The organism is Pseudomonas serboccidentalis (assembly GCF_028830055.1).
GTDB lineage: Bacteria > Pseudomonadota > Gammaproteobacteria > Pseudomonadales > Pseudomonadaceae > Aquipseudomonas > Aquipseudomonas serboccidentalis.
On the sequence record NZ_CP101655.1, the window covers coordinates 5,760,704 to 5,849,715 of the forward strand.

Annotated in this window: 79 protein-coding genes, 1 tRNA gene and 1 pseudogene; 32 read left to right on the forward strand and 49 right to left on the reverse strand. The window is 61.2% G+C overall.

The annotated features are described in order from the left end of the window. Nucleotides 1-91: 91 nt before the first annotated feature. The gene (gene epsC / locus NN484_RS26245; RefSeq protein ID WP_102354693.1) at nt 92-1,018 is read right to left on the reverse strand and encodes a serine O-acetyltransferase EpsC; all 927 of its coding nucleotides are present in this window, start codon (nt 1,016-1,018) and stop codon (nt 92-94) included. A gap of 190 nt (nt 1,019-1,208) precedes the next feature. Between epsC and NN484_RS26250 the strand changes: the two genes are divergently transcribed. The 12 genes from NN484_RS26250 (at nt 1,209) to NN484_RS26305 (ending at nt 13,483) form a co-directional block, all read left to right on the forward strand. Beyond that, nucleotides 1,209-2,201 (forward strand): D-cysteine desulfhydrase, encoded by a 993-nt coding sequence (locus NN484_RS26250; protein ID WP_215501170.1) that lies wholly within the window; start codon nt 1,209-1,211, stop codon nt 2,199-2,201. A gap of 292 nt (nt 2,202-2,493) precedes the next feature. Continuing rightward, nucleotides 2,494-3,294: a cystine ABC transporter substrate-binding protein gene (gene tcyJ / locus NN484_RS26255; RefSeq protein ID WP_127648503.1), complete on the forward strand. Its 801-nt coding sequence runs from the start codon at nt 2,494-2,496 to the stop codon at nt 3,292-3,294. Next, entirely contained in the window at nt 3,294-3,959 is a 666-nt protein-coding gene (gene tcyL, locus NN484_RS26260; RefSeq protein ID WP_127648502.1) for a cystine ABC transporter permease, read from the forward strand. The genes tcyJ and tcyL overlap by 1 nt, the downstream gene beginning before the upstream one ends. Before the next feature lie 4 nt (nt 3,960-3,963). Then, nucleotides 3,964-4,713, forward strand: coding sequence for an L-cystine ABC transporter ATP-binding protein TcyN (gene tcyN, locus NN484_RS26265; RefSeq protein ID WP_215501169.1), 750 nt, complete (start codon nt 3,964-3,966; stop codon nt 4,711-4,713). Between the two features lie 451 nt (nt 4,714-5,164). After that, nucleotides 5,165-5,935, forward strand: coding sequence for a hypothetical protein (locus tag NN484_RS26270; RefSeq protein ID WP_127648500.1), 771 nt, complete (start codon nt 5,165-5,167; stop codon nt 5,933-5,935). Nucleotides 5,936-6,202: 267 nt separating this feature from the next. After that, nucleotides 6,203-7,444 carry an SfnB family sulfur acquisition oxidoreductase gene (locus NN484_RS26275; protein WP_274658292.1) on the forward strand — a complete coding sequence of 414 codons (1,242 nt, stop codon included), beginning with the start codon at nt 6,203-6,205 and terminating at the stop codon, nt 7,442-7,444. A 33-nt stretch (nt 7,445-7,477) separates the two neighbouring features. Continuing rightward, a complete protein-coding gene (locus tag NN484_RS26280; RefSeq protein ID WP_127648498.1) occupies nt 7,478-8,671 on the forward strand; it encodes an SfnB family sulfur acquisition oxidoreductase in 1,194 nt (397 codons plus the stop codon). Beyond that, a complete protein-coding gene (locus tag NN484_RS26285; RefSeq protein ID WP_274658293.1) occupies nt 8,671-10,029 on the forward strand; it encodes an LLM class flavin-dependent oxidoreductase in 1,359 nt (452 codons plus the stop codon). Before NN484_RS26280 ends, NN484_RS26285 begins: the two co-directional genes overlap by 1 nt. 120 nt (nt 10,030-10,149) lie before the next feature. Continuing rightward, entirely contained in the window at nt 10,150-10,959 is an 810-nt protein-coding gene (locus NN484_RS26290; RefSeq protein WP_047600984.1) for a MetQ/NlpA family ABC transporter substrate-binding protein, read from the forward strand. A 2-nt stretch (nt 10,960-10,961) separates the two neighbouring features. Beyond that, nucleotides 10,962-12,083 (forward strand): methionine ABC transporter ATP-binding protein, encoded by a 1,122-nt coding sequence (locus NN484_RS26295; protein WP_274658294.1) that lies wholly within the window; start codon nt 10,962-10,964, stop codon nt 12,081-12,083. Then, nucleotides 12,073-12,717, forward strand: coding sequence for a methionine ABC transporter permease (locus NN484_RS26300; protein ID WP_064116958.1), 645 nt, complete (start codon nt 12,073-12,075; stop codon nt 12,715-12,717). Before NN484_RS26295 ends, NN484_RS26300 begins: the two co-directional genes overlap by 11 nt. 136 nt (nt 12,718-12,853) lie before the next feature. Beyond that, a complete protein-coding gene (locus tag NN484_RS26305; protein ID WP_215501161.1) occupies nt 12,854-13,483 on the forward strand; it encodes a class I SAM-dependent methyltransferase in 630 nt (209 codons plus the stop codon). 84 nt (nt 13,484-13,567) lie between these two features. Here the strand turns inward: NN484_RS26305 and NN484_RS26310 are convergent, their stop codons facing one another. Genes NN484_RS26310 through NN484_RS26320 form a run of 3 tightly spaced genes read right to left on the reverse strand, consistent with a single transcriptional unit; the run spans nt 13,568 to nt 18,782 of the window. Next, nucleotides 13,568-16,621, reverse strand: a complete 3,054-nt coding sequence (locus NN484_RS26310) for an efflux RND transporter permease subunit (RefSeq protein ID WP_127648493.1) — start codon at nt 16,619-16,621, stop codon at nt 13,568-13,570. Beyond that, on the reverse strand, nt 16,618-17,682 hold the full coding sequence (locus tag NN484_RS26315) for an efflux RND transporter periplasmic adaptor subunit (RefSeq protein ID WP_215501160.1): 1,065 nt from the start codon (nt 17,680-17,682) through the stop codon (nt 16,618-16,620). Before NN484_RS26315 ends, NN484_RS26310 begins: the two co-directional genes overlap by 4 nt. After that, a complete protein-coding gene (locus NN484_RS26320) occupies nt 17,679-18,782 on the reverse strand; it encodes an efflux RND transporter periplasmic adaptor subunit (protein WP_215501159.1) in 1,104 nt (367 codons plus the stop codon). Before NN484_RS26320 ends, NN484_RS26315 begins: the two co-directional genes overlap by 4 nt. Before the next feature lie 285 nt (nt 18,783-19,067). Between NN484_RS26320 and NN484_RS26325 the strand changes: the two genes are divergently transcribed. Next, the gene (locus NN484_RS26325) at nt 19,068-20,264 is read left to right on the forward strand and encodes an AAA family ATPase (protein ID WP_215501158.1); all 1,197 of its coding nucleotides are present in this window, start codon (nt 19,068-19,070) and stop codon (nt 20,262-20,264) included. 85 nt (nt 20,265-20,349) lie between these two features. On the opposite strand, the pseudogene NN484_RS26330 reads toward NN484_RS26325, so the two are convergent. The 7 genes and pseudogenes from NN484_RS26330 to NN484_RS26360 all read right to left on the reverse strand — a co-directional run. Next, a pseudogene (locus NN484_RS26330) lies at nt 20,350-20,493 on the reverse strand (glutamine ABC transporter substrate-binding protein); the annotation flags it as partial. A 417-nt stretch (nt 20,494-20,910) separates the two neighbouring features. Next, nucleotides 20,911-21,708, reverse strand: a complete 798-nt coding sequence (locus NN484_RS26335) for a MetQ/NlpA family ABC transporter substrate-binding protein (protein WP_127648489.1) — start codon at nt 21,706-21,708, stop codon at nt 20,911-20,913. 255 nt (nt 21,709-21,963) lie between these two features. Further along, complete coding sequence (locus NN484_RS26340) at nt 21,964-22,884, reverse strand: sigma 54-interacting transcriptional regulator (RefSeq protein ID WP_127648488.1); 921 nt, start codon at nt 22,882-22,884, stop codon at nt 21,964-21,966. A gap of 59 nt (nt 22,885-22,943) precedes the next feature. Further along, nucleotides 22,944-23,525, reverse strand: a complete 582-nt coding sequence (locus NN484_RS26345; RefSeq protein ID WP_215501157.1) for an alpha/beta hydrolase — start codon at nt 23,523-23,525, stop codon at nt 22,944-22,946. 265 nt (nt 23,526-23,790) lie between these two features. Continuing rightward, a complete protein-coding gene (locus NN484_RS26350) occupies nt 23,791-24,192 on the reverse strand; it encodes an ExbD/TolR family protein (protein WP_003220570.1) in 402 nt (133 codons plus the stop codon). A gap of 1 nt (nt 24,193) precedes the next feature. Beyond that, nucleotides 24,194-24,919 carry a MotA/TolQ/ExbB proton channel family protein gene (locus tag NN484_RS26355; RefSeq protein WP_096797442.1) on the reverse strand — a complete coding sequence of 242 codons (726 nt, stop codon included), beginning with the start codon at nt 24,917-24,919 and terminating at the stop codon, nt 24,194-24,196. A gap of 45 nt (nt 24,920-24,964) precedes the next feature. Continuing rightward, on the reverse strand, nt 24,965-25,780 hold the full coding sequence (locus NN484_RS26360; RefSeq protein ID WP_215501155.1) for an energy transducer TonB: 816 nt from the start codon (nt 25,778-25,780) through the stop codon (nt 24,965-24,967). Between the two features lie 356 nt (nt 25,781-26,136). On the opposite strand from NN484_RS26360, the gene NN484_RS26365 reads away from it, so the two are divergent. Next, entirely contained in the window at nt 26,137-26,442 is a 306-nt protein-coding gene (locus tag NN484_RS26365; RefSeq protein WP_127648484.1) for a hypothetical protein, read from the forward strand. A gap of 90 nt (nt 26,443-26,532) precedes the next feature. Here NN484_RS26365 and NN484_RS26370 read toward each other — a convergent pair whose 3' ends face one another. Continuing rightward, complete coding sequence (locus NN484_RS26370; protein WP_274658295.1) at nt 26,533-26,859, reverse strand: hypothetical protein; 327 nt, start codon at nt 26,857-26,859, stop codon at nt 26,533-26,535. Between the two features lie 257 nt (nt 26,860-27,116). After that, entirely contained in the window at nt 27,117-29,477 is a 2,361-nt protein-coding gene (locus NN484_RS26375) for a TonB-dependent receptor (protein ID WP_274658296.1), read from the reverse strand. Nucleotides 29,478-29,642: 165 nt separating this feature from the next. On the opposite strand from NN484_RS26375, the gene NN484_RS26380 reads away from it, so the two are divergent. Both NN484_RS26380 and NN484_RS26385 read left to right on the forward strand, forming a co-directional pair. After that, nucleotides 29,643-30,587, forward strand: a complete 945-nt coding sequence (locus tag NN484_RS26380) for a LysR family transcriptional regulator (protein WP_274658297.1) — start codon at nt 29,643-29,645, stop codon at nt 30,585-30,587. A gap of 190 nt (nt 30,588-30,777) precedes the next feature. Beyond that, nucleotides 30,778-32,394 (forward strand): alkaline phosphatase family protein, encoded by a 1,617-nt coding sequence (locus NN484_RS26385; protein ID WP_274658298.1) that lies wholly within the window; start codon nt 30,778-30,780, stop codon nt 32,392-32,394. 82 nt (nt 32,395-32,476) lie between these two features. On the opposite strand, the gene NN484_RS26390 is transcribed toward NN484_RS26385, so the two are convergent. Then, on the reverse strand, nt 32,477-33,397 hold the full coding sequence (locus NN484_RS26390; RefSeq protein WP_274658299.1) for a TauD/TfdA dioxygenase family protein: 921 nt from the start codon (nt 33,395-33,397) through the stop codon (nt 32,477-32,479). 181 nt (nt 33,398-33,578) lie between these two features. Between NN484_RS26390 and NN484_RS26395 the strand changes: the two genes are divergently transcribed. Beyond that, nucleotides 33,579-34,499, forward strand: a complete 921-nt coding sequence (locus tag NN484_RS26395) for a LysR family transcriptional regulator (protein WP_127648478.1) — start codon at nt 33,579-33,581, stop codon at nt 34,497-34,499. A gap of 77 nt (nt 34,500-34,576) precedes the next feature. Here the strand turns inward: NN484_RS26395 and NN484_RS26400 are convergent, their stop codons facing one another. Next, entirely contained in the window at nt 34,577-35,590 is a 1,014-nt protein-coding gene (locus NN484_RS26400; RefSeq protein ID WP_274658300.1) for an ABC transporter substrate-binding protein, read from the reverse strand. 396 nt (nt 35,591-35,986) lie between these two features. Between NN484_RS26400 and NN484_RS26405 the strand changes: the two genes are divergently transcribed. From NN484_RS26405 to NN484_RS26415, 3 genes are read left to right on the forward strand one after another with little or no spacing between them, the layout of a single operon-like run. Beyond that, a complete protein-coding gene (locus tag NN484_RS26405; protein WP_274658301.1) occupies nt 35,987-37,585 on the forward strand; it encodes an ABC transporter permease in 1,599 nt (532 codons plus the stop codon). Then, nucleotides 37,582-38,397: an ABC transporter ATP-binding protein gene (locus tag NN484_RS26410; protein WP_215501147.1), complete on the forward strand. Its 816-nt coding sequence runs from the start codon at nt 37,582-37,584 to the stop codon at nt 38,395-38,397. The genes NN484_RS26405 and NN484_RS26410 overlap by 4 nt, the downstream gene beginning before the upstream one ends. Before the next feature lie 14 nt (nt 38,398-38,411). Continuing rightward, nucleotides 38,412-40,022, forward strand: a complete 1,611-nt coding sequence (locus NN484_RS26415; protein WP_127648474.1) for an arylsulfatase — start codon at nt 38,412-38,414, stop codon at nt 40,020-40,022. A gap of 105 nt (nt 40,023-40,127) precedes the next feature. On the opposite strand, the gene NN484_RS26420 is transcribed toward NN484_RS26415, so the two are convergent. Next, complete coding sequence (locus NN484_RS26420) at nt 40,128-41,201, reverse strand: fatty acid desaturase (protein WP_274658302.1); 1,074 nt, start codon at nt 41,199-41,201, stop codon at nt 40,128-40,130. A 100-nt stretch (nt 41,202-41,301) separates the two neighbouring features. On the opposite strand from NN484_RS26420, the gene NN484_RS26425 reads away from it, so the two are divergent. Further along, entirely contained in the window at nt 41,302-42,306 is a 1,005-nt protein-coding gene (locus NN484_RS26425; protein WP_215501144.1) for an AraC family transcriptional regulator, read from the forward strand. 103 nt (nt 42,307-42,409) lie between these two features. On the opposite strand, the gene NN484_RS26430 is transcribed toward NN484_RS26425, so the two are convergent. Together NN484_RS26430 and NN484_RS26435 are read right to left on the reverse strand one after the other, a co-directional pair. Next, nucleotides 42,410-43,795 (reverse strand): heavy metal sensor histidine kinase, encoded by a 1,386-nt coding sequence (locus tag NN484_RS26430; RefSeq protein ID WP_274658303.1) that lies wholly within the window; start codon nt 43,793-43,795, stop codon nt 42,410-42,412. After that, the gene (locus tag NN484_RS26435; RefSeq protein ID WP_274658304.1) at nt 43,785-44,465 is read right to left on the reverse strand and encodes a heavy metal response regulator transcription factor; all 681 of its coding nucleotides are present in this window, start codon (nt 44,463-44,465) and stop codon (nt 43,785-43,787) included. Before NN484_RS26435 ends, NN484_RS26430 begins: the two co-directional genes overlap by 11 nt. 136 nt (nt 44,466-44,601) lie before the next feature. On the opposite strand from NN484_RS26435, the gene uraH reads away from it, so the two are divergent. Continuing rightward, nucleotides 44,602-45,015 carry a hydroxyisourate hydrolase gene (gene uraH / locus NN484_RS26440; protein ID WP_127648469.1) on the forward strand — a complete coding sequence of 138 codons (414 nt, stop codon included), beginning with the start codon at nt 44,602-44,604 and terminating at the stop codon, nt 45,013-45,015. Between the two features lie 123 nt (nt 45,016-45,138). Here uraH and NN484_RS26445 read toward each other — a convergent pair whose 3' ends face one another. Beyond that, nucleotides 45,139-45,816 (reverse strand): Crp/Fnr family transcriptional regulator, encoded by a 678-nt coding sequence (locus NN484_RS26445; RefSeq protein WP_215501141.1) that lies wholly within the window; start codon nt 45,814-45,816, stop codon nt 45,139-45,141. Between the two features lie 82 nt (nt 45,817-45,898). Here NN484_RS26445 and NN484_RS26450 point away from each other — a divergent pair, with 82 nt between their 5' ends. After that, nucleotides 45,899-46,426, forward strand: coding sequence for an Mpo1 family 2-hydroxy fatty acid dioxygenase (locus tag NN484_RS26450; RefSeq protein ID WP_215501140.1), 528 nt, complete (start codon nt 45,899-45,901; stop codon nt 46,424-46,426). Nucleotides 46,427-46,509: 83 nt separating this feature from the next. Here the strand turns inward: NN484_RS26450 and NN484_RS26455 are convergent, their stop codons facing one another. From NN484_RS26455 to dibA, 6 genes are all read right to left on the reverse strand, one after another. After that, nucleotides 46,510-47,499 carry a sulfate/molybdate ABC transporter ATP-binding protein gene (locus tag NN484_RS26455; protein ID WP_041071059.1) on the reverse strand — a complete coding sequence of 330 codons (990 nt, stop codon included), beginning with the start codon at nt 47,497-47,499 and terminating at the stop codon, nt 46,510-46,512. Nucleotides 47,500-47,502: 3 nt separating this feature from the next. After that, nucleotides 47,503-48,375 carry a sulfate ABC transporter permease subunit CysW gene (cysW, locus tag NN484_RS26460; protein WP_274658305.1) on the reverse strand — a complete coding sequence of 291 codons (873 nt, stop codon included), beginning with the start codon at nt 48,373-48,375 and terminating at the stop codon, nt 47,503-47,505. 13 nt (nt 48,376-48,388) lie between these two features. Continuing rightward, on the reverse strand, nt 48,389-49,207 hold the full coding sequence (gene cysT / locus NN484_RS26465) for a sulfate ABC transporter permease subunit CysT (protein WP_274658306.1): 819 nt from the start codon (nt 49,205-49,207) through the stop codon (nt 48,389-48,391). A gap of 173 nt (nt 49,208-49,380) precedes the next feature. Continuing rightward, on the reverse strand, nt 49,381-50,394 hold the full coding sequence (locus tag NN484_RS26470; RefSeq protein WP_127648464.1) for a sulfate ABC transporter substrate-binding protein: 1,014 nt from the start codon (nt 50,392-50,394) through the stop codon (nt 49,381-49,383). Nucleotides 50,395-50,541: 147 nt separating this feature from the next. Further along, nucleotides 50,542-50,724: a sulfur starvation response protein OscA gene (oscA, locus tag NN484_RS26475; RefSeq protein ID WP_127648463.1), complete on the reverse strand. Its 183-nt coding sequence runs from the start codon at nt 50,722-50,724 to the stop codon at nt 50,542-50,544. Between the two features lie 279 nt (nt 50,725-51,003). Further along, entirely contained in the window at nt 51,004-52,923 is a 1,920-nt protein-coding gene (dibA, locus tag NN484_RS26480; RefSeq protein ID WP_274658307.1) for a phosphodiesterase DibA, read from the reverse strand. Between the two features lie 147 nt (nt 52,924-53,070). Between dibA and desA the strand changes: the two genes are divergently transcribed. Further along, nucleotides 53,071-54,255, forward strand: a complete 1,185-nt coding sequence (desA, locus tag NN484_RS26485; RefSeq protein WP_127648461.1) for a delta-9 fatty acid desaturase DesA — start codon at nt 53,071-53,073, stop codon at nt 54,253-54,255. A gap of 143 nt (nt 54,256-54,398) precedes the next feature. Next, a complete protein-coding gene (locus tag NN484_RS26490) occupies nt 54,399-55,388 on the forward strand; it encodes a GGDEF domain-containing protein (protein WP_274658308.1) in 990 nt (329 codons plus the stop codon). A 132-nt stretch (nt 55,389-55,520) separates the two neighbouring features. On the opposite strand, the gene NN484_RS26495 is transcribed toward NN484_RS26490, so the two are convergent. From NN484_RS26495 to gabD, 3 genes are all read right to left on the reverse strand, one after another. Beyond that, nucleotides 55,521-56,732: a response regulator gene (locus NN484_RS26495; protein WP_127648459.1), complete on the reverse strand. Its 1,212-nt coding sequence runs from the start codon at nt 56,730-56,732 to the stop codon at nt 55,521-55,523. Nucleotides 56,733-56,871: 139 nt separating this feature from the next. Then, the gene (gene gabT, locus NN484_RS26500) at nt 56,872-58,152 is read right to left on the reverse strand and encodes a 4-aminobutyrate--2-oxoglutarate transaminase (protein ID WP_095667851.1); all 1,281 of its coding nucleotides are present in this window, start codon (nt 58,150-58,152) and stop codon (nt 56,872-56,874) included. Nucleotides 58,153-58,337: 185 nt separating this feature from the next. Next, complete coding sequence (gene gabD, locus NN484_RS26505) at nt 58,338-59,780, reverse strand: NADP-dependent succinate-semialdehyde dehydrogenase (protein WP_025113404.1); 1,443 nt, start codon at nt 59,778-59,780, stop codon at nt 58,338-58,340. 444 nt (nt 59,781-60,224) lie between these two features. Here gabD and NN484_RS26510 point away from each other — a divergent pair. Then, nucleotides 60,225-60,301: transfer RNA gene (locus tag NN484_RS26510), tRNA-Arg, on the forward strand. 70 nt (nt 60,302-60,371) lie between these two features. Here the strand turns inward: NN484_RS26510 and NN484_RS26515 are convergent. The 5 genes from NN484_RS26515 to NN484_RS26535 form a co-directional block, all read right to left on the reverse strand. Beyond that, a complete protein-coding gene (locus NN484_RS26515; protein ID WP_425518818.1) occupies nt 60,372-60,608 on the reverse strand; it encodes a hypothetical protein in 237 nt (78 codons plus the stop codon). 56 nt (nt 60,609-60,664) lie between these two features. Then, nucleotides 60,665-61,261, reverse strand: coding sequence for a hypothetical protein (locus tag NN484_RS26520; protein WP_215501135.1), 597 nt, complete (start codon nt 61,259-61,261; stop codon nt 60,665-60,667). Further along, nucleotides 61,258-61,839, reverse strand: coding sequence for an RNA polymerase sigma factor (locus NN484_RS26525; protein WP_252191594.1), 582 nt, complete (start codon nt 61,837-61,839; stop codon nt 61,258-61,260). The genes NN484_RS26520 and NN484_RS26525 overlap by 4 nt, the downstream gene beginning before the upstream one ends. A gap of 29 nt (nt 61,840-61,868) precedes the next feature. Then, nucleotides 61,869-63,554: a vWA domain-containing protein gene (locus tag NN484_RS26530; protein WP_274658310.1), complete on the reverse strand. Its 1,686-nt coding sequence runs from the start codon at nt 63,552-63,554 to the stop codon at nt 61,869-61,871. Nucleotides 63,555-63,642: 88 nt separating this feature from the next. Continuing rightward, nucleotides 63,643-64,203 carry a YbhB/YbcL family Raf kinase inhibitor-like protein gene (locus tag NN484_RS26535; RefSeq protein ID WP_274658311.1) on the reverse strand — a complete coding sequence of 187 codons (561 nt, stop codon included), beginning with the start codon at nt 64,201-64,203 and terminating at the stop codon, nt 63,643-63,645. Nucleotides 64,204-64,342: 139 nt separating this feature from the next. On the opposite strand from NN484_RS26535, the gene NN484_RS26540 reads away from it, so the two are divergent. After that, complete coding sequence (locus NN484_RS26540) at nt 64,343-65,866, forward strand: FAD-dependent oxidoreductase (protein WP_274658312.1); 1,524 nt, start codon at nt 64,343-64,345, stop codon at nt 65,864-65,866. 104 nt (nt 65,867-65,970) lie between these two features. Here the strand turns inward: NN484_RS26540 and pgaD are convergent, their stop codons facing one another. From pgaD to NN484_RS26615, 15 genes are all read right to left on the reverse strand, one after another. Further along, nucleotides 65,971-66,504 carry a poly-beta-1,6-N-acetyl-D-glucosamine biosynthesis protein PgaD gene (gene pgaD / locus NN484_RS26545; RefSeq protein ID WP_127648451.1) on the reverse strand — a complete coding sequence of 178 codons (534 nt, stop codon included), beginning with the start codon at nt 66,502-66,504 and terminating at the stop codon, nt 65,971-65,973. Beyond that, the gene (gene pgaC / locus NN484_RS26550) at nt 66,501-67,856 is read right to left on the reverse strand and encodes a poly-beta-1,6-N-acetyl-D-glucosamine synthase (protein ID WP_127648450.1); all 1,356 of its coding nucleotides are present in this window, start codon (nt 67,854-67,856) and stop codon (nt 66,501-66,503) included. Before pgaC ends, pgaD begins: the two co-directional genes overlap by 4 nt. Before the next feature lies 1 nt (nt 67,857). Continuing rightward, nucleotides 67,858-69,855 carry a poly-beta-1,6-N-acetyl-D-glucosamine N-deacetylase PgaB gene (gene pgaB, locus NN484_RS26555; RefSeq protein ID WP_274658313.1) on the reverse strand — a complete coding sequence of 666 codons (1,998 nt, stop codon included), beginning with the start codon at nt 69,853-69,855 and terminating at the stop codon, nt 67,858-67,860. Nucleotides 69,856-69,867: 12 nt separating this feature from the next. Next, the gene (gene pgaA / locus NN484_RS26560; RefSeq protein WP_274658314.1) at nt 69,868-72,348 is read right to left on the reverse strand and encodes a poly-beta-1,6 N-acetyl-D-glucosamine export porin PgaA; all 2,481 of its coding nucleotides are present in this window, start codon (nt 72,346-72,348) and stop codon (nt 69,868-69,870) included. A gap of 249 nt (nt 72,349-72,597) precedes the next feature. Continuing rightward, nucleotides 72,598-74,103: a YdgA family protein gene (locus NN484_RS26565; protein WP_127648447.1), complete on the reverse strand. Its 1,506-nt coding sequence runs from the start codon at nt 74,101-74,103 to the stop codon at nt 72,598-72,600. Between the two features lie 292 nt (nt 74,104-74,395). Then, the gene (locus NN484_RS26570; RefSeq protein WP_127648446.1) at nt 74,396-75,031 is read right to left on the reverse strand and encodes an NADH:ubiquinone oxidoreductase subunit N; all 636 of its coding nucleotides are present in this window, start codon (nt 75,029-75,031) and stop codon (nt 74,396-74,398) included. 93 nt (nt 75,032-75,124) lie between these two features. After that, nucleotides 75,125-76,567, reverse strand: coding sequence for an efflux transporter outer membrane subunit (locus tag NN484_RS26575; protein WP_274658315.1), 1,443 nt, complete (start codon nt 76,565-76,567; stop codon nt 75,125-75,127). Next, nucleotides 76,564-77,451 (reverse strand): efflux RND transporter periplasmic adaptor subunit, encoded by an 888-nt coding sequence (locus tag NN484_RS26580; RefSeq protein WP_127648444.1) that lies wholly within the window; start codon nt 77,449-77,451, stop codon nt 76,564-76,566. Before NN484_RS26580 ends, NN484_RS26575 begins: the two co-directional genes overlap by 4 nt. Then, nucleotides 77,448-77,657 (reverse strand): DUF1656 domain-containing protein, encoded by a 210-nt coding sequence (locus NN484_RS26585; protein WP_047601052.1) that lies wholly within the window; start codon nt 77,655-77,657, stop codon nt 77,448-77,450. Before NN484_RS26585 ends, NN484_RS26580 begins: the two co-directional genes overlap by 4 nt. Next, nucleotides 77,654-79,717, reverse strand: coding sequence for an FUSC family protein (locus tag NN484_RS26590; RefSeq protein WP_274658316.1), 2,064 nt, complete (start codon nt 79,715-79,717; stop codon nt 77,654-77,656). The genes NN484_RS26585 and NN484_RS26590 overlap by 4 nt, the downstream gene beginning before the upstream one ends. After that, nucleotides 79,714-80,142 (reverse strand): MarR family winged helix-turn-helix transcriptional regulator, encoded by a 429-nt coding sequence (locus NN484_RS26595; RefSeq protein WP_127648442.1) that lies wholly within the window; start codon nt 80,140-80,142, stop codon nt 79,714-79,716. Before NN484_RS26595 ends, NN484_RS26590 begins: the two co-directional genes overlap by 4 nt. Nucleotides 80,143-80,286: 144 nt before the next feature. Beyond that, on the reverse strand, nt 80,287-80,568 hold the full coding sequence (locus tag NN484_RS26600) for a type II toxin-antitoxin system RelE family toxin (protein WP_215501127.1): 282 nt from the start codon (nt 80,566-80,568) through the stop codon (nt 80,287-80,289). Then, nucleotides 80,558-80,803 carry a type II toxin-antitoxin system Phd/YefM family antitoxin gene (locus NN484_RS26605; protein ID WP_274658317.1) on the reverse strand — a complete coding sequence of 82 codons (246 nt, stop codon included), beginning with the start codon at nt 80,801-80,803 and terminating at the stop codon, nt 80,558-80,560. The genes NN484_RS26600 and NN484_RS26605 overlap by 11 nt, the downstream gene beginning before the upstream one ends. A gap of 67 nt (nt 80,804-80,870) precedes the next feature. Further along, nucleotides 80,871-81,143 carry a DUF2789 domain-containing protein gene (locus NN484_RS26610; protein WP_215501125.1) on the reverse strand — a complete coding sequence of 91 codons (273 nt, stop codon included), beginning with the start codon at nt 81,141-81,143 and terminating at the stop codon, nt 80,871-80,873. A 128-nt stretch (nt 81,144-81,271) separates the two neighbouring features. Continuing rightward, on the reverse strand, nt 81,272-81,733 hold the full coding sequence (locus tag NN484_RS26615; RefSeq protein ID WP_215501124.1) for an aminoacyl-tRNA deacylase: 462 nt from the start codon (nt 81,731-81,733) through the stop codon (nt 81,272-81,274). Nucleotides 81,734-81,887: 154 nt separating this feature from the next. Between NN484_RS26615 and NN484_RS26620 the strand changes: the two genes are divergently transcribed. Continuing rightward, nucleotides 81,888-82,439, forward strand: coding sequence for an NfeD family protein (locus tag NN484_RS26620; protein ID WP_127648439.1), 552 nt, complete (start codon nt 81,888-81,890; stop codon nt 82,437-82,439). 2 nt (nt 82,440-82,441) lie between these two features. Further along, entirely contained in the window at nt 82,442-83,200 is a 759-nt protein-coding gene (locus tag NN484_RS26625) for a slipin family protein (protein WP_127648438.1), read from the forward strand. 19 nt (nt 83,201-83,219) lie between these two features. On the opposite strand, the gene NN484_RS26630 is transcribed toward NN484_RS26625, so the two are convergent. After that, nucleotides 83,220-84,815 (reverse strand): glycosyltransferase family 39 protein, encoded by a 1,596-nt coding sequence (locus NN484_RS26630; protein ID WP_274658318.1) that lies wholly within the window; start codon nt 84,813-84,815, stop codon nt 83,220-83,222. Between the two features lie 347 nt (nt 84,816-85,162). Here NN484_RS26630 and NN484_RS26635 point away from each other — a divergent pair, with 347 nt between their 5' ends. The 3 genes from NN484_RS26635 to NN484_RS26645 are packed head-to-tail and all read left to right on the forward strand — an operon-like array spanning nt 85,163 to nt 88,847. Beyond that, entirely contained in the window at nt 85,163-87,229 is a 2,067-nt protein-coding gene (locus NN484_RS26635) for a type VI secretion system Vgr family protein (RefSeq protein WP_274658319.1), read from the forward strand. Continuing rightward, nucleotides 87,226-88,077, forward strand: a complete 852-nt coding sequence (locus tag NN484_RS26640) for a DUF4123 domain-containing protein (RefSeq protein WP_274658320.1) — start codon at nt 87,226-87,228, stop codon at nt 88,075-88,077. The genes NN484_RS26635 and NN484_RS26640 overlap by 4 nt, the downstream gene beginning before the upstream one ends. A gap of 35 nt (nt 88,078-88,112) precedes the next feature. Then, nucleotides 88,113-88,847 (forward strand): hypothetical protein, encoded by a 735-nt coding sequence (locus NN484_RS26645; RefSeq protein WP_274658321.1) that lies wholly within the window; start codon nt 88,113-88,115, stop codon nt 88,845-88,847. Nucleotides 88,848-89,012 lie beyond the last annotated feature (165 nt).

Consider the following 89,012-nt stretch of genomic DNA (forward strand, 5'->3'; position numbering starts at 1 on the left):
GAGCTTTTAGTCCCGCCCACCCCTTCAAGTCTAAACATACAAGCGAGCCTGCTGGCGATGAGACCTGATATCGCAACGCAGACTCAGAAGCTTACTTCTGCGTCCCGTCATCATGCTGCAGATTGGCCTGGGTCAGGTTGCTCCCCGCCGGCACACTGCGGGTCAGCCAGACATTGCCGCCGATGGTCGAGCCCTGGCCGATGGTGATCCGCCCGAGAATCGTCGCCCCGGCGTAGATCACCACGTCATCCTCGACAATCGGATGCCGAGGATGCCCCTTCTGCAACTGTCCGTCCTCGTCCGCCGGGAAGCGCTTGGCGCCGAGTGTCACGGTCTGATAGATCCGTACACGCTCGCCGATGATCGTGGTTTCGCCGATCACCACACCCGTGCCGTGGTCGATGAAGAAGCTGCGGCCGATCTGCGCGCCCGGGTGAATATCGATGCCCGTCGCCGAGTGCGCGATTTCCGCACTGATCCGCGCCAGCAACGGCAGCCCGGCGCGATACAAATGATGCGCCAGACGGTGGTGGATCACCGCCAGAATCCCCGGATAGCACAACAGCACTTCATCGACACTGCGCGCCGCCGGGTCGCCGTGATAGGCCGCCAGCACGTCGGTGTCGAGCAAGCTGCGCAGGCCCGGCAAGGCCAGGGCGAAGTCCTGAATAATGCGAATCGCCTGTTTCTCGACATCGCTGTCGTCCTGAGCGCTGTGCCGGGCGACATAGCGCAGCTCAAGCCTGGCTTGCGCCAGCAAGGCATTCAGCGCCGTGTCGAGGGTGTGACCGACATAGAAGTCTTCACTCTCCTCACGCAGATCCACCGGCCCCAGACGCATCGGGAACAACGCGCCACACAAGGCCTCGAGAATCTCCGCCATCGCCGCGCGGGATGGCAACTCGCGGCCACCCTGCTCGCCGGTGGCCCGGCCATTCTGTGCACGCCACTGATCCCGCGCACTGCGCAGTTGGCTGACGATGGTCTGCAGTTGCCAATGGCTGGAACGCTCGCTCACGGTAAAGACTCCTCACGGGCGGCCGGACGGTCTGGCCGCGTTAACGGCGACTACTTTACGGCATGCCCGCGACGGCGAATTAAGAACCGATAGTGCTGGCCTAAGCACATTTGGCTATAAGCGATTGCCGGTTGCCCCGGTAAAACCGCGTGCCTATAGTCCTTTCATCTTTCTCCGCCAGTACGGGCTCATGATCAAACAACAGCTGGAACGCTTTAACCGTCTCGATCTGCTCGGACAACCCACGCCTCTGGAAAAACTCGAACGCCTGTCCGCCTGGCTGGGTCGCGACGTGTACATCAAGCGCGATGACCTGACACCGCTGGCCATGGGCGGCAACAAACTGCGCAAACTCGAATACCTCGCCGCCGATGCCCTCGCCCAGGGCGCCGACACGCTGATCACCGCAGGCGCCCTGCAATCGAACCACGTGCGCCAGACCGCCGCGCTGGCCGCCAAATTGGGCCTGGGTTGCGTGGCCCTGCTGGAAAATCCGCTGGGCACCGACGATAGCGATTACACCGGCAACGGCAATCGCCTGCTGCTGGACCTGTTCGACACCAAGGTCGAACGGGTCGACAACCTCGATAATGCCGACGAACAACTGGCCGCCCTCGCCGTGCGTCTGCGCAGCAATGGCAAAAAACCCTATCTGGTGCCGATCGGTGGCTCCAATGCACTGGGTGCGTTGGGCTACGTGCGCGCCGGCCTGGAACTGGCCGAACAGATCAAGGACACCGGCCTCGATTTCGCCGCCGTGGTGCTGGCCTCGGGCAGCGCCGGGACCCACAGCGGTCTGGCGCTGGCATTGAGCGAAGCCTTGCCACAACTGCCGGTGATCGGCGTGACCGTTTCGCGCAGCGAAGAAGATCAGCGCCCGAAAGTGCAGGGTCTGGCCGAACGCACGGCGGATCTGCTGGGCGTGAAATTGCCGGAGCACTTCAAGGTCGAGTTGTGGGACGAATACTTCGGCCCGCGGTATGGCGAGCCGAATGCCGGGACCCTGGCGGCGGTGAAGCTGTTGGCGAGTCAGGACGCGGTGCTGCTCGATCCGGTGTACACCGGCAAGGCCATGGCCGGTTTGCTCGACGGCATCGGGCGTCAGCGCTTCGACGATGGCCCGATCATTTTCCTGCATACCGGCGGGGCCCCGGCGTTGTTTGCCTATAGGGATTTTCTGTAACCGGAAGATCAAAAGATCGCAGCCTGCGGCAACTCCTACAGGAGTACGCATTCCAAATGTAGGAGCTGCCGCAGGCTGCGATCTTTTTCGCGAACAACACATATTCCACAAAGGAATATCATTTCAAATATTAAGTATTTTCAAGTCTAACGCAGACATCTTATAGTCTCGCCGCAGGCGAATTTCGCGCAAGACGCATAAGCTGCTTTAGGGCACGATAACGCAGTCGTTCAAATCCCGAATTCGCCAACTTTCCTTAAGCGTCTTCCATAAGAAAACACAGGGGCTTGTCATGAATTTTTCCGCACTACGTCGCAATCTGCTGGTAGGTTCGCTGGGCCTTGCACTGAGCGCCGGCCTGATCGGCCAGGCAACTGCCGGTGAACAGCTGAAGCAGATCAAGGACAAAGGCGTTATCAACGTCGGCCTGGAAGGCACTTACCCACCGTTCAGCTTCGTTGACGAGAACGGCAAACTCTCCGGTTTCGAGGTCGAACTCTCCGAAGCGCTGGCGCAGAAGCTGGGTGTCAAAGCCAAGGTTCAACCCACCAAGTGGGACGGCATCCTCGCCGCGCTGGAATCCAAGCGCCTGGACGTCGTGGTCAACCAGGTGACCATCTCCGACGAGCGCAAAAAGAAGTATGACTTCTCCGAGCCCTACACCGTTTCCGGGATTCAGGCGCTGGTGCTGAAGAGCAAGGAAGCCGCGCTGAACATCAAGACCGCTGCCGACCTGTCCGGCAAGAAGGTCGGTGTCGGCCTGGGCACCAACTACGAACAGTGGGTCCGCGCCAATGTGCCGGGCGCTGACGTGCGCACCTACGACGATGATCCGACCAAGTTCGCCGACCTGAACAATGGTCGCACCGACGCCATCCTGATCGACCGTCTGGCCGCGCTGGAATACGCCAAAAAAGCTCCGAAAACCGTAGCCGCTGGTGAAGCCTTCTCCCGTCAGGAGTCCGGCATTGCCCTGCGTAAAGGCGAACCGGAGCTGCTGGCTGCGGTGAACAAGGCCCTCGACGAACTGCGTGCCGACGGTACCCTTGAGAAGCTGTCCAAGAAATACTTCAACGCTGACGTCACTAAATAATGGAAGAAGCTTTCCAACTCGCACTCGACTCCGCGCCCTTCCTGCTCAAGGGCGCGTACTTCACGGTGATCCTCAGTCTCGGCGGCATGTTCTTCGGCTTGCTGCTGGGCTTTGGGCTGGCGTTGATGCGCCTGTCGCGCTTCAAATCGGTCAGTTGGCTTGCCCGGATCTACGTGTCGTTCTTTCGCGGCACGCCGTTGCTGGTGCAGCTGTTCGTGATCTATTACGGCTTGCCGCAATTGGGTCTGGAACTCGATCCGCTGCCAGCGGCCCTGATCGGCTTCTCGCTGAACATGGCCGCTTACGCCTGTGAAATCCTGCGTGCCGCGATCGGTTCGATCGAACGGGGTCAGTGGGAAGCCGCTGCGAGCATCGGCATGACCCGCGCGCAGACCCTGCGCCGGGCCATCCTGCCGCAGGCCATGCGCACGGCGTTGCCGCCGCTGGGCAACAGCTTCATTTCGCTGGTCAAGGACACGGCACTGGCCGCCACCATTCAGGTGCCGGAACTGTTCCGTCAGGCACAGCTGATTACCGCCCGGACTTTCGAAGTCTTCACCATGTATCTTGCCGCCGCGCTGATCTACTGGATTCTGGCCACGGTGCTGTCGCACCTGCAGAACAAGTTGGAAGAGCGGGTCAATCGGCACGACCAGGAGTCCTGACCCCATGATTGTCGTGGAAAAACTGACAAAGCAGTTCAAGGGTCAAGAGGTGCTCAAAGGCATCGATCTTGAGGTGAAAGAAGGCGAGGTCGTGGCCATCATCGGCCCCAGCGGTTCGGGCAAGACCACGTTCCTGCGCTGCCTGAATTTCCTTGAGCAACCCACCAGCGGCCGGATCAAGGTCGGCGATATCGAAATCGATACCAGCCGCCCGTTGAGCCAGCAGCAAAGCCTGGTGCGCAACCTGCGCCAGCACGTGGGTTTCGTGTTCCAGAACTTCAACCTGTTCCCCCATCGTACCGCGCTGGAAAACGTCATCGAAGGGCCGATCGTGGTCAAGAAGATGCCGCGCGAACAAGCCACCGCCTTGGGCATGAAACTGTTGGCCAAAGTCGGTCTGGCAGGCAAGGAGGACGCTTATCCGCGTCGCCTGTCCGGCGGTCAGCAACAGCGCGTGGCGATTGCCCGGGCGCTGGCGATGGAGCCGGAAGTGATCCTGTTCGACGAGCCGACCTCGGCCCTCGACCCGGAACTGGTCGGCGAAGTACTGGCGACCATTCGCGGCCTCGCTGAAGAAAAGCGCACCATGGTCATCGTCACCCACGAAATGGGTTTTGCCCGCGACGTGGCCAACCGGGTGGTGTTTTTCGACAAAGGCGTGATCGTCGAGCAAGGTGAAGCCAAGGCGTTGTTTGCCAACCCGAAAGAACAACGCACCAAACAGTTTCTCAGCAAGTTTCTGAATCACGCCTGAGCAACTTGATGCAAACCATTAACTTCCATGGATGGAAGTTATCTTCATCTCTCCCGCCAAAACATTAAAACCTTTCAAACAACTACATCTATGTTCTGCAACAGATAAGAACAATCTGCGACGTACCTGTGCATGTGGATAAAGGTTTAAACCGGCTTGCCCGAAAACAGCTGAAAATCCGTAAAAACCGTAGTTCCGTTCGCCAAAACAGCTAGGCAGCCCGCCTTGCCAGCGTAGGAAGTTTCTGATTAGCTCGTAATTTACGGATTAACTAATCCGGACCATTGACACTCTTTCGCGCACCCTCTTATCTAGTCGCCAACCGGCACCAATTAGTTGAATCATTCCGTACTCAACCAGAACAAAAGTTCACAGTTGTATTACCGATTCATCACGCCTTTTGTTTTTTCAAGAAACGGAATTCGCTGCAAGACTTCAAGGAGAGAACCCGATGACCCGCACTTCGCCTACCCCCGAACTGGCAGCGCCGAACCTGGCATCCGCGCAAAAAAACGCCATCAACCTGGCCGCCGCCGCTCATCTGCTGATCGATGTCCTGCCCTACCCCGGCATGGACGTCGGTGACCTGATCGAACTGTTCTGGAACAACTGCTACGTCGCCTCCCGGGTATTGACCAGCGAAGACCTCGGCGCCTCGGTCAGTCTGCGGGTTCCGGAAAGTTTCATTGCCAGTGGCACCGCACGCATCCACTACCGGATCATGCAGGTCGGTCAGGGCCCGGCGCTGTCGGCGGCAACCCGGGTGCAGGTCAAACTCGACTGCCCCGGTGGTCAGCCTTCGACGTTGTGCGGTGACGAGAATCAGCAACTGGCGCCGGTCACGCTGCCCGACACCATCCGCCGCCAGGGGGTGAACCCCAATCAGATCAAACGCGGCGTCCCGCTGACCATCGAGCCCTACCTGAACATGGCCGAGGACGACGAAATCACCTTGCGCTGGGGCGATGTACGAATGGACCTGCCCAGGATCAGCGCAGCGGATGTCGGGCAGCCAATCCATGTCTGGGTACCCCCGGCGATCATCGTCGAGGGCGGTGAAGACCTGCGTCTGGACGTGACGTATTGCGTGCTCGACTGGGTCGGCAACAACTCTCGCTGGGCACCGCCACGGACATTGAAGATTGGCTGCGTGAATCCTTATTTGAAGGTGCCACTGCGCCAAGAGCTAAAGGCCGCTGAATCCCGCAAGAAAGAACTCTGAACCTTTGTGGCGAGGGAGCTTGTCGAATCGTCGCACCCACAATCGTTAACCAAAACGACCACGCAACCTTCTATGCATATTCCTAAAAGTTAGTTTATTTAATATTTATACACGCTTAGGGTATATGAACCGGACCACCGGACATTCTTTCGTTCGCCGCACTTTTGCGGCGTTTTTCATGAGATGTGAGGTAGGTAGTATGGTCCGGAACACAATCACCCCAGTGCAGATCGCCAGGGCATTGCGTGCAGCCAAGGAGCGGCACTGATGTCCAGTCTGGCAGACGCAAACGTCCAGTCTGATCTGGACATCGCCCCACTGTTGTTGCCCGCGCAGGTCTTGCGCAACGACGCCCAAGCCATCGAGGCCGCCCATGAGCTGGCGCAAGTCGCTCGCGTGCAGGCCGCCAAGCGCGACCGCCAGCGCAAGCTGCCGTGGGCGGAAATCGAACAGTTCACCCGCAGCGGCCTGGGCAGCATTGCCATCCCGCGTGAGTACGGCGGCCCGCAGGTTTCGTTCGTTACCCTGGCCGAAGTGTTCGCGATCATTTCCGCGGCCGATCCGGCCCTGGGGCAGATCCCGCAAAACCAGTTCGGCATCATCAATCTGGTGCTCGGCAGCGCCACTGAAGCGCAGAAAAAGCAGCTGTTCCAGAGCGTTCTGGAAGGCTGGCGTATCGGCAATGCCGGCCCGGAGCGCGGCACCAAAAACACCCTGGAATTGAAAGCGCGAATCACCGCCGACGGTGATGATTACGTGATCAACGGCCAGAAGTTCTACTCCACCGGCGCGCTGTTCGCGCACTGGGTTGCCGTCAAGGCACTCAACGACGACGGCAAGCAAGTGCTGGCCTTCGTCCGTCGAGGCACTCCGGGGCTGCGCATTGTTGATGATTGGTCGGGCTTCGGTCAGCGCACCACCGCCAGCGGCACGATTGTGCTGAACAACGTGCGCGTCGAATCGAGCCTGGTGGTCGACAACTGGAAGATCAACGAGAAGCCCAATACTCAAGGTGCGGTGTCGCAGCTGATTCAGGCGGCCATCGACGCCGGAATAGCCCGTGGCGCCATCGACGATGCCATCGAGTTCGTCAAAACCCGTGCCCGGCCCTGGATCGACGCCAAGGTCGAACGCGCCAGCGATGACCTCTACGTGATCGCCGACATCGGCAGACTGAAAATCGAACTGCACGCCGCCGAAGCGCTGCTGCGCAAGGCCGGGCAAGTGCTCGATCAGGTACACGCCGCGCCGCTTACCGCCGAGTCCGCGGCCCGCGCTTCGATTGCCGTGGCCGAAGCCAAAGTGCTGACCACCGAGATCTCGCTGCTGGCCAGCGAAAAACTTTTCGAACTGGCCGGCAGCCGCGCCACCCTCGCCGAATTCAACCTCGACCGGCACTGGCGTAACGCCCGGGTGCACACCCTGCACGACCCGGTGCGCTGGAAATATCACGCGGTTGGCGCTTATCGCCTCAACGGCACGTTGCCGGCTCGCCACTCCTGGATCTGACCGCACACGTTCTCAAGAGCCTTGGAGAAACCTATGACTTTTTCCCATCCCGTCGCGGTCATCACCAGCGATGAGCAAGCCCTGATCGTCGCCAGCGACCTGGCCGAAGATTTCAAACGCGACAGCGCGGTGCGCGATCGTGAACGGCGCCTGCCGCTGCCCGAACTCGATGTGTTTTCCCGCTCCGGCCTGTGGGGCATCAGCGTCCCCAGGGAATACGGCGGTGCCGGTGTGTCCAACGTAACCCTGGCCAAAGTCATCGCCCTGATCGCTCAGGCCGACGGCTCCCTCGGGCAGATTCCGCAGAACCATTTCTATGCCCTCGAAGTGCTGCGGGTGAACGGCAGCCACGAACAGAAACAACGCCTGTACGCCGAGGTGCTGGGCGGCCAGCGCTTCGGCAACGCACTGGCGGAACTGGGTACCAAAACCGCCCACGATCGTGTCACCAGCCTCAAGCGCGACGGAGACGGCTATCGCATCAACGGTCGCAAGTTCTATGCGACCGGCGCGATCTACGCGCAGCGCATCCCGACGTCGGTGGTCGATGAAAACGGCGTGCAGCAACTGGCGTTCGTCCCGCGCGACAGCCAAGGCCTGACGGTGATCGACGACTGGAGCGGCTTCGGCCAGCGCACCACCGGCAGCGGCTCGGTGGTGTTCGAGGACGTGTACGTTGCCGCCGAAGACGTGATCCCGTTCCAGAGTGCCTTCGAGCGTCCGACCACGGTCGGCCCGCTGGCGCAGATTCTTCACGCGGCCATCGACACCGGCATTGCCCGCGCCGCGTATGAAGACGCGCTGCACTTTGTGCGCAGCAAGACGCGTCCGTGGATCGATTCGGGTAACGACAAAGCCACTGAAGACCCGCTGACCCTGAAGAGCTTCGGCCACTTGAGCATTCGCCTGCACGCCACCGAAGCGCTGCTCGAACGCGCCGGTGAATTCCTCGACGCAGCGCAAGCCGAGCTGAATGCCGAGACCGTCGCCGCCGCCTCGATTGCCGTTGCCGAAGCGCGGGCGATCAGCACCGAGATTTCCCTGGCCGCCGGCAGCACGCTGTTCGAACTGGCCGGCAGCCAGGCGACCCTGATCGAACACGGCCTCGACCGCCACTGGCGCAACGCCCGGGTGCACACCCTGCACGACCCGGTGCGCTGGAAATATCACGCGGTGGGCAACTACTACCTCAATGATGAAAACCCTCCGCTGCGAGGGACGATCTGATGAGCGCTGCGAAAAAGAAGATCCTGCTCAACGCGTTCAACATGAACTGCATCGGCCACATCAACCACGGCTTGTGGACGCATCCGCGCGATACCTCGACGCGCTACAACACCATTGAGTACTGGACCGAACTGGCGCAGTTGCTCGAGCGCGGGCTGTTCGACGGACTGTTCATCGCCGACATCGTCGGCGTGTACGACGTTTACCAGAACTCAGTGGATGTCACGCTCAGAGAGTCGATCCAGCTGCCGGTCAATGACCCGCTGCTGCTGGTGTCGGCCATGGCTGCGGTGACAAAAAACCTCGGCTTCGGCCTGACCGCCAACCTCACTTACGAACCGCCGTATCTGTTCGCCCGGCGCATGTCCACGCTCGATCATCTAAGCCGTGGTCGCGTGGGTTGGAACATCGTCACCGGTTACCTCGACAGCGCCGCCAAGGCCATGGGCCTGAGCGAGCAGGTCGAGCATGACCGTCGCTACGATCAGGCCGACGAGTACCTGGAAGTGCTCTACAAACTCTGGGAAGGCAGTTGGGAAAACGGCGCGGTGCTCAATGACCGTGCGCAGCGGATCTACGCGCAACCGGAGAAAGTGCACAAGGTCGAGCACAAGGGCGAGTTCTACCAGGTCGAGGGTTACCACCTCTGCGAGCCGTCACCGCAGCGTACGCCGGTGCTGTTCCAGGCCGGCAGTTCCGATCGCGGCCTGCTGTTCGCCGGGCGTCACGCCGAGTGCGTGTTCATCAGCGGCCAGAACAAACCGTCGACCAGGGTGCAAGTGGACAAGGTCCGCGCCAGCGCCGTCGAGGCCGGGCGCAACCGCGAAGACATCAAGGTGTTCATGGGCCTCAACGTGATTGTCGGCGAGACCGAAGAAGCCGCTTGGGCCAAGCACGCCGAGTACCTGAGCTACGCCAGTGCCGAGGCTGGTGTGGCGCACTTTTCGGCTTCCACCGGCATCGATTTTTCCCAGTACGAAATCGACGAGCCGATCCAGTACGTGAAAAGCAACGCCATCCAGTCCGCCACCAAAAACCTGCAAAACAACGACTGGACCCGGCGCAAATTGCTCGACCAGCACGCCCTCGGCGGCCGCTACATCACCGTGGTCGGCTCGCCCGAGCAAGTGGCAGACGAGCTGGAGTCGTGGATCGCCGAAACCGGTCTGGACGGCTTCAACCTGACCCGCATCGTCACCCCGGAAAGCTATGTCGATTTCATTGAACTGGTGATCCCCGAGCTGCAACGACGTGGGTCGTACAAGACCACGTATGACAGTGGCAGCTTGCGCGAGAAGCTGTTTCACGGGGCGGCGCAACTCCCCGAGCAACACACCGCTGCTGCGTACCGGCATTAAAAGCTTCGCGAGCAAGCTCGCTCCTACAGGGGAAACGCATTCCAAATGTAGGAGTGAGCCTGCTCGCGATGAGGCCCGACCAGACTCCACAAACTTCATGCACTGACTGGAAAAAACACCATGACCCAGAAATTCCTGACCCACCCAGTCAAAGCACTGGCCCTGGCCTTCGGCCTGTTCAGCTCGGCGGTATTCGCCGCCGATGCTCCACTGAAAATCGGCACCACCGCCGCCTTCGCCATTCCGCTGGAAGCCGCCGTCGAAGAGGCCTCCAAACAAGGCCTGAAAGTCGAGCTGGTGGAGTTCACCGACTGGATCGCGCCCAACGTCAGCCTCGCCGCCGGCGACATCGACGTGAACTACTTCCAGCACATCCCGTTCCTCGAAAACGCCAAGGCCGCCTCCGGTTTTGATCTGGTGCCATTTGCCCCGGGGATCATCAACAACGTCGGCCTCTACTCGAAGAAATACAAAAGCTTCGACGAGTTGCCCGAGGGCGCCAGCGTCGCCATCGCCAACGACCCGATCAACAGCGGGCGCGGTCTGCAACTGCTGGCCAAGGCGGGGCTGATCACGCTCAAACCGGGCGTCGGCTACAAGGCCACCGAAGACGACATCGTCGCCAACCCGAAGAAGATCAAAATCCTGCAAGTGGAAGCCGTGCAACTGGTGCGCGCCTATGACGACGCCGATCTGGTCCAGGGCTACCCGGCCTACATCCGTCTGGCGAAGACCTTCGATGCCGGTTCCGCCTTGCTGTTCGATGGCCTCGACCACAAGGAATACGTGATCCAGTTCGTGATCCAGCCGAAAAGCAAAGACGATCCGCGCCTGATCAAGTTCGTCGACATCTACCAGCACTCGCCGGCCGTGCGTGCCGCGCTGGATAAGGCCCACGGCAAGCTGTACCAGGCCGGTTGGGAAAGCTGAGGATGACGGCCGCGATCCAACGGCGACTGGAGATTCCAGAGCCCAAAAATGCTGAAAAAACCGAACTGCACCCCGAGCTGAATCGTGCCCACATCCGCTTCATCGGCCTGGGTAAAACCTACGATGGCCGGCAAGGTCCGGTCGCGGCCCTGCAAGGCATCGATCTGGCGATCCAGCGCGGCGAGGTGTTCGGCATCATCGGCCGCAGTGGCGCCGGCAAGTCGTCGCTGATCCGTACGATCAACCGTCTGGAGCAACCGACGTCGGGCCGGGTGCTGATCGATCAGGTCGACATCGGCGAGTTCGATGAGGATCGCCTGGTCAACCTGCGCCGACGCATCGGCATGATCTTCCAGCACTTCAACTTGATGTCGGCGAAGACGGTCTGGCAGAACGTCGAACTGCCGCTGAAAGTCGCTGGCGTACCGAAAGAACAGCGCGAACAGAAAGTCCGCGAACTGCTCGAACTGGTCGGCCTGCAAACCAAGCACAAGGCCTACCCGGCGCAGCTCTCCGGCGGGCAGAAACAGCGTGTCGGCATCGCCCGCGCGCTGGTGCATGATCCGGACATTCTGCTGTGCGACGAGGCGACCTCGGCGCTGGACCCGGAGACCACCCAGTCGATCCTCGGCCTGCTGCGCGAGATCAACCAGCGCCTGGGCCTGACCATCGTGTTGATCACCCACGAAATGGCGGTGATCCGCGAAATCTGCGACCGCGTGGTGGTGCTGGAACACGGGCGGATCGTCGAGCAAGGCCCGGTCTGGGAGGTGTTCGGCAATCCGCAACACGAGGTCAGCCAGACCTTGCTCGCACCGCTGCAACACGCCTTGCCGGAAGAACTGCAAAACCGTCTGCATGCCTCACCACCCTCCTCCGAGGCATCGGTGGTGCTGCGCCTGCAATTCACCGGCAGTGCCAGTGACGAGCCGGATCTGGCGGCGTTGTTCGCCGCCCTCGGTGGTCGCGTGAAGTTGCTGCAGGGTGGCGTGGAACGGATTCAGGGCCATGCGCTGGGGCAATTGCTGCTGGCCGTGAGCGGTTCGGCGGCGAGCGCCGAGCAATTGCGCGAACGCGCCGGGCAATGGGCGCAACGGGTGGAGGTGTTGGGTTATGTGGTTTGATCGCTTGCTGCAGGGTTTTATCGACACCTTTCTGATGGTCGGCGTGTCGTCGCTGATCGCCTTGCTGGTGGGGATTCCGATGGCGGTGATTCTGGTCACCAGCGACAAGGGCGGGATCTATCAAGCGCCAGTGCTCAACCGTGCCTTGGGCGCGTTCGTGAACCTGTTTCGTTCGATCCCGTTTCTGATTCTGATGGTCGCGCTGATTCCGTTCACCCGGCTGATTGTCGGCACCACCTACGGCGTGTGGGCGGCCGTGGTGCCGCTGACGATTGCCGCGACGCCATTCTTTGCGCGGATTGCCGAAGTGAGTCTGCGTGAGGTTGACCACGGTTTGATCGAGGCCGCGCAAGCCATGGGTTGCCGACGCTGGCACATTGTCTGGCATGTGCTGTTGCCCGAAGCGCTACCGGGGATTGTTGGCGGTTTCACCATCACCCTGGTAACGATGATCAACTCGTCGGCCATGGCCGGGGCGATTGGGGCCGGCGGTTTGGGCGACATTGCTTACCGTTATGGGTATCAGCGCTTTGACAGCCAGATCATGTTGACGGTGATCGTGTTGCTGGTGGCGTTGGTGGCGGTGATTCAGTTGGGCGGGGATCGTTTGGCGCGGGGGCTGAACAAGCGTTGAAGCAAGATCAAAAGATCGCAACCTTCGGCAGCTCCTACAGGGGAATGCGGTCTTCTGTAGGGGCTGCCGAAGGCTGCGATCTTTTAAAGCGCGAAAGCGCTTATAGTCTGCTCAACTCCCCCAAATAGTCCGCCCCATGAAACAGACCCCCACCGATCTGGACCAGATCACCGCCACCACCCTCGGCCATTACAACTCGGTGGCTGAAGACTTCCGCGAAGGCACCCGCGATCACGATGTCAGCCAGAACATCGACGCGCTGCTGCGGCACATCCACAGTACGGCGCCGTTCACGATTCTCGATTTCGGCTGCGGGCCGGGGCGGGACTTGCAGACATTCACGCGCATGGGCCACATCGCCGTCGGCCTCGACGGCGCAGAAAAATTCGCGCAGATGGCGCGGGCAGACAGTGGCTGCGAGGTGTGGTGCCAGGATTTTCTGAAACTCGATCTACCAGCCGAGCGCTTCGACGGGATCTTCGCCAACGCGGTGCTGTTCCATGTGCCATTGCAGGAGTTGCCGCGGGTGCTCAAGCAACTGCACGGCACGCTGAAGCCGGATGGAGTGTTGTTCAGCTCCAATCCGCGTGGAGATAACCGTGAGGGCTGGAACGGGTCACGGTATGGCGCGTATCACGACCTGGAGGCGTGGCGCGGGTTGCTGACGGCGGCGGGCTTTGTCGAGCTTGAACATTACTACCGGCCGGCGGGGCTGCCGCGGGAGCAGCAGCCTTGGCTGGCCAGTGTCTGGCGGCGGGTTGGCTGAAGATCAAAAGATCGCAGCCTTCGGCAGCGCCTACATGGGATTACCGGTAGGAGCTGCCGCAGGCTGCGATCTTTTGCTTTTGCCTTAAGCGGCCTCTTTCTTCGGTTCGCGAATCTTGTACCAGGCCACATACAGCGCCGGCAAAAACAGTAGCGTGAGCAGCGTCGCCACCACGATCCCGCCAATCATCGCGTAAGCCATCGGCCCCCAGAACACTTCCCGGGCAATCGGGATCATGCCCATGCTCGCCGCCGCGGCGGTCAGCAGGATCGGCCGGCGCCGGTGCTCGGTCGCTTCCACCACCGCATCCCACGGCGTCGAACCATTTCTCTCGAACTCATCGATCTGCGTCACGAGGATCACCGAGTTGCGGATGATGATGCCGATCAGAGCCAGAATCCCCAGGATCGCCACGAAGCCCATCGGGGTGCCCGTCGGCACCAACGCCAGCACCACGCCGATCAGCCCCAGCGGCGCAACACTCGCCACCAGGAACATCTTCTGCACGCTGTGCAGCTGGATCATCAGAAAGGTCGCCATCAAAAACAGCATCAATGGCAGAACCTTGGCAATCGGCCCCTGGGCCTTGCCGCTTTCCTCGACCGTACCGCCCGTGGCGACTTTGTAGCCAACGGGCAGCTTGTCGGCAAAGGCATCAATCGACGGCTTGAGCAGTTTCACCAGGTCGGTCGGCTGGATCTCGTCGCGTACCGAGGCCTTGATGGTAATGGTCGGCAAGCGGTCGCGACGCCACACCAGCGGCTGCTCCAGCTCATAACGCACGGTGGCGAACGCCAGCAGCGGGATCGACGTGCCGTTGGGCGTGACAATCTGCAGGTTCTGCAGGGTTTCCGGCGTACCGCGTTCCGAACTCACCGCCCGGCCGACCACGTTGATCAAGTAGATGTCGTCATTGACCTGGGTCAGCGGCGCGCCGCTGACGATGCTGTTCATCAGGTTCGCCACGTCTTCGGACGACAACCCGAGCTGCCGTGCCTTGTCCTGGGCGATGTCGATGCGCAGGACTTTGCCCGGCTCGTTCCAGTCGTAAATGATCTCGCCGATGTGCTGGTTCTTGTCCAGTTCAGTCGCCAGGTCGATGGCGTGCTTGCGCACCTGATCGATGTCCTTGCCACTGACCCGGTACTGGATCGGCCGCCCCACCGGCGGGCCCATTTCCAGCGCCTGCACGTAACTGCCGATGCCGACGAAATCCTTGTGCAAGCGCTCACGCAGACGCTGGCTCAGGGCCTCGCGGGCCTCGAAGTTCTTGCTGACGATCACCAGTTGCGCGTAGTACGGGTTTTGCAGTTGCTGGTCGAGAGGCAAGTAGAAACGGATCGCGCCCTGACCGATGTAGGTACTCCAGCGCACGATGTCCGGGTCACCCTTGAGCGTGGCCTCGAGCTTGTCGACAGCCTTGCGGGTTTCGTCGATGGAGGCGTTTTGCGGCAGGTTGAGGTCGACGAGGATTTCCGGGCGATCCGACGACGGGAAGAACTGGTTCTGCACAAAACGCATGCAGAACACCGCCAGTACAAACAGCAGCACGGTGATACCGATGGCCCACCAGCGATTGCGCATGCACCACAGCAAACCGCCGTTGAAGGCCCGGCCGACGCGGCCCGGCTCGGCTTCATGAGGTTTCACATTGGTGCTGAGGATGTGCACACCGATCACCGGGGCAAAGAACACCGCCACCACCCACGACACGAGCATCGCCACTGCGATCACCGCGAACAGGGTGAAGGTGTACTCGCCGGCGGAACTGGCGTTGAGGCCGATGGGCACGAAACCGGCCACGGTCACCAGCGTACCGGTGAGCATCGGGAACGCCGTGGAGGTGTAGGCGAACGTGGCCGCCTGCTCCTTGCTCTCGCCCATTTCCAGGCGTGTGACCATCATCTCCACGGTGATCATCGCGTCGTCCACCAGCAGACCGAGGGCGATGATCAGCGCACCGAGAGAAATCCGCTGCATGGTGATGCCGCTGTATTCCATGAACAAGAACACCATCGCCAGCACCAGCGGGATCGAGCACGCCACCACCAGCCCGGCACGCACGCCGAGGCTGATGAAGCTGACCACCAGCACGATCACCACCGCTTCGAACAACGCACTGGTGAAACCGCCAACCGCCTCTTCCACCACCACGGCCTGATCGGACACGGTGTGCACGCCGACGCCTACCGGCAGGTCGGCGGTGACCTGGTCGATACGCTGGTGCAACGCCTTGCCGAATTCCTGAACGTTGCCGCCCTTCTGCATGGCAATCGCCAGGCCGATTGCCGGCTTGCCGTCGAAGCGAAATTCCGGGGTGGCCGGGTCAACGTAACCGCGGCTGATGTCGGCGATGTCCGCCAGGCGGTAGAACCGGTCATTGAGCTTGAGATTGACCTCGGCCAAGTCTTTTTCCGAAGCGAACTGCCCCGAGGTGCGCACCGAAATGCGCTCCGGACCGGCCTCGATCACCCCCGCCGGGGTCACGGCGTTCTGCGATTGCAGGCTCTGCACCACCTGACGCTGGTCGATGCCCAGCGCGGCGAGTTTGCGGGTGGAGAAGTTCAGGTAAATCACTTCATCCTGCTGGCCGATCATCTCGATCTTGCCCAGCCCCGGTACGTCGCGGATTTCGGCGCGCGCCTGCTCCACGTAGTCGCGCAACTGGCGCATGGTCAGACCGTCGGCGGTAAACGCATAGACCGAACCGTACACATCGCCGAATTCGTCGTTGAACCCGGGGCCTTGAATGCCCTGAGGAAACTGGCCACGAATGTCGTCGATCTTCTTGCGCACCTGGTACCAGATTTGCGGAATGTCCTTGGCACTGGTGGTGTCGCGCAGGTACACGTACACCGTCGATTCGCCGGGGCGCGTGTAGCTTTTCACGTAGTCGAGGGAATCGAGCTCTTCGAGTTTTTTCTCGATGCGGTCGGTGACCTGCTTGAGGGTTTCCTCCTGGGTCGCGCCCGGCCATTTGGTCTGGATCACCATGGTCTTGATGGTGAACGAGGGGTCTTCTTCGCGGCCCAGATTGAAGTAGGAGAACACCCCCATCAGCAACGCGACGAACATCAGATACCAGACGAACGACTGATGCTTGAGGGCCCATTCGGAGAGATTGAAAGAGCCTTTCATTGACTGTCCTCGTCGAGTTTCACGGCTTGTCCGGGTTTGAGACTGTTGACGCCTGCACTGACCACCTGCTCGCCGGACTTGACCCCGTCGACCAGCACCACAGTGCCGTCGGTACGACTGATCACGCTGACGTCACGGGGCGCAACGGTTTTGCTTTGGGTATCGATCACCCAGATGCGGGTCTTGCCGTCGGCTTCTTGCAGGGCGGTGGCGGGCAACTCGATGCGCGGTTTGATTGCCGAACTGAGGGTCACACTGATTGCCGTGCCGAGGCGGAAGCCGTCCGGCGTATTGGCCAGGGTCAGCCGCGCACGGCGGGTACGCGTGGCGCTTTGTGCCTGCGGTTCGATCTCGCGGATGGTCGCCGTGGTGTTGATACTCGGGTCGAGTTGCCCGGCCACCAGAAACACCACGTCGGAAGGAATTTCATCGACCAGCGTGTCCGGCAGATCGATCACCGCTTCCTTGATGTCCGGCTGCGCCAGGGTCACCACCTGTTGACCGGCCGTCACCACTTGCCCGGCTTCGGCGTTCCACGCAGTGACCACGGCTTTGTGGTCGGAACGCAGTTCGGTGTAGCCCAGTTGATCCTTGCTTTGATTGACCGCCGCCCGCGCCTGATCGAGCGAGGCCTGGGTGGTTTTCAAATCGGTGGTGGCGATGTCCAGTTGCGCCTGCGCGCCGACCCCGCGATCGAACAACGCCTGCTGGCGTCGGGCGTTGGCCTGGGCGTTGATCAGTTGCGCCTGGACCTTGGCCAGATCGCCCTGGGCCGAACGCAACTGGTTCTGCTGATCGGACGGGTCGAGGGTGGCGAGCAGCGTGCCCTTTTGCACCTCGGCGCCGACATCGACGTTACGGCTGGCAATGCGTCCGCCAACGCGAAAACCGGTGTTGCTCTCGTAACGCGCCTGAATGCTGCCGGCGAAACGCCCGAGGGTTTCCTCGTTCAGCGCCTGAACCTTGATCGACAGCACCGGCCGCACCGGCTCTGGTGGTGGTTCGCTTTTTGAGCAGGCGACCAACAGCACCCCCATGGACAACAGCCCCAGACGCTTCATGGCTGAGCTCCCGGTTGCAGACCTTCGTAGGTGTTTTCGGCAATCTCGACTTTCATGCCCGGATGCAACAACTGCCCACCCGCGACAATGACTTTCTCCCCGCCCTTGAGGCCGTCGCTGATAATGACCTTACCGATCAGGTAGCGGCTGACGGTGACGTTGTGCAGCTGCGCTTCGCCTTTGTCGTCGACCATCCACACCGCTGGATCGCTGATGTTTTTGGTCAGCGCCGACCATGGCAATTCCACCGCCGACTTGCCGCTGCCCTTGGCCGTGGCGCTGACCACCGAGCCCAGCTGCATGCCCTGCGGCAGGCTGTCGAGGCTGACTTTGACTTGCACCGTGCCGGACTGCGCCGACACCGCCGGGGTGATTTCACGCACCATACCGGTGGTCTTGATGGCCGGGTTATCGAGCAGACTGACGACAATTGACCGATCCGCCGGGCGCTCGGCCAGCAGCGATTCATAAACGTTGAACACCGCGTCACGGTCGCCATCACGGGCCAGCGAAAAAATCGGCGCGGTGGCCTGCACCACCTGTCCGACTTCGGCCTGACGCTCGGTGATCACCCCCGGCGCTTCGGCGATCAGCGAGGTGTAGCTCAACTGGTCCTTGGCATTGGCCAATTGCGCCTGCGCCGCGCTCAAGGCGCTCTGGCTGCTGCGCAATGCAGCCTGGGCGGAATCGTATTCGCTCTGGCTGGTGTAGCCCTTGGGTAGCAGTTTCTGCTGACGTACGAACGCCGCGGCGCTCTGTTTGACCCGCGCCTGCTCGGCGGTGACCTGGGCTTGAGCGGAATCGACGTTGGTCTGCAGATCCTTGGGATCGAGTTTGGCCAGCACTTGTCTGGCGCTGACCCGGTCGCCGACATCCACCATGCGCTGGATGATCTTGCCACCGACCCGGAACGACAGTTCAGTCTGCACCCGCGCCTGCACATCGCCGGTAAGGGTCACGGCAGCGGCGTAATTGGCCGGTTTGACCTCTTGCACAAAGACCCGTGGCAGGTACTCCGCCGGGGCTTCTTTCTTGCTGCAAGCGGTCAGCAACGTGAGCAGGCTCAGCACGACAACTGTTTTCAATCCGGGACTCGCCATGCAGACTCCTTCCTGTGTACGAACGTGCAAGTGACGATACGACTGTGAGCTTAGAACAGGGTTCAACGTTCGCTCGCGGGAGCAACGCATTTTTCGACAATGATTTCTGTGGCGAGAGAGCTTGCTCCCGCTGGGGTGCGAAGCGCCCCTGAGAGCCCGCATCCGCGTGCTCTCAGTTAACACGGTGGCAGCGTTTGCGACTGCTGCGCAGTCCGGCGCGAGCAAGCTCGCTCGCCACAAGGACACAGGCGCGGCACACTATCGGTTCCGGCAAAGGAAACGCCCATGCTCAAGACCCTGGCGGTGGCCAATTACCGCTCGATCAACAAACTGGTGATTCCGCTGGGCCGGTTGAACCTGATCACCGGCCCCAACGGCAGCGGCAAGTCCAATCTCTATCGGGCCTTGCGCTTGTTGGCGGAGACCGCTCAGGGCGGCGTGGTGAATGCGCTGGCCCGCGAGGGCGGGCTGGATTCGACGTTCTGGGCCGGCCCGGAAACCATCAGCCGGCGCATGCGCAGCGGCGAGGTGGCGGTCGAGCCGACGGTGCGTCAGGGCGTCAAACGTCTGCGCCTGGGGTTTGCCGGGGAGGATTTCAGCTATTGCATCAGCCTCGGCCTGCCCGACTCCAATGGACATTTCATGTTGCCGGGGGACAGTCATCCCAGCCCCTCGCGCTTCAGCCTCGATCCGCAGATCAAGCGCGAATGCATCTGGGCCGGTCCGCTCTATCGCCCGGCGAGCCTGCTGGTGGATCGCAACGGCCCGATGATCCGCGCCCGCGAAGCCCGCAGCTGGGACGTGCTCGCGCAGCACACGCCGAACTTCGACAGCCTGTTCGATCAGGTCGGCAGCCTGCGCAGTTCACCGGAAGTGTTCCAGATGCGTGAGTTCATTCGCCGCTGGCGCTTCTACGATCACTTTCGCAGCGACGTCGACGCCCCGGTGCGCCAACCGCAACTGGGCACCCGCACGCCGGTGCTGCACCACGACGGCCGCGACTTGGCCGCGGCGTTGCAGACCATCAATGAAATCGGCGACCCCGAAGCGTTGCAGGCCGCAATCAGCGATGCGTTTCCCGGCGCACGGCTGAACATCGCACCGTTGGCCGGCGGACGCTTTGCCATCGAGTTCTTTCAGGAGGGCTTGTTGCGGCCGCTGTCGGCAGCGGAACTGTCAGATGGGACGTTGCGTTATCTGCTGCTGGTCGCGGCTCTGCTGACACCGAGACCGCCGACATTGATGGTGCTGAACGAACCGGAAACCAGTCTGCACCCGGACCTGCTACCGGCGCTGGCGCGGTTGATCATTCGTGCCTCACAGGAGTGTCAGGTGTGGGTGGTGTCCCATGCGCGGCGGTTGATTTCGGCGCTGCAGCAAGACCCCGAGTGCAATTGCATTGTGCTGGAGAAGACGCTGGGGCAGACCGGGATCGTCGGGCAGCGGGTGTTGGATGAACCGGCGTGGAACTGGCCGGACTAACCCCACCTGATCATTCCCACGCTCTGAGTGGGAACGATCAGGTGGGGTTAGTCCGGCCACTTGCCACCTTCCACAATCACACTCTCAGCCTGGTGTCATCGCTCAGCAGATCCTTGGCAAAACGCCGACCAATCTCGGTGTCGAAGCCGACGTAGCGCCCAGCCTCATCGACGAAACCGAAAACTATCCTGTGGGTTTGCCGGGAAGGAATAAGAAGGCTATTTTCCTTTGCGCTGTAGGAAGGATCTTTTTTGCACGAAAGCCCTCCAAGGACGAACAGCTTTTGGCCAGACTCCCCCGGCCAAACCATTACAAGGAAGACAACATGGACGTAAAAGTGCCGCAGCGACTGGATCCGCAGGACATTGTGAAATTACTCGTGGCGTTGCGTCGGGCGTTGAAGACCCAAGTGGCCTGAGCCTGGAGCCCGAAGCGAGGCACAGTTGTGGCGAGGGGGCTTGCCCCCGTTGGGTCGCGTAGCGGCCCGCTTTGATCTAGAAAAGGGCCTGCTGCGCAGTCCAACGGGGGCAAGCCCCCTCGCCACAACAGCATTCACATGCCCCAATTCGAACAAGTGCAAAAACGCCGATGACCATCACTGGCCATCGGCGTTTTCATACTTTGAAAGGGTAGTTCAGGCGTCAGATCAGAACGCCGGCAGTACCGCGCCGTTGTACTTCTTCTCGATGAACGCTTTGACTTCCGGGCTGGTCAGGGCCGCAGCCAGTTTCTTGATGGCGTCGCTGTTCTTGTTGTCCTCACGGGCCACCAGGAAGTTCACGTAAGGCGAATCGGCACCTTCGATCACCAGAGCGTCCTTGGTCGGGTTCAGCTTGGCTTCCAGCGCGTAGTTGGTGTTGATCATGTCCAGATCAACTTCTTTCAGCACGCGTGGCAGCAGGGCCGATTCCAGTTCCTTGAACTTGAAGTTGTGCGGGTTCTTGGCGATGTCTTTCGGAGTCGCCAGCGCGTTGTTCGGATCCTTCAGTTCGATCAGGCCAGCCTTCTGCAGCAGGATCAGGGCACGGCCGCTGTTGCTGCCTTCGTTCGGGATGGCGATGGTGGCGCCGTCCGGCAGATCAGCCAGTTTCTTGTACTTGCTCGAGTAGCCACCGAACGGTTCAACGTGCACGCCTTGTACAGTGACCAGGTACTTGGACTTGTCATCCTTGTATTTGCCAGCGTTGAAGCTGTCCAGGTAAGGCTTGGTCTGGAAGTAGTTGGCGTCCAGACGCTTCTCGCCGACTTGCACGTTCGGTTGCACGTAGTCGGTGAAGACTTTGATTTCCAGATCCACGCCTTCTTTGGCAAGGGTCGGTTTGATCAGCTCGAGGATTTCAGCGTGCGGTACCGGGGTCGCCGCGACCACCAGTTTCTCGCCGGCCTGGGCCAGACCAGCAGTCAGAGCAGCCGCCAATGCGGTAAACAACAGAACCTTTTTCATGCAGTGTCCTTATCGAGAATCACGATCGCGGATGGCGACGGCTATTAATACGAGTGCCAGTGAAGTGCTATCTCTGGCGTGACGCAGACAATACCGGGATTTTTTATTCCCGGACAATAACGTTTATTCACTTTGATATTCCATTTTGCTCATACACGCGAGATAGACAGGTAGGAGCTGCCGCAGGCTGCGATCTTTTGATTTTCAATAGCTTGAAACCGCTGAAGATCAAAAGATCGCAGCCTGCGGCAACTCCTACATGAGCCCGACGTCTTTCAGTAACTGCTTTAGCGCCTGCTGCTCGGAAGCGGTGCCATTTCCCAGGATTTGTTTGATCTGGCTTTCGATCTGCACCCGCGCCGGTGGCAGGTTCAGGTGTTCCGGGAGGATTTCATCACCAGTGCTGACCAGCAGCGCAAAGTGAATGACGTTTTCCAGCTCGCGGGTGTTGCCCGGCCAGCTGTGGCGCTCCAACAGGTGTTGCGCCGCTTCGCTGATCAACGGCACCGGCAGGTCGAGGCGTTGGCTGTAGATGCCGAGAAAATATTCCGCCAGCGACAGGATGTCGCCGATTCGCTCGCGCAGCGCCGGCAATTCCAGTTGCCCTTCGCTGAGGTAGTGATAAAGCCGTTCATGGAATTTCCCTGCGTCCACCGCTTGCGCCAGGTCGATGCTGGTCGCCGCCACCAGGCGCACGTCCACCGGGCTCGGCTGATGGGCTCCGACACGGGTAACTTCGTGGTTTTCCAGAGCGGCGAGCAATTTGATCTGGATCGGCAACGGCAGGTCGCCAATCTCATCCAGATACAACGTGCCGCCATTGGCCGAACCGAACCAGCCGGCGCGGCTGCTGGCCGAGCCTGTGTAACTGCCAGCGGCATAGCCGAACAGTTCGGCATCGGCGTAGGTCGGGCTGATCGCGCCGCAATTGACCGAGACGAACAGACCGCTGCGATCACTGGCCCGGTGGATGTGGCGGGCGAGCAGCTCTTTACCGGTACCGGTCTCGCCACGGATCAACACCGAGATGGCACGCGGTGCCAGGTGCTCCAGCTCTTCGCGCAATTGGCGCGAACGTGGATCGACGAAGACCAGCGCCTTGGCGCGGATGCTCAGGGGGCTTTTTTCCGCATCGGGAAAGGTCAGCAACGGCTGACCGAACGTTTCAAAACTCATGGCAGACTCCCGCCCACAACCGCCGGGAGACGGGGGCGATCAAAAAGAAAATGTACAACTCAAGCGCGACGCCGGGCGTGGTGTTCCAGGCGGTTTTGCAGGCGATAGAGGTAAGCGAACCCCTGCTCCCAGCGCTGATGCCCGGACTTGACGTTAATGTGCCCGGCCCCGGCGAGAATCCCCGCCTCGGCGCCCCAGTTACGCGCCAGTTCCAGTGCACGCGGGGCACTGACGGCGGCGTCATTGTCGGAGGCGACGACCTGGCTGGGGAACGGCAGCAGATCGCTCGGGATCGGGGCGAAATTGCGCAGCGCCGGCGCGCAGGTCGGACGCTCGACATCCGCAGGCGCGACCAGCAACGCCCCGCGCACCTGCCGCAGGTACTGCAGCGGCGCAGTGGCCGCCCAATGCGCAACGGTGACGCAGCCGAGGCTGTGGGCGATCAGGATCACGGGCGTGCTGTCGGCGGCAATCGCCTCGGCCAGCGCAGCGACCCAGTCTTCACGTCGTGGCGTCAGCCAGTCGGCCTGCTCCACCCGGGCGCTGTTGGGCAGGCTGTTTTGCCAGTGGGTTTGCCAATGATCTTCTGGCGATCCTTGCCAGCCCGGCACAATCAGATAGCGGATTGATTCGTTGCGCATGGGGGAGCTCTCCTGCGTCGTGTCTGTTCCTGATCGAGTATAGGGACGGGATTTATATTCGGTAAGGAATAAGAAGCTATTTGTTAATACCTGAAACGAATATAAATCGCTCTCTGTAGGAGCTGCCGAAGGCTGCGATCTTTTGACCCTGTTTTTTAAGATCAAAAGATCGCAGCCTTCGGCAGCTCCTACAGAGCAGGGCCGTTCGGGATAAAAAAGGGCCGCACCCTGCCAAGGAGACGGCCCCGGAAAAACGAAAATCCTGTTACCGCGCCGTGATCACCGACAATTTGGTAATCCCCGCCCGCTCGATCGAAGCCATGGCTCGCGCCACTTCGCCGTAGTTCACCCCGTCGTCGGCCTGCAGTTGCACGCGCACTTCCGGGTCCTTGGCTTTCGCCGACTTGAGGTTGAATTCCAGCAGGTCCGGCTGAATCTCATCCTTGTTGATAAACAGTTTGCCGGCGCCGTCGATGCTCACCACCAGCGGGTCTTTCTGCTCGACCGGCGCCACGGCTTCGGTCTTCGGCAGGTTGATCGGAATCGCGTTGGTCAGCAGCGGCGCGGTGACGATAAACACCACCAGCAGCACCAGCATCACGTCCACCAGCGGCGTCACGTTGATCTCGCTCAGCACCTCGTCGCTGTCTTGCGTGGAGAAGGCCATATCAGGACGCCTCCTTCACTTTTGTCGCGTTGCCCGGCGCTGCTACCTTGTTCGCGGTCGGGTGGATCAGCACGCGGAACGAGCTCTTCTGCGCCAGGCTGTAGAAGTCATGAGCGAAGTCATCCAGATCCGCGGCGGTCAGTTTCAGACGCCGCAAAAAGTAGTTGTAAACCAGCACCGCCGGCACCGCGACGGCGATCCCCACACCGGTGGCGACCAGTGCTGCACCGATCGGTCCGGCCACGGTTTCCAGGCTCGCCGAGCCGGCCGCGCTGATGCCTTTCAACGCCTCCATGATTCCCCACACCGTGCCGAACAGGCCAATGAACGGCGAAGTACTGCCAATACTCGCGACCACCGCCAGACCGGTTTCCAGCGAACGGCGTTCGCGCACGATCTGCTGACGCAAGGCGCGCTCCAGTCGATCCTGATGGTTGATCGCCTGGCTCAGGTCATTGGCCTGTGGCGCCTCGCCCACCTGAATCGCCGCGTAACCGGCCTGCGCCACCCTGGCTGCAGCCCCGGGTTGGGTTTCGCTCAACTCGGCGGCGGAATCCAGACTCGACGCCGCCCAGAAGCGCTTATGAAACTTGCGATCCTGCGCCTTCAGACGCCCGAACTGCACAGCCTTGAGCAGGGCCAGCCCCCAAGTGGCGACGGAAAAAACCACCAGCAGCCAGATCACCGCGCTTTCGATGGATTCCAGTGGAGATGCCAGTAACGTCATGATGTGTTCCCTCGTGTAAACGTTTAGCGCGAAATAGGTTTCGGTTTAATGAATCTTGAAATCGATGGGCACGCTGACCCAGCCATCCTGGGCAACATCACCCTGCTTGGCCGGGACGAAGCTCCACTGCTTGACCGCGTTCAGCGCTGCATCGTCGAGCTGTTGCCGGCCACTGCTTTTCTGGATCTGGATCTCGCCCGGTTTGCCATTGGCCAACACGTGCACCCTTAGCATCACCGTGCCCTCCCAACCGCGACGCTGGGCCAGCGACGGGTATTCCGGCGCCGGGTTCTTCAAATACGCGGCGTTGGCCGAGGCCGGTGTCACCGGCGCTGGGGCCGGTGGTGCAGGTGGCGCTGGCGCAGCGACCGGGGCTGCCGGTTGCGGCGGCGCGGGTGGTTGCTCAACGGCTTTTGCCGCCGGTTTCGGAACCGGTTTGGCCACCGGTTTCGGCTTGGGTTTGGGGATCGGCTTGGGCGGTGGCGGCTTCACCGCCAGTTCGTCTTCAACCGGCGGTGGCGGCTCGATCACCGGCGCCGGTGGCGGCGGTTCGACCACTGGCGGTGCTGGCGGCGCCGGCCGCGAAAACTCGATGGTCATCGGCGGAATTTCCGGCGGCACGATCGGCAACGCCGGTGTCGGATGCTGATTGATCCAGTAGATCACCGCACCGTGCACCACCAGCGCCAGCACACCCAGCAGGATCGCTTCGCGTCGGCTCAGAATGCCCTTGGGCGCGCGCTGCAAACGCAACTGGCCCAACGGCACGCGATGAGGTCGGCCAAGATCGACCAATTCGCCGCTCGGCGTCTGACGCCACAGCAATTCCTGTGCGCTGGCGGCGGTCTGGACATTGCCCATTGATTCACTCCCTGCGGTCTTTTTGCGTTCTCTACAAAAACTGCCGATCCGCCGTTTGTTGAATCCCCCACGACAGATCGATGGGTTAATCATTGGGTCTGACGCTTATCTCCGAAAGTAATTTTTCAGGTTATACATAGACCATTCGGAAATATGAGAACTGATCATTTTTCGCAGCCCCATGCCAATCAAGGGCTGTAGCCGAACGGACGAAATCCGATGCTTTTCAAGCATCAGAAATATTCGTACAAGGTATGGGTTCGTCTACATGCCCACTTACAACAATCACATTGCATGAGTTGTCACGAGCGCATTAGATCGCTATCGCGTTATCAATCGACTCAGGAAGAGTAAGCATGCAATCAAGCAAATGGACATTGATCTACATGGCGCTATTACTGGCGCCGCTATCGCTCGCCACTGCCAGGGACACGGCCCCGGTTGAGTTGGAAATCACCAATAAAACCGGTTTTCCGATTTATGTGTTTCAGGGAAAGTGGCGCGGTGTGGTTTTGCCGGATGAACACTTTCAGGCCAAAGACTACAAATCATCGGCGTTGACCGTCTCAACTTCGACGCCCGAGGCGGGATTCAAGTTTGTCACGCTCAGTCAGGCAAAGGGCTGTAAAGCACAAACGTGTATCTTGATCGACGGCAACTGAATGTTGCCGAAGGGAAATATCAGACACATGCGCCGCCTATAAAAAAGCCGCCATACCCGATGAGGGTATGGCGGCTCTTATTTACAGTGCTTATTGTTTTACGAATTCCCCGGCCAGCCCTACAACATCGCCATCAAAGTTATTGCGTGAGCCAACCGCACGAACTTTCGAATAGTTGTGGTCCGGCGAGAACAATGTCCAGGACTGATAACCCGTGCCGTCATTGAGGGCCGTGAACGTGATGATCGTAGGCTGGCCGGTGCTGTTCTGGAAATGGTAATGCCCATAAGCGATGTCGTAGTTCACGCCGTTCTGGCTGAACTTGCCGCTGAAAGTGCCGTTGGAATCGTTGCCATCGGTAATTGTCAGTTTGGCGCCAGCGTTAGCGTTTACATAATTGCCATTAATGCTCGACATAACGAGATTCCTTTATCGTTGGATAAGTGTCTTCCGATGAGAGCAAGTTTCCTCCTGGAAACTCACGACAGTCAGGATGGTTCGACATTCAAATATTGTCCACGCCACAAACTAACGAAATTGCAATAACCACTGTTCTGGTTACTCATAAGTTATTGCCAATCCGTCGAGCATTAATTCCATTTCTACTAATGACTCACGTTGGTCTGCTGCACGCCAATGGCGGGCAACATGATGCAGCGCCTTGAACGATCCAATCAGAAGTCGTAGCGACCGGTCACACCGAGGGTGCGCGGGGTGCCGAGCAGGCCTTCGTAGCCGCCGTTGCCGCCGGTCCACAGGGTCGTGTAGTAGGTTTTGTCGAAGGCGTTTTTCAGCCACAGCGAGACGTCCCACTGCCCCTGGTTGAAGTCGCCGCGCAGGCCGGTGGAGACGTTGACCACGGCGTAGCTCGGGATCTGCCCGTAGTCGGAATCCTCGACCGTGCCCACGGCTTTGGAACGGAACGCATAGCTGGCGGTGACGTAGGGTTCGAAGCCGTTGGCCAGATTCCATTTGTATTCGCCGTTGGCGTTGCCGATCCATTTCGAAGCGCCGACCACCTGATGACCGCTGAGGTCGCAAGAGGCCGGCGCGCCCGGTGCCTGGCTGACTTCCGGCGGGCACGGCGCATCTTTGTACGAGAGGTAGCTGACGTCGTTGTACGAGCCGTTGAAATTCAGGGTCAGGCCACGCAGCGGGATCACCGTGCTTTCAAACTCGACGCCGCGTGAGCGCACGGAGCCGGCATTGGTCAGGTACTGCACGCGATTGACGTCGTCGTAGGCGTTGGTCTGGTAGGCGTTGACCTGGGTCCAGAACACGTTGGCGTTGAGCTGCAGACGGCGATCCCACAGGGTGCTTTTGAAGCCGAGTTCGGCGTTGTTGGCGCGCTCGGTGCCGATCAGCAGCGAGTCGGCGCCAGCGGTGGGCGCAGACCCCACCGCGAGGTTCACCCCACCGGATTTTTCGCCGTGGGACAGGGTGGCGTAGCCGAGCAGATCATCGGTGATGCGATAGCTGAGGTTGAGCAACCCGGACGGGCTGGAGCTGTACTGATTGAGATCGCCGGAGTCGTAGGCACCGGTACGTCCGCGTCGAGCGGTGGCCGCTGCGCCGGTCACCGCAGCGCCACCGACTGGCGCATCGCGGGTGACCCAGGCGTTTTTCTCTTCATAGGTGCCGCGCACTCCGGCAGTGAAATCCAGACGCTCGGTCAGGTGCCAGGTGCCTTGGGCGAACAGCGCGAAACTGTCGGTCTTGATATGGCCATTGCCGACGCTGCCGACATTGGCCAGGGCACCGCGCGGCGTGCCATTCCAGATGTCGGCCTGCGGGCCGTAATAGGCGAAGGATTTGTTGTCCAGATCCGAGCCGAAGTAGTACGCGCCCACCACATAATCGAAGAACTCGCCCTTGGGCGAAGCCAGACGGAATTCCTGCGAGTACTGTTTGTCTTCCACCGAGACGCCGGCGTTATAGGTCGCCGCCACGTTGAGGCCATCATCGTTGGCCGGGGTGAAATTCCAGAAGCGGTAGGAGCTGATCGAGGTCAGGGTGAAATCGCTCGGCAACGTCCAGTTGGCCTCCACCGACGTGCCGCCCTGATGCACGGTGACGTGCTGGTCGTTGTCCAGATTGACCTTGCGGTGCGACCCGTTGACCAGTGTCGCGCCAGCGGCATTGGCTCGCGATTGATAGAGGTTGACGCCGTTGATAGTCGGCCCGGTGTTGTACAGCACGCGCGTGCCGGCGCTGGAGTCCTCTTCGTTGTAGTCGCCGATCCAGCGCAGATTGAAATCTTCGTTGGGCTTGAACAGCAACTGCGCACGGAAGCCATCGCGCGATCCGCCATTCAGGTCATGGCCGTTGTATTCGTTCTTGATGTCGCCGTCGCTGCGAGTGCGATAGGCCGAAAAGCGTCCGGCCAGTTGATCGTTGAGCGGCCCGGAAATGGTGCCCTTGGTCTGGAAATAACCGTCCTCGCCGACCGAGGTTTCGATGCTGCGTTCCGGCGTGAAGGTCGGCGCGCGCGTGCTGATGTTGATCACCCCGGCGGTGGTGTTCTTGCCGAACAGCGTGCCCTGCGGCCCGCGCAGGACTTCAAGCTGTTCGATGTCCATCAGGTCGAACACTGCCATCCCCGGACGGCCCAGGTACACGTTGTCGATGTACAGACCGACGCTGCCTTCCAGGCCGTCGCTGGCCGGGTTGTTGCCCAGGCCGCGAATCGACACGCTGGACTGGCGCGCGTGCATGTAGGCGACGTTGACGCTGGGCACCAGTTGCTGCAGATCCTGAATCCGGTAGACCCGCTGCGTCTCCAGGGTCTGGCCGCTGACCACGCTCATCGGCGTCGGCACGTCTTGCGAACTTTCTTCGCGACGGCGGGTGGTGACGGTCACGGTTTCCAGTTGCGAACTGTTGGCCGTCGGTTTGCCCGCAGACACCGGCGGCGGGTTTTCAGCGTCGGCGGCGTAGCTGTGCGTCCAACTGGCGCTCCCTGCCAGCAACAGGGCCAGAAGCAGGCGTTTGAGCCGTCGTGGCGTTAAGGGTGACGCAAGGTTCAACGGACTCATGGCGCGGCTCCTGGTCAAAAAACACACAGACATCTTCAGCGCTGCATATTCTTTTAAGTTATTTATTTATGGATTTACAAATATTTACTGCATAAGAGATTGCCTTTATAAGGAGTCGACCTAATGCATATCCAATGCATTTCCCGGATATTTTTTATGTGAAAAATGCATATCGACTTGCGCCAGTTACGACACTTCATCGCCCTCGCCGAACAACGCAGCTTCGTCGCTGGCGCGCAGGTGGTGAACCTGTCGCAGTCGGCGTTCAGCCGCAGCATTCAGGCGCTGGAACACAGCGTCGGCTGTCAGTTGGTCGATCGCGGCCGCAAGGACCTGCCGCCGACCAAACAAGGCCAGGTGCTGCTCGAACATGCGCGACGGCTGGTCAGTGGCGCGCAGCAAATGGCCAACGAGATCAGCCAGTTCAATGGCCTGGAGGCCGGCGAGCTGCGTTTCGGCTGTGGGCCGGCGCCGGCAGCCGGATTGATCCCGCGAGCGATCGGCGCATTCATCGGGCGTTACCCGAAGGCGCGGGTGCAGTTTCAGGTCGATGACTGGCAGAGCCTGAGCAAACGCCTGCTCAGTGAAGAGTTCGAATTCTTCGTCGCCGACACTCGACACTTCGAGGCCGATCCGGATTACCTCACCCATCGATTGCGTCCGCGCAAATGGCATTTCTGTTGTCGTGCCGGGCATCCGCTGGCCACTGTTGAACGGGTCACCGCCGAGCAACTGATGAGTTATCCACTGGCGGTGAGCATCCGTCCGCCGAACCTGCGCAAGGTGATCGTCGACCTCAGCGGCCGCCCGGATTTCACACCCAATGTGGAATGCGAAAACAGCTCGAGCCTGCTCAGTGTGGTACTGCGTTCGGAGGCGATCGGGATTGTTGGAGCGTACTCCGATGCGCTGCATCAGGCCAAGGGTGAGCTGGTGTGTTTGAAGATCGAGGGCCTGGCCGATGATCTGGAGGAGCTGTACACCCGCTACGGGATTGTCAGCCGCGCAGGGTATCGGTTGTCGCCGTTGGCGGAAGCGATGATTGAGCAGATCAAGGCGATTGATGTGGTGAAGGAAGAGATGTGTTCGCTGGAGAATTTTGCGGTCTGATCAACCGCTATCGCGAGCAGGCTCACTCCTACCATGGATCGCATTCCAATTGTAGGAGTGCGCCTGCTCGCGATAGCGTCAGCCCAGGCGCCGATGCATCCACTGCATAAAACCCATTCCCCAAATGCACTTGCCGAACACCCCCGCCGAAAGCGAAAACCCTCACCTGTCTCTCTGACCGGTGAACCCCATGTCCAAGCCGCCAAAACCCGTGCGCAACGTGCTGTACATCATGTGCGATCAGCTGCGTCGCGATTACCTGTCCTGCTACGGCCACCCGCATCTGCACACGCCGAACATCGATCGCCTGGCCGCCGCCGGCGTGCGCTTCAGCCGCGCCTACACCCAGGGCACGATCTGCGGGCCGTCGCGCATGTCGGCCTACACCGGGCGTTACGTCAGCAGCCATCAAGTGGCGTGGAACGCCGTGCCGCTGCCGCTGGAAGAACTGACCATCGGCGACTATCTGCGCCCCCACCGCATCCGCACCGCGCTGGTCGGCAAGACCCACGCCACGGCCAATGTCGATGCCCTGCAGCGCCTGGCGATCAACCCGGACAGCGCGCAAGCCGAGGTGCTCAACGAGGTCGGCTTCGAACCGTACTTTCGCCACGACGGGATCTTTCCCGACGACCCGCTGTTCGACGACAAACGCGAATCCGCGCCCTACACCCATTACCTGCGCGAGCAGGGTTTCGACGGCCGCAACCCCTGGCACGACTGGGCTAACGCCGCCGAAGGCGAGAACGGGGAAATCCTCAGCGGCTGGCAGATGCGTCATGCGCATTTGCCAGCACGAATTCCCGAGCAATTTTCAGAGACTGTCTACACTACAAATCGAGCCATCGACTTCATCGGTGAGCAAGGTGACAAATCCTGGTGTTTGCACCTGTCCTACATCAAACCGCACTGGCCCTACATCGTACCGGCGCCATACCACACCCTGTACAGTACGAAATCGATTCTCGAACCGGTCCGCGCGACGCCCTCCGAAGCCAGTAAACACCCCGTATACACGGCGTTTCGCCAGCACGAGGAAAGCCTCAACTTCTCCCGTGATTCAGTACGATTGAATGTAATCCCCACCTACATGGGCCTGATCAAGCAAGTGGATGATCAGCTCGGGCGGCTGTTCGATTTTCTGCAGAGCAACGGTCGTTGGGAGGACACGTTGATCGTGTTCACCAGCGATCACGGCGACTTTCTCGGCGATCACTGGCTGGGCGAGAAGGAGTTTTTGCTGGAGCAAGCGGTGGGCGTGCCACTGATCGTGCGCGACCCGCGCGCGGCGGCGGACATCACCCGTGGCACGGTGGATGAGCGCCTGACAGAAACCATCGACGCATTGCCGACGTTTCTGCAGGCACTGGGCTTGCCGGGGGCCGAGCATCGGCTGGAGGGACGCTCGCTGATCCCGCTGTTGCACGGTGAAAATCCTGACTGGCGCCACTATGCAATCAGCGAATACGACTACGCCTTCCAGGCCCCGGCACGCGAGCGACTTGGGCAGCCGATCGACCGTTGCCGCATGACCATGGTGCGCAGCGAGCGCTGGAAATACCTGGCGTACGACGGCTTCCGGCCGCAGTTGTTTGACTTGTTGAATGATCCGCAGGAACTGCGCGATTTGGGTGAAGATCCGGCGTACGCGGCAGTGCGCGAGGAACACGCGGGGTATTTGTTTGAATGGCTGCGCGGGTTGAAGCGGCGGACCACGATCAGTCATCAGGAGATTGATGTGCGCGGGCAGCGGTTTCGATATGGAGAGCCGGAGACCGAGAAGGTCGTTCAAATCGGCGTCTGGTGAAGAAAAAGGCTTCGCGAGCGGGCTCGCTCCCACATTTGGAATGCATTCCCCTGTGAGCGAGCCTGCTCGCGAAGAGGCCCGATCAGACGCCGACGAGCTCGGCACCTTTAATCGTCTGACTACGTTGCCCCGAAGCCCCCACCGGCACCTCCCCCTTGAGCGTCACCCGGCGCACGATGCGGTCCTGAGTGCCGTAATCATCAATCGCATAGTGCTGGGTCGAACGGTTATCCCAGATCGCCACGTCACCCGCCTTCCAGCGCCAGCGCACAGTATTTTCCTGACGAATCACATGGCTCTGCAACAGGCCGAACAGGTGTGCCGAATCAGCCTGCGAATAGCCCTTGATGCGCTTGACGAAATGCCCCAGCAGCAAGCTCTTCTCGCCACTGATCGGATGCACGCGCACCACCGGGTGCTCGGTCTCGTAGACCGTCGAGGTGAAGACCTTGCGATAGCGCTCGAGCTTTTCCGCCGAGACGTCCGGCTTGGCCCCGGCGTAGTCGTATTCATTGCTGTGCACGGCGACCAGTTTGTCCGCCAACTCGCGCAGCTCCGTCGGCAGTTCGTTGTACGCGGTCGCGGTGTTGGCCCACAGGGTGTCACCACCGAAGGCCGGGGCCACCACCGAGCGCAGGATCGAGGCTTTCGGGTAGGCGTCGACGAAGGTCACGTCGGTGTGCCAGGAGTTGGCGCGCTGGCCCTCGGCACCGTCCAGTTCCAGCAGATAACGTGTGCCCTCACGCACCGGCACGGTCGGATGCGCCACGGGTTCACCGAGCAGATGCGCGAAGGCTTCCTGACGCTGATCGTCGAGTTGAGTCTGCTCGCGGAAGAATACGACCTTGTACTGGATCAGCGCCTGCTGGATGGCTTCGACCGTGGCGGCGTCCAGTTCACCGGACAGGTGCACACCACGAATCTCGGCGCCGATACGACCGGCCACCGGATGGATTTCCAGCACGTGGACAGCGGGTTTTACAGCGAGTGCGGCATTGCTCATGGGTAGACCCTCATCGACTGCTTGCGGTTGGACGGCAGCGAAACATCGCTCTATCTATATTCCATTTACATCTAATAGATATTCACATGCTTCGTTGACGGAATAAGAGCTTGCATTTAAAACCTCAAGCAACCCTCGTCGCAAATGCCTTCGAGCTATTTTTAGGATGCCGGAAAAGCATATGGATCTTCGCCAGTTGCGTTACTTCATCGCCCTCAACGAACACCGCAGTTTTGTCCGCGCGGCGGACGCGATGGGCATCACCCAGCCGGCATTCAGCCGCAGCATTCAAGGGCTGGAGCAAGAGTTCGGCTGCGTGCTGGTGGATCGTGGCAACAAGGATCTGCGCCCCACGCCCGAGGGCCAGGTGGTGCTGCAACACGCCCTGACCCTGGTCCAGGGCGCGGCGCTGCTCAGTGCCGAGGTGACGCAGATGACCAAGCTCGATGCCGGTGAACTGCACTTCGGTTGCGGCCCGGCGCCAGCGGTGAAACTGGTGCCGGATGCGGTGGCGCAATTCATCAACGCGCACCCGAAAGTGCGCACCTGTTTTCAGGTGGATAACTGGGAAAAACTCAGCCGTGCGCTGAGCCGCGAAGAGATCGAATTCTTCATCGCTGACATTCGCCATTTCGAGGCCGATCCGAACTTTCAGACCCAGGCGCTGACGCCCAAGCGCGGGGTGTTTTTCTGCCGCCCGGGGCACCCGTTGCTGGCCAAGGAAAGCCTCTCGACCAACGACATGTTCGACTACCCGCTGGCGACCACACTGATCCCGCCGGGGATCCGCAAACTGCTGGCGAACCTCAGTGGCCGGATCGATTTTTCGCCGACCATCGAGACCGAGCATTTCCCGGCGCTGGTGAAGGTCGTGCTGCAATCGAATGCGATTGGCGTGGGCACGGAAGAGGCGTTCGTCGAGGACATTGCCCAGGGTTCGCTGGCGCTGCTGCACTGGCGCAACCTGCCGCAGAATCTGGAGAGCATGAACGCGCGCTGCGGGATTGTCAGTCGTACCGGATTCAGGCTGTCGCCGGCGGCGCGGGCGATGATCGAGACGTTGGTGGCGGTGGATAAACAGGAAGTCAGCATGGTCGTTTGAAGATCAAAAGATCGCAGCCTTCGGCAGCGCCTACATCAATCTATGCAGGCGCAGCCGAAAGCTGCGATCTTTTGCTTTTAAAGCTTGGCCGCCGCCAGCTCAGGCGCCACCCAATCGCTGACCTTGAACGGCTTGCGAATCAGCTTCTGCTGCGCCGCCAGGTCCACCGAGTCCTGCAATTTGCCGAGGAACACCGGGTCCAGCGTCGACGGGAACACTTCGCTGAGTTTCTGATCCTGCAGGTCCTGCGACAGGATCACCGGTGGATAACTCGCCAGCCCCGACACCAGTTGCACGTAAGCGTCCTTGTTGCTGTCCTGGGTCAACCACTCCACCGCCTGCTGCTGCGCCTTGAGCAGTTTCGCCACGACCTCCGGATGCCCGTCGACAAACTTGCCGGCGCCCACCAGCACCGATTGCACGCTGCCGGCACCGCCCAGGTCCTTGGTGTTCAGCGGCAATTCCGCCAGCCCCTTGGCTTTCAGCGCCGTCAGCCCTGAACTGCCCCACGACGCGTCGATCTGTTTGGCCGCCAGTGCCGCGACCGCCCCACTGAAGTCGAGGTTGATCACTTTCAGATCCTTCTCGCTCAAACCCTGACTGGCCAGCGCCGCGTCAAACGACAACTGCGTGGCGGTGCCACGGAAGATCGCCACGCGCTTGCCCTTGAGGTCCTGCAAGGTCTTGATCCCCGAGCCCGGCACCACGCCCAGATACTGCTTCACCCCGCGCGCACTGGCGCTGAGCAAACGCGTGTCGAGGCCATTGGACTTGCCGATGATCGCCGCCAGATCGCCCAGATACGCCAGATCGACCTGACCGTTGGCAAACGCTTCATTGATCACCGGCCCGGCGCCTTTGAAGAAGCTCCATTGAATCTTGATGCCCTGATCAGCGAAGGCCTTTTCGAAGATCTGCCGATCCCGCAGCACGTCCACCACACCGCCACCGCTGTGCTGGGTGCCAGCGCTCAGGTCTGGCACAGCGATCCTGATTTCCTTGAGTTCGTCAGCGTGCGCGGTAAAGGCCAGCAGCCCCGCCAGCGCCGGGATGGTCAACAGGCTGAAGACACGTTTGAAGGGAAAGTTCATGGGTACGGCTCCTTGATCACGACAGGCGTTGAGGAGCCGAAAGTAGGCCGAAGCGTGACCTTCACTTAAATACTATAAATGCACATTTTTATAGCTTTTAACGCTAAACAAGCAACGGCGCGGCTTGCAGCGGCATATGCATTAACAGCATCGAAAATATTCTTCGAATGCATTGGATGCGCGTCGGGCTGGAGGCCTTAAATGGCGCTGCTTATCTCCAAATCTAATTTTTAGCACAGCGCTTATAACTTATTGTTTTTAGCTAATGCCGCTAAAGATCGCAGCCTTCGGCCGCTCCTATCGAGTGAATTCACGGACGCATCCCCCTGTAGGAGCTGCCGAAGGCTGCGATCTTTTGATCTTGATCCCGATCCAACCCGACAACGGAGGTCACTCATGGCCCGTCATTCCCCGCTCAGCCTGCCGCTGCCCGCGCCGCCACTCAAAAGTCGACGGGCGTGGCCAAGCCTGAACCGACGCCTGTTGCCCTGGCTGTTGCCGATCAGCCTGTTTGCCCTGTGGTGGCTGGCTGCGCGCAATCAATGGATGAGCGAACAGATCCTGCCGGCGCCATCGCTGGTGTGGAACAGCGCTGTCGAGTTGTCCCAGGGTGAGTTGTGGAGTCACCTGTGGATCAGCCTGCAACGCCTGCTCTGGGGTTTGCTGGCAGGAATATCCGCTGGCGCAGTTCTGGGTGCCACGCTGGGTTTCAGCCGACGGCTCGAACGGCTGATCTTTCCAACGTTCGCCGGTCTCGCACAAGTGCCGACACTGGCGTGGATTCCGCTGTTCATGGTGTTTTTCGGCATCGGCGAAGTGCTGAAACTGGTGGTGCTGATCAAGGCCATCGTGGTCCCGGTGACCCTGCACACGCTGGTCGGCGTCCGTGATGCGCAACCGAAACTGCGCGAGGCCGCCGCCGTATTGCGCCTGCCGCCCTACTTGCTGATCCGCCGCCTGGTGCTGCCCGCCGCGCTTCCGGCGTTCATGGCCGGCGTGCGCCTGGCCCTGGCCGCAGGCTGGACTTCGTTGCTGGCGGTGGAGTTGCTGGCGTCCAGCGAAGGCATCGGTTACCTGATGGTCTGGGCGCGACAGCTGTTCATGCTCGACATCGTGTTTGTGTGCATCGTGGTCATCGGCCTGCTCGGCGTGGCGATGGATCGCGGCATCGGCTTGCTCGACCGCAAACTGGTGCACTGGCCGCACCCGGCCACCGCAGAAATCCGCCGTGGCCTGCGTTATGAAGGCTGGCAACGTCTGCAACCATGGCTGTTGCCGCTGGCCCTGCTCGGCGTCTGGCAAGTGGCGAGCGATCAGCAGTGGATCGACGCGAACATCCTGGTCAGCCCGCTGGCGGTGCTGGAAACGACCACGAACGGTCTGCTCGACGGCACGCTGATCAGCGGCATGGCCTTGAGCCTCGGCCGCACTGTGGGCGGTTTGTTGCTCGGTGGCGGACTCGGTTTCGCCCTCGGCCTGCTGCTGGGCCTGTCGCGCACCAGCGAACGGCTGCTCGGCCCGACCCTCGCAGCACTGCGGCAGATTGCGATTTTTGCCTGGGTGCCGCTGCTCACCGCGTGGTTCGGATTGGGTGAATTGTCGAAGTGGGTATTCGTCGCCCTCGCCGCGTTCTTCCCACTGTTCATCGCCACCCAACGCAGCGTCGCCAACCTCTCGCCACAACTCAATGAAGCCGCGCAAGTGCTGCGCCTGAGCCTCGGCCAACGCCTGCGTCGCCTGGTGCTGCCGGGTGCGGCACCGGGGATTTTTGCCGGGCTGCGCCTAAGCCTGATCTACGCCTGGCTCGGCACCATCGGCGCCGAATACTTCATGCCGTCCAACGGCGGCATCGGCAGCCAGATGATCGGCGCGCAACAGCTGCTGCGCATGGACCTGATCATGGCCGGGATGCTGTTGGTCGGCCTCACCGGCGCCCTGCTCAACCTCATCGGCCAACGCCTGGAAATTCGCGCCACTCGCTGGAGACACGCATGAACGCACCGATTGTCAGCTTCACCCACGTAGGCAAATCCTTCGACGTCGACGGTTTCGAACTGGAGGCGATTCGCGAATTCAACCTGGACATCGCCGAGGGCGAATTCGTCGCCATCGTCGGCTCCAGCGGCTGTGGCAAATCCACCTTGCTGCGCTTGCTGGTGGGCCTCGACACGCATTTTCGCGGGCAGATTACGGTGGACGGCAAAGCCGTCAGCGGCATCGGCGGCGAGCGCGGCATCGTGTTTCAGGAGCACCGTTTGTTTCCGTGGCTGACGGTGGCCGACAACATCGGCCTGGGCCTGGTCAACGAGCCACTGAGCGCCGCCGAAAAGCAGCAACGCATCAACGATTTCATCGAACTGGTCGGCCTGCGCGACTTCACCCGCGCCTATCCACACCAGCTCTCGGGCGGCATGGCGCAGCGCGTGGCGATTGCTCGCGGCCTCGTCGCCAGTCCGCGCATTCTGCTGCTCGACGAACCCTTCGGCGCGCTCGACGCACTGACCCGTCAACAAATGCAGGACGAGCTGCTGGCGATTCGTGACCGGGCGAAAATCACCACGATTCTGGTCACCCACGACGTCGAGGAAGCGATCTTTCTGGCCGACCGCGTGGTGGTGATGGAGCCGCGTCCGGGACGAATCAAGCAGGTGGTCGACATTGCGCTGCCGCATCCGCGCCAGCGCAGCAGTTTCGACTTCCATCAGTTGCGTGAAGAGCTGCTGCACGAGTTGACCAGTGACGACCATTACCAACCGAGCGTGCCGGTGCAGATCCGCGATCTGCCGTTGTCGTTCATTGCCTGCTGAGAGGAGCTGTATCGATGCCGCAACGTCCCAACTTTCTGGTGATTCTGGCCGACGATCTCGGCTTCTCCGACCTCGGCGCCTTTGGTGGTGAAATCGCCACGCCGAACCTTGATGCACTGGCCAATAACGGCTTGCGCCTGACTGATTTCCACACCGCGCCGACCTGTTCGCCCACCCGTTCGATGTTGTTGACCGGCACCGATCACCACATCGCCGGCATCGGCACCATGGCAGAAACCCTGACCCCGGAGCTGATCGGCAAACCGGGTTACGAGGGCTACTTGAATGATCGCGTGGTCGCCCTGCCCGAACTGCTGCGCGAGGCCGGTTACCAGACGTTGATGAGCGGCAAATGGCACCTGGGTCTGAAGGCCGAACAGGCGCCGCAGGCCCGTGGTTTCGAGCGTTCGTTCTCGTTGCTGCCGGGGGCAGCCAACCACTACGGTTTCGAGCCGACCTACGATGAACACACCCCGGGCCTGCTGAAATCGACCCCGGCGCTGTACATCGAAGACGACACATTCCTCGACGAATTGCCCAAGGATTTTTACTCGTCCGACGCCTTCGGCGACAAGCTGCTGCAGTACCTCAAGGAGCGCGACCAGAGCCGGCCGTTCTTCGCCTATCTGCCCTTCTCCGCACCGCACTGGCCGTTGCAGGCGCCGGCTGACATCGTCGAAAAATACCGTGGGCGCTACGACGCCGGTCCCGAAGTATTGCGCCTGGAGCGTCTGGAAAAACTCAAGGCGCTGGGCCTGATCGAAGTGGACGTCGAACCGCACCCGCTGATCCAGCTGAGCGCACAGTGGGACGCGCTGAGCGCTGAACAAAAGCAGATTTCCGCGCGGGCGATGGAGGTCTATGCGGCGATGGTTGAACGCATGGACTGGAACATCGGCCGGGTGGTCGATTACCTGCGTCAGCAAGGGCAACTCGACAATACCTTCATCCTGTTCATGTCCGACAACGGTGCCGAGGGTGCGCTGCTCGAAGCGTTCCCGAAATTTGGCCCAGAGCTGATGACCTATCTGAACCAGCACTACGACAACAGCCTGGACAACATTGGCCGGGCCAATTCCTACGTCTGGTACGGGCCCAACTGGGCGCAGGTGGCGACCGCGCCATCACGGCTGTTCAAGGCCTTTACCACCGAGGGCGGGATTCGTGTGCCGGCGCTGCTTCACTACTCGCAATTGCCGATCAAAGGGCAGATCAGCCATGGTTTTGGCACGGTGATGGACATCACCCCGACCATCCTCGATCTGGCCGGCGTGCGCCACCCGGGCAAGCAATGGCACGGCAAACCGGTGGCGCCGCTGCGCGGTAAATCATGGCTGGGCTTCTTGTCTGGCGAGACGGCGCAGGTGCATGACGAACACACCGTCACTGGTTGGGAGTTGTTCGGGCGGCGGGCGATTCGCCAAGGGTCGTGGAAAGCGGTGTGGATCCCCGGGCCGGTGGGGCCGGCGACCTGGCAGCTTTATGATCTGGCGAGTGATCCGGGGGAGATTCATGATCTGGCGTTGAGTCGGCCTGACAAGCTCAGCGCGTTGATCGGTCACTGGCAGAAATATGTGGAGGAGACCGGGGTGATTCTCAGTGCTTCGCCGTTTCAGCCGGATTGAGGTTGCCTGACAAACCGCTTTCGCGAGCAGGCTCACTCCCACAGTTGGAATGCGTCCCCCTGTAGGAGTGAGCCTGCTCGCAATGAGGTCCTTTGCAACAACAGATCAAGCCCGGGCAGTACGCACCTCTTCCTGCACCACCTCATCCTTGCGAACAAACCGGTTCGCCCGCCCAAACGTGCCGAAATCATTGAATCGCACGCCCATCTCGCGCATCACCTTGTGCGCCACCGGCACGGTCATCTGGCGAATGTAGAACGGCTCTTTCACCACGAAATGGTGAATCCCGTGGCTGCTGCCGAAGTTGAAGCAGAACGCCTGCAACGGCCACAACCACCACGGATTCAGCACCTGGCATTGCTGCAGCACATTGCCGGGCTCGACGTCACCGTAGTAATGCATGTTCGAACTGATGAAGTGCAGGCAAAACGTGCGCAGCACGTTCGGGCCGATGATCACCACCGCCGCGATGTCGATCACCTGCATGACCGACAGCGTGGTCGCCGACCATTCAATCGGCGAACCCATGAGGTAGGCGATGCCATTCGCCGCATGAAAGCCGAGAAACACGTACCACGCCCCCCAATGCACCAGCGCCAGCGGCGCGTAGACCTTCAGGCTACGTTTGATGATGCTGACTTTGTGCGCCCAGGTTTTCGCCCGCAGCATACGGATGAACGCCGACATCACGTTATCGCCAACCATCAACAGCCGCGCAAAGCCCCACGGCTCGCCGTTGGTGATCGCGCGCTCTTCCATGTCGGTTTCGGTGCCGGAGACCTTGTGATGGTTGAGGTGCAGATGCCGACGGATCCACGGGTTGATCGTGCTCGGCCGCGCCAGCCACACCAGTCCCATCATCAAGTTGTGCGACACGCGCTGCTTGCGGAAATACATGCTGTGGATCAGGTCGTGCTCCAGCTCATGGGTCAACGAGGCGAAAAAAGCGTTGAGCAGCAGGCACACCCACCATGCCATGTGACCGCTGATGTACAGCGCCGCCGAGCCGATCATCCCGGCCAACGCGAACGCCAGGATTCCCGCGCCCAGCGCATCCTGATGCTGGAGAATCGGATAGCGCTCACGCAGTTCGACGCCTTTGGCCAGCACCACTTCGCGAATATGCGCTGATCGCTGAGCAGCATTGTGTCGCTGGGGACTTGCAGAAGTACGGTCCATGCTTCCATCCTCTGGTTATCGATGCTCGCATCCTGCCCTGTGCGGTTGCAGAACACGCTAGCCGAGCACGCCAACCTGTTGACCGGAAGCGCCAATCAGCATGAAGGAACCGACCTCCCTCGCCAGTTGGACCCGTGCCTTGCGCAAACAACTCGATGCGCTGGGTCTGGACAGCATTGCCCTGTGCGAACAGGCTGGCCTCGATCCGCAGCTGATGGACGACCCGAACGCGCGCTATCCACTGTCCGGCACCACGCGCCTGTGGGAATTGGCGGTGCAGGCCAGCGGCGATCCAGCGATCGGTCTGCGGGTGTCGCGCTTCGTCAGCCCGACCACGTTTCACGCGCTCGGTTATGCGCTGGTGGCCAGCGGCAGCCTGCGTGAGGTGTTCGAGCGCATCGTGCGTTATCACCCGGTAGTCAGCGATGCGCTGGAGCTGGAACTGAGCCAGGGCGACGACCGTTATCTGTTCCGTCTGAAGACTCCGCCAGGCAATCCGGCGCCGGCCTTCGAAGCCATTGATGCGTTCACCGCGATCTATGTGCGCACCTGCCGCAATCGCCTGGGCCGCGACTACGCGCCGCTGGCGGTGTATCTGCGCCGTCCGGAGCCGGTCGACGCGCACCAGTGGCACAAGGTGTTCCGCGCCCCGGTGCATTTCTCCTGCGCCGAAGATCGCCTGGAGTTCGCTCTCGCCGACTTCGACAGCCACCTCGACGACGCCAACCCGGAACTGGCCGAACACAACGAAGCGGTGCTCAAGCGCACCCTGGCCCAGCTCAAACCGCTGACCTGGGAGCGCAAGGTACGCGACGCCATCGAAGAGCAACTGCCCGAAGGCGAACCCAGCGCCGAACGCATCGCCCAAGCGTTGCACCTGAGCCTGCGCAGCCTGCAACGGCATCTGGCGGATGAAGGCTGTCGCTTCGACACGCTGCTCAACGAGAGCCGCGAAAACCTCGCGCTGCTGCACCTGCGTGATCCGCAGTGTTCGTTGAGTGAGGTCAGTTATCTGCTGGGGTTTGCCGACACCAGCAGCTTCAGCCGGGCGTTCAAACGCTGGACCGGGATGACGCCGGGGCAGTTTCGCGATCAGTTGCGCTGATCCAGAATCAGGTTGTCTGATCTGACGCCATCGCGAGCAGGCTCACTCCTACAGGGGGAACGCATTCCAATTGTAGGAGTGAGCCTGCTCGCGATAGCGCCCTTTAATTCAACGCAAAACCCAGCTCAAAAACGCTGCCGTCAGCATCACTGCTCACCCGTACCCGCCCGCCATGCAATTGCATGATCGACTGCACAATCGCCAACCCCAGCCCACCCGAATCCCCCGGCTCTGCCCGCGAAGGGTCGACGCGATAGAAGCGATCGAACAATTTGCCCAAATGCTGCGGCGCAATGGCCGGGCCGTGGTTATGCACCTGCAACCAGCCCACGCCGGGCTCATCCCGGCGCCGCAGGCTGATCAATGTGCCTGCATCCGCATGCCGCACTGCATTGGCCAACAGGTTGCCAAGGGCGCGCTGCAGCAGTTGCTGATCGGCGAACAGTTCGCCGTGCAACTGGTTTTCCAGGCGCAACTCGCGGTCATCCGCCAAGGCTTCAAAGTAATCGCAGAGCTCGCTGCCAACGCTGTGCAGATCCAGCGTGCGCCGGTCGAGCGCCCGCTCCGCCTGTTCGGCGCGGGCGAGGAACATCAGGTTCTCGGCCATGCGCTTGAGGCGTTCGAATTCTTCCATGTTCGACGCCAGCAGCTCCTGATATTCAGCGGTGCTGCGCGGGTGATTCAGCGCCTGACCGTTGCTCGCCAGCAGGGTGTGCAGAGGCGTGCGGATCTCGTGCGCAAGGTCGGCGGAAAACTGCGACAGCCGCTGCACGCTATCGTCCAGGCGCGCGAGCATGCCGTTGAGTGCCTGCACCGGTTCGAGCAACTCTGCTGGCGTACCGCTCGCTGGCAACCGTTGATCGAGGCTGCGCAGGTCGATCCCGCGCACCGCTTCGCTCAATTGTCGCAACGGTTGCAGACCACGGCGCAGCAGCACCAGGCCCAGCGCGAACGCGAGCAACGCGCCGAGCCCGACCGCCAGATAGAGGCGCAAGCGATAACTGCCGAGCATCTGCTCACGCTCACTGAGCACCTTGCCGGCGATCACCGTCAGCGGCTCACCGTTCGGGCCCTGAGCCTCACCGGACAGCAACGCCAGCTCGGCACCGTCCGGCGCTTGCCAGGTCAGCACGTCGTGGCGCTGCGGCGTATGCTCGCGGGGGATCGCCTTCAGCGCCGGCAATTCACGCTGGCGAGGGTTGATGCCGATGACGCTTGATCCGTCGGCGCGCCGCACCAGCAGCAGGCTGTCGAGGTTACCGAGCATGTTCTGGTACAACCGTGGCCGCGCCTGCAAGGCATCGAGGCTATCGCTGTCAGCGAGCAATGCGCGCACCTGTTCAAGGCGACCGAGCAGCGCCAGATCATCGCGGTAAGCGATCTCCGACGCCAACGAGCGGTAGAGGAACACGCCAATCGCACTGAGCACCAACGCGCAGACCACGGCGAACGCCAGCGCCAGACGCCAGGTGATCGACCTAGCGCGCATCGTCGGGCGCTTCCAGCTGATAGCCGACGCCGCGCACGGTGTGGATCAGTTTCGGCATGTACGGATCATCGACCTTGGCCCGCAAGCGACGCACCGCCACTTCGACCATGTTGGTGTCGCTGTCGAAATTCAGGTTCCACACCTGCGAGGCGATCAGCGTGCGCGACAACACTTCGCCATGACGGCTGGCAAGCAGTTGCAGCAGGGCAAACTCCTTGTTGGTCAAGGCAATGCGCTGACCGCCGCGACTGACCCGACGCCGTAGCACATCAATCTCAAGGTCGGCGATGCTGTAGGACTCGGCCTCGCGCATCGGCCCGCGCCGCAGCAGCGTGCGCACCCGCGCAAGCAATTCGGCGAACGCGAAGGGTTTGAGCAAGTAATCGTCGGCGCCCAGTTCGAGGCCGCGCACACGGTCTTCGATGGCATCCTTGGCGGTCAGGAACAGGACCGGCGTGGCGCCGCGCTGGCGGATCAGTTGCAGCAGTTGCCAGCCGTTGAGGCCCGGCAGCATCACATCGAGGATGATCAGGTCGTACGCCTGCTGTTCGATGAAATAGCGCCCGTCGAGGCCATTGAGTGCCACGTCCACGGCGAAACCCGATTCGCCGAGCCCTTTGGCCAGGAAGTTCGCGGTTTTGGCTTCATCTTCTACGACCAGCAAACGCATGGCACACCTCGATTGATCAGGCACACAGGCTAGGCGCCTTCGGCCCGGTTGCCCATTACAAACTTGTAATCCGACTGACGAGGTTCTGACGAGGAGCGCCGGCTAACGTGGCGACCTTCGCTTTCGGAGCCTGTTCATGACCCTCAACTACCTCGTTGCGAGCTTCGCCATCGGTCTGAGCGCCTGTTCAAGCCTGGCGCTGGCCGCCAGCAACCCGCTGAGCGTGCACGTGCTCAATCTGGAAAACGGCCTGCCGTCCCCCGGAATCAACGTGACCCTGGAAAAACACGTCGCTCAGAACTGGCAGCCACTGGCTCAGGGCACCACCAACGAACAGGGGCGCATCGCCGAACTGTTTCCGGCCAAACAGCCTTTCGAAGCGGGGGAATACCGGGTGGTGTTCAAGACTGGCGAGTACTTCGAAAAGAACAAACGCGAGACGTTTTTCCCGGAGATTCCGGTGATCTTTGAAGTGAAGCAGACTGACCAGCACTACCACATCCCGTTGCTGCTCAGCCCTTATGGCTTCTCGACCTATCGTGGTTCGTAGCCACCACACAAATCCTCTGTAGGAGTGAGCCTGCTCGCGATAATGGTGTGTCAGTCGCCTCTGGTTTTCCTGATACACCGTTATCGCGAGCAGGCTCACTCCTACAATGGATCGGTGTGAATTTCAGAGAGTGGTCAGCGCCCGCAATCGCGCGGCATCAAGGATTTCGATCTCACCGTACCCCAGCCCGATAATCCCCTGCCCCTGCAGATCCTTGAGGATCTGGTTGGCGGTCTGCCGCGACAGCGACAGCATCGACGCCAGCTGTTCCTGCGGCAACTGCAGCACACGGCGTGGCGAGTCGAGTTCGCCGTAGCCTTCGGCGATCAGCAGCAGACGATGAGCCAGGCGTGCCGGGGCCGGGAGCAAACTGAGCTGTTCGAGGTTGATGAAGGTCAGGCGCAATTTCTGGCTCATCAGCAGCGCCAGATGTCGCCAGTACAGCGGCTGTTCATCAAGCAGTTTGAGCAGGGTGTGCTGCGGGATATTCAGCAACGTGCACGGCCCGACGGCGTAGGCGTCATGGGTGCGCGGCTGGCCGTCGAACAGGCAGATTTCGCCGAACCAGTGCGGCGCTTCCACCAGGCTCAGCAGCGCCTCCTTGCCCTGCTCGCTTACCGCACCGATACGGATCGCGCCGTCGAGCACCGCGTACAACCCGCACGGCGCATCACCGCGCTGGAACAAGCGCTGCCCCGCCGTCAGCCGCCGCTCACGGGCCGCCGCCAGCAGACTATCCTGAAAGGATACCGGCAGATGACTGAACCATTGCCCGGTCATCAGCTTTGAACGCTTATCCATGAACACTCCCAATTGTCGCCTGCCTGACAGAGCGAACGCCGAACCCGGGGCATGCTGCACTCACCCTACAGGAGGAACAACAATGAAAAGCCTCGTCGATCATTTGAGTCAATACGCCGCGTACCACCGTGACCCGCGCAACATCGCCAGCCACTTTATCGGCATTCCGCTGATCGTGGTGGCGGTGGCCGTTTTATTGTCGCGACCAGAGTGGTCACTGGGCGGCTTGTGGCTATCGCCGGCGGTGTTGCTGGCATTGGCCTCGGCGTGGTTTTACCTGCGCCTGGAAGTGAAGCTTGGCATTGTGATGACGGTGCTGATGGGACTGTCGGTCTGGGCCGGGCATGCGCTGGCGCAGCAGAGCACCATGGTCTGGCTCGGCAGCGGCCTGGCGATGTTCGTGATCGGCTGGGTGATCCAGTTTGTCGGGCACCACTATGAAGGGCGCAAACCGGCGTTTGTCGATGATGTAAGCGGGTTGATTGTCGGGCCGTTGTTTGTGGTGGCGGAGCTGGCCTTCATGCTCGGGATGCGGCATGAGTTGAAAGAGCAGATCGAGGCGCGGGCGGGGGTCGTGCGGGTCAATCCGAATGGCAAAGCGGCGGCTTAGGCCGCTTTAAAAGATCGCAGCCTGCGGCAGCTCCGACATTGGAATGCGTTTCCCCTGTAGGAGCAGGCTGCGATCTTTTGATCTTAAAGGCTGGCGACTTTCTGCCAGACCTTCGGTTTGAAGAACAGCGTTTCACCCTTGGCCAGACCAATCAGGCTGTCGTGATCCTTCACCACTTCGGCCTCAATCAGATCCGTCTGCCCTTCCACCTTCAAAGTCACCCGCGTGGTCGCGCCCAACGGGCGGATATCGCGCACTTCAGCGGCGTGGTGATCTTCCAGCTCATGCCTGGACAGTGACACTTCGTGCGGGCGGAACAGCACGTGGTTGTCGTCGCTGAGCAGCAGACGGTTCGAGTCGCCGAGGAAGTGATAGACGAAATCGCTGGCCGGGTTTTCGTAGACGTCGCCCGGTGAGCCGATCTGCTCGATCACGCCCTTGTTCATCACCACGATACGGTCGGCGACTTCCATCGCTTCTTCCTGGTCGTGGGTCACGAACACCGAGGTCAGGTTGATGTCTTCGTGCAGGCGCGCGAGCCAGCGGCGCAGCTCTTTGCGCACCTTGGCGTCGAGGGCGCCGAACGGCTCATCGAGCAACAGCACTTTCGGCTCCACCGCCAAGGCCCGGGCCAGGGCGATGCGCTGACGCTGGCCGCCGGACAATTGCTCCGGGTAGCGATCCGACAGCCAGTCCAGTTGCACCATGTTCAGCAGTTCGTGAACCTTGGTCGCGATCTGGCTTTCGCTCGGGCGCTGGTTTTTCGGTTTCATGCGCAGGCCGAACGCGACGTTGTCAAACACCGTCATGTGGCGAAACAGTGCGTAGTGCTGGAACACAAAACCGACGTTGCGATCACGCACATCATGGCCGGAGACGTCTTCACCGTGAAAGACGATGTTGCCCTGATCCGGGGTTTCCAGCCCGGCGATGATCCGCAGCAGCGTGGTCTTGCCGCAACCGGACGGACCGAGCAGCGCCACCAGTTCACCGCTCTGGATGTCCAGACTGATGTTGTCCAGCGCCTTGAACGCATTGAAATTCTTGCTGACGTTACGCACTTCGATCGACATGAATTATTCCTCCGCGGCGCTGGCGCGCAGGCGGTTGATACGGTTTTCGCTCCACTGCTTGAGCAGCAGGATGAAGAGCGCCAGGATCAGCAACAGGCTCGCCACGGCGAACGCGGCCACGTGGTTGTATTCGTTGTAGAGGATCTCGACGTGCAGCGGCAAGGTGTTGGTCACCCCGCGAATGTGCCCGGAAACCACCGACACCGCACCGAACTCACCCATGGCCCGCGCGGTACACAGCACCACGCCATAGATCAGGCCCCATTTGATGTTGGGGACGGTGACGTGCCAGAACATCTGCCAGCCGTTGGCGCCGAGCAACCGCGCGGCTTCCTCTTCCTGAGTGCCTTGTTCCTGCATCAGCGGGATCAGCTCACGGGCCACGAACGGTACGGTGACGAAGATCGTCGCCAGCACGATGCCCGGCAGGGCGAAGACGATTTGAATGTCGTGATCCTGCAGCCACGGCCCGAACAGGCCCTGGGCGCCGAACATCAACACGTAGACTAAACCTGCGATCACTGGCGACACCGAGAACGGCAGGTCGATCAGCGTCACCAGCATGCTCTTGCCACGGAACGAGTACTTGCTCACGCACCACGCGGCACTGACGCCGAACACCAGGTTCAGCGGCACCGAAATCAGGACCGCGATCACCGTCAGTTTCAGCGCCGACAGCGCGTCCGGTTCAAAAATCGCGGTGAAGAATGCCCCGAGGCCGTTCTTCAGACCCTGCGACACCACGATGAACAGCGGCAGCAGCAGAAACAGGAGAAAGATCAGCCAGCCGAGGCCGATCAGGATTCTGCGCGAAGTGGCGCTGCCACGGCGCGCAGCGTTGGCCGAGGACGCGGCCGCAATAGACGATTGGGACATGGTTCGCGCCTCCTTATGGGGTTTCGATGCGCCGCTGCAGCAAGTTGATCAGCAGCAACAGGACAAAGGAAACCACCAGCATCAACACGCCGATGGCCGTAGCGCCGGTGTAGTCGTATTGGTCGAGTTTGACCATGATCAACAACGGCAGGATCTCGGTTTTCATCGGCATGTTGCCGGCAATGAAAATCACCGAACCGTACTCGCCGACACCACGGGCAAACGCCAGGGCGAAACCCGTCAGCCAGGCGGGCAACAGCGCCGGCAGCAGGATATGGCGGAACACCTGCAACGGTTTCGCACCAAGGCAGGCGGCGGCTTCTTCGACTTCACGCGGGATGTCGGCCAGCACCGGCTGCACCGTGCGCACCACGAACGGCAGGGTCACGAAAGTCAGCGCGAGGGTGATGCCCAACGGCGTGTAGGCGATCTTGAAACCGAGGTCGGCGGCGAACTGCCCGACCAGACCGGTCGGGGTGTACAGCGCAGTCAAGGCGATACCGGCTACAGCCGTCGGCAGAGCGAACGGCAGATCGATCATTGCGTCGATCACCTTGCGCCCCGGGAAGGTGTAGCGCACCAGCACCCACGCCAGCAGCGTACCGATGATGCCGTTGATGATCGCCGCGCACAGGGCGGTGCCGAAGCTCAGCTTCAAGGCAGCCAACACCCGCGGCGCGGTAATGATCGTCCAGAACTGATCCCAGGTGAGTTGGGCGGCGTGGACGAACATCGCCGCCAGCGGGATGAGCACAATCAGGCTGAGGTACACCAAGGTGTAACCCAGCGTCAGCCCGAAGCCGGGTATGACGGGGGAGATACGACGCGACATAAAAGTCCCTGGTTAAAAAGCATTCCGCTGAACGCACCAATGTGGGAGCGAGCTTGCTCGCGAAGAAGGAGTATCAGCCAACTCTACGTCGTCTGACACTCCGCTTTCGCGAGCAAGCTCGCTCCCACATTTTCCGCGCCTGGCTTCAGGCTTAGTGTGTGGCTGAAGTCAGATTACTGCGCCTGATAGATCTGGTCGAACACGCCACCGTCGTTGAAGAATTTCGGCTGCGCGGATTTCCAGCCGCCGAAGTCCTTGTCGATGGTCACCAGTTCCAGTTTCGGGAACTGCTGGGCGTACTTCGCCGCCACGTCCTTGTCACGCGGGCGGTAGAAGTTCTTCGCGGCGATCTCCTGACCGGCCGGGCTGTACAGGTGCTTGAGATAGGCTTCGGCGATCTGCTCGTTGCCCTTCTTCTCGGCGTTCTTGTCGACCACGGCCACCGGCGGCTCGGCAAGAATCGACAGCGACGGCACGACGATGTCGAACTTGTCGGCGCCGCCGTCCTCTTTCAGCGCCAGAAACGCTTCGTTTTCCCAGGCCAGCAACACGTCACCCTGACCGTTGTTGACGAAGGTGATGGTCGAGCCACGGGCGCCGGTGTCCAGTACCGGAACGTGCTTGAACAGGGTCTGCACGTAGGCCTTGGCCTTGGCTTCGTCACCGCCGTTGGCTTTCAGGCCGTAGGCCCACGCGGCGAGGAAGTTCCAGCGTGCACCGCCGGAGGTTTTCGGGTTCGGGGTGATCACCGAGACGTCGTTCTTGACCAGGTCGCCCCAGTCCTTGATGCCTTTCGGGTTGCCCTTGCGCACCAGAAACACGATGGTCGAGGTGTACGGTGTGCTGGCGTCCGGCAGACGCTTCTGCCAGTCGGCCGGCAGGGTCTTGCCAAGCTTGGCGATTTCGTCGATGTCGCCGGCCAGCGCCAGGGTCACGACATCGGCACGCAGACCGTCGATCACCGCGCGGCCCTGCTTGCCCGAACCGCCGTGGGACTGCTGGATTTTCACGGTGTCGCCAGCATGATCCTGCTGCCAGAACTTGATGAATTCGGCGTTGTAGTCCTGATACAGCTCACGGGTCGGGTCGTACGACACGTTGAGCAGCTCGTAATCCTTGGCAACCGCGGAACCGGCAAACACAGCGCTGGCCAGGGCGGCCAAAGCGTAACGGCGAATCGACGACATGGTGAAAGCTCCTGGAATTCTGGGTGATGGCTTTTTCTTATGAATATCTGGAATCGGGTTTGCCGGCGAAAGATCGCAGCCTCCGACAGCTCCTGCACACAGCCCCCTGTAGGAGCTGCCGCAGGCTGCGATTTTTTGATCTTCAGCTCAGCCCGGTTTGTTGCCCGGCTGCTGCAAACGGAATTTCTCTTTGCGTTCGATCTGCACGACCTGGGCGTTGTGCACAGTGATCTCCACCGCGCCAAACCGCAGATCGCGCAGCGCGCTCTGGATTTCACGCAAGATGGTGGTTTCGTCCTGACCGTCAACGCTGCGAAGGGATGCGCTCATGGTGCTGCTCCTTTGAATGGGATATGCCTGGCAGTGGGCGGCACTGCGTTTGGCGTGGGAGCAATATAAGAGAGGCGCAGATATTCTTAAAAAGACTATTTGAGAATGTTTATATAACTAGAAAACATTATGTGGCCGGGCAAGGGTTTGCGCGCATTTCGGGCAACAGATAACCCATGGCGAGGGGGCTTGCCCCCGTTCGGCTGCGAAACAGTCGCAAAACTCCAAGGGCCGCTGCGCGACCCAACGGGGGCAAGCCCCCTCGCCACAGAATTCTATTCAGCCGATGACTGGTGCACACTCCCAATCAATCTCCCCTGCTGGCACCGGCCGCCCAAACCAGTAGCCCTGCCCCAGATCACACGCCTGTTCCAGCAGAAACGCCGCCTGCTCCGCCTGCTCGATGCCTTCGGCATGCACCTGCATGCCCATGCTCCGAGCCAGGGCGATGATCACCCGAACGATGGCCACATCGTCCTCGTCCCACGGCAGCCCGGCGACAAAGCCCTGATCGATCTTGAGCTTCTGCACCGGCAGGCGCTTGAGCCGCAGCAGTGACGAATAGCCAGTGCCGAAATCGTCGATCGCCAGGCGAATCCCCAGTTCGCGCAAACGATGCATCTGCTCCAGCGCCACTTCCGGATCATCCATCACCGCGCTTTCGGTGACTTCCAGCTCCAGATAGGCCGGGTTCAACCCGCTCTCGTGCAGCACTTGCGCCACCTGCTGATACAGCTCGCGCCGGGCGAACAGCCGCGACGACACGTTCACCGCGACGAACGACAGCACAATCCCGGCCTGCTGCCATTGGCACATCTGCGAACACGCCTGGCGCATCACCCAGGCGTCAATTTCGGCAATCAGCCCGGTGCGCTCGGCAATCGGAATGAATTCCGCCGGCGACACCAGCCCGCGCTGCGGATGCTGCCAGCGCACCAGCGCTTCGACACCGATCAGGCGACTGGAACTCAGATCGTGAACCGGTTGGTAGTAAACCCGCAGCTCCTGCTGCTCCAGCGCGCGGCGCAGTTCGAAGGCGATCTCGACCCGTTGCTGTGCATGCGCAGTCAGCTCTTCGGTATACAACGCGTAACCATTGCGCCCGCTACTCTTGGCCTTGAACAGCGCGGCGTCGGCGTTGCGCAGCAGCTGGTCGGCGCTCAACGCGTCACTGGGGAACAGGCTGATGCCGATACTGGCGTTGATGAACAGCTCATGCCGGTCGATACCGAATGGCTCCTTCAGCGCATCGAGAATGCGCTGCGCCAGCGCCGCAGCCTGGACCAGCTGTGGACAACTTTCCGCCAGCACCGCGAACTCGTCACCACCGAGCCGCGCCAGGGTAATCCCGGGGCCGAACAGGTCCTGCAGACGCGCCGCCACTGCCTTGAGCAGGCGGTCGCCGACGTTGTGCCCGAGGCTGTCGTTGATCATCTTGAATTGATCGAGATCGATCATCAGCAAGGCGCAGCCACGCTTGTGGATCTGCGCCGAGGCCAGCGCCTGTTCGGCGCGGTCGCTGAACAGCAGGCGATTGGGCAGATCGGTCAGCGGGTCGTGGTGGGCGAGGTGTTTGAGTTCGTGTTCGGAGTCCTTGATCGCACTGATGTCGGAAAACACCGCCACGTAGTGACTGAGGCGATCCTGATCGTCGTGAATGACGCGGATGGTCTGCCACTGTGGATAAATCTCACCGCTCTTGCGCCGGTTCCAGATTTCCCCGCTCCACTCGCCGTGGGCCTGCAGCGTGGCGAACATCGCCTGATAGAAGCCCGGCGGATGATGGCCGGACTTGAACAGGCTCGGCTGATGACCGAGGACTTCTTCGCACTGGTAACCGGTGATCTCCATGAACGCCCGATTGACGTGCACGATCAGGCCCTCGCGGTTGGTAACCAGCACCCCTTCGCGGGTGCAATCGAACACCGCTGCCGCCTGGCGCAGGCGCTCACGGTCGGCCTGACGCTCGCGCAAGCGCGCACCGATGCCGAGAAACTCATACAAACGCACGCGCGCCAGAAAGATCAATCCGGCACTCAACGCCGCCCAGATGTAACCGTTGATCAGTTGCCATCGCTGTAGATCGACAGATTCATCAAAGAAACTGTTCAATAAGTAACCAGTACCCTGCAGCCAGACGACAGCAAGTACCAGATAAAGCAGCGCTGCACGCAAGGCATCGCGGTATGTGGCAGGCATTCGGCTGTCCATGTCCCTACAAAAAAGGCTGGAATTATAGGTGAAGAAACATCCAGCGACTCTTATCTGAAAGGGCGACTGGTTTTATCTGTGTGCTTGGTGATAATGCAACGGCTGTTTTTTTCTTTTTCGAGGGCCCTATAGCCTATGTGGTACGAAGGTTTTCTTGGCTTGTCGGCCTGGTCACTGGTCGCGGTCACCCTGCTGATGACCCATGTGACAATTGTCGCCGTCACGGTCTATCTGCACCGTTACTCGGCCCATCGCTCGCTTGAGCTGAATGCCGGCCTGAAACACTTTTTCCGCTTCTGGCTGTGGCTGACCACGGCGCAGAATACCCGCGAGTGGACCGCCATCCACCGTAAACACCACGCCAAATGCGAAACCGAAGATGACCCGCACAGCCCGGTCGTCAAGGGTCTGTCCACGGTGCTGCGCAAAGGCGCCGAGCTGTATCGCGCCGAAGCCGAAAACCCGGAGACCCTGCGCATCTACGGCAAGAACTGCCCCGAAGACTGGATCGAGCGCAATCTCTACAGCCGCTATCCGTTGCTGGGCGTGGCGATCATGGGCGTCATCGACCTGCTGCTGTTCGGCACCATCGGCATCACCATCTGGGCGATCCAGATGATGTGGATCCCGGTCTGGGCCGCCGGCGTGGTCAACGGTCTGGGCCATGCCATCGGCTACCGCAACTTCGAATGCCGCGACGCGGCGACCAATCTGGTGCCGTGGGGCATCCTGATCGGCGGCGAAGAGCTGCACAACAACCATCACACCTACCCCAACTCGGCCAAGCTGTCGGTGAAGAAGTGGGAGTTCGACCTCGGCTGGGCGTGGATCAAGGTCTTCAGCTTCCTCGGTCTGGCCAAGGTGCAACGTGTGGCGCCGATCGCCCACCGCGTCGAGGGCAAGGGCAATCTGGACATGGACACCGCCATGGCGATCCTCAACAACCGTTTCCAGATCATGGCCCAGTACCGCAAATTGGTGATCGGCCCGCTGGTCAAGCAGGAGCTGGACAAGGTCGATCATTCGGTACGCCATCAATTCCATCGGGCCAAACGCCTGCTCTCGCGGGAAACCAGCCTGCTGGAAGACCGTCATCACTTGCGCATTCAGAACATGCTCGAGCACAGCCAGGCGCTGAAGGTAATTTACGAAAAACGCCTGGCCCTGCAGCAGATCTGGGTCAAGACCAGCGCCAATGGCCACGACATGCTCGCCGCCATCAAGGAATGGGTGCACGAGGCCGAGGCCAGCGGCATTCAATCCCTGCGTGAATTCGCCGACCAGTTGAAAACCTACTCGTTGCGTCCTGCAGCGGTCTGATGCCGTTGATCGGTGCGTCCGGACTACCGGGCGCACCCTTCGGAACTAAGCACAAAATCCCCTATCTCAAAGACTTCGCCACCCCGGCGGGCTGTACTGTGGCCGTTGTCGAAATCGCGGCACGCCCTTTGAGATATGTGCCGATGGTCAACAACAATCACAAAGACTCGTCCCCTGCGCAGTGGCCCGAGGCCGCGCAAACCCTGATGGCGCTGATGCACGCCCAAGGCGAAGTCGCCCGGCTGAGCGAGCGCGAACAGCTGTTCAGCTCACTGCTGGTGAGCGTGAACGCGGTGCTTTGGGCGTTCAACTGGGAAACCCGTCAGGTGCTGTACGTCAGCCCCGCGTATGAACGGATTTTCGGTCGCTCTGCCGGGCTCTTGCTCGCCGACTACAACCAGTGGCGCGACAGCATCTACCCCGACGATCTGGATTACGCCGAACGCAGCCTTGCCGACGTGCTGCACAAAGGCGCGGTGGAAGACCGTGAATACCGGATCATCGCCGCCGACGGCCAGGTACGGTGGATCAGCGACAAATGCTTCATCAACCGTCAGGACGAGCCCGGGCAACCGGTGATCATTGTCGGCATCGCCGAGGACATCACCGACAAGAAGCACATGGAAACCGAGTTGCAACGCCTGGCCACCACCGACGTGCTGACCCAAAGCAGCAACCGTCGCCATTTCTTCGAATGCGCCCATCGCGAGTTCGAACAGGCACGCCTGCAAGGTGCGCCACTGGCCTTCCTGCTGCTGGACATCGATAACTTCAAGCTGATCAACGACAGCTACGGCCACCCCGAGGGCGACAACGTACTGCAGCGGATTGCCGAGTGCGGGCGCGGCTCGTTACGCCGGGGCGATCTGTTCGGACGCATTGGCGGTGAGGAGTTCGCCGCGGTGTTCCCCGGTTGCGCGCCGGACATGGCGATGCAAGTGGCCGAGCGGTTGCAGCAGGAGATTCAGCGCTTGAGTTTCAGCCATGACGGGCAGACATTCGGCATCACCGTCAGCCAGGGCCTGACCAGCCTCAAGGAAGGCGACGCCAGCCTCGACAGCCTGTTCGCCCGAGCGGATGCGGCGATGTACGAGGCCAAGCGGCAGGGCAAGAATCGGATTATCTCAAGCTGAATCCACCGTCCGACTCACCTCCCTGTAGGAGCTGCGGCACGCTGCGATCTTTTGATCTTTTGATCTTTTGATTTCAAAGATCAAAAGATCGCAGCGTGCCGCAGCTCCTACAATGGATCCTGGTGAATCCGGTTATTTGCGCATCCGCATCAACTCCGGCAGCCCGATCTTCAGCAGCCGCGCCGTACGACTCTTGGCCAGTTCCTCGACGCCCTCGTGCTCGGTCAGGCGAGCCATTTGTGCCGCCATGTTCATCACCAGCGCCTCACGAGAGTAAACCCCGCCACCGAGCTGGTAGACCGATGCAATCAGCTCCCGCAGCTCCAGCGGCAAGCGCCAGCGCGTGCGCAGCGCCGAACCGTAGGCCGCGCCAAACTCCGCCAGCGCATCGCCCACCTCCTCCCACTCATCCAGCTCTCCGCCAGCCTGCTTCCACTCCTGCAAACAGCGCAGCAACGCCAGATCGCCGAGGCGATGCAACATGCCGGCGCAATAGCAGCGTTCCTGATCCAGATCGAGCAGGCGCGCCAGCGTGCGAGCGTATTCCGCAGTGTGCAGCGACAGCCCCCAATAGCGCTCGGCGTAATCGGCCAGGCACGGGTCACTGAGTTTGGCACTGCGCTTGAGCGCCAGGCCGAGAATCAGATTCATGCTCTGCCCCGTGCCCAACCGATGCAGCGCCTGCCCCAGGGTTTGCACCGCCGCGCCATGATGCTGCGCTGCGCTGTTGGCCGCCGCGATCAGCACCGCAGTGATCTGCGGATCGGTGCGTACCTCTTCTTCCAGCAGTTTCAGATCAAGGCCGCTCGGATTCAGGCTGCGCTTCACCGCCACCTGGACATCGGTCATCAACGGCGCACCATCGGCCTGCTCGCGGCGGCGCTCAAGAAACACCGCCAGGGTCATGCCCGGCGCCAGCGTCGGCACTTCGCAGGACACCTCTTCGCCGGCATCCAGCAGCAGGCCCTGCAAGCGCTCGGTCAGGCTTTCCATGTTCAACGGTTTGGTCAGGTAGGCCGTGGGGGCCAGCGGAATCGCTTCGCGCACACTGGCGCTGTCATTGCGGCTGCTCATCAGAATGAACGGCAGTGGCGGATTGCGTTTGCGCTGACGCACGCTGCGCAGCACGCTCAAACCGTCGATGCCCGGCAACTCCCAATCGACAATCGCCAGGTCATACGGCACTTCGCTGAGCAATGACATGGCTTGCTGACCATCGGCACACAGGTCCAGCCGCGCATCGCAACGGACATTGAGCAACACGTGTTTGAGCAGGTCCCGGGACCACGGATCGGCCTCGGCAATCAGCACTCGGGGTACGGCGGGTAAATCAACGGCAGTCATGCTCGCTCTCCCTTGCAATGCCTGAACCTTAGCCAATGCTGGCCTTTCGATACAGCGCAAAAGCGCTTGATGTGTTTCAGGGGCGTAAAAAAACCCGCCGAAGCGGGTTTTTTGTCTATCCGATCACACAGCGCGCGGCTTACAGCTCCGAGAAGCACTCTTCGATGATCGCCAGACCTTTGTCCAGTTGCTCGTCCGGCGCCGTCAGCGGAACCAGAACGCGCAGAACGTTGCCGTAGGTGCCGCAGGACAGCAGGATCAGGCCCTTGTCACGCGCCTTGGCCACCACCGATGCCACTGCCGCAGCGTTCGGCTTGTGGCTGTCGCCGTTTTCGAACAGCTCGACCGCGATCATCGCGCCCAGGGCACGCACTTCGCCGATCACTGCCGGGTATTTGGCCTGGATGGCCTTCAGGCCGGTCACCAGACGCTCGCCGACAGCCTTGCAGCGGTCCAGCAGGTGTTCTTCTTCGAACACTTCCATCACGGCCAGGGCCGCAGCGCAAGCGATCGGGCTACCGGCGTAGGTGCCGCCCAAGCCGCCTGGGGCGATGGCGTCCATGTACTCGGCCTTGCCGCAGACACCGGCCAGCGGGAAGCCGCCAGCGATGGATTTGGCGAAGGTGGTCAGGTCGGCAGCAACGCCCATCTGTTCCATCGCGAAGAAAGTGCCGGTACGGCCAGCGCCGGTCTGCACTTCGTCAGCAATCAGCAGGATGCCGTGCTGGTCGCACAGGGCGCGCAGGCGCTTCATGAACTCTTTCGGCGCGACGTAGAAACCACCTTCACCCTGCACAGGCTCGATGATGATCGCGGCGATGTCTTTCGGCTCGGCGTCGTTCTTGAAGATGCGTTCGATGGAAGCGATCGAATCGTCGATGCTCACGCCGTGCAGTTCATTCGGATACAGTGCGCGGAAGATGCCGCCTGGCATCAGGCCCATGCCGGCCGAGTAAGGTACGACTTTACCGGTCAGACCCAGGGTCATCATGGTGCGACCGTGATAAGCGCCGGTGAAGGCGATCACGCCGGCACGGCCAGTGGCGGCACGGGCGATTTTCACGGCGTTTTCCACGGCTTCGGAACCGGTGGTCACCAGCAGGGTTTTCTTGGCGAAATCACCAGGCACCTTGGCGTTGATCTTTTCGCACAGCTCAACGTACGGCTCGTAGGCCAGCACCTGGAAGCAGGTGTGGGTCAGCTTGTTCAGTTGTTCGGTCACGGCAGCGATGATTTTCGGGTGCACGTGGCCGGTGTTCAGCACCGCGATGCCGCCGGCGAAGTCGATGAACTCACGACCTTCAACGTCAGTCACGGTGGCGTTCTTCGCCGATTCAGCGAAGATCGGGTGAATCTGGCCAACACCACGTGGAACAGCTGCGGTACGACGGGCCATCAGTTCAGCGTTAGTCTTGCTCATTACAGTCCTCATTCGCCGCTCATCGGGCGGCGTGGTTCAAGGATTAAGCGGGAGAAATCGGCGGTGGCAGCATGCGATGATCGACTGCCACGGCGTTCCCGGCCGCAGAGAAAATTCCGGTTTGAAACGACGCAAAGGGACAGCGCTCTCGTGCCCTTTGCGTTTGCAGCGATCCCTTTCCCGGCTTAGATGCCCAGGCAGAGGTATTTGATTTCCAGGTAATCTTCGATGCCGTACTTGGAGCCTTCACGGCCCAGACCAGAGGCCTTGATGCCGCCGAACGGCGCGACTTCGTTGGAGATCAGCCCGGTGTTGACGCCGACCATGCCGTATTCCAGGGCTTCAGCCACACGGAACACACGACCCAGGTCACGCGCGTAAAAGTAGGAGGCCAGACCGAACTCGGTGTCGTTGGACATCGCGATCACTTCGGCTTCGTCTTTGAAGCGGAACAGCGGCGCCAGCGGGCCGAAGGTTTCTTCCTTGGCCACAGCCGCGTCTTTCGGCACGTTGGTCAGGATGGTCGGCTCGAAGAAGTTGCCTTCCATCGGCTTGCCGCCGGCCAGCACGGTGGCGCCTTTGGCCACGGCGTCAGCGATGTGCTCTTGCACCTTGGCCACGGCTTTTTCGTCGATCAGCGGGCCAGTGGTAGTGCCTTCTTCCAGACCGTTACCGATTTTCAGCTTGGCGACGGCCACTTTCAGCTTCTCGGCGAACGCGTCGTAGACCGAATCCTGAATGTACAGGCGGTTGGCGCAGACGCAGGTCTGGCCGTTGTTGCGGTACTTGGAAATGATCGCGCCTTCGACGGCCTTATCCAGATCCGCGTCGTCGAACACGATGAACGGTGCGTTGCCGCCCAGTTCCAGCGAGACTTTCTTGATGTCCTTGGCGCACTCCGACATCAGTTGGCGACCGATTTCGGTCGAGCCGGTGAAGGACAGCTTGCGCACGATCGGGTTGCTGGTCAGCTCGCTGCCGATGTCACCGGCGCTGCCGGAGACCACGCTGAACACGCCTTTCGGGATGCCGGCACGCTGTGCCAGTTCAGCCAGGGCGAACGCGGAGAACGGGGTTTGCGAAGCCGGCTTGAGCACCATGGTGCAACCAGCGGCGAGCGCAGGGCCGGCTTTACGGGTGATCATCGCCGCCGGGAAGTTCCACGGGGTAATTGCCGCGGTCACGCCGATCGGCTGCTTGATCACGATCAGGCGCTTGTCCGGCTGGTGGCCCGGAATCACGTCACCGTAGATGCGTTTGGCTTCTTCGGCGAACCACTCGATGAACGAAGCGGCGTATACGATTTCGCCCTTGGCTTCGGCCAGCGGCTTGCCCTGCTCGAGGGTCATCAGGCGCGCGAGGTCGTCCTGGTTCTCGATCATCAGTTCGAACCAGCGACGCAGCTTGCCTGCACGCTCCTTGGCGGTCAGTGCACGCCAGGCTGGCAGCGCTTTATCAGCGGCTTCGATCGCGCGGCGGGTTTCGGCAGCGCCCATTTTTGGCACGGTGCCAAGGATTTCGCCGGTGGCCGGGTTGTTGACCTTGATCGTCTGACCGTTGTCCGCATCGACCCAAGCGCCATCAATGAAGGCTTGCTGGCGGAACAACAGGGTGTCTTTAAGCTGCATGTCGGCTTTCCTTAACAGCACCGCGGCCTGCGCGGAGCAAAATTATGATTGTAGAAAGGCGCCTCGCAAGGCTGCCGTCAGGGAAATCAGAGACCGGGTGAGGCCCATCCATCGTGCACGATTCGAAACACGTACGGCTCAGCACCCGATCTAAGAGCGTTTGAAATCTCAAACGGATCGTAGGATCAAAGGGGTTAAAGGACAATAGGTCGTTCGAAAAAAAGAACAAAAACGGCGTGTTTGTGGAAATTTTCAGATCAACGAACAAAAATCCCCGGCCGCAGCCAAACCATAGATCAGCCCGGCAAAAGCGCCAAGCGAGGGTTTTGCAGAACGTTACCGCTTTAAGGAATACAGCGGTTTAGCACCGACACGCGCCCTGACAAAACCCGCCGAAACCCAGCATGGACGCCCCGAGCCGACCTAGGTATGATGTCGCCCGCTGCACCAGTAGCTCAGCTGGATAGAGTACTGCCCTCCGAAGGCAGGGGTCGTGGGTTCGAATCCCGCCTGGTGCACCACTGATTTAAACGAGAAAGCCCCGGACTGTGATGGTCCGGGGCTTTTTTGTGGTCTCTCATGCGACGGCTTTCACTCCGTCGTCCAGTCAAACTCATCGTAATCGTAATCGTCGTCATCCTCTTCTTCCCCAACCTCCTCAAAAACCTCGTCTTCTTCCACGACGTCTTCTTCCGACTGGTTCAGCAGAAACTCCTTACGCGCCTCGGTAATCGCGCGCCGCATCTCTCCGCCCTTTTGCGGGCAGTTGAGGAGTTGGGCGATGCGGTCGATTTTTGGTGCCACGGTGTTCTCCAGCGCTTCAGCTATGGCCCGATAGTGCGCGTTTTTGCCGGGCAATGCCAAATGGCTGGGCGAACAGGTGGTCAGTTCTGGCGGATTTGCTCGAGTCGCAGGTCAAGGTCCACACCGGGGTAGCGTTTGTGCAGGTTGTTGTACAGCGCATCAGCGGCTTGCGACTGGCCGGAGTCGCGCAGGCGCAGGACTTCGCGCAGTTGTGTGTCAAGGCCGTTGGCCGGGGCGGCGGCGCGTTTGCTGACTTTGGCTTCATCGGTGCTGATCGCGTCGCTTTGCATCGGCGCCGCCATTTCCATCATCGGCGCCGGTGCCGGCATTGCGCCAGCGGGGACTGCCAGCGACTGCGCTTCAGGGGCTTGTTTGCGCGCCAATGGTGCGGCGGGTTTGGCGGCTGGGGCGAAGTCGAATCGGGGCTGTGGCTCGGGCGCACGTTGCACCAGCGACAGCATCAGTGCCACACCGACCAGGCTGGCGAAGGCGACCTGCCAACGCGGCTTCTGGCAGGCTTGCAGCCAGCGTTGCCACAGGCTTGGCTTCGGCGCCGGGGTTTCGCGGTGGGCCGCATTGAGGATGAACGCATCAAGGTGCGCCGGCGGTTCAGCGTTTTGCTGTTCGCGAACATGTTTGATCACAGGATCTTCGGGTGTCTGCCGGGCGTCAGTCATGTCAGTACCTCCTCGGCCAGCAGCCGACGCAGTTTTTGCTGGGCGTAGCGCAAGCGGCTCTTGACGGTTTCCAGCGGTGTTTCGGTGAGGCTGGCGATTTGCGCCAGGTCGAGGTCGCCGTGGGCGCGCAGCAGGAACACTTCGCGTTGATCGGCGGGCAGGGTTTGCAGGGCGTTTTCCAGGCGTTGACTGTCGCGGCTGAGGTTCAGCAGTTGTTCGGGATCGTTGGCCTCGTCGCCCACCGCATGCAGCTGTTCGTCGTAGCTGTCGTGCAGCGGCTGATGAGCGCCGTGTTTGCGCCAGTGATCGATCAGGCGATTGCGCGCAATCTGGAACAGCCACGTACGAAATGTCGCCCGCCCCTGTGGCTGACTGGCGCTGCGGATCAGGCTCAGCCATGTGTCCTGAAACACCTCATCCGCCAGTTCCGGTTTACCGCTCAATCCCAGCAGAAAGCGATACAGACTCTGACGATGGCGGGCGTACAGCGTCTCGAACGCCGCGCCGTCGCCCTCGCGATAACGCGCCAGCAGCGCTTCATCGCTGCTGGCGGCCGTGCTGTCTGGCACAGCAAACAGCTGACTGATGAAGCCTTTCAATCGGCTCACTATTCGATCCGTCGCTCAGTGGGCATCGCATTCGATGCGGTTGAGGTGCGCAGGCTTTGCGCCAGTTCGACCAATTGCACGAACTCGTTACGCAAGCCGAAACGGTCATCGCCGCGCGCACCACGGGCCAGCGCTTCGGTGTCTTTCAGGCTGAAATCGCCGGTGTAACGAGCATCCTTGAGCTGTTGGGAAAACGCCGCAACCGCCGCCGCGAAACGCAGATCTTCGCTGGCCGGTGCGACCTGATTGGCAATCGGTCGCTCGATCAGCAGACTTTTCCCACCATCGGACTGTTGATATCGCACACGCAGCATCGCCATTTCCCCGTTCTTCGCCGCAACCGCCGCCTCCGATTTACCGTAGCGCAGCGGTTCCAGCCAGCCCTTCTCGCCTGCCGGGACAATTTCATACAGCGCGGTCACCGTGTGCCCTGCGCCGACTTCACCGGCATCGACCTTGTCGTTGCTGAAATCCTCACGCTTGAGCGCGCGGTTTTCGTAGCCGAGCAGGCGATATTCACTGACCTGGGCCGGGTTGAATTCCACCTGCAATTTGACGTTTTTCGCCACCACCGCCAAGGTCGAGCCGAGTTGATCCACCAATACTTTGCGCGCCTCGCGCAGGTTGTCGATGTAGGCGTAGTTGCCGTCACCGGCGTCGGCCAGTTGTTCCATCAGGTGTTCATTGTAGTTATCCACACCAAAACCCAGAGTGGTCAGGGAAATCCCGGTCTTGCGTTTATCCACAGCCATTTGCTTGAGACTGTCGAAGTCGCTGACGCCGACGTTGAAGTCACCGTCGGTGGCCAGCAGGATGCGGTTGATGCCTTGGGGGATGAACGCCTGCTGCGCCATTTGATAGGCCAGTTCGATGCCCGACGCGCCAGCGGTAGAGCCGCCTGCGGTCAATTGCTCGATGGCTGTGCGAATCTTGGCTTTTTCCCGGCCGGACGTTGGCTCCAGCACCACCCGGGATTCGCCGGCATACACCACCAGCGACACCCGGTCCTGCTCGCGCAATTGATCGACCAGCAACTTCAGCGTGCTTTTGACCAGCGGCAGCCCTTCGCGGCGATCCATCGAACCGGAAACGTCCACCAGAAACACCAGATTCGCCGGGGCCAGTTCCGCCACAGCGCGGTCGGAGGCTTTGATGCCGATGCGCAGCAGGCGCGTGTGTGAATTCCACGGGGTGGCGGCCAGTTCGGTGGTTACGCCGAACGGCGAGCCATCGCTGGGCAGCGCGTAGCTATAGGGAAAGTAATTGACCATCTCTTCCAGTCGCACCGCGCCCTCCGGCGGCAGATGTCCCTGATTGAGCAAACGCCGGACGTTGGCATAGGCGCCCGTATCGACGTCGGCACTGAAGGTCGAGACCGGGGATTCGGCGACGCTATGGATCGGGTTGTCGGCCAGCGCCTGATACTGCTCGCGCTGTTCGTCGCGGTAGCCCTGTGGATAACTGTCTGCAGCCGGCATCGCCGCGAAACTGGCGATCGGCGCCGGACGCGCGCTGCGCTTGGCCATGGCGCCATCGACGCTGAGCGCTTCATGCTGAATCGAAGCCTGAGGCTGCGCCGGTGGCGGGACAGCAGCTGACTCCGGATTGGAAGACACGCCGCAACCGGCGACGGCCAACAACACACCGACCGCAGCAGGTCGCAGAAAAGGCAGAGAACGGGACATGGGGGCTGACCTCGGGATGAAAGTGATCCATTCATCCTCTGAGACGGGCAGCCCCTTCAGTTCGGGTTAAACGCCGCTGACATTATTTTCAGCGGTGATAACGCCGCACCACGCTGCTGTTACGCAGTACGTGGCCTCTGATTTTGTCCATCAGTTCAGCACGGGTCAGACCGGCCGGCAGGGCATCCGGGGCCAGGTCGAGGGCGTAGATCTGGATGATGTAGTGGTGAGCACTGTCGCCGACCGGCGGGCATGGCCCGATATAATTTGTGGTGCCTTTGCTATTGGTGCCGCCCACGCCTTCGAGGCTGGACTTGGCGCCAACACCGGCCGGGATCTGCCGGGTGGTGGCCTTGATGCCGTAGTGAATCCAGTGATCGACGCCCATGCCCTTCTGACCGTCCGGGTCGTGCATGACGATCGCGTAGCTCTGGGTAGCGCTGGGGCCAGCGTTCCAGCTCAGGGCCGGGGACTGGTTCTTGCCACCGCAACCGGCCGAATCGCTGGCGGCGGCCGAGGTGAACAGGCGGTTGTCCGAGACACCAGGGATGTCGAGGGTAAAGCGCTCGGCTGCCTGCGCCGGAAACTGCACGCAAAGGGCGACGGCAACGGCCGCCAGCCAAGGGTTTAGAGAGGTCAATCGGGTCATTCCGGGAGCACCTTGTGCAGTTAGGCCTTCGTCGGCCTGCAAACTATAGCTGTACCGTTGATGCCGTGGCAGTAGCAATTGGCTGAACCTCGCACTGTGCCGCAAACTCGTAAGAGAAATACCCGCGAGGAAGCCGATCATGTCCCTGCACCGTGTCGCCCGTTTCGCTGATGTCCCTGAAGACCGTGGCCTGCAAGTCGAAATCGGCGACTGCAAGATTGTCCTGCTCCACGCAAACGGCCAGCTACGGGCGTTTCAGGGCGAATGCCCACATGCCGGGGCGCCGCTGGCGGACGGCGCGCTGTGTCACGGACGCCTGATCTGCCCGTGGCATAAGGCTGCGTTTCGCGTCGAAGACGGCGCAGTGTGCGAACCGCCGGCCCTCGACAGCCTCAAGCGTTATCCGCTGGAGTTACGGGGCGATGAGGTCTGGGTCGATGATCAGCCATTGCCGGACGCGCATACGCCGCCGGCAGATGATCCGCGCACGTTCGTGATTGTCGGCGCGGGTGCAGCCGGCACCGCGAGTGCGGCGGCACTGCGCGAGAAAGGTTTTGGTGGCCGGATCATCATGATCGACCGCGAGCCGGACGCCGGTTACGACCGCACGGTGCTGAGCAAATTCGTCCTCGCCGGGGAGATGACCGCGCAGGAAACCCCGCCGCTGCGCGATGAGGCTTTTTATAAAGAGCAACGTATCGAACGTCGGCAAGGCGAAATCACCTCCCTCGACGCTTCGGCGAAAACCCTGCAGTTGCACGACGGCCAGTCCCTGCGCTACGACGCGGCAGTGCTCGCCACCGGCGGCGAGCCCAACCCGCTGCAACTGCCCGGTGCCGATCTGCCGCAGGTGTTTGTCCTGCGTTCGAAAGCCCAGGCCGAACAGATCATGCACGCGGCCAAGCCGGATCAGCGTGCGGTGATCATCGGCGACAGCTTCATCGCCCTCGAATGCGCCTCGGCGCTGCGCCAGTTCGGCCTCGACGTCACGGTCATCGCCCGCCACACCATTCCGTTCGCCGCGCAGTTCGGCGAAGCGGTGGGCAAGGCGATCCGTGCGCTGCATGAGGCACACGGGGTGAAATTCCTCACCGGCCACGAAGCCCGGGAAATCACCGGAGATGGCAAGGTCGAGGCGGTGTTGCTGGACAACGGTTTGCGCCTGTCGGCGGACCTGGTGCTGGCGGGGGTCGGCGTGCACCCGGCCACCGAGGCTTTTGCGGCGCTGCCGAGGGAAAAGGACCAGTCGCTGCGGGTCGATGCCAGTCTGCGCGTCACCGATGGCTTGTGGGCGATTGGCGATATCGCCACGTTCACGCTGAACGGCCAGCCGCAACGCATTGAACACTGGCGCCTGGCCCAGCAGCATGCGCGCATCGCCGCCGCCAACATGCTCGGCGCTGATGAGCATTATCTGGATGTGCCGTTTTTCTGGACCTGGCACTTCGGCAGGAACTACGACTACCTCGGCCATGCCGAGCATTGGGATGAAGTCGAGTTTCTCGGCGAACCCGAGCAACCGCCGTTCATCGGGCTGTTTGGCAGGAGCGGCATGGTCGTGGCTGCGGTGGCGTGCGAGAAGGAGCGGGAGATGGCGATGCTCGCCGAGCGCATGAAACAACCACTGTCGATGGAACAAGCGTGGACGCTGATCCGCGATTAGTCATCGATTCGTGTAGGAGCTGCCGCAGGCTGCGATCTTTTGATCTTAAAAAAGCAAAATCAAAAGATCGCAGCCTGCGGCAGCTCCTACAGGGAAATCGTCGTTCAGGTGGGGCGATTCACCGGATCACGGTTTGCGTCATCCTCGGCATGCAGAAAGATCACCCGAGGATGCTCCAGTGGCGCCAGCGGTGGCGGCAATTGCGCCGGCTCCAGCGGACGAAAGTTGAGCACCACATGGCTGATGTCACCGTCCTGATCGTTGTGGATGGTCATCACCCCAGGCGTACGCAACGTCTGCAAGCGGTCATCGCACAGCCGGAAGCTCTTGGTCAGCCCTTCGTCGTCAACCACCGGCGCCGGTAGACGGCGCTGGGCGAAGCTTTTGCTCTTGCGCTGTTGATAGCGGGCCCAGGCAATCAGGATCACCGCGTTGACCAGCGCCACCCACAGGTAGATGTTCAAGGTGCCCAGCGCTTCGAACGCCGAGTTGTCGATGCGCGGCCCGCCGGCATGGGTTTCGATCAGCGGCCATAACCCACGCACCAGCAGAAACAGCAGGCCGACCCAGGCCAGCACGGTGAGGATCACATCGATCACGACCAGGAAAGGGCGCTGGCGGGTCCGGATGATTTTCATTTGATGACCTCCTCTTCGTCGTCTCCGACCGGTTTGATACCCCGGTCAGGGCTGACCCAGCGCGCACGCTTCTGATGCTGACCGAACAACACCTTGGGAAAACTGACCAGCGTGGTCAGCAGACTGATGAACCAGAATACCAACGGGTACCAGACCACCCAGAACATCGTGCGTCCCAGGCCCGGCTCGTAGCGCCGGTCAATGATGATGCTGACGGCGAACTGCACCAGACAGACGAACGCCAGCAGCAGCCCGGTGAACGCCGGTGGCATCAAGTGATCGACCGCAATGGCTTCGGGCATCACCACGAACTTGCCCACTGCCCAGAAAATCACCGACAACAGGAAAGTGAAGGCCCAACCGGTCGACAGGCAATATTCGAACAGCAGCGGCCACAGGTAACGATGGCGGTACTGCCAGATCCCGCGAATGTTCTTGAACAATACTTCGGCGCCGCCCTGCGCCCAGCGCAGCCGCTGCTTCCACAGGCCGCCGAGGGTTTCCGGCATCAGGATCCAGCACAGCGCCCGCGGCTCGTAGAAGATGCTCCAGTGATCGAGTTGCAGCTTCCAGCTGATGTCGATGTCTTCGGTGATCATGTCCGGGCTCCAGTAACCGACCCGGTTCAACGCCGTACGGCGGAACGCGACGATGACGCCGGAGACGGTAAAGATCCGCCCGAACACCCGCTGCGTACGCTTGATCAAGCCGATGATCGACGAGAACTCACCGACCTGTACCCGCCCGACCAATGTTGAGCGTGTGCGAATCCGTGGGTTGCCGGTCACCGCGCCAAGCCGTGCGTTGTCGAGCATCGGCGCCACCAGATAGGCCGCGGTGTTCGGCGCCAGCAGCGCGTCACCGTCAATGCACACCAGATATTCACTGCGCGCAGCAATGGCACCCATGCGCAGGGCCACAGCCTTGCCCTGGTTTTCCGCCAGATGCAGGACCCGCAACCGTGGGTCTTCCTTGGCCAGCGCATCCAGCACTTGCGCGGTGTTGTCCTTGGAGCCGTCGTTGATCGCAATGACTTCAATGTTCGGGTAATGCTGCCCCAGCGCCGCGTGGATGGTGTCGGCGGCGTTGTCGCCTTCGTTGTAGCAAGGGATCAGGATCGAGATCAGCGGCTCGCCTTCCAGCGGCGGCGGCAGGGTGTCGTCCTTCCACGGCCAGTGGCGTTCCCAGTGCAGCCAGAAATACAGGCCGCCGGCGATCCACAGCCCGGACATGAACAACGGGTAGAAGAACACGAAGTCCATCAGGAACTGCCCGGTGACCAGGAAGATCAACCCCAGCGGCACGCCGAGGACGAGCGCCAGAACAAGCAGGGCTAACAGTCTATCCAGCATGTCATGGGTTCCATTTGTTGGAGAGCGCAGGCCTTACGGTTTTCAGGTCCGGCAGGTTGTCGAGGAAGTTGTCCGGGTAGTAACCGAAACTGGTCGCACCCTGACGCTTGAGCCGGCCCATCCAGTCGGCCAGTTGCGCGCCGTCGATGTCGGCCTGGTCCTTTTTGGTCCAGTCGCGGGCCTGCAATTCGAACACCGTACGGTCCAGTGCACTGGGGCGCTGTTTGATCTTCGCCACCAGCGCTTCGAGCCACGGGCCGGATTGCGCCTGGGTCTGTTTCTCCATCAGCGGCATGGCCATCGGCGCCGTCCAGTCGTAGGTCACGAGGAAATCGTCGAGGTTCTGTGCAAACCAGGCTTCGCTGTCGGGGTTGAGGATCGGTTCGGCAAAGATGTTGCGTGCGGTCTGCACCTGCGGGCCTCGGATCGCCCGGACCTTGGCGGTCAGTTCATTGGTGAAGTCGATCAGGTAGCGGCTCTTGAAGCGCGTCCAGCGCTGCATCGCTGCCGGATCATCGCGAAGCGCGGCAATCGATCCCGGCAAGCCCTGCGCGGCGTAGGCCTTCAAGGCCTGCGGGCTGGCGTCCTCGAAGTCCGAGAGCACCGCGTCGTCATGGTAGAGAATGCCGTCGACCGAGGTCAGGCGCGCCACGTCTTCGTATATTTCACCGATGATCTGCCGTACTTGCGGATCGAACGGCGACAGGCGCTGATACTGGTCCGGATCGACCGCAGTGGTGCCGGTCTTCGGATCCCAGCGAGTCACGCGTGGCAGCTTCGAGTCGAGGCCGAAACTGAGCACCGGCATCCAGGCGAACACCTTCACATGGGCGCGGGTGCGCAGTTGCCAGGCGACGCGGTCGAAGATGTCGGCGCGCACCGGCAAGTGACGGTTGGGGAAGTACAGCGAATGCACCAGCCCGTCACCCTTCGGATCAGCAAAGGCCTGCAGGAATACGGTGTTGGCGCCCATGTCGGCCATGCGCTGGACCAGCTTGCCGAGGTTGATTTCCTGCTGCGCCGGGTCCGGGTCGTAGACGTTGTCCAGATCGACGTGGACCACACGCATGGTGAAGTCGGATTGTGCGCCGACGATGCTGTTGGCGAAATGCTCGCCGTCAGGATCGGACGCCACCAGGAAGCGCGGGCTGCTCATCAGGTTGTCGAGGGCGTCGAGACCGTCGTCCAGAGTCAGGGCCATTTCATAGCCCTGCTCGCCGACCACCGCCAGCGAAGTACCGTCCGCCGTGCCGTACGGCCAGACCCAGATGCGCGGTTTCTTGCCGGTGACCTTGCGGATCTTTTCCGAGATGGTCGCGACGTCGTTGCGGATCCGTGCACGGAACTCCTCTTCGGATTCGTAGCGCTTGGTGACCGGATCGTAGCGGCGAGTCGCCGCCGCCGGCTGCAGGTTGCCCTGCGGGTTGGCGAGGATGCCTTTGTGGCTGGCGTCCGTGTGGGCGGCGATTTCCACCAGCCCCGATTGCGAGATTTCCCGTATCTGGTCCCAGGTGAGGAAATCCGATCGTGCCCGTGGCGCACCGGCAAAATCCACCGGTTGATTGAGCGGGGTGTCGATCCACACACCGACCGGCGCCAGCAAGGCGTGCCAGTTGTAGGCGCGCAGCACTGGCAGCACGCGGGTATAGAAGCTTGAATAACCATCGTCGAAGCTGAGCAGGATCGCCTTGGGCGGCAGTTCCGGGCCACCCTTGCGCGCGGCCATGATCTGATCGACGGTGACCGGTTTGTAGCCGTTCTCGCGCAGCCACGCGAGTTGCTCGATCATGCGCTCGGTGCGCACCGCCACCACGGCCTGATCGGGGTCACGGTCTTCAACGTCGTGATAGGCGATGCCCAGCACATGGTTTTTCGGCCACGGTTTTTCATTGGCCGCCACCGGACGCTGCGACGGCGGCGCGAAGGCCGGGGCTTGCTGGGCGCAGGCGCTGACCAGCAGCACTCCCAGCAAAAGGATGAAACGCGTAATCAAAGGCATCTTCAAACTCTTCTAGAAGCGGAAAGTGAGGTCGACGAGCAGACGCAGATCGGTCTCCCGATCACCGTCGTAGGGCCGGTTGATCACACTGAACAAGCCGCCCACCTCGAACACGTCGTTCCAGGCATAACGCTGACCGTAGCCGAGCATCGCCATGCCGCCGGTGCCGTGATCACGCTGGCTGTAGGTGCCCGCACCGGCCTGGAACTGCTGGCTCCACGAGGTTTCGTAACGGTGGTAGAGCACATGGTTGACGTTGACCGTCGGCATGACGCTGAAGTCCGACTTCGGGTTGAAGTACGGCACATCTTCGGAATTGGAGTTGTGGCTGGTGCCGACTTCCAGACCGGCATCGACCTGCACGTTCGGCGCGCTGTACACACCCTCACGCCCGGTGAGCAAGGCCTCGACGCGGTTGTTGCCATCGCTGAAATGCGACGGGCTGACCGACAGTCGCCACTCGCGGCTCTCGTTGGCGCGCCAGCGGATGAACGCGTTGCCGCCATTGGCCTTGATGTCGCTGTTGAGCGCACGTAACGGAGTCTCGGCCGACAGATAGGCGAAGCTGCCGCCGTACTGCCAGTGGTCGTCGATGTCGCGGGCAATCGCGATGCGCGCCCCCTGTTTGGCGCCATAACCGTAATCGTGGTTGGAGACCTCGGCTTCCAGGCTCATGTCGCGGGTGCGCCGTTCCAGGCCAACGCGCTGGAAGCGGTCGGTACCGGTGCCTTCGGCAAAGTCGCCGGTGGCATAACCGGCGCCGACGAACACGCGCCAGTCTTCATCGATCGGCGGGCTGTACAGGGTGCTCTGGATGCCGAAATCGCGGCTACCACTGACCGCGCCCCCGCCACTGCTGCCGCCGCCATTGGCCTTGCCGCCATAGGCTTCGACGCGCAGTTCGGACATGTCGTGCACTTCGCGCTCACGGGCCGCGCGCTGCACCTGGCGGTTGTCCGGGAAACGCTCGACCACGTCATCGGTCAGCGCATCCATCTGCCGCCATTCCTGCAAGCTCATCGCGGTGCGCGCCTGGGCCACTTCCAGGCCTCTGTCGCGGGGCACGATGCTCTCGGTTTCCTTGAGCTGGTTTTCGGCGCGGCGCGGCCACTGCCGGGCCAGGTACAGATCGGCCTGGGCCAGGCGCAGGCCCACGTTGCCCGGCGCCTGATCGACCAGCGTTTGCAGGCGTTCCTCGCCATGCGGCAGGTCGGAGCCATAGGTGCCGGCCTGCGCCGCGAGTTGTTGGGCGTCCATCCATTCGTCGTTGGGGTTGCCGATGGGCAGGCCCTTGAGTTCGACCCGTGGTTTCTGATTCTTGGCGGCTTCTTCGGCAACTTTGCGCGCCTCGTCGACGCGGTCGCTTTCCAGCAGCGAGTAATACAACGCCGTGCTGTCTTCGAGGCGATCGCCGACATCCGCATCCGGCGCCGACAGCACTTGGCGATACAGGTCGGTGGCGATTTCCGGCTGGCGCTGATCCAGATACGACGCCGCCACCCAACGCAGGGCGTAGGTCGGAATCTTCACGCCTTCGGCCTGCAGCTTTTGGTATTCGTTGATCACGTCAGCGGTGCGCGCCCGGGCCTTGAGCGCACCCATGCGGTCGATGCGCCAGCGAATCACGTCATCGTGGGCGCTGGTGTCCGGGGTCCAGGTGGCGAGCAATTTGTCGTAATCGGCCAGTGCGCGGTCGGCGATCACGTAGCGTTCCTTTTCGCTGCGCGAAGCGAGTTCGGCCAGACGCACGCGCTCGGCGGCCAGATCGCCTTCGAGGCGCCGAAAAGTCACCGGGTCGATCAGCCCGGGGCGTTGATTGGCAAGGCGCAGCGCCGGTTCCGGCAGACGCGCCTTTTGCAGGGCGACCACGTACTCACGAGCGACTTCCGGCTTGCTGCCAGCGCGGATGAACGCTTGATCGTATTCAAACAGCGCGTCGTATGGCTTGCCAACGCGGGTCAGGGCGTAGCCCAGCGCGAGGCGACGGGAGGGATCATCAGGTTTGGCGGAGACCAGTGCCTTGGCGCGGGTCACGGCTTCGTCGGGTTTGCCCGAGTCTGCCTGCGTCAGGGCCAGCCCCAGTTGCAGGTCGGCGTTGTCCGGTTCCAGCGCCAGGGCCTTGGTGTAGACCTGGATCGCCTGATCCCAGCGCTTGAGATTGCGATAGGCGCGTGCGGTGGCGGTCAGCGCCTGCACCGGCAGCACCCGGCCGCGGCCCTGGGTCTCATAAACCTGCACCACTTCGGCATCCAGGCCGGCCCAACTGGCGATCTGCAGGTGATCGCTGATCTGCCCGGTGGTCGCCTGGCCGGGCGGCACCTGACGCAGCACGTTCAGCGCGGGCGTGGTCTGCCCGGCACGGGCATCACGCACCATCTGATCATAGGGAGTATCGGCAAACGCCAGCGCCGGCCAGAGCAACTGGCTGCACAGCGCAACGCGAAACAACGGGCGTAAACCACGATGTAGAACGGGAACATCAATACGCGGCATTCGTCAGCATCCTTACATGGCCAGCCGGGTCGCAATGCCCCCCTTGCCCACTCGTAACGGAGGCTGAGCCCATGAAGACCCAGCCAAGCTTAGTCAGGCAGTCTTGCATGCAAGCGTAGTCGAATATCCAGAACACAATAATTGTTCAGAATCGTGGCGCGGGCTCAGCCGAAAACCCGAGCACCAGACAGCAAAACGCCCGGCGTCTGCGCGATACAGAGGCCGGGCGTTGCTATTTAGAACGCAGTATTACTGCACTTGCGTGACGCCAGCGAACTTGTTCATCAGGAAGCCGACGAACTGCTCGACGGTCATCTTCTGGCCGTTGAATTCCACTTGATTGGCGGCGTAATGCAGTTTGGTCACGACATTGGTGCCGTCGATGGTCGCCAGTTGCGAACCGACCGCCATGCCGGAGAACATGTCGGCACCGGCACTCGCCTGGTCGACGATGGCTTTGGCGTCGGTCTGACCGTCGAGCTGCGCCTGGACGCTGAGCAGATCGATCAGCATCGGCTTGGACACCTGGACATTCAGGTCCAGCAGCGCGATCAGCTGTTTGGCCAGTTGATCCGGCGGCAGGTCCATCGACGGCGGCTTGGTCAGGTCGATCACCAGACTGGCGCGGCTTTCACCGTTGGCAGTCTTCAGCGACAGGTTTTCCAGCGCGACCTGAGGGCCGGCGCCCAGCAGTTTCTGCAGATCCGCCTTGACCTGCGCTGACTCGGCTTCAGTCAGGTTCAGCTCCGGCGCCGGCAGGCCGGCTTCGGCCGCGGCCGCCGCTTCTTTCTCGTACGGCTGCAATTTGGTCTGGTAGATCTGCATCAGCGACATCGTCGAAGGGATGTCGAGGTTTTTCAGGCTCATGGCCATGCTGGCCGAACCGATTTTCTTGTCGTTGAGGGTCACTTCGCCGACCTTGTAGTCAGCACGGCCCGAGGCGTTGCTGCCGCTCTCTTCGGTGAGGTTCTTCATTTCGAAGTTCTTCACGCCGAGCACCGACTGCTTGGGCCCGAAGGTGGTTTTGCTGTTGGTCAGCTCGAGGGTGTTTTCCCCGGTGTAGTAGCCGTAGCTGCTCTTGGTCAGGTTGCTGGCCAGGGTCAGGCCGTTGAGTTCGACCTGCACCGGCGCCTGGTCTTGCGACACGGTGACCAGTTTCAGGTTGTCCATGTAGCCGTCAGCCTTGACCTTCTGCGCCTGGGCACTGGCGGAGATGTTCATGGTCAGGCCGGAAAATTTCAGGCTCGACTGCTCGTCCAGCGCGGTTTCCAGCGGCAGCAGCTCGAGGCTGCTGGTGGTGGATTCGTCGTAGCCGATGTTGGTCACGCCTTTGAGCGGCGCGGCGCCCTTGGCGGCGGCAAACCATTTTTCGGTGGCCGGGCTCTTTTCCAGCTCGTAGTTGCTGGTGGCCATGACCGGCAGCCACTTCAACGACACCAGACGCGAGAACGGCAGCGGGCCGTGCTCGATGTGGTCGACGAACAGCAGCTCGACCGGCGCCTCACCGAACATCTCGCCTTCGCCCTTGAGGCGGTAGTGCGCGGTGCTGGTGAAAGTGTGACGCTCCAGCGACACCAGTTCCAGCGACGCGCTGCCATTGGAACCGGCCATCGCGGTCTGCAGCTCTTTGTTGGCGTTGGTGACGGCGTTGTTCAGCACGCCTTCGATCTTGGTCCCGGTATACCAGGCCCCGCCGGCGCTGATGGCACCGATCGCAACAACAATCCCGAGAAGCACGCCTGCTGATTTATTCATGAATGACCTGATCAATGTCCGTGGCTGAAAGTGTGGTCGTCTTCCCTGAACCCGTGACCGGGTCGCGGCTCGACTCCGCTGAAATTAGCGATGGAGATTAGCACTGGCAGCGCGAGGCAGCCCAATGTTTAAAGGTTAAAGAGTGTCTATGGGGAGTGTGGACAGCTGACAGGCAGGGAGAGTTGCAGTGTTTTTGAGGACGCTATCGCGAGCAGGCTCACTCCTACAATTGGAATGCTTTCCCGTGTAGGAGTGAGCCTGCTCGCGATAGGGCCACTGGATTCGCAGTAGATCAGGAATACTGAACCTCGATCTCATCGAGTTGATGATCAAAGCTCTTCAACCGCGCCGTCCAGGTGTACACCAGCACCTCAAAATCGCGATCGATCACCGCCCCGTCCGGCCCATCGGCCCGAGGGTCGCAGAAGTCCAGCTGATAGCGTTCGCGAGCCATGGCCGTGGCGACATCCGACAACTCACGGGCGTTATTGAGCCAATGCCAGCCTTCATCGGCAATCTGCTTGTCGAGTTCCAGGCACTGTTTTTTCAGGGCTTCGAGGCTTTTTTCCAGCGGCGTGCCGGTGAGTTCGCCCATGACTTCGGCGAAGGTGCGCCCCGGCTGCCAGTAGCTACCCCAGAAGTAGCGATCGAACACGGTTTCGACTCGGCGAAGGGCGACTTTGGTGTCCCAGATCAGCACCAGGGTCTTGCCTTGTTCAAGCTGTCTTTTCTTGACCCGCTGCACCTGGATCGACGCCCAGGCAACCACCACGATGGCCATCACTGCGATCAATGCCGTGACGCTGTCGAGGAAAACCATGGCCTTGTCGATCTGGTGGGCCAGCATGATGCCGTAGAAATAGGTGGCCGACAGCAGCACCAGTGCTACCAGGGCGCACCAGAAGCCGAGAGCGTAAGGGTTTTTCATTATTGGTTTCCCCTAGACCAGCGCTAGCAATGTGCGCTGAAAGGGTGCGTTGCTCGGCGCCCCCTTTCAACACTTCAAAGCATAGCAACGGCTTCAGGGTTTGCTGGCGCTTGAGGCTTGCGTTCGTCCGCTTTCCCAACCGCCGCCCAGCGCGAGGAACAAATCGACCTGACTCATGGCGACCTGAGTGTTGGCGGCGGCCAGTTGTGCGGTGACGTCGGTGTAGGTGCGGGTCGCCTGCAGGTCGGCGAGGAATGACTCACGCCCGGCCTGGAAGAAGCGATGGGTCTGGTCCGCCGCCAGTTTCGCCGACTGCTCGGCGTCGGCCAGCGCATCGCGGCGTTGCAGCAGCGCGCTGTATTGGGCCAGGCCGGTCTGGGTTTCGCGGATGGCGTTGAGCACCACGCCATCGAAATGCGCCAGCGCGCCCTGTGTATTGGCTTCGGCTTCGCGGATACGCGCTCGGGCGCCATTGGTCGGCACCTTCCAGCTCAGCGACGGACCAAAGCCCCAGCGGTTGGTCGATGGATCGCCAAGGTCGGAAACAATGCCGACGGTGCCGATGGTCGCGCCGATGCTGATGTCCGGGTACAGCTCGCCGGTGGCGACACCGATGCCGGCCGTCGCGGCGGCCAGACGACGCTCGGCCTGGCGCACATCGGGCCGACGCTTGAGCAGCGCCGCACCGTCGCCCACTGGCACCAGTTGGGCGATTTTCGGCAGTTCGGCGCAAGTGGCGGTGCCGGCCGGCAATTGATCGACCGGTTTGGCCAGCAGCATTGACAGGCGGAACAACCCGGCCTGACGCGCCGCCTCATAACGCGGCATGTCGGCGCGCAACGACTTGAATTGGGTTTGCGAACGGGTGACCTGGGTTTCATCGCCACGCCCGGCATCGCGCAGGCGCTGGATCAGCGTGGTGCTTTGCGATTGCAGGTCGAGGGAATGCTGGGCGATTTCCCGCTCTTCGTTGGCGGCGCACACCTGGGTGTAGGCACGTACCACGTCCGCCACCAGGGTGATGCGCGCGGTGTCGGCCGCCGCTTGCGTGGCATCGGCATTGGCTTTCGCCGCTTCGATCCCGCGTTGCAGCGTGCCCCACAAGTCGAACTGATAAGAGGCACTGATGCCGATGTCCGCGACGTTGGCCACCGGCACTTTTTCCGGCAGCAGGAACGCCTGACCGGATTCCTGCAAGCGCTGCGCGCCCATCTTCACGCCGCCGCTCCAACCACCGGCCGCTTCGGCTTCATCGACCTGTGCACGGGCCCGCGACAGGTTCGCCGCCGCCACGCGCAAGTCGGTGTTGGACGCCATGGCCTGCTGCACCAGTTGGTCCAGACGCGGGTCCCGATACAAGCGCCACCAGTCCGCCGGCACCGGCGCCGAAACCACCGGTTTGCCCTCCACGGCCAGCTCGCCCTGCAAGTCCTGGCGCTGAACCGCGGCGTCAGCGGGCAGGTGATAGTCCGGCCCGACCATCTGACACGCCGAGAGCAGCATGCCCAACCCGGCGATCATCAGGACCCTGCTCATTGCGCAGGCTCCTGCTTGTGCTCGTCGATGATCGACACGGTGGCGGTACGTCCGGCGATCATGCGGAAGTCTTCCGGCACGTCGTCAAAGGCGATGCGCACCGGAATCCGCTGCGCCAGACGCACCCAGCTGAACGCCGGATTGACGTTGGGCAGCAGGTTATTGCCGCTGGTACGGTCGCGGTCTTCGATGCCGGCGACGATGCTTTCGACATGCCCGCGCAGCCTGGCCTTGTCGCCGATCACCCGGATGTCGACAGACTGGCCGACATGAATGCCGTCGAGTTTGGTTTCTTCGAAATAGCCGTCGATGTGGAACGAATTGCTGTCGACCACCGACAACACCGGACGCCCGGCGGTGACGAACTCCTGCACCCGCGGCGCGCGGTCGTTGACGTAGCCGTCCACCGGACTGCGGATCACCGAGCGGTCGAGGTTGAGCTGGGCGCTGTCCACCGCCACCAGCGCTTCGGCCAGCGCCGATTGCGCCCTGGCGACTTTCGACTGGCTTTCTTCCAGCTGTTCGGCCGGCACCAGGTTGCCCAGGCCACGGTTACGCTTGGCTTCACGTTGCGCCTGGGCGAGGGTTTCTTCGCGATCGGCAACTGCCGCTTTGGCCTGACGCAGGGCCAGTTTGAAACGGTCCTGGTCGATGCTGAACAGCACCTGGCCGCGCTTGATCAACTGGTTGTCCTTGACCTCGACCTGCTGGATCAGCCCGGACACGTCCGGGGCGATCTGGATGATGTCGGCGCGAATGTGCCCGTCGCGGGTCCACGGCGCAAACATGTAATACATCACCATGCGCCAGACGAGAACGACGGCGAAAGTCACGATCAGCAGGGTCAGTACCACGCGACCGATAGTCAGAAACGGTTTTTTCATGTCATCAGGTATCGACTGAGTGAGTCCACGCCGTACAGCAGCACGGCGTAGAGAGCCACGTTGAACAATGCCCGGTGCCAGACCAGACGGTAAAAGTGCACACGCGTGAGCACGCCGTGCACCAGCAAAAACAACACATAGGTGATGCCCATCAGCACCAGCAGGGTCGGCAGGAAAATGCCGCTGATATCCAGATCACCGATCATAGGGGCGCTCCATCGGGCAGCGGTTCTTCGGCATCGCTCGTGCTGACGAACTCCACGCCGGGCAACAGCGCCAGGCGCAAACCGCTCAAGGCATGCAACAGGTTTAGCCGGGTTTCCTCGTCGCCGTGGCCCTTGAGCGCACGGCGCGCGCGGTCCATCGTCATCAACAAGGGGCTCGGTGCCGGCAAGCGTTCACCCGCCTTCAGACAAGCGCGAAAATACTCGCCGACCTCAGCCACCACTTGTTGCAGCAAGGCATTCGGCGCACCTTCTACACGCGGGGTGTAAGCCAGCAGATCCAGCAGGTTCAGGCCCACGCGCACTTCACGCATGGCAATGCCGGTGTCCTGACCGGTCATGGCCAGTCGCGGCAGGTGCTGCATCAAGCGGTCGAGCAGTTGCACGCCCAGGTGCCGATGTTCGGCGAGGTTGGCCGGCTCGGTCATGTGCACGATGTCTTTCCAGCTGAAGCGGGTCAGGCGCTTGGCGGCCAGTTCGACGCCGAACGGGCGGGCGATCAGGGTCCAGATGAACGCGAACAACAGGCCCATGGGGCCGGCCAGGTTGGAGTTCACAAAGGCATAGAAGTCCGCGTCGTACGCGCCCTGAATGCTGATGAACGACGAGGTGTTGACCAGCGTCAGGAGCATGCCGAGGAAGAACCGTGGCTGCACCGTCAGGGTGCCGACACAGATGAATGGAACCGCAAACGCCAGTACCAGCATCGGGAAATCGTGCAGGTTCGGCAGGATCAGAAACAGATAGAGACTGGCGAACAGCACCGACATCCCGGTCCAGAAAAAGAACCGATAGATCTGCGGCGCCGGATCGTCCATCGAGGCGAAGAAACTGCACGCTACCGCCGCCAGAATCACCGCGCTGCCACCGTCCGGCCAACCGAGCAAGATCCACAGCACGGAGGCCACGATGATCGCCAGAATGGTCGAGGCCACCGAATACAGCATCATCCCGCGGTCGAGAAACGGCGTCAGTCGCCCGAGGCGCCAGTGCCGGTACACCGCGCGCCAGCTGTCCTGCCGCTCGCAGAGAATCGCGTCCTGCAGACTGCGACAGTCCTGCCACAGATCGATGAATTCGCCGAGGCGATAAATCGCGTTGGAGAACAGCAATTGCTTGCGGTCTTCCAGCGCCTCGCAGCTCGGCTGCAAGGCCTGAAGCTGATCCTTGAGAGCCTGCCAACGCGCCAGATCGGCGTCATTATGGCCGAGCCATTCACGGGTTGCGGTCAGCAGCGGGGCAAACTTTTCCACCAGTTCCGGCGTGCGCCGTTCGAGGGCATAGAGCGAGTCTTCGAGGGCGTCGATCACCGGCAACAGGTGAATCATCCGCCCGCGCAGTTCCTTGGTATTGCGTACGGTTTGCGGACGGGCACCCTCGTGGGGCAACTGGCCGATCATCAATTCGAGGCTGTTGAAATTGGCGACCATGGCCATGCGCAGGGCCGTGACTTGTTCCGGCTGCACATCGCGGCTGAGAAATTTCAGGCTGTAAGTGGTGGCATCGGCGAACCACTTGCCCACCGCGTCGTTGAACACCGGCGCCAGGCGGCGCGGCCAGAACATCGCGCCGATCACCGCCGCCACGGCGATACCGAGAAAAATCTCTTCGGTCCGGGCTTCCGCCACGTCCCACACCGCCAGCGGGTTATCCACCGTCGGCAAGGCAATCAGCGGCAGGGTGTAGCCGGCCAGCATCAGCGCGTAGCTATTGGCGGTACGCAGGTGCAGCGACAGGAACAGCAAAATCCCCGTCCACAAGGCAATAACCACCACCAACACATACGGACTCTGCACGAACATCGGCACGAACAGCACCGCCGCCGCCGCCCCGAGAAAAGTGCCGATGGCGCGGTACAAGGCTTTGGAACTGGTCGGCCCGAGAAACGGGCTGGAGACGATGTACACCGTAGCCATCGCCCAATATGGACGCGGCATCTGCATGAGCATGGCGATGTACAGCGCAATCATCGACGCTGCAAAAGTGCGGACCCCGTAGAACCAGTCCCGGGCCGGCGGAATGCCAGAGAAAAAACCGTTCAAGAATTGATCACCACAGGCGGATTGGCCGCCTCAAAAGCTCGCAGTACCCGAAGCGTAGCCTCCAGATCACTCTGGTCGATGCCTTCGAGCACTTCATGACGCAGACGTACCAGTTCGACTTCCACCGCGTGCACCAGTTCGCGGCCGGTGTCGGTCAGGCTCAGGCATTTGGCCCGGCGATCCTGCGCATCTTCGGTGCGACAGACATACCCGGCGTGGCACAACTGATCGAGCAGACGCACCAGCGACGGACTCTCCATTCCGGCCGCCTGCGCCACCTGCACCTGCCGCACGCCCTCGCCCAGGCGCCCGATCATCAAGAGCGGGACAGCGCAGGCTTCGGAGATGCCATAGTTGACCAGCGTGGTCTGGCAGATCTTCCGCCAATGCCTGGCGGCCACCACCATGGCACTGCTGATGTTCATCTGGAGAGCGTCGAGGGAATTCGGCACGGGGAAATGCACACTGTTAGTTTGCTAACTATCAATATCGCATTGGCGGGGAATTTCAGTCAAGTTTTGAAACAAATTGGCTATCCGTCGAAAGGCAGCGACAAGGTCAGGACGTATTCAGCGTTTTTTTGCATTCTCGTACACGCTGCTGCGCTCGCGCTTTCCTACCGCGACTACAGAAACGACCACTCGCTCATCGATTACTTGATAGACCAAACGATAGCCAGAAGCCCTGAGTTTGATTTTGAAACAGTCAGGCATTCCATGAAGCGCATCAGCCGGCACTCTTGGCATCGCCAACCGTTCGGCGAGCTTTTTCTTGAATTGATCCCGAACCGTATGACCCAGCTTGTTCCACTCTTTATGAGCAGACGGTAGAAACTCGAGCTTATAGGTCATCCAGGCTTACCGAAATGGGCGTTTCATGGCTGCGGGAACGAACGATTTCAGCCAACTCCAAATCATCAAGTCGCTCCATCATGGCTTCGTAAACATCGGCCGGCACCATGTAACCCATGACGCGATTGTGGTTCAGTACAGCCACAGCTCCACCGTGTGCACCGCTTAGCACTGCTGAGGGATTTTTCTTCAACTCGGAAACACTGACAGCCATATCGGCCAGAATATTTTGCATAATAAAGACCTCAATTAAGGTCTTTATATTGGTCTATTTTTAGCTCACCGACAACTTGTAAAAATGGTCAGGTGCCAAGCGGTTTCCTGCTGGTTACCCCCTCCCGTCCCTTACGCAACAACACATTCAACTGATCCACCACTTCCGCCCAATCGGCATCATCAAGAATCTCGCCGCGCAAAAAATCCGCTTGGCTCTTGGTCCAGAAGAAAGCGTCGGCAAGGTGCAGTTCGGGTTTGAGCGGTGAATGGGTGGCGATGAATTGGTCGATGCTGGTCGGGTCGTTGTCCAGACCCAGCTGTTTGAACAGGGATGGCAGGCTGTGGGTTGGCTGCTCCATGGCTGGACTCCTTGAAGAAAGTGGTGAGTGGAAGATTATTCGCGAGCAGGCTCGCTCCCACAGGTTTAGCGCGAATCCCTGTGGGAGCGAGCCTGCTCGCGAAGGCGGCAGTGGCAATGCCAAAAACCCTAATGACTCAACTCCTGCACCTCGGCATGCGGCACCATTTTCAGGAATTCGGGCATGCTCATGTGCAGCAGGTAGTTGTGGTTGCCGGCTTCCAGGTAGATATCTTTCTGCCGGGTCAGCAGTGGGTCGATGACCATGTCCAGGCCGTAGGAGTCCCCCAGCGGCGGCACCGCGCCGCGTTCGCAGTCATCGAAGATATGCGCCAGGTTGCTCTCCCGGGTGACCTGCCATTCGCCGCGGTTGCGCACTTTGCTCAAATCCAGATGCCGGCTGGCCGGCAGCACGGCCATCAGGTAATGCCCGTGGTGGTCATCGAGAATCACCGATTTGGCCACGCGTTCGGCGGGGACCCCGGAAACCCGTGCGGTTTCCAGGCTGCTGGCCGAGTGTCGGTGGGCCAATACGTCATATTCGCAATGCGCCCGGGTCAGGCTGCTTTGCACTTTTTTTGCCATACGCATGCTGCACCTCGGTGTCACGCTGAACGTTGTGCCTGTTCTGCTGAGTCTAGTTCGACAAGCCACTGGCGAAGGGAAATCCGCTCACCGGACACATCTGTTCATTGATCAAAATTCATCCAGCGCCAGCCTCAACTAGACTTAAGGAACCACCCCCATGACTCTCCCGGAGGGTCACGTGAACAGTCGATGTTGTGCGTTTGCCTTGTTACTGCTGCTCAGCGGCCCGGCCCTCGCGGCTGATGTACCGCTGACGGCGGTCAATCCGGTCGGCCTGTGGCTAATCACCTTCGGCATTGCCTTTCTGATCGCCGAAGCCGCGCTGCCCAACTACGGGGTGATCGGCCTCGGCGGGATCATCATGTTCGTCATCGGCGCGCTGATTCTGGGCAACGCCGAGTTGCCGGTGCCGATGATCATCGGCCTTGGCCTGATCAGCGCCCTGCTGCTGATCGCCTTGATCGTTCGCGCCTTGAAAACCCGGCCACGCCACGCCGTCAGCGGTGATGCCGGGCTGGTCGGCAGCGTGACGGCGGTGACCACCGTGCAAGCGGAAAACGCGCACAACGGCTGGGTGCAATTGCAGGGCGAACATTGGCAGGTGCACAGCACGACAGCGCTGCACACCGGGCAAACGGTGCGCGTGGTCGGGCGTAAAGGCTTATTGCTGAAAGTCGCCGCGACTGACGCGGTGCGACACGGAGAGTGATCATGGGTCTGCAAATCGGTTTTGTTGCACTGCTGCTGTTGGTGATCGCCCTGGCCGGCTCGACGTTCCGCATCCTGCGCGAGTATGAGCGCGGTGTGGTGTTCCAGCTCGGACGCTTCTGGCAGGTCAAGGGCCCGGGGCTGATCCTGCTGATTCCGGTGGTCCAGCAAATGGTCCGGGTCGACCTGCGCACCATCGTCCTCGATGTACCGCCGCAGGATGTGATCACCCGCGACAACGTCTCGGTGAAGGTCAATGCGGTGCTGTACTTCCGCGTACTCGACCCGCAGAAGGCGATCATTCAGGTCGAGGATTTCCTTTCCGCCACCAGCCAACTGGCGCAGACCACCTTGCGCGCGGTCCTCGGCAAACATGAACTGGATGAGCTGCTGGCCGAGCGCGAGCAGTTGAACATCGACATCCAGCAGGTGCTCGACGCCCAGACCGACGCCTGGGGCATCAAGGTTGCCAACGTCGAGATCAAGCACGTCGACCTCAACGAATCGATGGTGCGCGCCATCGCCAAACAGGCCGAAGCCGAACGGGAACGCCGGGCCAAGGTGATCCACGCCGAAGGCGAACTGCAGGCCTCGGAAAAACTCATGCAGGCCGCCGAAATGCTCGGCCGCCAGCCCGGCGCCATGCAGCTGCGCTATATGCAGACCTTGAGTTCGATTGCCGGCGACAAGAGCTCGACGATTGTCTTTCCGTTGCCGATCGAGTTGCTTAAAGGGATGGCGGACTTGTCGGGCAAGTCTTGAGCCCTGTGCAAGCCAGCGATCATCCGCCCGGCTTATCGACGCTTGGCACCCTCACATACAGGCGTGCAAAAGCGCCTCCTGCATGGACATCGCTCTGCCGCTGCCAGCCCTCGGGCAATGCCGCAAACTCATAGGGTTCATCGAGCGTGCCGATCAGCCACACCCGCGTGCTGCCCTTGGACAAATCACCAAGCTGATCGAGGTAAACCCCCTCGCCGACCAAAGTGCCGAACCCGTACGCGTTGGGACGCGTGGAACGCCCGTCCGCCGCAGGTGGCGTGTACAGGCGGACCTGCGCGTCGGTGCGGTTGTAGTAGATGTAACTGAGGTACCACATCATGTCGCTGGTGACGATCCGGTCACCCTCGGTGAAGTGCCGGTTGACGTAGTCGACCACCACGCTGAACTGATCATTGCTGTCGACCGTGGCGTTGTTCTTCACGCCCACCAGCTCGACACCCACGAACAGCACCAGAATCGCCAGCGCCAGCACGCGAAAGCCTGTGTACAAGCGATCGACCGCCAGCGCCACCAGCATCGGCAACCCCAGCGCGTAGACCGTCACGTAACGCTCGATGAACACCGGCGAGACGAACGACACGGCAAACACCAGCAGAATCGGCACCACGCTGTAAGCCAGCAGCAACAGGCTGCCGCGAAACACACTGCGATCACGTCGCAACGCGACGCCGATCACTGCCACCAATGCCAGTGGCAAGAGCCAGAACAGCCACGCCGGCAAGGTCAAACCGTCGTCCTGAATCAGCAACGACCAGACCATCGATGGCAATGAAACGAGGGTCACCGGGTCTTCCCAACCGATGTCGTTACTGGCCTTGAGTTCCGGGACGTGCTGCAGCAGATCAAGCAGATTGGGCACCCACGGCAGGTACAGCAGCGCGATCATCAGGTTCGCCAGCCACCAGCCGGGGCGCTGGATATGCCGCAGCCGATACCCCGGCTGCACGCGCACTGCAGCCAGGTATAGCCAGTGGCTGATCACGCACAGAACGGTGAAGTAATGGGTGTAGAACGCTGCCGTCATCAGCAGCGCATAGGCCACCAGATAGCGATACCGTCGCGGCTGACGCCCCCAGTAGACCAGCGCAATCGTCGCCCCGATCAACCACATGCCGAGAAGCGAATACATACGCACTTCCTGGCTGTAACGCACCGCCGTGGGCAACAGCGCCAGCATCAGCCCGGCCAGCAGCGCGGCGCGACGGGTAGCGAGCAGATCCACCAGCCAGACCCCGAGCCCGACGGTAATGATCCCCGGCAACGCGCTCATCAGACGAATGGACAGGATGCCGTCACCGAACAGGCCGATCCAGCCATGCAGCAACATGAAATACAGCGGCGGGTGCACGTCATGGGCCGCATGCCCCCAGATCTCGGCCAGCGCAAACCGACTCAGCAGGACACTGGAACCTTCATCGAACCAGATCGACGCCGCCGTCAGGTCGTAAAAACGCACCACCGCCGCCAGCAGCATGATCGGTAACAGCCAGTGTTCTCTGGCCCAGCGAATCAGGCGCAGGGCAACCAGCCATGCCCCCGGGACCGCGCGTGGATCCTGCGTGTCGCCAACCGGCGTTTCTCTGTGTGCCGCCATTGCGTCCTCTTGCTGCGGAATTTCTCGAACGGAAGGCCCCGAACCTGCCCGCCACTTTAGGTCAGCCACCGTAGAGCCGTCGATGTCGCCGTGCTGTTTCACGACATCCGGCAATCCGCTCGGCACGGCCCAGCTTCTGCCAACATCTGCTGACCGCGTTCCACACGCTGCTTAATGTGTAACTGCAATTTGGGAAGCGTCTGACATCAATTCTTCGGCGGCCTTGTTAGCGTTGCGCGAAACTGGCTCCGAGACGTTTGTTGCGCGCAAGACCAGGGAAGGTCTGCGCGCAAGCGTTGTATCGACGTCCGAGAGCCTGTGCCCCGTCACAGGACAAGGAATAAAGGATGTCGACCGCCCATGCCTGCTTCAGCCTCTCGCTCAACGACATTAAACACGACCTGCAAGTCCTCTCCTTCACCGGCCACGAATCCATCAGCCAGCCCTACACGTTCGAGGTCGAGTTGGTCAGCGAACGAGCGAACCTGCGCCTTGAAAGCCTCATGCACCAGCAGGCGTTCCTGGCATTCGACCTCGAAGGCCATGGCATCCACGGCGTGGTCAATCGCGTCGCCCGTGGCGATAGCGGCAAACGCCTGACTCGCTACAGCCTGACACTGGTTCCGCGCCTTTCGTATCTGCAGCATCGTTTCAATCAGCGAATGTTCCAGCAGATGAGCGTGCCACAGATCATCACCCGGATTCTCGCGGACAACGGCATTCAACGTGACCTGCACCGGTTTCATCTGGGTGCCGACTATCCGCCGCGCGAATACTGCGTCCAGGCGGAGTCGGATCTGCACTTCATCCAGCGCCTGTGTCAGGAAGAAGGCATTCACTACCACTTCCAGCACAGCCGGGAAAAACACCTGCTGGTGCTGGGCGACAATCAGACGGTTTTCCCTCGTCTGGAGCACCCTACACCCTACCGCCAGGACAGCGGCACGGTTGCCGAAACGCCCGCGATCCAACAATGGCAGGTACGGGTGGAAACCCGCCCTACGGCGGCCGTGCGCCGCGATCATGATTTTCGCAAGACCCGCTTTCTGCTGGAGGCGACCCATCGGCCCGACAACGACGCGGCCCGGCCGGCGCTTGAGGATTATCGCTATCCGGGACGCTTCACCGACGGCGCGCGGGGCAAGCAACTGACCCACCGCACCCTCGAAAGTCATCGCGCCGACTACTTGCAGGCCCGCGGCCACAGCGATCAGCCAAGCCTGGTGGCTGGTCATTTCCTGTCGATCAGCGAGCATCCCTGCGAGGAAAACAATGGGCTGTGGCTGCTGACCGAAGTCAACCACCGCGGCAAACAGCCTGCGGTCCTGGAAGAAACGCTGGGCGAGGCGACCGCCGCCGCTGACGGCGGCTTCATTCAAGGCTACCGGAACGACTTCGTCGCCACCCCATGGGAGGTGATCTACCGTCCGCCGCAATCATTCGCGAAGCCGCGAATCTTCGGCAGCCAGACCGCCGTGGTTACCGGTCCCGTCAACGAAGAGATCCATTGCGACGCGTTCGGTCGGGTCAAGGTCCAGTTCTACTGGGATCGCGAAGGCAACCACGACGACCACAGCAGTTGCTGGCTGCGGCTGGCCTCGAACTGGGCCGGCAGCGCCCATGGCAGCGTGACACTGCCCCGGGTCGGCATGGAAGTGCTGGTCAGCTTTCTCGACGGCGACCCGGACCATCCGGTCGTCAGCGGCTGCCTGATCAACAGCGCCAACCCGGCCCCCTACGAACTGCCGGAACACAAGACCCGCAGCGTGTTTCGCTCGCGCAGTTCACCGGACAACGGCGGTTTCAACGAATTGCACGTGGAAGATCGCGCCGGTCGCGAGCTGATTTACCTGCGCGCCCAGCGCGACCTCGAACACAAGGTGGAAAACGACAGCCGCCTGGACGTCGGCAACCAGCGCCACGAGACCATCAAAGGCCACAGCATCAGCGTGCTACAGGCCGAAGACCACCGCACCGTGCACGGCGACCGCAAAACCCGGCTCCACGCCAGCGACCACTTGCACGTCAGCGGTGACAGCCATAGCCGCGTCGATCAGTTGCAGGCGATCGAGGCCGGTCGGCAGATCCACCTCAATGCCGGCGATCACCTGGTACTCAACGCCGGCAACAGCATCAGCCTCACGGTCGGCGGCGAGCACCTGGTGATCGGTCACGGCGGCATTTTCAGCAGCAGTGCCATCCAGGTCGGCGGCAGTCCCAAGGCGGTTACACCGGCGCGGGCCGCGATGCCCGATGGCGTCGACGACCTGGCGGCGCCAGTGCCACTGCCCGCCGTGCTGGCTTCTACGCAACTCGCGCTGATGACCACCAGCAACGCCATGGGGGCGACCTTCTGCCCGCTGTGTGAGGCCTGTCGCGATGGCGTCTGCCTGCCACAGGAGAACGCCGCATGAGCGAAGCCTTTCCGCGCCGCTGGATGACCCGCCAATTCGCATCAGGGCATGGCCTGTATCTGCTGCTCGACTCGCGACAACAGGAAATTCGTCGGCTCTTGCTGCAAACCAGCGATTTCGAGCATTACCGCATCCTTTACAAAGACACTCCCGCCGCCGAACTGGCAGACAACGGGCCGTTTGTTTTCGCCCTTGAGCGGTATGACGACAAACGCATCGCGCCGCTGCTCGCCCGTCCGGAGGACAACTGGGGCTGGCTGTTCAGCCTGCCCCAAGCATCCCTGCCTGTGTGGGTCGAACACTGGCAGCAACGGCTGATCATCGGCACCCGCCCGCATCAGGCGCTGTACCGCTTTCACGACAACCGTGTGCTGAGCCGGACACTGGCGTATCTGCCCACCGAAGACATGCCGGCCTACCTCGGCCCGACCCTCAGCGTGTGTTACTGGCAGGGCACGCGATGGGAGAGCAGCGACAACCCGGCACCCGGCCGCTACCCGTTGCCGGCGTCGCCCCTGTGGCTGCAAACACCCGCGCCTGCGGAGCAGACCCGCGAGATTCGCCAGCTCAACGCTCACCGCTACCTGCTGGCCGAACACGAACAAGCCTACGCCGACCTCGCGCGAACACAGCCACCGGAAGCCTGGCTGCGTGAACGTCTCGAGCAGGCGGATGAGTGGGGTTGGCAGACACCGCAGCAGCTGGAGTTTCTGCTGATCCACAGCTTGCGCATGCCCGCTCACGGTATCGATGCGCAATGGCAAGTGCGCCCGGGGGAAACGTCGCTGGAGCACTTCGAACGGGTGAGCCATTGGGTGAAAACGATGGGTGGAGAGGCAACGGAGTGAAACGGTTTTTTCGAGGTGCCGGGTTGGTGGGCTGCATGGGGATGTTGTTGGGCTGTGTGGCGAGTCCGCCCAACAGTTTCACCTTCACGGCTGATTTGCCGCCGGGGTTTGCTTATGAAGCTATCGCCAAATACGTGCCCGCAAAAGGAGAAACCTGCACTGTCCCGGACGGGCGAAATACTGCGGTTGGTTACAACCTGAAGTGGCGCGAGCACTACGAGCCGGTTTCAGAAATTGCGATCCACCGGACGGTCAAAGGGTGCCCGTTGGTGATCTGGAAGATTGATCTGGTAATCCGGGCTGCCTACGGAAAAGACTGGGGGGACAAGAGTGGAGACTTCGCAGCGGTCGTTGTACGCGAAGAGCTGGAGTCCCGTTACAAGGGTGTCTTCAACACGGAGGCTGAAAGCCGCTTTTACGGCCAGTGTCAGTGGCTGTTCCGCACGATGGGACCCTACCGTCGCATAGTAAAACTCCTCGACTGCAAAAAAACCGATGAGCTTGGCGCGCTAGCACGAGGTCGCCCTTTTGCCGCCTACACCCTCGATCAACTGCCGGGTAAAACCGTGCGGATGAAGATCGATTTGGCGGCGGAAGAAAGGCCTGCCATCGGCAAGACCTGGGTCAAAGTTCCTAACGGCTGGAAACGCTGCATGGGCGACAACTTCGAAGACCAGTACGCCTTCTGCTTCGGTAACCACATCGATTTCAGCACCTTCCAGATGGTCGATGGCCGCATCTGCACCATCTATCCCGGCTGCACGGAATAAGGAGTGTTCCACATGACGCCACTTGAAAAGGGGTTGCACAGCCTCACCGGGCCTCGCTTGCGGTACATGGCGGTGTTGGGGAGTTGCTTCGCCCTTATGGCTGGCTGCAAGAGCAATCCGCCCAACAGTTTCACCTTCACGGCTGATCTACCGCCGGGATTCGTC

Coding starts and splice junctions, on each gene's coding strand:
- NN484_RS26280 (WP_127648498.1), top strand. CDS start 7,478: ATGACTTTTTCCCATCCCGTCGCGGTCATCACCAGCGATGAGCAAGCC.
- gabT (WP_095667851.1), bottom strand. CDS start 58,152: ATGAGCAAGACTAACGCTGAACTGATGGCCCGTCGTACCGCAGCTGTT.
- NN484_RS26575 (WP_274658315.1), bottom strand. CDS start 76,567: ATGAGCAGGGTCCTGATGATCGCCGGGTTGGGCATGCTGCTCTCGGCG.
- tcyN (WP_215501169.1), top strand. CDS start 3,964: ATGATTGTCGTGGAAAAACTGACAAAGCAGTTCAAGGGTCAAGAGGTG.
- NN484_RS26495 (WP_127648459.1), bottom strand. CDS start 56,732: ATGACTGCCGTTGATTTACCCGCCGTACCCCGAGTGCTGATTGCCGAG.
- pgaD (WP_127648451.1), bottom strand. CDS start 66,504: ATGAAAATCATCCGGACCCGCCAGCGCCCTTTCCTGGTCGTGATCGAT.
- cysT (WP_274658306.1), bottom strand. CDS start 49,207: ATGTCGCGTCGTATCTCCCCCGTCATACCCGGCTTCGGGCTGACGCTG.
- NN484_RS26580 (WP_127648444.1), bottom strand. CDS start 77,451: ATGAAAAAACCGTTTCTGACTATCGGTCGCGTGGTACTGACCCTGCTG.
- NN484_RS26405 (WP_274658301.1), top strand. CDS start 35,987: ATGGCCCGTCATTCCCCGCTCAGCCTGCCGCTGCCCGCGCCGCCACTC.
- NN484_RS26375 (WP_274658296.1), bottom strand. CDS start 29,477: ATGAGTCCGTTGAACCTTGCGTCACCCTTAACGCCACGACGGCTCAAA.
- NN484_RS26530 (WP_274658310.1), bottom strand. CDS start 63,554: ATGTCCCGTTCTCTGCCTTTTCTGCGACCTGCTGCGGTCGGTGTGTTG.
- NN484_RS26490 (WP_274658308.1), top strand. CDS start 54,399: ATGGTCAACAACAATCACAAAGACTCGTCCCCTGCGCAGTGGCCCGAG.
- NN484_RS26350 (WP_003220570.1), bottom strand. CDS start 24,192: ATGGCCTTCTCCACGCAAGACAGCGACGAGGTGCTGAGCGAGATCAAC.
- NN484_RS26425 (WP_215501144.1), top strand. CDS start 41,302: ATGAAGGAACCGACCTCCCTCGCCAGTTGGACCCGTGCCTTGCGCAAA.
- NN484_RS26325 (WP_215501158.1), top strand. CDS start 19,068: ATGCTCAAGACCCTGGCGGTGGCCAATTACCGCTCGATCAACAAACTG.
- NN484_RS26520 (WP_215501135.1), bottom strand. CDS start 61,261: ATGACTGACGCCCGGCAGACACCCGAAGATCCTGTGATCAAACATGTT.
- NN484_RS26360 (WP_215501155.1), bottom strand. CDS start 25,780: ATGGGCAATGTCCAGACCGCCGCCAGCGCACAGGAATTGCTGTGGCGT.
- NN484_RS26315 (WP_215501160.1), bottom strand. CDS start 17,682: ATGAAGCGTCTGGGGCTGTTGTCCATGGGGGTGCTGTTGGTCGCCTGC.
- desA (WP_127648461.1), top strand. CDS start 53,071: ATGTGGTACGAAGGTTTTCTTGGCTTGTCGGCCTGGTCACTGGTCGCG.
- NN484_RS26450 (WP_215501140.1), top strand. CDS start 45,899: ATGAAAAGCCTCGTCGATCATTTGAGTCAATACGCCGCGTACCACCGT.
- NN484_RS26420 (WP_274658302.1), bottom strand. CDS start 41,201: ATGGACCGTACTTCTGCAAGTCCCCAGCGACACAATGCTGCTCAGCGA.
- NN484_RS26340 (WP_127648488.1), bottom strand. CDS start 22,884: ATGAGTTTTGAAACGTTCGGTCAGCCGTTGCTGACCTTTCCCGATGCG.
- NN484_RS26610 (WP_215501125.1), bottom strand. CDS start 81,143: ATGGAGCAGCCAACCCACAGCCTGCCATCCCTGTTCAAACAGCTGGGT.
- NN484_RS26285 (WP_274658293.1), top strand. CDS start 8,671: ATGAGCGCTGCGAAAAAGAAGATCCTGCTCAACGCGTTCAACATGAAC.
- dibA (WP_274658307.1), bottom strand. CDS start 52,923: ATGCCTGCCACATACCGCGATGCCTTGCGTGCAGCGCTGCTTTATCTG.
- NN484_RS26355 (WP_096797442.1), bottom strand. CDS start 24,919: ATGACGTTACTGGCATCTCCACTGGAATCCATCGAAAGCGCGGTGATC.
- NN484_RS26635 (WP_274658319.1), top strand. CDS start 85,163: ATGTCGACCGCCCATGCCTGCTTCAGCCTCTCGCTCAACGACATTAAA.
- NN484_RS26335 (WP_127648489.1), bottom strand. CDS start 21,708: ATGAAAAAGGTTCTGTTGTTTACCGCATTGGCGGCTGCTCTGACTGCT.
- pgaA (WP_274658314.1), bottom strand. CDS start 72,348: ATGCCGCGTATTGATGTTCCCGTTCTACATCGTGGTTTACGCCCGTTG.
- NN484_RS26570 (WP_127648446.1), bottom strand. CDS start 75,031: ATGAAAAACCCTTACGCTCTCGGCTTCTGGTGCGCCCTGGTAGCACTG.
- NN484_RS26310 (WP_127648493.1), bottom strand. CDS start 16,621: ATGAAAGGCTCTTTCAATCTCTCCGAATGGGCCCTCAAGCATCAGTCG.
- NN484_RS26645 (WP_274658321.1), top strand. CDS start 88,113: ATGGGGATGTTGTTGGGCTGTGTGGCGAGTCCGCCCAACAGTTTCACC.
- NN484_RS26370 (WP_274658295.1), bottom strand. CDS start 26,859: ATGTCGAGCATTAATGGCAATTATGTAAACGCTAACGCTGGCGCCAAA.
- NN484_RS26435 (WP_274658304.1), bottom strand. CDS start 44,465: ATGCGTTTGCTGGTCGTAGAAGATGAAGCCAAAACCGCGAACTTCCTG.
- pgaB (WP_274658313.1), bottom strand. CDS start 69,855: ATGCCTTTGATTACGCGTTTCATCCTTTTGCTGGGAGTGCTGCTGGTC.
- NN484_RS26625 (WP_127648438.1), top strand. CDS start 82,442: ATGGGTCTGCAAATCGGTTTTGTTGCACTGCTGCTGTTGGTGATCGCC.
- NN484_RS26290 (WP_047600984.1), top strand. CDS start 10,150: ATGACCCAGAAATTCCTGACCCACCCAGTCAAAGCACTGGCCCTGGCC.
- tcyJ (WP_127648503.1), top strand. CDS start 2,494: ATGAATTTTTCCGCACTACGTCGCAATCTGCTGGTAGGTTCGCTGGGC.
- NN484_RS26615 (WP_215501124.1), bottom strand. CDS start 81,733: ATGCGTATGGCAAAAAAAGTGCAAAGCAGCCTGACCCGGGCGCATTGC.
- cysW (WP_274658305.1), bottom strand. CDS start 48,375: ATGTCCCAATCGTCTATTGCGGCCGCGTCCTCGGCCAACGCTGCGCGC.
- NN484_RS26275 (WP_274658292.1), top strand. CDS start 6,203: ATGTCCAGTCTGGCAGACGCAAACGTCCAGTCTGATCTGGACATCGCC.
- NN484_RS26605 (WP_274658317.1), bottom strand. CDS start 80,803: ATGCAAAATATTCTGGCCGATATGGCTGTCAGTGTTTCCGAGTTGAAG.
- NN484_RS26320 (WP_215501159.1), bottom strand. CDS start 18,782: ATGGCGAGTCCCGGATTGAAAACAGTTGTCGTGCTGAGCCTGCTCACG.
- uraH (WP_127648469.1), top strand. CDS start 44,602: ATGACCCTCAACTACCTCGTTGCGAGCTTCGCCATCGGTCTGAGCGCC.
- NN484_RS26585 (WP_047601052.1), bottom strand. CDS start 77,657: ATGATCGGTGATCTGGATATCAGCGGCATTTTCCTGCCGACCCTGCTG.
- NN484_RS26600 (WP_215501127.1), bottom strand. CDS start 80,568: ATGACCTATAAGCTCGAGTTTCTACCGTCTGCTCATAAAGAGTGGAAC.
- NN484_RS26535 (WP_274658311.1), bottom strand. CDS start 64,203: ATGACCCGATTGACCTCTCTAAACCCTTGGCTGGCGGCCGTTGCCGTC.
- NN484_RS26390 (WP_274658299.1), bottom strand. CDS start 33,397: ATGAGCAATGCCGCACTCGCTGTAAAACCCGCTGTCCACGTGCTGGAA.
- NN484_RS26410 (WP_215501147.1), top strand. CDS start 37,582: ATGAACGCACCGATTGTCAGCTTCACCCACGTAGGCAAATCCTTCGAC.
- NN484_RS26595 (WP_127648442.1), bottom strand. CDS start 80,142: ATGAACATCAGCAGTGCCATGGTGGTGGCCGCCAGGCATTGGCGGAAG.
- NN484_RS26345 (WP_215501157.1), bottom strand. CDS start 23,525: ATGCGCAACGAATCAATCCGCTATCTGATTGTGCCGGGCTGGCAAGGA.
- NN484_RS26305 (WP_215501161.1), top strand. CDS start 12,854: ATGAAACAGACCCCCACCGATCTGGACCAGATCACCGCCACCACCCTC.
- gabD (WP_025113404.1), bottom strand. CDS start 59,780: ATGCAGCTTAAAGACACCCTGTTGTTCCGCCAGCAAGCCTTCATTGAT.
- NN484_RS26380 (WP_274658297.1), top strand. CDS start 29,643: ATGCATATCGACTTGCGCCAGTTACGACACTTCATCGCCCTCGCCGAA.
- NN484_RS26415 (WP_127648474.1), top strand. CDS start 38,412: ATGCCGCAACGTCCCAACTTTCTGGTGATTCTGGCCGACGATCTCGGC.
- NN484_RS26300 (WP_064116958.1), top strand. CDS start 12,073: ATGTGGTTTGATCGCTTGCTGCAGGGTTTTATCGACACCTTTCTGATG.
- NN484_RS26470 (WP_127648464.1), bottom strand. CDS start 50,394: ATGTCGTCGATTCGCCGTTACGCTTTGGCCGCCCTGGCCAGCGCTGTG.
- NN484_RS26640 (WP_274658320.1), top strand. CDS start 87,226: ATGAGCGAAGCCTTTCCGCGCCGCTGGATGACCCGCCAATTCGCATCA.
- NN484_RS26365 (WP_127648484.1), top strand. CDS start 26,137: ATGCAATCAAGCAAATGGACATTGATCTACATGGCGCTATTACTGGCG.
- NN484_RS26295 (WP_274658294.1), top strand. CDS start 10,962: ATGACGGCCGCGATCCAACGGCGACTGGAGATTCCAGAGCCCAAAAAT.
- NN484_RS26620 (WP_127648439.1), top strand. CDS start 81,888: ATGACTCTCCCGGAGGGTCACGTGAACAGTCGATGTTGTGCGTTTGCC.
- NN484_RS26400 (WP_274658300.1), bottom strand. CDS start 35,590: ATGAACTTTCCCTTCAAACGTGTCTTCAGCCTGTTGACCATCCCGGCG.
- NN484_RS26395 (WP_127648478.1), top strand. CDS start 33,579: ATGGATCTTCGCCAGTTGCGTTACTTCATCGCCCTCAACGAACACCGC.
- NN484_RS26385 (WP_274658298.1), top strand. CDS start 30,778: ATGTCCAAGCCGCCAAAACCCGTGCGCAACGTGCTGTACATCATGTGC.
- NN484_RS26565 (WP_127648447.1), bottom strand. CDS start 74,103: ATGAATAAATCAGCAGGCGTGCTTCTCGGGATTGTTGTTGCGATCGGT.
- NN484_RS26455 (WP_041071059.1), bottom strand. CDS start 47,499: ATGTCGATCGAAGTGCGTAACGTCAGCAAGAATTTCAATGCGTTCAAG.
- NN484_RS26540 (WP_274658312.1), top strand. CDS start 64,343: ATGTCCCTGCACCGTGTCGCCCGTTTCGCTGATGTCCCTGAAGACCGT.
- NN484_RS26430 (WP_274658303.1), bottom strand. CDS start 43,795: ATGCGCGCTAGGTCGATCACCTGGCGTCTGGCGCTGGCGTTCGCCGTG.
- NN484_RS26270 (WP_127648500.1), top strand. CDS start 5,165: ATGACCCGCACTTCGCCTACCCCCGAACTGGCAGCGCCGAACCTGGCA.
- NN484_RS26630 (WP_274658318.1), bottom strand. CDS start 84,815: ATGGCGGCACACAGAGAAACGCCGGTTGGCGACACGCAGGATCCACGC.
- NN484_RS26250 (WP_215501170.1), top strand. CDS start 1,209: ATGATCAAACAACAGCTGGAACGCTTTAACCGTCTCGATCTGCTCGGA.
- oscA (WP_127648463.1), bottom strand. CDS start 50,724: ATGAGCGCATCCCTTCGCAGCGTTGACGGTCAGGACGAAACCACCATC.
- NN484_RS26445 (WP_215501141.1), bottom strand. CDS start 45,816: ATGGATAAGCGTTCAAAGCTGATGACCGGGCAATGGTTCAGTCATCTG.
- pgaC (WP_127648450.1), bottom strand. CDS start 67,856: ATGCTGGATAGACTGTTAGCCCTGCTTGTTCTGGCGCTCGTCCTCGGC.
- tcyL (WP_127648502.1), top strand. CDS start 3,294: ATGGAAGAAGCTTTCCAACTCGCACTCGACTCCGCGCCCTTCCTGCTC.